Below are 115,343 nucleotides of genomic sequence, written 5' to 3' on the forward strand. Positions count from 1 at the left end.
GAAGGATGTGTCATGTTTCGGCGGGTTTCCCTTCTCCCAGATATGATTCATGCAGTAAAAGGTAAGATTTTTTTATTAGACAGGAAAGGGAGCAGATCAGTCAATGACTGCTACGCATTCGATTTCGACTTTTGCTCCCTTTGGCAGAGCTGCTACCTGAAAAGCTGCCCGTGCCGGATACGGCTCTGTAAAGAACTCTGCATAAACTTCGTTCATTGCCGTGAAATCAGCGATGTCAGACAGGAGTACTGTTGTCTTCACCGCTTTGCTCATATCTGTACCTGCGGATGCAAGGATGTTTTTGATGTTTGTCAGGCTCTGTCTGGTCTGTGCCTGAATATCCGTTCCGGCGAATTCTCCGGTGGACGGATCTACCGGAAGCTGACCGGATACGTAAATCGTATTGCCTGCCTGAATGGCCTGTGAATAAGGTCCGATTGCTGCCGGAGCCTTGTCTGTGTGTAATGCTTTGTTCATGGTGTCCTCCTCTTTAATTGCTCTTTCAGATCTTTCAGATCTTTTTCTGTATCGATATCTGTCAGCTCCAGGGCGTCCTCCGCCTCGGTCAGTCTGACGGCTGCTTTCTTATTCTGTATGATCTGCCTTCCTCCGGTGTCTCCGGTAAGACTGCGCAGATCCGGAAAATATTCTGCCGGAAAGATGACAGGATTTCCGGGCTGTCCCCTCCAGGAGAGACGGTAAATGTGCAGAGGGTCCGCCCTGAAATCTTGGATCAGATGCTGCAGGCTCTTTTGCGAGACCATGGGCTGATCTCCCGTAAGAAACATGCATCCGGCCCATTGTTCTGTCTGTAACTGATCCAGTCCCACACGAATCGAATCACTCTGAAGTCCGCCTTCGTACAGAATACACCGAACCCTGTAGTCACGGCATACTCCGACGATCTCCGGCGCGGCTGCCACGGCCGCTGCTTCAATCTGAGGATCTGATTTTTCCAGCTGGCGGATCAGGGAAAGCGGATATTCAATCAGCATCTTTCCCTGCAGTTCTGCCGTCAGCTTATTTCCATGGAATCTGGAGGAATGACCGGCTGCCAGCAAAAGGCAGCCGATCATGCAGGTATCTGGCTTTCGGATCATGGTTCCGTTCCTTTACAGGTGAATCCTCGTTCCTGTCTTGCCGGCAATTCCGTCTTTGGCCTTTTCCAGCAAGGTGATCAGAGCGGTTCTGCCCTGGCCGGATTTCGCGAATTCCAGACATGCCTGTACTTTCGGCAGCATGGAACCCGGTGCGAATTCACCATCTGCGATGTACTGTTCTGCCTGGTCCGGTGTCAGATCAGAGAGCCATTCTTCATCCGGTTTCCCGAAATGAATTGCAACTTTTTCCACTGCTGTAAGAATAATCAGACAGTCTGCATCCAGCTGTTCCGCCAGCTTCTCTGCAGCGAAATCCTTGTCGATTACAGCAGCTGCGCCCTTTAAGTGGTGGCCTTCCGTCGTAAATACCGGGATGCCGCCGCCGCCGCAGGCGATGACTACATGATTGGTTTCCACCAGTGCGCGGATCGTATCAATCTCGATGATGGACTGGGGCTTCGGAGATGCCACCACCCGGCGGTATCCTCTGCCGGCGTCTTCCATCACCTGATAGTCTCTTTCTTTAACCAGGGCATCCGCTTCCTCTTTCGTCATAAATGCCCCGATGGGCTTCGTCGGATTCTGGAATGCCGGATCCTCTGCATCTACCCGGACCTGTGTTAACATTGTAGCACATCCGGTGTCGATTCCGCGATCTAAAAGTTCTTCCCGCAGGGCATTCTGCAGATCGTATCCGATATATCCCTGGCTCATGGCCACGCAGACAGACAGCGGACACGGAATATATTTTTCCGGATTGGATCTGGTCAGCTCTGTCATAGCATTCTGAATCATGCCCACCTGGGGGCCGTTTCCATGCGCGATTACCACTTCATTGCCGTCTTCGATCAGATCTGCTATCGCCTTTGCGGTTTTTTTTACTGCGATCATCTGCTCCGGGAGGTTATTGCCTAAGGCATTTCCTCCCAGCGCGATTACAATTCGTTTTCCCATAGTTCTCTGCTACCCCCTGCCGCTGCTGCCGCGGATTACTCCATGAAATGACGCTCTGTTGCGCGTGCTTCCAGTGCCTTCAGTGTAGCCTGCGGATCTTTCTGTTTTGCCAGTAAGATCATTGCTGCGATAATATAAGGTTTGTAGCTTGCTTCTTTGTAAAGCGGATCACGGTAGCGATCGAATACAGAAGCCTCTACCTCGCCGTCCTGGCAGGATACGCCGTTGATATCTGCCGGCAGGCAGTGCAGATACAGTGCTTTGCCGTCTTTGGTGGCCTTCATCAGTTCCTCGGTGCAGCACCAGTCTTTATGCTGTGCATTCTGAGCCAGCAGCTCTTTCTCCAGTTTGTCGATACCGTCGAAATCGCCTTTTCCGTAAAGGTCCGTACGTTTTTCCATTGCTGCAAACGGTGCCCAGCTCTTCGGATATACGATATCCGCATCTTTGAATGCCTCTGCCATGCTGTTGGTCTTGGTAAATGTGCCGCCGGTAGCTGCTGCGTTCTTCTTTGCAACTTCTTCCACTTCCGGCATTACATCATAGCCTTCCGGATGAGCCAGTACAACATCCATGCCGAATCTGGTCATCAGGCCGATGACGCCCTGGGGTACGGAAAGCGGTTTTCCGTAAGAAGGAGAGTATGCCCAGGTCATGGCTACTTTCTTGCCCTTCAGGTTCTCTACACCGCCGAAGGTATTGATGATGTGCAGCATATCTGCCATACACTGTGTCGGATGATCGATGTCACACTGCAGGTTTACCAGAGTAGGTTTCTGCTCCAGCACACCGTCTTTGTTGCCGGCGGTTACTGCATCTACGACTTCATGCATGTATTTGTTGCCTTTGCCGATGTACATATCATCACGGATACCGATCACGTCAGCCATGAAGGAGATCATATTTGCTGTTTCGCGTACGGTTTCGCCGTGTGCGATCTGGCTCTTGCTTTCATCCAGATCCTGTACTTCCAGGCCCAGCAGGTTGCAGGCGGAAGCAAAGGAGAAACGGGTTCTGGTGGAATTGTCACGGAACAGGGAGATGCCCAGTCCGGATTCAAAGACTTTTGTGGAGATGTTGTTCTCTCTCATATAACGCAGCGCGTCCGCAACAGTGAAAACAGCCTCGATCTCATCGTCTGTTTTCTCCCAGGTCAGGAAGAAATCACCGTTGTACATATCTTTGAAGTTTAATTTGTTTAATTTGTCAATATAGCCCTGTAATGTCTTATCCATGTTTTTCTCCTTAAATGAATGCATTGGTATCAAAAGAAACGTCTGTGTCCGTCTTCCTGATTATTTGATGTCGTTGTTTGTTTTGCCTGCTACGAACTGAGATACATCATCGGTCTTGTTCTCTTCGTTGTAGAGGTTTGCTGCTGCTACATAAACTGCTGCGCATCTTACCAGATCATCTTTGTAAGTAATCTCGTTCGGTGCATGTGCCTGTGCTTCTGCGCCAGGTCCGAATCCTACGCAGGGGATTCCGTAACGGCCCTGAATTGCCACACCATTGGTGGAGAAGGTCCACTTGTCGATCAGCGGGCGGGTGCTGCGCAGCGCCTGTGTAGACTCCGGTCCCATTCTGTGATCGCCGTACAGTCCTTTATGCGCATCTACCAGTGCCTGCACATGGGCAGCGTTTTCCTTGTTGATCCAGGTCGGGAAGTAGCACTCGGTCTCGTATACTTCTCCGGTCCAGGACGGACGGCTGTACATATACATGGATACTTTCACGTCATCGCCGTATTTCTGTACGCTGGGCAGCGCGCGGATCTCATCCAGGCAGGAATCCCAGGTCTCGCCTGCGGTCATACGACGGTCGATGGAGATGGCACAGCTGTCAGCTACTGCGCAGCGGCTGGGGGATGTATAGAAAATCTGGGAAACGGTGCAGGTTCCTCTTCCTAAGAATCTTGCATCTTCATAGTGATCCGGGTTGAACTTCGGATCCAGCATCTTTACCAGACCTTTGATGTCTGTGCTTTCTTCACAGCCGTTGTTGTTCAGGGCTCTGACATCCGCAATGATGTCTGCCATCTTGTAGATTGCGTTGTCCCCGCGTTCCGGTGCGGAACCATGGCAGGACACACCTTTGACATCCACACGGATCTCCATACGTCCTCTGTGTCCGCGGTAGATGCCGCCGTCTGTAGGCTCGGTGGAAATGACAAATTCCGGTACGATTTTGTCTTTGTTGTAGATGTACTGCCAGCACATGCCGTCACAGTCTTCTTCCTGTACAGAACCGACTACCATGATTTTGTAGCCTTCCGGAATCAGGTTCAGGTCTTTCATGATCTTTGCGCCGTATACCGCGCTGGCCATACCGCCTTCCTGGTCGGAACCGCCGCGGCCGTAGATAATTTCATCTGTTTCATAGCCTTCGTAAGGATCTTTCTCCCAGTTCTCAATGTTGCCGATTCCTACGGTGTCGATATGAGAATCGATGGCGATGATCTTTTCTCCGCTGCCCATCCAGCCGATCACGTTTCCGAGGCCGTCTACTTCGACTTTGTCAAAGTTCAGCTTTTCCATCTCTGCTTTGATGCATTCCACTACTTCCTTCTCCCCGCAGCTCTCGCTGGGATGAGAAATCATTGCCCGGAGAAATGCGCTCATGTCTGCCCGGTAATCTTCTGCTGCTTTGTTGATTTTCGCAAAATCCAATGCCATTCTTTTACTCCCTTTTCCTTTTCTGCTTGCTTTTTGATAAAGTTCCATTCCTTCTCAGGTTTATACAGTCGGATATTCGCCCTCCCATACAATTTTTCTGTATTTCTCCGGATCCGTATCTCCTTCTGTGGAGAAGAGCAGCACATTGCTGAACCGGTCAAGTTCCAGTGCTTCCCGAAGTTCTTTGTAAGCTTCGTCCTGCATAATGGTGGATACTACACCCATGCCTACCGCGCCGGACTCACCGGATGTAACTGCCGGATCGCCTTTCAGCGGAGCTGCCAGCATACGCATGCCTTTGGCGGATACCCAGTCCGGGCAGGATACGAATGCGCTTACATGGTTCCTTAAGATGTCCCAGCCGATGGTATTCGGCTCACCGCAGGCGAGTCCTGCCATGATTGTCTGCATATCACCGCCGACAATTCTCGGGTCCCCGTCTCCGGCTGCCGCACCTTTGTAGAGGCATGCAGCTGCTTCCGCTTCCATGACCACGAATTTAGGAGGATTGTCCGGGAACAGGTTGGTAAAGAATCCAACCACTCCGCTGGCAAGGCTTCCAACCCCTGCCTGGACAAATACGTGTGTCGGCCGGTTCACTTCCAGCTGTCTGAGCTGTTCTGCCGCTTCCGCTGCCATGCTTCCATATCCCTGCATGATCCAGGACGGGATCTTTTCATAGCCGTCCCATGCAGTATCCTGAACGATTACCCCGTGGGGTGTCTGATCTGCCTCTTTCGCTGCCAGTCGCACGCAGTCATCATAATTCAGTTCTTCGATGGTAACCTGCGCGCCTTCTTTGGCAATGTTGTCAAATCTGGTCTTTGTGCTTCCCTTCGGCATATGAACCACTGCCTTCTGGCCCAGCTTATTTGCTGCCCAGGCAACGCCTCTGCCGTGGTTGCCGTCCGTTGCTGTGAAAAATGTTGCCTGTCCGAATTCCTCACGGAACTGACTGCTGGTCAGATAGTCGTAGGTCATTTCTGATACATCCCTGCCCATTTCCTCAGCGATGTATTTCGCCATGGCGAAGGATCCGCCCAGTACCTTAAAGGCGTTGAGGCCGAACCGATAGCTTTCGTCTTTCACGAAGAGTCCTGCCAGTCCCAGTCTGTCTGCCATACCGTCCAGCTTTGCCAGCGGTGTTACCGAATACTGCGGAAAACTTCTGTGGAATGCCCTTGCCTGTTTCACATGCTCCAGTGCCATAACGGAAAGATTCTTATCTTCACTCGCCGGCATCTTGTTTAATACCCACTTCATCTTCTCCATACGATCAACCTCTTTCAACATTTTTCTTTCGCAACTTCTTTTTTGTATTGATTGCTTACTTTTTGTTTGGCTAAGACCATAATAGCATATTCCGTCTTGATGTCAAGAGATTTTCTTACTTTTTTTTAGTATAAATAAAATAATTTTTGACAGCGGCTGAAACCATTGATTTTACTGGGACTTTCCGATCCCGCAGAAAACAGGAACCCTGGTCTTTTCCGCTGCTCTGCGGCAGAAAAAAAGTTTGGCGGACCGATCTTCTTTCATCGGTCCGCCAAAAGGGTGCTCCTTCTATTTTCTGCTGTAATACGTATCTTCCATCGGAAGTGAGGTGCGGAATTTTCCATCCAGCGCATAGTAGGCGCCCTGCGCCGCAGGGGCGGTGGGAATTGTGGCGATTTCGCCGATTCCCTTTGCGCCGTAGGCAACTTCCAGCAGATTTTCTTTTTCCACATAAATCGCATGGATATCCGGAATGTCCGGTGCCCGAAGCAGCCCCAGCGTTCCGTATCTGGCCTGGGGCACGCCGTCCTTCAGCGGGAAGTCCTCTGTCAGGGCATATCCCATGCCCATGAGCACACCGCCTTCGATCTGGCCCTGAATTGATATCGGATTCACCACTTTTCCCGAATCATGTGCCGCGTATACTTCCTTCACACGGCCCGCATCATCCAGGATCACTACATGGGTCGCATATCCGTATGCGATATGGCTCTTCGGATTCGGTTTATCTGCCCCCAGTTTGTCTGTGGGTTCAAAATATTCGTAGAAATATTCTCTGCCGTTTAACGCGCCCAGATCTCCGCCGCAGCCGCGCAGGTCTTCTGCCAGCCGGAAAGCGGCTTCCCGCACCGCCTCGCCGGTCAGCAGCGTCTGGCGGGAGCCGGAGGTGGTTCCGGAATCCGGCGCGTTCTCCGTACTGGCCACAGCATTGCGGATCCGGGACAGGGGAAGCCCGGTGGCTTCCGCCACGTCCTGGCAGAATACCGTCTGACAGCCCTGGCCGATATCCGACGCTGCCGAATAAATAACGCAGGTGCCATCCTCGATGACCAGTCTGCAGCGTCCCTTGTCCGGAAGTCCTACGCCGACACCGGCATTTTTCATGGCGCAGGCGATTCCCGCGTGTCCCCGGTTTTTCTCATAAACTTCCCGGACCGCTTCCAGCGTTTCCTTCAGTGCGGTGGAGCAGTCCGCAATCTGTCCGTTCGGCAGAACCTTTCCCGGTTCGATCGCGTTGCGGTAACGAATTTCCCAGGGGGAAATTCCCACTTTTTCTGCCAGCAGGTTAATCATGGCTTCCAGGGCAAATTCACTCTGACATACGCCAAAGCCCCGGAAAGCGCCTCCCGGCGGATTGTTGGTATAATACCCGTATCCGCGGATATCTGTGTTCTGGTAGCAGTAGGGCCCTACGGAATGGGTGCAGGCCCGCTCCAGTACCGGTCCGCAAAGAGAAGCATAGGCCCCGGTATCAAAGTAAATATCACAGTCCAGGCCGGTGAAGATTCCGTTTTCATCACAGCCCAGTGTAAAGGTGCCTTCCATGGCATGCCGCTTCGGATGGAAACGAATCGATTCCTGACGGCTCATCTTTGCCTTGACCGGACGCTTGTAGATCCAGGCCGCCAGCGCAGCCAGATGCTGTACGGACACGTCTTCCTTGCCGCCGAATCCGCCGCCGATTAACTGATTTTCCACAACGATCCGCTCCGGCTCCCAGCCGAACATGATGGCCACTTCTTTTCGTGTGTCATAAGCCCCCTGATCCGTGCTGAGGATCTTGATGCCGTCTTTATACGGAAACGCCACCGCGCACTCCGGTTCCAGGAAGGCATGTTCTGTAAACGGCGTGGAGAACGATTCTGTTACGGTATAGGCGGATGCTTTCAGCGCTTCTGCCGCATTTCCGCGCACCACATGCCGCTGCTGGCAGAGATTGCCGTTGGGATGCAGTTTCGGCGCGTTTGGCGCCATGGCTTCTTTGATGCTGCACACCGGTTTCATCACTTCATAATCGATGCGGATCAGGCTTTTGGCTTTTTCCAGGATTTCTTCGGTCTCCGCAACCACCAGACAGATGGCGTCTCCCACGGAACGGGTAATATCCCCCTCCGCAATCATGACATCCCAGTCCTGCTGGATATGTCCCACCTTGTTATTCGGCACATCAGCAGCTGTCAGCACACCCAGAACGCCTTTTACCGCAAGCGCTTTCGAAGCGTCTATCTTCTTTACTCTCGCACGGGGATAACGGCTGCGCACCGCCGACAGGTGCACCATCTCTTCCATATCGATGTCATCCGGATATTTTCCGTATCCCAGGACTTTCTTGCGCACATCCACACGGAATGCCCTGCTTCCGACACCGCCCGGGCCGTTTTCTCCTTTTTCCAGTTCTTCATCAATGGCGGCATCTCCCCGGAGAATCGCCGCTGCCAGCTGAATGCCTTCAATAATTTTCTTATATCCGGTACAGCGGCAGATATTGCCCCGCAGGGCATATTTGATCTCTTCTTCCGAAGGATCCGGCACCTGGTCAATCAGTGCCTTGCCGGCCATTACCATACCCGGGATACAGAATCCGCACTGTACGGACCCCTTGGATCCGAAGGCATAGACAAAAGCGTCCTTTTCCCGGTCGCTCAGCCCTTCCACCGTAAGGATCTGCCGCCCCACGGCACGGTCCGTCGTTAATACACAGGCTTTTACCGCTTTGCCGTCCACCACGATGGTGCAGGTTCCGCAGGCGCCCTCGCTGCATCCATCTTTGCAGGAGTAAAGATGCAGGTCATCTCTCAGATAACGGAGAAGGGATTTTCGCTCAGATGTGCTGCGTTCTACACCGTTCACGGTAAATGTATACATTTCTGCCATTGTTGTCCCTCCTTCTCAGACTGCCGTAATTATTCCATTGGCGTCGCGAATCACACCCCGGGGACATTTTACGGCACACATACCGCAGGCAATGCATTTGCCCGGATCAATCACAGCGCAGCAGTCAATGATGTGGATCGCGTCTGACGGACAGTTCTTTTCACAGATCCCGCAGCCGATACAGCTGGTATCGCACTCTTTCCGCGCGTCTTTGCCTGCTTCCTGATTGCTGCACAGGGGCTGAATAGTATTTTCCGCCGGTTCCAGCCGGATCAGGTTCTGCGGACATGCCTTTACGCAGAGTCCGCAGCCGACACACAGTTCCCGGGATACCAGCGCCGCGCCCCGGTTTTCCGGGAAAGAAATGGCCTGGAGCCTGCAGGCTGCTTCACACAGCCCGCACTGTTTGCATCCATACCTGCATGCTAGACTCCCGTTTTCCAGATGAGACGCTCCATAGCAGTGGACTACCGCCACCTGTTTCTTTCTCTTTTTCATAAAATCACCCGCTTTTAACGCTCAATCAGATAGGAATAATCCTTGATGACTGCGCGGATCACTGCAGCCGCATCTGCTGAAATCTGATCCAGCTGATCCTGCGTGCTGACTTCTTCTTTTCCGTCCAGGCGCACTTTCACCGATCCGTCCGGAAGAAGCAGGAAGCCTTCATTTTCACTGTTGGTGAAATCTTCCTCATTCCAGAACAGGGTAAATTTGTCTTTGTAGGGTCTGCCGTTGTACGGACAGAAGACCGCGCAGTTGCCGCACTCGTTGCACATGCCGTCCACATGGATGATCTGGGCCTGGCATTTGCCCGGAACATGGATCGCCACATTGGCCCGGTTCGGACATACGTCAGCGCATACTTCACATACGGTCGCGCATCCCAGACATCTGCCATCCGGCTCTGCCGTCAGATCTGTGCTCAGCATGCCCTTCTTAAACAGATAGTTGTCCTCTGCGCCTGCCGCGTTTTCATCCGTGTATTTCTCAAAGCTGATTCCCGCGATGGCCGCAGCTGCTTTTGCCGCATCCGCAATGGCCTCTACAACAGTGGCCGGGCCGCGTCTGGAATCACCTGCGGCATAGATGCCTTCCACACTGGTCATCATGTTTTCATTGACTTCCGGACGGCCCTTGGCATCCATTGCCACCTTCATGCCTTCATACAGTGCGGTGTCAATGCGTTCGCCCACTGCCGCAATCACTGTGTCGGCCGGAACTTCTGTTTCTCTGCCGGTATCCTGCGGAGCTCTTCTGCCGGATGCGTCCGGAGCGCCCAGTTCCATGACAGAACACTTCAGCACGCCGTCTTTTACGCCGATGGGCGCCAGCAGTTCCATGAATTCCACGCCGTCATCGATGGCCATCTGCAGTTCTTCCTCATCTGCCGGCATATATCTTCTGGTGCGTCGGTATACCAGACGAACCTTCTCCACACCGTTGATGCGTTTCGCTGCCCGGGCAACGTCCATGGCTGTATTTCCGCCGCCTAAAACGACTACGTTTTTGCCGAGAGACACGTTTTCCGGATTTTTCTTCGCCTGCTCCAGGAACTCAATGGCATCCAGAGCTTCGCCGTAGTTCAGATGCGCATTTCCGGGGTTCCATGCGCCAACGGATACGATGATGTCTGTATATCCCTGATCTTTTAATTCCTGCAGAGACTTCACTTCTGTGCCCAGACGGAATTCCGCGCCGTATGCCTTGCACAGCTCCACATCTTTGTCGATGGTTTCGTCTGAGATTCTGAATGCGGGAATCACATTGCGTACGATACCGCCCAGGTTCTGCTGCCGTTCAAATACTGTAACGGGAACTCCTGCTCTTGACAGGAAAGATGCTGCGGAAAGTCCTGCCGGACCGCCGCCGATGACTGCGACTTTTTTGCCGGTCTGCGGGCTGGCAGCTTTCAGCTTCGGAAGCACTTTGCTGTATGCCTGTTCCGCTGCAGCGAGTTTGGTCTCCCGGATGTGCAGCGTCTCCTCGTAGTAATTGCGCATACATTTGTCCCCGCAGTGATGCGGGCAGATGGTTCCTGTGATAAACGGAAGGGCATTGCGCTCCAGGATGATATCCAGAGCCTTCTCTGCCTTTCCTTCCACCATTGCCTGCAGATACGCCGGGATATCCTGGTGAATCGGACAGCCTTCCCGGCAGGGAGCTGTAAAGCAGTCAAACAGCGGCAGCTTCTTGTCCATATGGCGTTCCGGCAGCGGTTTCACCGGTTTTCTGTACAGATCGCTTTCCATCACATCGTCGTCGATGGTCTGTACCGCAGCAACGCTGACGCCTGCAAACCGTTCGTTTCCGCACTCCATTAACTCATCCGCGATCTGGCTCATGCGCTGATATCCGCCGGGTTTCAGGACATTGGTGGCCATGGTGATAGGCCAGATGCCGGCATCAAACAGAGATTTGATATTGTAAATGGTGGCACCGCCGGAATAGGAAATCCGCAGCTTGCCGTCAAACTCCTCTGTCAGCAGGCGGGCCAGGTGAATACTCAGCGGGAACAGGGAGCGGCCGGACATATACATTTCTTCACTGGGCAGCTCATTGGCTTTCACATCCACCGGGAAGGTATTGGTGATTTTAACGCCGAATTCCAGTCCTTTTTCCGCCGTCAGTTTCAGCAGACGCCGGAACATAGGGATGGCATCCTTCCACTGCAGGTCTTCCAGGAAATGATGGTCATCAAAGGCGATATAATCAAATCCGAGAGAATCCAGTCTCTTTCTGGCATATTCATAGCCCAGAAGGGTCGGGTTGCATTTGATGAATGTATGCAGATTTTTCTCTGTAATCAGATAGGTGGCGATCCGCTCGATCTCATCCGGCGGACATCCGTGAAGCGTGGATTCTGTAATGGAATCGGAAATCCGTGAACTGATGCCGCGGATATACGCCTCGTCCACATTGGTAAACTGATCTGCATGATCCAGTGCCCACTGGATGCAGGTCTGGAACACTTCCGTATCCCGTGCATCCATCATCTGGTCTATGTAAGTATTCACTTTTTCGGATTTGATTCCCTCCAGGTCGTATCCCACAGACATGTTGAACACAAATCCGTCCGGATCACCCAGATTCAGCTCTTTTGCGAGAATCTTGCAGACTACCCATGCTTTTACATACTCTTCAAAAGCCTGGGGTACATATAATTCGGTTGACCACTCACAGTTATAGCACTCATCCCCTGCAGTAATGCACGGTTTGCTTACACAGGCAGAGAGTTCCGCACCGTCCATAACCTGTACGGTCTTTAACTCGAAGAAACGGGAACCTGCCACGTAAGACGCGATAATGTTCTGCGCCAGCTGAGTATTCGGTCCTGCTGCAGGTCCGAAGGGAGACTCAATCTTTTCTTCATAGATCGGAAGCGCCTGTCCATTGGTATGGCGCACAATTTTCTCGATGCCGAAAATACTTCCTTTCTCCCTGTACTCTGTCAGTACCCAGTTCATAAGATGTCCGATAGACATTGGCCGCATAAGATCACTCATAGTTTTCCTCCTGTGATATCACACTCCCGCTGAACGGAGCTGATCTTTGTTTTTTGATTTTTTGTTTATCAAAAGTCAATTGCTACGCCCGATACCTAATGTCCAGCTATGTATCCCAAGCCGCTTGAAGGACTTTTTTCTGAATGATTCAGTTGTTTTTTGTTTAATATACTCTGTGATTCAGTTCGCCCCAGAGTTTCTTGCTCTGTTCCATGGTCCACGCATTGATCTTCTCTTCGTCAATTCCCACAAACTCACGGTCCTTGTAGAGCACTTTTCCATTAATCACTGTCGTTCTGCAGTTCTTGCCCATCATGCCGAACAGCATGTGGCCGTCGATATTTTCCTCGGAGAACGGTGTGAATGGCTTGTAGTCCATGACAATAACATCCGCAGCCGCGCCTTCTTTCAGGACGCCGAGGGTTCTTCCGAAATACTTCTCCGCGATGACGCGGTTGTTCTCGAACAGCATCTGCGTGTCTTCACAGAATCCCACGTTCGGCAGGCAGGCGTTATGTCTCTGAATGATCAGGAACACTTTCATGCTTTCCAGCATATCATGGGTATAGGCATCGGTACCCATTCCCACGGTAATGCCCTTTGCCATCATCTGAAGCACCGGTGAGCATCCCACTGCATTTCCCATGTTGGATTCCGGATTGTTGACAACCATGGTTCCTGTTTCTTTGATGATATCCATCTCGGAAGGGCTGATATGGATGCAGTGTCCCAGCATGGTCTTCTCTCCCAGAATGCCGTTGTAAAGCAGGCGGTTCACCGGACGGCAGCCGTAATTCTGCAGGCTGTCATAGACATCATTCATGCCTTCTGCCACATGGATGTGGAATCCGGTCATGCCGTCGTTTGCTTCCACCATTTTCTCGAAGGTTCTGTCTGAAATGGTAAACAGGGCATGTCCGCCGAACATTGCCTTCACCATCGGATCATCCGCGTCTTTGGCCCATTTGGCAAAATCCGCGTTCTCCTGAATGCTCTGGGCTGTTTTCTCTTCTCCGTCCCGCTCGGACACTTCATAGCACAGACAGGAACGGATGCCGATTTCCTTTACCACATCCTTGATGGCAAATAAGGAACCCGGAATCTCGCCGAAGCTTGCATGATGGTCAAAGATGGTGGTGACGCCGTCCCGGATGCAGTCCAGTACTGTCGCATAGGCGCTGGCTCTGGTTCCGTCCAGCGTCAGATGGCGGTCAATATTCCACCAGGTGCCGTCCAGCACTTCCAGGAAATTTGTGGGATTGTTGCCCGCAATCGCAAGTCCCCGGGCAAGTCCGGAATAGATATGCGTATGGGCATTGATCAGCCCCGGCATAATAATTCCGCCCTGCGCGTCTACAAATTCCGCTGCCGGATACTTTTTCTTCATGGCATCCAGGGCACCGACTTCCTGAATGGTATCCCCGTCAATCACGACAGCTCCGTCTTTCAGATACGGCTGTTCGGCATCTCTTGTAATTACCTGACCGTTACCAATTAATAACATTTTTTATTCCTCCTAAGTAGTTTTCTTGTTTTTCCGGATTGCTGTTGTTATAATGAATTCAGATTCTTACGATCATTCTCTTGAAAGGTGTTCAAAATGAAAAAATCATTAATCGAGTTCTATACCCGCCTCGCAAAAGGGATTGCAGCAGAATTCGGTCCCAACTGTGAAGTCGTAATCCACGATCTGCAGGGCGGCGACCATGAGCATTCCATTATTGCCATTGAAAATGGCCATGTCACCGGCCGGCAGGTGGGAGACGGCCCGTCTCACATTGTTCTGGAAGCCCTGCAGCACAGCACAGAGTGGCAGCACGACCGCCTGGCTTATCTGACGAAAACGAGAGACGGCAAGATTCTGAAATCCAGTACCATTTACATCCGCGATGACAATAACCGCATCATCGGGATCTTCGGAATCAACTATGACATCACCCTGATGCTTGCCATGAGTGAACAGTTAAAATCCTTCACCGGCACCAGCGAGACCAACGAAGAAGCTCCGGTCGCGCTGAATGTGGCTGATCTGCTGGATGAGCTGATCGACCAGAGCATCCGCCAGGTCGGAAAACCCGTTCCCCTGATGAAAAAAGAGGATAAAGTCCAGGTAATCCGACTGCTGAACGAAGCCGGCGCATTTCTGATTACAAAATCCGGCCCGAAAGTGTGCAAGCATCTCGGCATATCCAAATACACGCTTTACAGCTATCTGGACGAAGTCAAAGCCGACAGCTGACCGCCCGTCTTCCGAAACCGCTCCTGAGGATTTAATCCTCAGGAGTTTCTTCTTTTATGGTTTCCACTTTTTCTTCTTTTTCTTTCGGAATAATCAGATTGAGAATAATTGCCATCAGGGTGGCCACTACTACTGATGAAGTTCCGAATACTGTGTTCACCCAGGACGGGAAGCCCGGTCCGGTCAGGCATCCGCTTACCTGTGTAATACCTACGCCCAGTGCTACGGACATGCCTACCACCGTTGTCTTGCGCGGTGTCAGTCCCCCTTTGGTGAACAGCCGGATACCTGTCATGGCGATCTGCGCGAATACGGATAAGGTGGCGCCGCCGATTACCGCCTGGGGAATTGTTGTCAGCAGAGCGGACAGACTGGGAATCAGGCCCGCAGCCAGCAGAATCAGCGCTGCTACCAGGAATACGATACGGTTCACGACTTTATTTACGGTAACAATACCTACGTTCTGGCTGTAGCTTGCGGTAGGAAGGCCGCCGAAGAAGGCGCCGACGATACTCATCAGGCCCTGGGTCACGATACCGCCCTGCAGCTCTTTGTCTGTCGGGATCCGATCCATGCCGCCGACGGTTGTGGAGGTAAGATCACCGATGGTCTGTACAGAATTCACAATATACACAATTGCCAGTGATGCGCAGGCAGCCGGTACAAACTCTATTTTGAAATGCATGAACTGAGGAACCGAAACCACCGATGAGGTATTCAGCACACTGGAGAAATCCACCATTCCCAGGCACAGCGACACAATATAACCTACAATCATGCCCCAGAACAGAGAGCCCAGCTTCAGCACCCCTTTGGTAAAGTTGTTCAGAACCAGCACCACCGCGAAAGTAATCAGAGCCACCAGCCAGTTTCTGGTGCCGCCGAATCCTTCTGTTCCCGCTCCGCCGGCCATATAACGCACAGCTGTGGGATACAGGGAAAGACCTATGGTAAAGATAACCGTACCGGTCACCACATCCGGGAACAGCCTGCGGATCTGTTTGACAAAAATGCCAAACACAATCGCCACCAGACCTCCGACAATCTCCGCTCCCATGATGGTTCCGATATTAAACTGTCCGCCGATGGCTTCCAGCGTCGGCACATACGCGAAACTGGTACCCATGATTACCGGAAGTCCGGCGCCGATCCTGCCGAAAATCGGAAACAGCTGAAGCAATGTGGCGATCGCCGTCAGAATCAAAGCCGCCTGAATCATCATGGTCTTTTCTTCCGGGGCTAAATTACAGACGCCTGCAACGATGATAGACGGTGTGATAACACCTACCACTGCCGCCAGCACATGCTGCAGACTCAGCGGAATCAGTTTTCCGGCGCTGGGCGCTCCCCCTTTGAACTCATAGAGAATCGTCTCATCTCCCCGCGGTGCTGCAATCGTTTCTTTTTTCATAAACATTTTCGGAAAACAGGGGATCCGTTTATTTTTTAGCAAACCTGTTTTCCTTCCTCCTGTATGCTAAAACAATTTCTTTGCTAAAAAATTTTTGTTAGGTTTATTATAGGCGAATCGCCTTCGTTTTTCAAGCCTTTTTCATAAAAAGTGAGGGCGAAAAATGATGTTTATTGGTAATTTTGTCAGTTTGACCAATTTTTCACCTTACTTTTTGTTCATTTCAACATTTTTCTGACTGCTGCCAGATTCCCTTCTGTCTGACCGCAGTTCCTGCCGCCCCATTTTCCCCTGACCGGACGCAGTTTCTCCTGCTCCGCCGCGGTTCCTGCTACCGTTCTTCCAGTTCCAGCCACCCGAAAATCAGCTCCTGATATACCCGGAAACACCGTTCAATTTCTTCAATCCGGACATATTCATCCGGCTTATGTGCCTGGGCAAGACTGCCGGGGCCATAGGAAAGAGTATTCCTGTTATCCAGAATGCCTGCGATTACCGCGGTGTCCGTATAGCCCGGAAACGGCTGCATCGCCGGTTGCCGCCCGGTGGCCTTCTTTACTGCCGCTTTCAGCAGCTGCAGCATCCGTGCGTCTTCCCTGTGGGGAATCCACGGTCTGGCACCGGTTGGCCGGATACTGCAGGTCAGTTCCCTGCCGGTCTTTTCCGCCGCTTCTTCCGCTGCCTCCCGGAGAATACGCACCAGATCCTCCTGACCGGCGGGCGGCACCGCCCGGATGTCGATGGTAACGGTACACTCTGCCGGCACCTGATAGGGATGAATCCCGCCCCTGACTGTACCAAAGACTGCGGTTGTCCTGCCCAGGAACGCATCGGTTTCCAGTTTTTCAATTCGTTCCCGTATTCCGCAGATGGCATACGCCATACCGGCAATGGCGTCCGCTCCGTCCTGCGGGCGGCTGGCATGGGCTGCTTTGCCGTGAATCGTGTATTGGAACCAGTATCTGCCCTTGTGGGCCGTCTGAATCTCACCGTCTGTGGGTTCCGTATCCATCACCAGACTTTCCCGGCGCACCCAGCCCAGGCGAATCGCGGTTTCTGCCCCTTTCATATCGCCTTCTTCATCCATTGTGCCAATCAGCTTCAGGGTGCGTGCCGGTTTTTTCCCACTGTGCCGGATCTGCTGCGCCGCGGACAGAAACGCGGCCGTCGCGGCAGCCAGACCGGATTTCATATCGCAGGCTCCCCTGCCGTAGATACGCCCTGCTTCCTCCTCTGCGGCAAGGGGATCTTTCGTCCACCCGTCTGCTATGGGCACCGTATCCATATGACAGATCAGCACCAGTTCTTCCGGGCTTTCGCCTTCCAGCTCCGCCAGAAGCACCGGCCGCCCTTCTTCTGCCTCATGCAGCAGCAGTCTTCCGTTTTCCGGCAGCACCGGTTCGATCTGATGTTTCAGATATTCCGCCACCTGCTGCTCGCCGGCCCCCGGATTGGTACTCTCGATCTGAATCAGCTCTTTCGTCAGTTTCACTGCATCTTCTGTCTGCATTCCATTCTCCTTCTTTCTTCTTTGCAAACCAGTTCCAGCACGCTTCCCGCAATACAGCGGGCCTTGTCGGATATGGTAAAGCAGTTGCTCAGTTCCTCTTTTCTCGGGTCAATGTCCGCAATCTTGAATCCTCTGGTCACCGGATAGCCGTCCCGTATCATCCCGCGGACAATTCCTGTCAGGGAAGCCAGTACCGGCCGGTCCCCATGAGAAGTGCAAATCCGGGCAATCGATTCTCCCTGTTCCACCAGACTTCCGATTTTGCATCCGTCCCGAAGGATTCCCGCTTCCTCTGCGTGAATCACCCGTTCTTTTCCATAACCGCCGATGATTCCCGGGATTCCGGTATCCGGAATCGCGCTTCCTTCCCGTATGATCCGTCCCAGATTGTGTCCGCGTTTCGTTTCAATGACTGCGTGCACATCCACTCCGGCCGTAAATCCGGGCCCCAGGCCGATCACCAGGTCTGCCAGATCGATGCTGGTTCCGAGATTGCGTTTTGCCAGGATTGCGTCCACCACGGCCATATGGGGAACTTTGCGGATGCTTTCCCCCTCCGGATCCACCAGCAGGGGGATCATCCCCGCGGCTTCGGTATCGGCGATTTCTTCCAATGACGCAATCTTCCTGGCTGTCAGCCCCTCGACAGTCGCGGTTCCGTCATATACTGCCTCTGAAAAAGCCACCTGCCGCCGAATGGCAGCCGGCCGGCCGGTTTCCAGGACCAGCAGCGGAAACCCGGCGGAACACAGCCTGTGTATGGTCCCTGTGCTCAGATCTCCGGCTCCGCGGATAATAATTCTGTTTCCTGTTTCCATCATCTATCTGTCCTTTCCGTATATGCAAACCGGCGGAACAGAAAATCTGTTCCGCCGGTATCCGCTTATCCCCACATCTGAATCGTGTATACTCCCTGTATCTTCTGCTTCTGCAGCGCTGGTTTCCACTGCCGCGCCTCCTCCGGGGTCATACGCCAGCAGAGTCCGCACCCGGCCGCCACATCCCCCGGCAAAGGTATGATCCTGCCCGGTATGTTCTGCTGTCTGCAGAATTCCTCCATCGCAAGCGCGTCTTCGGTTGTTGCGAAGGTCATGATACAGTAATCTTTTTTCTGACGCACGCTGATTCACCGCCTTACGGCCGGATGACATCCGATGCCTGCATCATCTTTTCCACGATTTCATACATGTTTCCGATGGTGCCCACCTGCACCCGGTCCTTGATCTTGTAAAAGTCCGCGCAGGTGCCGCAGGTAATGATTTTCACACCGGCTGCCTCCATATTTTTCAGATCTTCCAGAGAGTCTGACCCTTCGCAGGTCAGATAGGCCCCGCCATTGTAACAGAGGATATATTCCGGCAGTTCTTCCTGCTGGCTCAGGGCAAAGAGGAAGGATTTCATCAGAATCTTTCCCAGTTCCTCCGAACCGCTTCCCATGGTGCCGGCTGAAATCGCCACCACGGTTCCTCCTGTTTTGCGGGTTACGTCACAGACTTCTTCTGCGGCCGGCGCTGTCTTCATGTCTGCCACCTGATCCTCTGTCAGCGTCATATGCACCCGGTAACGGGCAGCGCCCAGCTTGCTGGAATCCACGCCGTATCCTTTCTGCCGGGCCATTTTGGTCAGGTTCTGGACAGAAGTCTCATTATCCACAAAGATCTCCAGTTCTCCCGCTCCGTCCATCTCCCGGATGGCATTTTTTGTCTTGACAATGGGAACCGGGCACACATCACCCATGGAATCTACTTTGATCATTTCTTTTATTTCCTCCTGCATCTTTCTTGGTATATTTCAGTTTTTTCGGAATCAGCTGACCAGAATCTCCGGTTCTTCCCTTGCGGTCACTTCCCCCACTGCTGCCGCAGGGATTCCCTCCTGCCGCAGCGCGGCAGTCAGATCCCGGGCCTGCTCCGGCGGAAGGGCAAACAGCAGCCCGCCGGAAGTCTGGGGATCAAACAGAATCTCCTCCATGGCAAAGGGCGTATCGCGAAACTGCACATGCGCGCCCACGTAATTCCGGTTTTTCTGGCCGCCGCCGGTGATCAGGAACTGCTCCGCATAGGACAGCGCGCCCTCCAGCACCGGAATCTGATTCTGCCAGATCCTGCAGGAACAGCGGCCGTCCATCATTTCATGCAGATGTCCCAGGAATCCGAATCCGGTGACATCTGTGCAGCTGTGCACATCATACTGGCGGCTGATGACAGAGGCTGCCCGGTTTAACGTGCGCATCTGGTCTGTGGCCTGGTGAAAAGCCTCTTCCGACGCTTCTCCCACCCGGTGGGCCGCACAGACAATCCCTGCCCCCAGTTTTTTGGTAAATACCAGCAGATCCCCCGGCTGGCAGGCATTGTTTGAATAAATATGATCCGGATGTACGGTTCCCATCACCGACAGTCCGTAACGGATCCCCTGATCCATAATCGAGTGTCCTCCCGCCAGCGTGCCACCGGCTTCGATCACTTTTTCCGAACCGCCCCGCATGATCTCTCCCAGGATATTCAGATCCATCTCCTCCGGGAAACAGACGATATTTAAGGCGGTCTTCACTTCCCCGCCCATGGCAAAAATATCGCTTAAGGCATTGGCCGCCGCAATCTGTCCGAACAGGTGGGGATCCTCCACCATCGGCGGGAAAAAGTCCAGCGTCTGAATCACCGCCGTGTCCTCTGAAATCTGATACACGGCTCCGTCATCCCTGCTGTCGTATCCGATCAGCAGGTGACTGTCTTTCGGTCCCCGGGGCAGCTTCTCCAGCACATGGCTCAGAAGCCCTGCCCCCAGCTTGGCGGTGCAGCCGCCGCTTTCACAGAAAATGATCGGTTTTTGTTCCATCTGTTTTTCGCCCCCTCATGGCAATCTGTTCCGCTGTAATCGGAAGCTCATAAAACCGAACGCCGCAGGCCCTGGCCAGCGCATCCGCAATCGCCGGACCCGGCGTATTGATCACGACTTCTCCGATGGACTTGGCGCCGAAGGGTCCCGTGGGTTCATAGCTGCCGACGACAGCCACCTCTATGCTGCCGATATCCAGCCGGCTCGGAATCTTATACTGCATCAGCGAATTTTCTCTCGGCATTCCGCGTTCGTTGTAATTGATATCTTCGGTAAGGGCCATGCCGATTCCCTGAAGGATCCCTCCTTCTGCCTGCACGCGCACCAGGTTCTCATTCAGCGGCGTTCCGCAGTCTACGGCCGCGCAGTAACGCAGGACCCGGGCTTCCCCGGTAAGCAGGTCGGTTTCCACTTCCGCGGCTCCCACCATAAACGGCGGCGGGGACACGCTGGAACTGTGGGTTGCCGACGCCACCAGTTCGATATTGTTGTTGCACATGGAATGCGTGGCAATTTTCTCTAAAGTAATCGCGTCTTCTCCGCCATCCTTGCGGATGACTTCCCGTCCGTCAAAAATTACTTCGGAAGGATCGCAGTTCATCAGCTCCGCTCCCATCCGGCAGATCTGCTCCCGCATTTTCCAGGCGCATTTTTCCACAGCTTTTCCTGTCACATATGCCGTGCTGGACGCATAAGAGCCGGAGTCGTAGGGCGATACATCCGTATCCGCGCTGTATACTTCAATCTGTTCTACCGGGCATTTCAGGACCTCTGCCGCCACCTGGGCCATGGAAGTATCGCTGCCGGTACCCATATCTGCCGATCCAAGCACCAGAGAATAAAAACCGTCATCATTGATCTTCAGGGTGGCGCTTCCCACATCCACCGAAGAAATGCCGGATCCCTGCATCGCCATGGACATGCCGAGGGTACGCACTTTGCCGTTTCCCATATCACGGATCGGGAAATTTCTGTCCCAGTCAATCATCTCCCGGACTTTCTGCAGGCACCGGTCCAGTGTTCCGCTGCTTAGTTTTTCTCCGTAATAAGCCGGCATACAGTCGCCTACCTGCACCATATTCTGCTCCCGCAGGCGAATGGGATCCATGGACAGCTTTTCCGCCAGCTCATTGACTGCGGATTCCACGGCAAACAGTCCCTGGGTCGCCCCGTATCCGCGGTAGGCCCCTGCAGACATATGATTGGTATAGACCACGTCTGACACAAAGCGGAAGGCTTCCGCTTTTCCGTACAGGGGAATAGATTTGTGGCCGGACAGGCCCACGGTGGTAGGGCCGTGTTCTCCATAGGCGCCGCTGTTTGACAGGGTATACAGATCAATGCCCCGGATTCTGCCGTCTTTCATTGCGCCCAGACGGACATGCATCTCCATCTCATGCCGCGGGGAGGATGCCGTCTGTGCCTCTTTCCGGCTGAAAATGATTTTGCTTGGTTTTTTCGTCATCCAGGTGACAAAAGCAGGATAGACTTCTGACACTGCCGTCTGTTTCGCGCCGAAGCCTCCGCCGATCCGCGGTTTGCGTACCCGGATTTTGGATTTCGGGATATGCAGCGCATTGGCCACAATCCGTCTGACATGGAACACAATCTGCGTCGAGCTGACAATATCCAGTCTGCCATAGGTATCAATGGTGCAGAAGGTCTGAAACGTCTCCATCATGGTCTGCTGCACGGCTTTCGTGTGATATACATGGTCGATGACCACCTCACAGTCTGCCAGCACCTGTTCGATATCCCCTTCTCCGCAGGAATCGTGGGCCACCAGATTTCTTCTGTTGTCCGCGCCCACCGGACAGAGGCTTTCCCAGTTCTCCTCCGGATGCACCAGCACCGGGTTGTCCTTGGCGGTATGAAAATCAAGCACCGCATCCAGCACCTCGTACTCCACCCGGATCATGCGCAGGGCCTGATCGACGCAGCGGTCATCTCTGCCGGCCACAATAGCCACCGGATCTCCCGCATACCGCACATGCCGGTCAAGAATCAGCCGGTCATAGGGACTCGGCTCCGGATAAGTCTGTCCCGCCTGGGTAAAGCGCCGCCCGTTCTGGTCAATATCCTGCCAGGTATAAATCGCCTCGATGCCGATCACCTGCCGGGCCGCTTCCGCATCAATCTTTTTTACATAAGCATTCGCATGGGGGGAACGGAGCAGTTTGACGATCAGGCAGTCCTTCGGCGCGATGTCATCGGTGTATACCGGTTTTCCGGTCACCAGCTGCATCGCGTCTTTTTTCCGGACTGGTCTGGATACCACGGTCAGTTCCTGTTCCACCTGCCCCCTTACTTTTTCTCCGGCCTTTGCCCTTCGTTCTTCGGCATACGTTTCCTCTCCGGTGGATTCGATTCCCTGCAGAACGGTTCTCTCTGTATCTTTATCTTTCATTCCGCACTCCTCCGTCTGCCGTCTGGCGCCCGTGTTTCCAGTCAAGAAAGTTCCTTATGGCCCGCATCTGCCCTTCATAACCGCTGCAGCGGCACAGATTGCCCGCCAGATATTCCCGGATGGTCTCCTCATCAGGATCCGGATTTTCACGAAACAGCGCAATGGCATTCATGATCATTCCGGGATTGCAGAATCCGCACTGTTCCGCGCCCTGATCCGCCAAAAAGCTGCCGAATTCCGCTGCTTCTTCCTGAAGGCCTTCCAGAGTCGTCACTCTGCGGTCTGCCGCCCTGGCCGCCAGCACCGAGCAGGACAGTACCGGCTGATCATCCAGGAATACGGTGCACAGGCCGCAGTTCGAGGTATCGCAGCCCCGTTTCACACTGCGGCACCCCAGTTCCCGGACCAGATCAATCAGCAGGGTATCCGGCCGGGCTTCCGTCACAACCCGTTTGCCGTTGAGTATGAATTTCAGTTCCATGTTTCCGCTCCTTTCAGCTGCCGGATTGCTCTGCTGACCAGGACATTCACCAGATGGCTCCTGTATTCCGCGCTTCCCCGCAGGTTACTGCCGGTAGGGATCTTTTCCACGGCATACGCGGCAAATTTTTCCGCTGCCTCTTCCGCAAGCGGTTCTGACAGCATCCCTTCCGCATCCTCCAGCAGGACCGCATGCTGCGGTCTGGCGCCTACAGAAAACCGCCAGGCTCCCTCCGTACTCCGGAACGCGGCACAGGTAAGGACCGGAAAATCTGTGCGGGAACGGCGGACGGACTGGTAAACCATGCGGCCCTTCTCCTTTTTTACGATCAGGCGAATCAGGATGTCTCTGTCCTTGGGCAGATCAACATAATCCCTCAGGGCCACCCGTCCCCCTTTGTACAGTTCCACATAGGTATCCATTGCCAGAAACAGCGTCAGCACATCGGAAAACCCGTATCTTCCGTAAATACTGCCGCCCACGGTGGCAAGGTTTCTGAACTGCACGCCTACAATATCTTTGACCGCCTGACGGGCTGCGCCTCCGGTATAACGGTTCAGCCCTTCATGGATCTCCAGCTGCCGCAGCGTAACCATGCAGTCAATCTGAAATTCCTCCGCAGTCTCCCGAATCGTGTCCAGACGCAGTCCGGACAGGTCAATCGCGGTGTTGATGTTTCCCTGCTCCATCTTCGTCCAGAGCATTCCGCCGATCACCCGGCTGCTTTTCTTCTGATTCAGCTGCCAGGCTTCCTCCAGGCTGGAGGGTTTTTGGTAATTACGTATTCTGATCATTCTCCACGCTTTCATCCTACTAGCTTCGTTCACAGGTATCCTGCACTCAGCGCGGCCCCGATCGCTCCGGCGTATCTTCCGTCCGGACAGGCAGATATTTCTGTATGAAGCGCTTCTCCCAATGACCTTCTCAGATAGTCACAGGTACACAGCCCTCCGGTCAGACATACCATCCGGCCTTCCAGATCCGCTCTGCTGCATTGTGCCGCCACCTTGTTCACTATAGAATGTACCACACCATAGGCGATATTTGCACGTTTTTCTCCACGGCCAATCAGACTGATGACCTCCGATTCCGCAAAAACCGTACACAGGGAGCTGATCTCGGTGCCGGACCCTTCCGCGGCAATGGCACAGAGTTCTTCCGGACGGATGGCCATGGAGTTGGCCATTACTTCCAGAAAACGCCCGGTTCCGGCGGAACACTTGTCATTCATAATAAAATCCCGGACCATTCCCTCCTCCATGCAGATGACTTTCGTATCCTGGCCGCCGATATCGACAATCACCAGACGGTCTGTCTGAAACAGCCAGGACGCCCCCCGCCCGTGGCAGGTAATCTCTGTGATCTGCTTATCCGCGTAAGGCACGGAGATCCTTCCGTATCCGGTGGCTACGCAGGGGTTTTCTGACGGATCGTACCCTTTCCGCACCAGATCCTTCCGGATCGCTTCCGCAGTATCCGCACTGCTCCATCCCGTCGGCTGCAGCTGTCTGTAAATCAGATTTCCGGATGTGTCAAACACCACCGTCTTGGCACCGGAGGATCCAATATCGATTCCAATATAATACATTGCGCACATGCTCCGTTCCTCTAACAGAATCTGTCTCTTTTCGGGCGGATCTGGCAGGGCAGGGCAGCGATGGAGTGATACGCCGCCTGATGTCTGCTGATACATGCCCTGGCCCTCTCCACATCCTCCGGCTGCAGAAGCAGGGACATTCCGCAGCCGACTTCCTTCTGCAGCACCCGGGGCGCCGGCGAGATCCGCGCCGGAATCTTCTCCTCCCGAAGCAGATCATAAAGCGCCATCCCCTGGGTATAGGTTTCAAACAGAATATAATAATTAAGTTTCTCCTGCTGCTCCATGGACACTTATCCCAGCATCTCCACAAATGCCTCAATTCTGGTACGCAGCTGCTCCGTATCTGCGTCTGTGTAATCGGTCTCAATTCCAAGCACCGGGATTCCCGCCTGCTTCAGGGCCCGTTCCACAAAATATCCTTCTGTGTCATAGGTTTCGCAGAATTTCAGATTGACGTCAATGACACCGTCCACCTGATATTCCCGGGCCAGCCGCAGAATATCGTCAATTCTTCCCTGATTCGGCGTAAAGCACGCGCAGTTGATATGAAGATACCGCTCAGCCAGTGCGCGGTACTGCTCTTCCAGCGTTTTTCCGGATTCGTCGGTCAGATGTTCAATATAACGGGTGCCGGTGCAGGATTCCTCACAGACCACTGCCGCGCCGCTGGTTTCAATCAGATGGTGGATCTTCCAGTTCGGGATTGCCATAGGTGTTCCGGAGAGCAGAATCCGACGGGTTCCTTTCGGGAATACGGAAATGCCGTCTCTGTTGCGCTGTTCCAGTTCATCCGCCAGCCGATTCGCCATTTCCGCGCATCGTACCGGGTCATCAAAATACGCAATCTGCATGATCAGCAGCGCGTCCTTGCCGCTGATGGGAATATTTGCGGACTTTCTCGCTTCATAAATACGCAGCAGGGCTTTCCGTTTCTCATTGACGATGTGGATGGCTTCGCCTAACTTCTCCGGTGTCACTGCCTGTCCGGTCAGTTCCTGGGCTTTCTCCGCAAGAATGCGGATCTCATCGGTCCAGCGGTCATAATCCTGCGGCCGCTTCATCTGCGGCAGGTCCATCACGTGAAGCGGCACGTCCTCGGCCAGGATTTCATAGGCCTTCTTCTTGCCGTCACAGGTGGTTTCCCCGATATACATATCCGCGATCCGGAAAAAGGGACAGGTCCGTTCCAGTCTGGCTCCCACCGAGGCCTTGATCAGCGGGCAGGTGTTTTTCGGGAGCACTTTCTCTCCGCCCTGCACCCAGAACTGGGAGCCGCCGCACAGTCCGGTCACAATTCCTCCGGCTGCGATCAGCACTTCGTCCGGCACATAAGTGCAGAAAGTGCCAAACACCTTTTTCCCCTGTTTCTGCGCTTCGATTAACTCTCCCGGGCGGATCCCGTGAATATCCGCCACCACCATATCCCAGAAAGCCATGCCTTCCGGCCGGTTCTCCTGTGAAAGAAATACATCCCCAAAGGCCTGGGGCAGCACTTCGCACAGGGCGTCATGCTTCTCCAGATCCATTCCCAGGTCTTCCCACATCTGTCTGTAATCTGCCATTGTTCCTTCTCCTCTTTCTCTGCTCTGCCGCAGTATTTCATGCAATTAATGTATGGGTTCCATCGTCAGCTCCCGCAGCGCATCCACTGCCGCGTCCGCTTCCTCCGGTGTATTCATATAGGAAAAACTGAACCGCACCGCGCCCTGGGCAGCCGTCCCCAGCGCCTCATGCATCAGCGGCGCGCAGTGCCCGCCGGCCCGGGTGCAGATTCCGTAATCGGTGTTCAGTACATCGCTGACTTCCGCCGAACTCCAGTCCCGAAGATTCAGCGCCACGATGGCGCAGCGTTCCTCTGCCTGAAAATCCCCGTAGATCCGGATCCCCGGCAGTTCCTTCACGCCGTCGTAAAAACGGCGCATCAGCGCCTGTTCCTTCCGGTGTATGGCGGCAAGCCCCACGGTGTTCAGATAGTCAATCGCCGCATCCAGTCCGGCAATCCCGTGCCCGTTCAGCGTCCCTGCTTCCAGCGCCGCCGGCATTTCCTTCGGATGGCTGCGGTGATAGGTCTGTATGCCGCTTCCTCCCGTCTTCAGCGGACGGATGGTCAGTCCTTTCCGGACACAGATTCCTCCGGTCCCCTGGGGGCCCATCATCCCCTTATGCCCGGTAAAACACAGTACATCAATCTGCATCTTCTGCATGTCAATGGGAAATACGCCTGCCGTCTGCGACACATCCGCCACGAACAGAAGTCCGTGTTTGCGGGCGATCCGGCCCAGGCGTTCCAGATCCACCAGGTTGCCCGTCAGATTGGATCCGTGGGTGCTGACAATCATCCGGGTATTCGGGCGGACGGCAGCCGCAAAGCTGTCATAATCCAGGGTCCCGTCTGTCCTGCAGGGCAGAATCGTCAGCTCCACGCCCCGGTCCTCCAGTTCATACAACGGACGCAGCACGGAATTGTGTTCCAGCACGGAGGTAATCACATGATCCCCCGGATTCAGAATCCCCTTCAGCGCAATATTCAGCGCTTCGGTGGAATTGCAGGTAAACGCCACCTGCGACGGTCCCTCCGCGTGAAAGAAATCTGAAACCTTTTTTCTGGTATCAAACACGGTACGCGCCGCCCCGAGAGAAGCCCCGTGCACACCCCTGCCGGCGTTTCCGATGGTCTGCATCGCTGTCAGCACCGCGTCCAGCACCTGTTTCGGTTTTTTTAATGTAGTAGCCGCATTGTCCAGATAGATCATATGGGCCTCCGTATTCAAAATTTTATTTATCATAACAAACTTTTTGTCATGTAAATAATAGCATACTCCGGATCGTCTGAACAGATAAAAATCTAACAGTTTTTTACAGAAAATTTCGTGGAAATGACTGTTACGAAGCAAAAAAAGAACCGGCAGATCCCCCTCTGCCGTCAGCTGCCTGACAGCAGAAAGAACCCACCGGTTCCTGTCTGCGGAAAATCGAGTGCCGAATCCGGAAGACCCCTTCTGTCTTCTAAAGCTCGATATCCATCGTGATATGAAAATCATACTGCGGGAAAGTCCTGCGGATCTCATCCGACACCTGGTCAAACAGGCCTTCCCTGTCTTTTTCATCAAAACTGATTACCAGGTCCAGCGAGGCATACCCGCTCTCCTGGTTTAAATAAAACCCATGCATTCCCGTCACATGCGGATGGGTCAGGGCCAGCGCGGCCACCTGCTTCCGCAGCCGGCTCACCTGATTGTCCCCGGTATTCATGGAATAAATTCCGATACCGGTCAGAATCACCCGATGCTCCCGGTACACCTTTCTGGCAATTTTGCGCTGCAGCATATCCAGCCGGTCAGCCGTGCAGGTATCCGGCACTTCGATATGCACGGAGCCCAGCATCCGGTCCGGCCCGTAATCATGAAGATGCAGATCGTACACCCCAAGCACCCCGTCAAAGCTGCGGACCGTTGTCTTGATTTTGCCTGCCAGTTCCCCGGAGACTTTCTGGCCGAGAATCTCGCTTAACGCGCTGCGAAGCAGATGTACGCCTTCAATCAGAATAAAGATTCCGATGATTCCGCTGGCAAAGGCCTCCAGATGCAGGCCGGTCAGAATATTCACCACCGCCGCCGCGAGGGTCAGAACAGAGATCAGCGCATGGTGAATGGCCTCCGCGCCGGAGGCATGCAGTGCCTTGGACTGTACCGGTTCTGCCTTCTTTTTTGTGTACACACCGTAAAGGATCTTCACAAGAATGGACACAATTACTACCGTCAGGGTAACGCCGGAGTAATGGGTCGCGTGGGGAGACAGAAAAGCCTCTGCCGTCTCCCGCATGGCTTCCACACCTGCATACAGCACAATCAGCGCGATGGCCAGAGTCACCATATATTCCATACGCCCGTATCCGTAGGGGTGTTTTCTGTTCGGACGCTTTTCCGAAAAAACAGTGCCCGTAATAATTACCCCGGAAGCCAGCGCATCCGTAAAATTGCTTACCGCATCCGTCAGTACGGCTGCCGAACCGGAAATCAGTCCGAATACAATCTTGAACAGACCCAGCAGCACGTTTGCCAGTACGCCCCCTGCGCTGGTGCGCAGAATAATTCGATTCCTTTCTTTTCTATGCATGGTTTGCTATCCGTCCTGTGTCTTTCCGCTTAATCCAGTACCATTTTCACCGCGCCGTACATGCCCGCGTCATTGCCCAGTGTGGCCAGGGCAAATTCCGCATCCGCGGAAGCGTGGAAGGCATACTTGCGGTAGTGGCGCTGAATCGTTTCAATCAGAATATCCCCTGCCTTGGAAACACCGCCGCCGATGACAAAAATCTCCGGATCGAACACACAGGCAATCAGACTGCAGGCATTTCCCAGCTCCTCACCGATAAATTCCACGATTTCCAGAGACAGTTCATCTCCTTTTTTCGCGCAGTCAAACACCTCTTTCGCGGAAAGATAGGACACATTCCGCAGCATGGACGGGCGGTCGCTCTGCACCAGCATCTCCTGGGCCTTCCGCGCAATGCCGGTGGCGGACGCGTACTGCTCCAGATGGCCGTGCTTGCCGCATCCGCACACCAGCGTTTCCTCCCGGTTCACACGCATATGCCCGATCTCTCCGGCTGCTCCGAACCGTCCGGAAATAATCTTTCCGTCATGCACAATGCCGCCGCCGATTCCCGTACCAAGGGTCAGCATCACCAGATCTTTGTGATTCTTTCCGCCTCCCTGCCACATTTCACCCAGGGTTGCCGCATTTGCGTCGTTCGTGACCTTTACTTTGGCGATTCCGGTCAGCTCCGCGGTCTTTTCCGCCACATCCAGAACACCCCAGCCGAGATTGGCGCATTTGTTCACAATCCGTTCCTCCAGTACCGGCCCCGGCACATCAATGCCGATGCCTTCGATCTCGGTCTTTGAAATATTTTTTTCTTTCAGTTTTTCATCAATGGACCCTGCGATATCTCCCAGGATCAGCCGCCCGCCGTCCTCTGTACGGGTCGGAATCTCCCAGCTGTCCTCCATTCTGCCCTCGGTCAGAAACAGGCCGATTTTTACAGTTGTGCCGCCGATGTCCACGCCAAACGCATACTTTTTCATATTCGATTTCTCCCTTCTGCATCCATCCTGTGCCGGAACCCAATGGAAATACCGGAAAAGGCGGCCGGATCAACCGGCCGCCTGCCAAATGCATGTTATTGTATCTGCTGTTTACTCTGGTTTGTATTCATCAAAATCATACGCAATCACTCCGAAGGGGGTCTCCTGCTCACGAAGCGCAATGGATTTGGACATTGCTTTGATCTCATCCGCGCTTACGCTGCGTCCCAGCTCGCTGGAAAGAACCACACCTTCCGACAGGAAAGCCGTCTGCATCGCAATGTACGGGGAATCAATTCTGGTCTCATCGGTCAGCTCGCCGCGCAGGTAGGAGTACCACTGCAGCTGGTTGTCATTGTATTTTTCCATTTCCGGATTCAGGGCAAGCTCCTGCATACCGGTGATATCGCCGATCGCGCAGTCTAACTTGTTGTCAAACAGCACGCCGTCTGCATCTACGCCGAACCACTCCAGCTTCGGGTTCTGCAGCGCGCCGCCGCCGATGATGGAGCCGCCGTCCGGAACCGCCAGCGGACCGCCTGTGGTGTCCACGTCGGTGAATTTAAGTCCGCCCAGGGAACCGGCAATGAAGCTGCTGCCGATCTCATCCATGTGCATTGCCCAGTCTTCGTAGATATCCATGGAAATGCCGCCTTTGAAGCGTGCCATGCCGACGCCCAGGTCCTCGATCGGGGTGTGGCAGTTCACTGCGTCATCAATGCGCCGGTCTCTCCAGTAAGAGCAGCTCTGCACGCCGTATACGCTCTCCAGCTCCGGCATCCCCAGCACATAAAGCATCTGTGCCAGATGGTAAATGCCCAGGTCAAACAGGGGACCGTGCACACCAATCCGCGGATCGATAAAGTCATGGCTGAAGAAGGGCATATCATAGCCCGGACGGCCCTGACGTCTGTGCCCCACACTTCTCACATGGTAGATGTCTCCCAGTTTGCCTTCCGCGATCATCTTTTTCGCGATACGGGTCTGGGGATTGTAGATGGAGCTGATCTGTACCGCCAGCTTCTGGCCGTATTTCTCCTGTGCGTCATAGAGGATCTTTGCGTCTGCGTAGCTTGCGGCCATGGGCTTCTCTGAATAGCAGGGATAGCCTGCAGCCATTACAGCAGTGGCAACTGAAGTATGCAGGTTGTTGTGTACGCATACCTCTACCTCGTCGATGTCGTCCCGTTTCAGCATCTCACGGAAATCTGTATAAAGTCTGTCTTCGGCAAGGCCGTACTTCTGTCCGAAGGCCTCTACACGTTCTTTTACAATATCGCAAGCCGCTACGACTGTCAAGTTCTGGCCTCTTTTTTTCAGGTTATTGATTACGGTCATATGACGCTCGGAAATCATTCCGGTTCCGATAATGGCAATTCTTATTTCTTTCATACTGTTTCCTTTCTTGCTGTTCTGCACATCCCTCTGCGGGCACTGTATTTTTCTCTGTTACCAGCCCAGGATCTTCAGGTATTCCCGGCTTCTTCTCGCGCACTCCAGCGGATCTGTCTCGTAGTGTTCATCCTGTTCCACTACCGCCCACCGGGTGTTTGCCTCCAGTGCGGCATCCAGAATCGGTTCCCAGATCATCTGTCCGAAGCCTACCGGACGGAACCCGAAGTATCCGGTATCTTCCTCCGACTCCTCTTCTTCGATGCCGATCAGTTTATACATATTTTTTACTTCACCCTGTTTGATGTAATCCTTCAGGTGGATCACCGGCAGACGGTCCGTGTATTTCTTTACAAAATCTGTTACCGCGCCCGTAGCCACATCACACCAGCAGGTGTCCAGTTCGCTCATCAGATGGTCGTGGGGAATGGCTTCAAACATGGCATCATAGCCCCATCTGCCGTCCGGCAGTCTGACGAACTCAAAGTCGTGGTTGTGATACAGGAAGGTCATGCCCGCCTGATGGATCTTCTCGCCCACCTGATTCAGCAGCGGGAGAAATTTTTCAAACCCTTCCGGATTCACCGGACGGTACTCCTCTGCCATATACGGCATTACCAGGTATTTCACACCGATTTCCGAATAATCCGCAATGACCTGATCCAGATCTTCCATCATCTCCGCAAATGCCACATGGGCGGAGATCGGTGTCAGTCCCACCTCATCCAGGATCTGTTTTGCCTCGGCGGGTTTGAGACCGTACAGTCCGGCCAGTTCCACGCCGTCATATCCCATATCTTTGATCTGCTGCATCACGGTCCGGAAATTTTCCGGATGGTCTTCCAGAAGATCTCTCAGGCCGTATACCTGTATGGCAATCGGAAGTTTCTTGCTCATTTCTGTTTTCCTCTCTTTCCTGCGTCAGTCGCCAGTCTTATTCAAAATCAATGGATTTGCCGGTGCGTCCGGATTCTCTGACCGCATCCATCAGCCGAAGTACGCGGCGTACCTGCGGAATTGTCACAAAAGGCTCTTCTTCCCCGTGCCAGGAACGGATGTAGTGATCGAAGAAGTCCCTGTGGCCGGTATGCACTTCCGGCAGCGCCTCCGTTACAATCGTGCCTTCCGGCGCCGGTCCGAAGGATCTGGTGGGGCCTGCGGCCGTCATGGTCCGCTTGCCGCCCACGTTGGTCAGCAGATGGGTGGTACGTACGATCTTTCCTTCCGGGAAGAAGCCGTCCACATACGCGGTTCCTTTGTTTCCTGCCACAAACCAGTGCCGCTCAAACCACTTGTCCGCGGTCTTGTCCGCCAGATAATACGTACCCAGCTCTACGGTAGCGGTTACGCCGTTGTCAAACCGCAGCATGATCTGGAAGTAATCATCCACTTCTTTATTGATGACATTGCGGATGTCCGCAAATACGGATTTCAGTTTTGCTCCCGGGAACATCCAGCAGACCTGATCCAGCAGATGCACGCCCCAGTCATACAGCATGCCGCCGCCTTCGCTGACAAAGACATGCCAGTCATGCATATTGCCGTTAAAGCCGTACAGCAAATTCTTAATGGCATATACATCACCCAGTGTGCCGGAATCACAGACTTCCTTCGCGGTGCGGAAATCCGGGTCAAACCGTCTCTGCTGATGCACGGTGAATTTCACGCCGTTTTTCTTTACCGCCTCCTCCATCTCATCCAGCTCTTTTAAGCTCATTGCCACCGGCTTCTCGCAGATAATGTCTTTGTGGGCCTCTGCTGCCTGAATGACCAGATCGTGATGCTGATTGTTGTTTGCCGCAATCAGAACCACGTCTACTTCCGGATCCGCCAGCAGTTCCTCATTGCTGCTGTAACGCTTCAGACCCTCTTTCACATCCTCCAGCTGCTCCGGATCCCGGTCCGAGAATCCCACCAGCCGGATTCCCGGAAAGTCAGAAAGCATTTTCTCATGCTCATGTCCCATAAATCCGTGTCCGATAATTGCAATTCTGATATCCTGTGCCATGTTTTCCTCCTGTATCACGTTCTGTATTTTCCAGCGCTTCTTCTGTCTCTATGCAATGTCAGTATCCGGGGATCTGTCGCGTTTCCCCTGTTTCTTTCTGTGTATATCCTACCAATTCCGGCGCCTGCCCTTCTATTCCGGTTTTTACAATTACCTGTCATTCTTTGCACGCTCAGAATTCCGCTTTTTTTCAGGTGCAACATTTGATCCATTTTCGTTGCATCCTCCTGCCGTTCCGGGTCAATCCCTCTTCTCCGAACCGCAAAATGCCGTTCCGGAACATTCAGTTCTTCCGGAACGGCATACCGCGCAACACCTGTATTCAGTTTTTCTGCGGATTACACAATCAGCAGCCGTCTCTCATTCACATGATGGCCGAACTCCGGCAGGAATACCATGTTTTCCTTATCCGGATCCAGATGTGCCTGAATGATCGGAGGCATATAGGAGGAAGTAAAGCAGAATCCGTATTTTAAGTCATGATAGCCCTGGGCGAGTCCGCCTTCCTTCTTCACTTTCAGCACGGCCGGTTTGGTCACGGACCAGTGTACCTGATAATTGGTCTTCATCTCTTCGTTGGTATATTCTTCCCCGTCAATGACCCAGGTGATGGAATCTTTTTCAATTCTCTCCCCGTCCACAAACAGGGTGCCCGGACGAATCTGTGAAAGGAAAATTCCCCGATAATACGGCAGTCTTACCTTAAACTGAAAGCCTGTCACATTTCCTTCCACATCTTTTGTATTTCTGAAGCCTACCGACTGAATTACCTGTTTTTCCATACAATCGCCTCCTTAGTCTCCGAGCAGATTCTTCAGCATGATGTGCTGTTTTCTCAGTGTCTGCCCCACTTCATATCCGTCGTCATATTTATCCGCTCCCTCGTATTCGCTGAGCAGATAGCCCTCATATCCGTTCTCTGCCATCACACGGATGATTTCCGGATATGGAATGGTGGTTTCCCGGAAATCGTCGCTCATATTGATAAATTTCGCATGGCAGCAGTAAATGTACGGCAGCAGCGGAATGATATCTTCCGGCTGATTCGGGGTATAGTTCGGATCCTTCCACTCATCTTCCCGGAATTCCGTGCGGAATACGGAGAAGTCAATATTCAGGCCGAAATGCTTGGTTCCCGTCTCTTTGATGAAATCCACGAAATCAGTAACCAGTTTGCCTTTCAGGTTCGACGGCGTATGGATCTCCGGGCACATTTTGATGTCCAGTTCTTCCGCCAGCGGAAGCGCGCCCTTGATGATTTCTCTCCAGTTGGTCACCGGCTCCAGCAGATCATTGATGACCGGCATTTTGGTACGCATCACAGTGAATCCCAGACGATGCGCCAGACGGATATCCCGCTTCAGCATCTCAACCGATTCCTCGGTGGTCAGATCTCTGTCCCCCAGCACATGGGAGTCGATCCAGTTGCCGTATTCCACCGGCACGATTTCATACTTGTCACACAGGCGGAACCAGTTCTCCACCCACTCATCCGTCGGATACGGATAGTTCTCGATATGGGTGTTTGCCAGAATCTCGATTCCGTGGGCGCCCATATCATGCACATCTTCAAAACAGTCTTCCAGTGTCTTGGTCAAGCCGAATTCCGCCGAGTAGCTGTACAGCGCCACGCCGCGCTTCGGTCCTTTTCTGTCATAAGTATACATAGTGATTCTCCTTCTTGCTGATCTGCCGGCTTCTGCTCACAGGGCAGAAATCGGCGGATCCTTCCGGCACCTGTTACTGTGCCTGTGTTTCCTTATCTTCTGCGGCATGTCTTGCCTGCAGTCTTTCGCGGATGGCATCCGCCTCCTTGTCACTCATCTTCCATAACAGGCAGAGCAGGCAGGCAACAATGTATAAGATAGCCGGGATCAGATTTACGGTAATATTGATTCCGCGCTGTGCTGCAGGCGTCTGCGGCGCATTGGCCACATAACCAAACGCTGCCATGATCACTACGCCTGCGGCGCCGCCAATGGCGTTTCCTACTTTTGTTGCAAGGCCATAGGTTGCGTATGCGGTACCGTCGGTACGCACGCCGGTCTTCTCTTCCATATAATCCACAGAGTCCGCTACCATGGACAGAGTCATGGGCATACCCACATTAAAGAGACCGAAAATGACATCGCCGAAGATAACCATCGGCATATTGTCAAACGGCGCAAAGAACATGATCAGCAGACCTGCTACCTGAACAGCCATGGAACCCATAAGCACGTTTCTCTTACCGATCTTTTTCGCGATTGCCGGCACAAACAGAGAACCAAGGATACCCAGCAGCGTCGGCAGGGTCATGATAACGGAAATCATGGTAAAGGACCCCAGGTCATAAATAACCCAGTAAGCGCAGACTGCGATACGTCCCATGAACGCGGTCATCTGTACGACCATGATGGCGCTGATGATCATCAGGTATTTGTTGGTTACCAGATTTTTTATGGTTTCCTTTAAAGAGAACTTCCGGTTCATTGTGGAAGCCAGCGGTTTCACATTTTCCTTGGAGGTAAAGAATACAATCAGGAACAGCGGAATGGAAATGATGGCATAAACGATCACCGTCATCAGATAGCCTCTGGCATCCGCAACTTTTGCTCCTTTTGCGGAAAACGCAAGCAGCAGTACCGGTGAGAGCGCGTTTACTACAGCCATACCGGCATTCATGCCGATGTTTCTGGAAGTATTGATCTGATTTCTCTGGTTTGAGTCCTCAGACATAACTGCCGCCATTGCGCCGTACGGAATGTTGGTCAGCGTGTACAGCATACCTGCGATGATATAAATCACTGCCGACCAGATGACGCCTGCCGCGCTGGAGCCGCCAAAGGGGTTGGTAAAGGTCAGTACGGAAAAGATTGCCAGAAACGGGCTTCCGAAGGCGATATACGGGCGGAACCGTCCCCATCTGGATTTCGTACGCTCTGCAATCGCGCCCATCATCGGGTCATTGACCGCATCCCAGATTCTTGCCACAATCATAATCACAGATACCGCCAGCGGTGCCAGACCCACGATATCCGTATAGAAAATTGTCAGATAGGAGCCGACGAATGTCCATACAAACTGTGACGCCAGATCACCAAAGCCATAGCAGACAACAGCGGCTTTTGAAGCTCTTAGCTTATTATCCATTTCATTTTCCTCACTTTTTCTCTCTGCATGTTTTACATATGCCAAAACCGGTTTTTCTGCTGATACAGAACTGTATCAACCTTATGGCTACATAATAGCGAATCTGATATTTGTCTTCTTTTCCCGTTTTTACAATCCGTTGCGGCTGATTGCATAAAATTTTTATAAACGAAAGCTCCTGCAAGAAATGACATTCATCTCTTGCAGGAGCTTTCTCCTGACCGTCCTTCCCGAAAAGGATCCTATACCGGATTTTGTCGTTTGCCTTTCTCTGACGGGTGCCGGTGTCTGCGGTAAATGTGCATCAGCACAACTTCCTGGGGTTCCAGTTCCGCTGTGACTTCCAGGGTGCCGTTTCGTTCCGCCGTCTCTCTCTGCATTTCGATTTCCGGGATGCTGACCGCCTGCAGATACTTCACATCCTCCCGGTTCAGTTCGCTCTCAAAGCCGAACCTTCTCCAGGTATCCAGAATGCTGCCGCTTCTGGCATTCAGTCTCCGGTTTTTGATCGCATACTCCCCAGCAGCTTCCATGTGCTGAAGCATAAGGGTGATTTTCAGTGTTTTCTCATCTTCGAAACGAATCTTCTGCACCCGCTCCAGATCCACCTCCTCATTCTGCAGGGGACTCCCCTGCCGGAACCAGGAAAAATGGTGGAAGAGAATGTACAGGTCCCCGTTTTCCTTGCTTGTCACAATGTAATTGCTGCCCCGGGCCCGGTACTGGGATCCCATGCTGTTCAGGAACGACAGGGCAAAAAAGGCCGGCTTGCGGATAGTATCCTTTGTCAGCAGACCGACGCCCCCGTTTACTACCTTGCTGGTATCAAAGTAACTGCTGACCCAGTCCGTGCCGCTCATCACGCACATCATGTCGGTTTTTCCCCACAGTTCCACGGTTTTTGCCACCAGATAAGCCGAGCGGAAACAGGAATCGTTCAGGAAATTCCGGTTGGCGATGGTGTTGTTCCATTCGGTAATCAGGAGCTTCCGGTCACTGATCCCCGCCTCATCCATCAGCCTGCGCATCTGGAGAATCCGGTCTTCCTCAATATTCGTGTTTCTGGAAATATATCTTCCGGGCGGTCCTGCCGCTTCATTCCTCCGGAATTCATAGGGAAACAGAAGAAACGAGGCAAAATCCGGGATGCAGTCATTTGCCGCGCATCGGCGGTAAAACGCAAGATCATATTCCCGGTCATGATCGATCACCGAGGAAATTCCGCCTACCTGAGCGCCGGGAACCATGCGCCGCACCGTGTGATAGACGTACTCCCAGGCCTGATAGAAATCAAACCGGGGATCCTGATAGACACCGGACCGGGGTCCGTCATGGAACCCGTCTCTGGCCAGCTCAAACGTCCAGGAAGAAACCTCCTCCAGGCCGTACCGGTTTATGATATTGAAGAAAAAGGCATAGATAATGTCTTCCCAGATCTCCCTGGATACAAAGGGAATATATTCTTCATTGTAGTAAATCACATCCCCATCTGTCTTGATAGCCGTATCCGGACGTCTGCCCAGATCCAGAAACGGGCGGATATGATGCTGCACCAGGAAATCCAGCGCCTGGTTAATCAGGTCAAAATTATACTGTCCGAAGGTGCTGCCGTCCGACACCTGACTTTTGATGGAAAATACATTCCAGAGCCTCACACAGCTGATCTGCAGATGTTCCTGCAGATACAGCACATGGAACTGGATATTGGCCCGGGTCAGATTGTGCAGTGCCCCCACATTGATACAGCTGTTCCAGGTCTGAGGATAATCCGCCGGTTTCTCTTTCGACAGATCCAGCAGTACCCGCATCTCATGCTCCTGGGTTCCCTGCTGATACCCCTTTTTCTGCAGTTCCGTACGGATCCTGCTCTCTTCCAGCATACGCGCTTCTTTTTCTTTTTCCGCTGTGATCCGGTTCTGCTCCCGGTATTCCGAAGGGGTCATATGCATCACTTTCCGAAATGCGCGGTTATAAGCGGATGAATTGGAAAAGCCGCAGTTCATCGCGATCTGGGTCAGATTCTGATCCGAATAATTCAAAAGTCCCAGCGATGACTTTACCCGCAGCTGCATGACATAATCCGCAAAATAGACCCCTGTTTTTTTCCTGAAAATCCGGGACAGTGTGGAAGTGGATACATACATCTCCTCTGCCAGACCGGACAGACTGATTTCTTCATTGATATGATTCAAAATATACTGCATCATCTGACGCATCCGGACATCCGCTTCACTCTCGCCGATCTCCACCCGGCTCTGCTGTATCTGATAATTTTCAATCAGATGATCCATCAGGTTCAGCAGAAGGCTGTCCTGCCGTGCCCGGGTCTGATGCTTCTGGGAGGTATATTCTGCTGTCAGATCGATCAGAATTTCCCGGATATCCTGATAGGAATGCATCGTATCGCTGACAGAATCCACATACAGGATCAGATTCCGGTTTTCCATAATTTCCGCAAGCATGGCGCCGGAATAAGACGCCACTGCATACAGCGCGTTCCGTACATCCCGCAGTTCATAATTCATTCCCGGATTGATCAGAAGAATATCCTCGTGCCGCATGGGAATGCTTTCTCCGTGATACAGTACCGTCATTTCTCCTTCCAGAAGAAACAGTATCACCAGATCGGTCTGGATATGCTCTTCTCCGCTTCTGGCTCTCCGAACAGTAAACCCAAGATTCTTCATGTCTGCTGATCTCCTTTATGATAAAAATCTTAGCAGTTCTTCCGGAAATACGCAATAAACAAGTGCAGCTTCCGAGAATCCCTTCTGCCGGCCATCCGATCCTGGTACAGAAACACCGCCCGGGAACCCGGACGGCGCTTTACGGTGTTTTGACTCTGATGCTTCCTTCGACGCAGGCCTGGGCGATTACACGATCACCATATGTTCTCTGGTATAAGTACCTCCGTGAAAGGAACAGCTGTCACCATTTTCATCAAACTGGTCCAGAAACGGCGGCATATAGGAACAGCTTGCCGCAAACCGCACGGACACATCATGAAAGCCCTGGGCCAGTCCGCCTTCCTGATAGATTTTCAGTGCCGCCACATCCGTAATGCGCCAGAACGCGTCGGATGCCTCTGCCAGTTCCTCCACAGTGTATTCCCGGTGATTGATTTCCCAGTGCACCTGTTCCTTCGGATAGGTTACCCCATCCACAACTACCTTGCCCGGCCGCAGCTGGCTGAGCCAGATGCCCCGGTAATAATCGGAACGAACGCAGATCTGGAAGCCCACGATTCGTCCGTTTTCTTCCATATTGTGAAATCCTCTGTACTGAATTACATTTGCTTCTAACATGTTTTGCCCCTTCCCGACTAATATCCCAGCAGCCGTTTCAGCATCACGTGCTGTTTTCTGAGTTCCTGTGAAACATACCCCGGCACATCCTTGTTCGCGCCCTCATACTCGCTGAGCAGATAACCTTCCCAGCCATTGTCCTGCAGGACTTTGATAATTTCCGGATACGGGATGGTCAGCTCCCGGAAGGAGTCATCCATTTTATTGAATTTGGCATGAATACATTTTACATAGGGAAGAAGCGGTATGATCTCCTCCGGCTGCGAATGCTTGCAGTCCGGATTAAATACCACAACACCGGGCACATCAAAGCGGTTCTGAAAAACACTCAGGTCAATATTCAGTCCGAAATGTTCCGTTCCTGTCTCTTGGATGAAATCCACATAATCTGTCACAAACTGATCTGCAAGAACTGTCGTCAGATGGATCTCCGGACACATCACCACGTCATACTTCTCCGCTTTCGGAAGCACCGCCCGAATGATTTCTCTCCAGTTTTCCACCGGCGCCAGCTGGTCATCGATGACGCCCATCTTCGTCCGGAGGATACGGAAGCCCAGCGCGTGGGCAATCCGGAAATCATTCACCAGTTTTCTGCTGGCTTCTTCTACGCTCATCATCCGATTCTTATACAGGCGGTTATCAATCCAGTGGCCATATTCCACCGGCTCAATCTGATACTGCCGGCAGAGCGCGTTCCATTTGGCCAGATAGTCATCGCTCAGATCCGGATAGCTGTCGATATGGGAATTGGCCAGTATTTCCACACCGGTGGCACCCATGTCATACATATCCTTAAAACAGTCCTCCAGGTTCATGGTTCTTCCGTATTCTCCCGAATAACTGTAAATCGCGACGCCCCGTTTTATTTTTCTCTCTGCATCCATATGCCGCATACTCCTCTCTTTCTTTTCTCTGCCCTTATATCTTAGAGGTCTGCGGCAAAAAAATCTTTTCAAATGTTTCCGCTGCGGCATATGGTTCTTGTGTCTTTTCTTTTCCGGCGGAAAATCTGCAATATATGATATGCATTCATTGCGGCACACCGACTCCATGACCCGCACCGCTTGCATGCCACTGCCGCATTTATTCCATATCTTCCGGCGGCCGGTATAGGAAGCATCCCTCTTCATGGGAATGAATCACGCCGGCAGCCTGCAGATAGGAATACATGATCGTTGTGCCGACAAATTTCATGCCCCGCTGCTTCAGATCCGCGGAAACCGCATCGGAAAGGGGTGATGTGGTCCGGCCGATCTCCCGCAGCGTCTTTCCCTGGGTCCAATGCCAGAGATACCGGTCAAAACTGCCGTATTCCGCCTGTATCTTACGGAAAATCTTCGCGTTGTTCACCGCGGCGCGGATTTTCAGCCGGTTGCGGATGATGCCCGGATTGCCCCGCAGTTCCTCCAGTTTCTCTTCTCCATAGCTGCAGACCCGCTCCAGGTCAAAGCCGTCAAAAGCCTCCCGGAACGCCTCCCGTTTATTCAGCACGCATTCCCAGGAAAGCCCCGCCTGAAACATCTCCAGAATCAGCAGTTCAAACAGCCTGTGGTCGTCATGCAGCGGCACGCCCCATTCCTCATCATGGTAGCGGATATACCGTTCGTTGTCCGGTTTGCACCAGCGGCACCTGGGTTTTCCGTCCGGCCAGCGAAGCACGGACTTTACCTGTTCTGCTGTCTTCCGCTTCTCCTCTGCCTGCCCTGCCCCGCCGGATTTGCGGGAGGGAACCTTCGGCACAAACAAGCCGCGCTGCTTCAGATCAACGCCTTCGTTCTCCAACAGACGGATCTTTTTCTCAAATCCTCCGGCATAGCCGGTCAGGCTGCCGTTTTTTCCTACGACACGATGACAGGGCACCATCACCGACAGCGGGTTGTGTCCCACGGCGCCGCCCACGGCCTGAGCAGATACCCTTGGTCTGCCGGTCCGTGCCGCGATCTGCTTTGCGATGGCCCCATAGGTGGTTGTGGCTCCAAACGGAATCTTCAGCATTTCCTCAGAAACCATCCTGCGGAATTCCGATCCGGTCAGCGCCAGATCCGGAAAAATGCCTGGATCTTTTCCGGAAAAATACTGATCCAGCCATTCCGCCGCCTTCCGAAACACCGAAAGGTTCTCTTTTTCCGTTTTCCCCTGCTCCGGCATCAGGCTCCGGTCATAGACCTGTCCGTCAAACCACAGCCCGAACAAGCGCCTGCCATCCTCTGAAAACAGCGTTATCATTCCAAGGGGAGACGAGTAGTTCCAGTAATAACTCATCGCATGCCCATCCTTTCCGATCTGGATTTCCACATTGGTGCCCATCCTTTCCGATCTGGCTTCTCACATATGGATTTCCGCATTGGGATTCTCCTATTTGGAGTCCCTCATCTGAATTCTCACAGGAAATGATATTCCCTGATTTCCGCATTTCTGATCCCGAACTCTGCAAACTCCTGATTCGTCATATCCCGGAAATAGGATTCAACGATTCTGGAAATTCCGTTGTGCGCCACCAGCAGACGGACCTTTTCCGGCTCGCTCTTCAGATCATCCAGCAGATTATAAATGCGCTGGGCCACCCGCATCATAGATTCTCCGCCGCCAAAACTGTCCGTAAAGTTCTCTTTGGCTTTTCGAAACGCAGCTCCGTCCCGGGGTGTTCCTTCCCAGCGGCCGAAACTCTGCTCCAGCAGACGGGATTCCGCACGCACCGGCACACCGATGATCCCTGAAATTTCCCTTGCCGTATCATATGCCCGCTGCAGCGGTGAAGTCAGAATTTCGTCAATCGTGATCCGTCCCGCATCCATTTCCGCTTTCAGCCTGCGGCCGGTCTCCCGCGCCTGCTCATGTCCCAGCCCAGTCAGCGGGCTGTCCGTTGTGCCGCAGATCTTGTTTTCCACATTCCATACAGTCTGTCCATGCCGGACAAAATAAAATTTTCCCATGGTTTTCCTCTGTCTTTTCTACGCATCATTGCATCAGATCAAATATTGTCATCTGATGATCCCGCCAGCTCTCCTGCTCCGCCTCATGGATTCTGTCTCCCGGCAGAAATCCTCCGATCAGAAACGGAGCCTTCGGGTCATGTTTTTTCATGTTCTGCCGGACAAGCGCCGCGCTGTAATTCGCGTAGCAGTATCTGCACAGATGTCCGCAGGTATTGTAGGCTCCGATATCACAGGACAAATAGCAGGCACATTCTTTTCTGGCTCCGGGGCGTTTCGGTACCCGAAGATGTCCGTGAATCGCCGTCTCATAGGTCTGAACTGTCATACAGCCCCTGCAGTCCGCGCCGTACTGCGCCAGTTCATTTCCCTCCGCGCAGGGTCTGACAGTCATTCCATACTTTCCGGCGATCGCAATCATTGCCCGGCCAAGGGTGAGGCGATCCGCCTGCGGCACGCTGCGGACTTCCGGAAAATTCCGGATCACTTTGGAATAAAGATCCACAAAACTGATGACACAGGTCTTCGTATACCCTGCAAGTTCCGCAGCCATCTGTTCAAATTCCTGCAGATGCCGCTCCACCGTATAGGTTTCATTGATAAAAATCGGATCGTAACGCCAGCCGATACTGTCGATTCCTACAAGAGAAGAAAGCGTCCGGAAATCCTGCAGAACCTTGTCCCTGGCCGGAACCCCCGGTTCAATTTCCTTCCCGTAGGGAGTAATCGTTACAAACCAGTACTGCCCATATTCCTTCAGCGCATCCATATGGGGCAGCATGGGGGCAGGATTCTTCGTGCAGAAGCCAATCACATCCACCACATCCGGCGACAGCCGGTACCGCGTCACCTGGTTGGGATTGTAAGGGTTGCGCACCAGCACACAGCCTTCTTTCAGACGATTGACAAACCATTCACTGTAAAAAGCCGGAATGTCCGTCCGCTGACCGGTATTCATAATCACGACTGCCTGCCTTCCCTTTCCAGATATGCCAGAAGTCCCCGGCAGCCGGCAGCGATCTGGTCTGCGCACTGCAGAAACTGCCGGGTATACCAGGGATCCGCAATGGTTTCCTCCGGCTGATCGGTATACTCCATCAGTCCGTGGATCTTATGCGCCGGATCCTCTCCCAGCATCCGCCTCATATTGCGCAGATTCTCGCCATCCATGCCGATGAGCAGATCATACGCCTCATAATCCGACCGCCTGAGCTGTCTGGCGGTATGGCTGCCAACAGGAATTCCTTTTTCCATCAGCGCCTGCTTCATAGGCGGGTAGATCGGATTTCCGATCTCTTCCGTCGATGTCGCCGCGGAATCGATCCGAAAATGTTCCGTACGTCCGGACTGATTCACCATATTCTGTAAAATATACTGTGCGCTTACGCTGCGGCAGATGTTGCCGTGGCAGACAAATAGTATTCTTATCATAATCGTGAATTCCTTTGTTTTCCTTTAAGATATATAATTTACGCTACCGCGTTCGCGTTAATTCTCTCTATAACCTTCCTTATCGCCGTCCATACAGATATATCCGTAAAGATATCAACTACACTTCCCTGATCCGTAAACGGCGGTTCCTGAAGCACAGAAAGATCTTTCATCAATCCATTATGGATGATGTACTCCACAATCTGATTCACGAAGTAAATCTGTCGACTATCAAGATTCGCGTCACTTAAGAACTCTGAGAAAGCCTCTTTCGCGGCATTCATATCCATACCGACAATATTACGGACAAGCTCTCCTAACGGCTTCTGACCATACTCTTTCTCATAGTCTTCTTTTGATCCAACTTCCGACCAGAGAATCTGTTCCAATGATTCTACATCAAGATGTGTAAGTGGCTGGTTCGTCCTTAACTTTGCAATTGCAATGTTATCCTGATGCTGACGAATATAGTGCTCAGCTTTTGCTTTATAGTTTGCTAAATCATCACTTTCCAGCTCAGAATCATTCCATGAGGAATCCAAAATATCATCTGTAAAATCTGTATCATATCTGAGTTTATTATGTGGCATAAACTTCATCAGATTACGAAGATTCTCACGAATATGTTCAAAATCATCAATTCCGGCGTGGTCCACATAATCAGTATTAAGAATCCTCTCGATAAGTTCCTTCTGAGCCTGAATCTGTGGAATATTTGCAACAGAGGCTATTCCACTTACTTTTTTCATTAGATCAGTTTTCAAACGACCATATTTACGTCCAGCAAGCTGCGCCAATTCCATACCATAAATCAACGCATCAAAACGAACCGCTGTCGCCTCATCACTATCCGGCAAAATAAGCGGTGCAAGTTCCTCACGAACTAATAATGTATCTTCGTATGTCAGAGTTTGATAATTTGATTCTTTTGAATATAAATCCACATACTTAATATGCTGGCGTACCGCAAAGTTTTCGCGATTAAGCTCTTTTACTTTTCCGGTCATCATTTCAACCAGACGATTACGATAAGCTATCAATCGATCGATCTGATAATTGATATCCTGCAATTTATACGCAATCTGGAACTCTAAGTTGAATACCGCTCCCTGAAGTGCAATCATATTTGCAGTCGGTCGCCCTTCTCCCATTCGGAAGAATTCAAAATTTCCGCAGAAATCAAAGATATAAAACTTAGACTTATCGTCACCATCAATAAGTCCCGGGCAAAGTCTTGTTCCACGGCCAATCATCTGCCAGAATTTTGCTTTACTCATAACCTTCTTAAAGAAGACCAGATTCAGCACTTCCGGAACATCAATACCGGTATCCAGCATATCTACCGAAATCGCAATCTGCGGCAGTTTCTTTGCATCTGAAAACTCATCAATCGCACTCTGTGCATAGGTCATGTAATTATCAATAACCTTGGCAAATGCCTGACCATTTGATCCTTTTGCCAGATTCGGATACTCCTTATGAAATACTTCCAATATCTTCTCTGCGTGCGCGTGATTCTTAGCAAAAATAATCGTCTTACCGATTTTTTCACCATAATCCACCTTCAAACCATCACGCATTACAATATGCAATACCTGACGAATGGTATCTTCATTAAAAAGCCAGGTATTCAGCGCCGATGAATTAATTCTTTCCGGAATCTCTCCGTTCTCATCCTCAAAAGTATTTTCATACTCTTCTTTTTCTTCCTCTGAAAGTTCGGCATAACTGATTCCCTGCTCGATAAACTTAAGCTTGGTTTCAACAGACATGTAATCAACCAGATAACCATCCTTTACCGCCTGAGCCAATTCATATCCATAGGTCGGAACTCCGTTATCCAATTCAAAAACAGAATACGTATTCTTATCTATTTCATCCTTCGGTGTTGCAGTAAGTCCCACAAGCGGAGCATCGAAATAATTAAAGATGTTTTTATACTTGTTATAAATGGATCTATGCGCCTCATCGCAAATTACGAGGTCGAAATGACCACTGGTAAAAAGCTTTCCATTTTCATCTTTGACAGTATCAATGCATCCCATCATAGTCTGATAGGTTGAAAACACACAATGAGAATTGTAATTATCTTTTTCTTCACAAAGATTTGTGCATGACAAATCCGGAAGAAGATTCACAAAACTTCTTTTTGCCTGTGTAACCAATGAGTTTCGGTCTGCAAGGAAAAGGATATTCTTCACCCATCCTGCATCCAGAAGCACTTTGCAAAGAGCAATCACCGTTCTGGTCTTACCCGAACCTGTAGCCATGACAAGAAGCGCTTTGCGTCTGTTTTTCTTATCAAAACTTTCGCAAACCGCTTTTACTGCAGCCTCCTGATAATATCTTCCTGCAATTTCTTTATCTACATTAATGTGATTTAAGCTGGTCTTCATAGACTGAAGATTAAACAGCTTTTCCAAATCACGCTTTGAATAAATCTCTGCTACCCTTCTTTCCGGATATTGATTATCTATAATTCTTGTTTCAAATCCGTTTGTTAAAAATACTGCCGGTCTTCTGCCATATTCATTTTCCAGAATATCTGCATAAAGCTTTGCCTGCTGACGTCCTTTTGCGACATCCACGCAAGTTCTCTTTGCTTCTATCACCGCAAGCGGTTTCTGTGCATCATCATAAAGAACGTAGTCTGCAAATCCAACTTCAGACTTATTGGGCATACCCGAAAGTTCTACTTCGTTAACCCAGTCTTTGCCTTCCGTCCAGCCTGCATCAATAAGCATGGAATCGATATAAATCTTTCTGGTCTTATACTCAGACAGATCAAGCGGCTTCGGAACATAAGTCTGTTGTTTCTCTGCGCGGCGAGAAGACAGCGCTTCTTTTAAGGACTCATTTTCCTCGCGAAGCTTCTGTAAATCCAATTCTTTCCGGGCAGAGCTCTCAATTTCTTTTTTCAGCTCTGCTTTTATTGCTTCTGCCTGCGCACGAGACTCTTTGCTCTTTTGGATTCTCTCCTTCACAAGGTTCGGATTAAAACTTCTTTCCTCATACAAATCCGAGTAGCAATAAGCAATGTAATCCAAATAGATAAAAAGATTTTCCAGACAAAGAAGCGCTGCATCTCTACCAAGCTTCTTCCCGCTATGAGCCACATTATTACCGCACCGACGGATAAAATCCATACGTTTCCACAAATCCGGTCCGATAATCTGGCGATAATCTTCCGCATTCATAAGACTCTGAAGATTATCCCGATATGGCATCTCCAGCTCTTTATCTACGGAATACATCCACTTCAATGCAAACTCCATAGCTCGTCGGCTATTAATGATACTTGCCTCCGGATCCAGCAAAATAATACGCTCTGCGGAAATCGCCACATCTGCGAAATTCTTAAATTTTGGTTCTTCTTTTAAATAATCAAAATTTGTAATCATATATCCGCCCTTCAAAACGCTATATATCTCTTTTACGAGATGCTTCTAATTCCAACCAGCACTCCGCCATTTCATCCATGAGTTCTTCCATCGACATCTTTCTGGCTAAAGAGTTCCGTTTTTCTTTGTCTCTTTGCCAACGATAGTCTTTATCTTTCAAATATCGTCTCTCGTCTTCAAGAAAAGCTTCGATATATTCCGGATCAACCGTTAAGTACACCGCAACCATATACTTACATATTACATCATTTTCTTATGCAAATGGACATGTACACATGGATTTCTTTGGGTGTTTCGTGTCGATAAACACCTTATCCTTCGACTTTCCGCTTCCGGAAACCTCTCCATTATAACAATTCGGATCCGTTTCCTATATATCCAAAATCTTATTCTGTTTATAGTATTCAATCGCTCTACAAACAATCTTCCTGGGAGCTTTTCTACTAATCCCATATAATCTCTATTTATGCCGCAGTCAGCACTGCAACTTTTGATTTGTCGACCTGAGCGACAAAGGCAGCGTACTCTTCCTGATCCTTCATTGGCGGTACCAAAACAGGCAAAGCAGAAAGCTGTTTCATATTGATGCTCGCAATTCCTGTAGTCTGTTTAGCACATCCCAGAAAATACCTTTTTGACTTCTGCTGTTGAAGATATTGAGCCATAAAGACCGGAAGAAGTACATCTTGCTTCAGTCTTACCCGGAATATATGGTTTTGGTGTATACAGTCTTTAGGTGGTTCATAAATAATAGCACCTCTGCCAAGCTTGTCAGGATCTCCGCCTTCTGTCATCAACACATCACCGGGCATTAATCTATACTGATCTATTTCTCCACCTGTTGCCATTATGGTCTTAACTGTAGTCCAGTCAATATAGCCGTCTTTCACATTGGATACAGCCATATAGGGAACTTCATATAACTCGTCTGTCTTGACTTTACGGCCTTTTGTAATGCCTGATACTATATCGGCCAAAGAATCCAGCCGTTTCTCAGGTAAGCCTTTTGGATTAATTAGCATATCCCCAAACATCTCGACAAATCGGGCTTTGATGAGTTCATCAAGTTTTCCTAGTTCTTCCTCTCTCATCTTAATAATGGAATATAATTTATCGAGATGAGTGCTTATTTCAACTTGCTTAGAATACTCTGTTTCAGTAACTTCATATCTTGAAACATAATCATCAGTTTTTAAGTTATGAAGACCTGTTGTCTTATTTTCAAACGGTCTTGTACCGCCTCTTCGGTAATTTCCATAAAGCGAATAAAACACATATTTAGGAAACCATTTGGATTGATTCTTTACCCTTAACAAGCCAGTAAAATTATTAAATAAATATGTCTTATCTGGTCCATCAAAGTAAATAACTCTTCCTACCGGCTGTTTGTCACTGCCACCAGATTTTTCGATAATAATATCACCTGGTATAAGATACTTATCTTCTATGTTTTTCTTTGTAATTTTTCTTGTAACTACATCGCTATAGTCAACTACGCCTTCATTGGTAAAGTTTGTAGTTCTAAGAACTGGGATTCCTTCACCAGTCTCATCATCAGTCCCCCATTCACCAGACAAGGCTTTTCCTGTTATCTCTATAAGTTTTGCCATCTATCATCCCTACAAATCTCAATTTGTTTAAGACTTGCTTTCCTTTCTACAGATTCAATAATCTTTCCAACTCATCCATCTCTTTGCCAATTTCCATCTCCATTTCACGGATATCTGCCATGATCTCAGATGTTGGCGGATACTCTACCTTTACGTATTCTATTTCCTTGTATTTGTTAATGGAAAGATCGTAATCGTTATCTGCGATATCCTGCTTTGGAACCATGAAGGATTTATCCGTACGTTTTCTTTCTGCCTCCTTATCAAGATGCTTAAAGCGTTCGATGATATCCGGAATATCACTTTCGTTTACCGGTGTACGCTTATCATCTAAGCTGTATCCATCTGAAGTCATATCATAGAACCACACATTGTCAGTTCCGCCATGATTTGTTTTCGTAAAGATAAGAATCGCGGTAGACACTCCGGCATATGGTTTAAACACACCGGAAGGCATAGAGATTACTGCCTCCAATCTATTCTCTTCAACAATCTGTTTTCTGATATTTTTATGAGCCTTTGATGAACCGAAAAGCACACCATCCGGAACGATACACGCGCATCTTCCGCCAACCTTTAACATACGAAGGAAAAGTGCCAGGAATAATAATTCCGTCTTTTTTGTCTTACAAACCTTAAGTAAGTCAGCAGATACCGCATCTGCATCAAGGCTGCCCTTGAAAGGTGGATTTGCAAGGATAAGAGAATACTTATCCTGGTCAGCATTCTGGTCAGACAAGCTGTCTCGGTATTCAATAAACGGATTATCGATTCCGTGAGTCATCATGTTCATGGCGCCGATGCGAAGCATGGTTCTATCCATATCAAATCCATTGAACATAGAGTTCATGTAATGCTCTTTTTTATCCTTATCAAAGAAGATTTCTTCTTTCTTTGTTTCTTTTAAATACTCTGCAGCGGATACCAAGAATCCTGAAGTACCACAGGCAGGATCGCAGATCACATCATCAGCTTTCGGATCTACCATTTCTACCATCATACGGATGATATGTCTTGGAGTTCTAAACTGCCCATTTCTACCTGCAGATGCTATCTTATTTAACAGATACTCATATACATCACCACGCACATCCGATGACTGTGTGCCGTTCATGATTTCATAGATTTCATCCAAAGAATCTACGACCTTTGATAACAAAAGCGGTGTCGGAAGCTTAAAGATTGCATCATCCATATATTTGGAATATGCACTGTCCTTATCACTGTGGAGATTCTTAATAAATGGAAATACCCACTCCTGCATCACCGTATACATTCTTCCTGCCGGGAAATCATGGAACACGGACCATTTCAACTGTTTTCCATCGATAGAACGATCACCGATTTTGACTTCTTCTGCAAAAATGCTGGTATAAGGAAGTCCAAGCATTGCACTTTCTTTTTCACGCTTGTTATCTACATCATCCAAATCTCTGATAAACATAAGGTATGTAATCTGCTCGATTACTTCCAAAGGGTTTACCAATCCGCCTGCAGCAAACGTATCCCACAGTCCATCAATTTTGTTTTTCAATTCACCTGTAATCATTTACTAATCCTCCACGTTCCATGTGTATTTCGTATAACGGCCACCGCCGATTTTCTTAATTTCGTTTTTCTTTAAAAGATCTGCCAGAGTTCTTTGAACCGTAGTATTACTGATATCAGGATTCATCTCAACGAGTTCTGACTTTGTAATGGTTCCTATGTGATTCTTTATAATCTCACGAATCCGATCCGCCTTAGATAGATTCGGATTTGTTACCAGCTTTACTCTGGATTCAAATTCCTTATAAGCACTAACGATTACGCCAAGCATATAGTTCACAAAAGGCTTATAATCGTTTTCGTTCTCATGCCAGTCGATGGAACTGTCCTGAAGAGCTTCGTAATAGGTCTCCTTGGACTCTTCGATGATCTTTTCGATACTGACATACTTCCCAACAATAAATCCTGACTGATACAAAAGCAGAAGTGTTAATAATCTGCTCATTCTTCCGTTTCCATCATTAAATGGGTGGATACACAAAAAATCCAGAATAAACATACTCATAAGAATAAGCGGATCCGCTTCGCCCTTGGCATCTTTATATGCTTCACATAACCCATCAATCGCTCCCGGAGTCTCCCATGCCGGTAAAGGCTGAAAACGAATCTTTTCATTTCCCTGCTCATCTCGTTCTCGGATAATGTTATCGCTCGTCTTAAATATTCCGCCATCTGCGTTACCGATGAACTTATACAAATCACGATGGAGCTGAAGAAAATAATTCGCATTGATTGGAATATATTCATAACTCTCATGAATCGTGTTTAATACATCACGATATCCAGCAATCTCGGACTCATCACGGTTACGGGGAGTTGTCTTCTCCTGCACCAGATTCTTCAATCTGTCATCTGCTGTAAAAATACCCTCAATTCTATTTGAAGCTTCCGTACTTTGAATTTTAGCAAGTTCTACCAGCTCTTTTAATTCATCTTTATGTGTCTCAATAAACAGTCGCTGCTCTCCCTTGAATTCATTAATCAGTGTAAGCTTTTTAACAATTTCCGGAGTAAGCAATTTCTGCCACTTATCTTGGTATCCATACTCTTTCATCCAATTACCCCATTGCTGTTTTAATTTAGTCATTTTCGAAATGCACGACTTAATTGAACATGGCTTCATTCTACCCTGATTTTAATTTATCGTCAAACATTTTAATTTTGTCATTTTATGCTTCTATGACTAAATTGTTTTGACGCATGAGTCTATTAAAATAACAAACCCTCCGCAAGCCATGTCAAAGTACAGAATTTTTTCTCTGCTTTTGACATTCCCGGGAGGGTTTGTAGTGTCATAGTCAAGGGCTCTTATAAATAAGAGTTCCCAGTTTGAGAACTCATCCTATCCTATCGTATCGCAGCCGTTTCAAAAGTTATGTTTTATAAAGCATCCTCCGGACAGTTCCTGACACATTCCATACACAGGATACATTCCGTTCCGTTAGATCGTTTTCTCAAATTGTCGGTAACATCCACATTCATCGGACATATCTGCCTGCATATCCCGCAGGATATACATTTTCTCTGATCACACTTTACCCTGATCAATGAGAAGAAACTCATTGGTTTCAAAAACACGGTGATCGGGCAGATGTATTTGCAGAACGCACGGTTGTCCTTAAATGCATACGAGAGAATAATGCCGACTGCATAATACAGCACATTGCCAATTATAAAAGCCCGGAACATGATCCTTTCGATATTCCCGGCTCTTGCAAGAAACAGCGATCCCACAAAAATCAGGGATGCTGCAAATGTAATATACCGTATCCATCCGATCTTCTTCCTCGGATGCTTCGGAACTTTCCAGGGCAGAAAATCCAGCACCATGGCCGTCCAGCACGCGTAGCCGCACCAGCCTCTGCCGAAGATCAACGGACCAAAAATCTTTGCCACCGCATAATGAACAGTCGCCGCCTCAAAAACGCCATTGAAAAGATAGTACCAGAAGCCCTCTATCTGCATATTTTCATTACATATCAGTCCCAGGTAGACGAGCATATACAATCCGACCAGAAGCTGGACCACGCGTCTTGCGTACTTGTATTTCTTTATAAAGAGAACGATTCCGAGAAAGACAGCGATCCCGATATAGCTGAAATTGAACAGGTAAAACAAATTATCCTTCGTCAGCCATAGGGTAACTGCTGCTGTCTCAAATATGAGCAGCATTATGATTGGTAACGTGTATTTTCTCACTCTGTTTTCTCCAGGTTACTGCACATGTGTTATTGTTCTAATCACTGCATAACAGGCGGATCGCCTTCTGCTATTTGGTAAGCGGAGGATTCTCAAGAAGAGAATCCGGATGTTCCATTTTGACCTTATAAGCCATCAGCCTGAAAAGATACTCCGGCATGTGGCGGTTTCCAAGCTCCCAGTCAGTCATCGTCCGGTACGGAATTCCAAAATATTCGCAGAATTCCTTCCTGTTCATCCCAGTGCTTGTGCGAAGTTCTGTTAATTGCTTTCCGCTCTCCATAAGATCTCCCTCTCTTGATACCTATTCGAGACTATGATACACCAGCCCCTGTTTTTACGCAATGCGTATTTTATGAGAAAAAACGCTCCGTTCTTCTCTTTTTGTGCTAATATAAGAATTTGTGAAAATAACGAGGAGGAATCAACAGTGAGAAAAACCGCAGCCGCTTATCTGGGCCTTATTCTTGTGTTTGTTTTATGGGGAAGTCTTTACGTGGTGAGTTCCGTTGTCCTGCAGTATATGCCGACCTTCGCCGTCATGTTCTGCCGATTCGTGATTGCCTTCGCTGCTTTAAGCATTATCGTGAAAGCCGGAACCCGGAAATGGAACCCGGACGGAACGGACGAACAGGGACGCAAAACAAAAACAGACGGTCCAGGATGGAAGTACGTGATCCTTCTGGGTGTCCTCGGCTACGCGGTCGGCGTCGGCGTCCAGCTGATGGGCACCAAATACGCAGGTTCTTCGATGGCATCACTCATCAATTCACTGAACCCGGTCGCCATCTCACTTATGGCAGTGCCGATTCTTCACGAAAAACTCACCGGGAACAAAATCATCGGCATCCTTCTGGCAGTGTTTGGCGTCTATCTGATCCTCGGGACGGGCGGAACTGTCAATTTGCCTGGCATTCTGATGTCGCTTGCCTCCGTCCTTCTGTGGTCCCTCGTCTCCGTCATGACCCGTCAGGGTCTTGCAAAAAATAATCCGCTCGTCATCACAAGAAATGCCATAGGCGTAGCGGCAGTATGCGAATTCATCTTCGCAGTGGCCGAACACGTCCTGACTCATTCCACGATTCACCTCAATGGAGGTGTGATCGCAGGCCTTTTATATCTCGGAGTCTTCTGCACCGGCGTCTCCTATATTTTGTGGAACCAGGGACTGGCTGTGCTTCCGGCAAGCAGCTGCTCGGCGCTCTATCCCATACAGCCGCTAACCTCCACCGTTATGGGGGTGATTTTCTTTCACGAAACCGTTGGCCTTTCCTTCGCCGCCGGGGCTGTCTTCATCCTTGTCGGCGTCCTGCTGTGCCTGTTGGGCGCAAAGCGGATGAAACACCGGAAAACGGACGGTCAGCCCCTATATCATTGAATGCTAAGGTGCAGCATCTATTTTGTTATAAGAAGTTTTATTCATCAATCTGCAAATTTTCTCAGCATTGGAATAATTCTCTCGAACGCCTTCCTGCACTGATCAATTTCCTCTTTTGTATTATAAAAAGCCGGCGACAGACGAATCGCCTTTTCATATCCCAAACTTGCCAATGCCGGCTGTGCGCACAGATTACCGGAGCGAAGCGCTACACCCATTTTATCCGCCATGCTGGCCAGGTCAAAAGGATGCACCCCCTCTATATCCATGGATAAGGCACCCGACCGCCTCCCGGGATGTCCCATAACAGACAGCCCTTCGATTTTCAACAGCTCCTGTTCCGCATATACTAAAAGTTCCCTCTCCCAGGCACGCATCTTCAGCGGATCGTGTTCTATGATATAATCTATCGCTGCGCCCAGTCCAATGATCCCGGATATATTCGGTGTACCTGCCTCCAGACAATGGGGCAGAGATGCCCACGTTGTCAGCGGCTGAGTCACAAGATCGACCATGCCTCCACCGTAACGGACCTTCTGCAGGGTTTCCAGAGCCTCGCTTTTTCCATACAGCACACCTATTCCGGTTGGCGCAAGCATCTTGTGGCCGGAAAAACAGTAATAATCACAATCTGCCTCTGACACATCAATCCCTTCATGGAGTATTCCCTGTGCACCGTCGATCAGAACTTTTGCACCATATCGGTGCGCAAGCTTTACAATCTCCTGGATGGAATTCACTGTTCCTGTAAGATTTGTCACATGGGCCGCCGCAACCAAAGCGATCTCATGTTCTTTTAAAAGTTGCTCCATCCCATCCAGATCAAGCTCACCATCCTTTTGCGGACATACATAAAAATCCGCTCCAGATAATTTACAGGCCTGCTGCCATGGTACATAATTGGAATGATGCTCCAGTTCTGTGACCATAATTCCCTGCCCCGGATACAATGTTTCCCGATAAGAGGCCGATACAAGATGGATGCTGTCCGTGGTACCTGAGGTAAAAATCACACACTTCGAAGCCTCTCCATTCAAAAAGTCATTCACCTTCTTTCGCGCGTCTTCCACTGCCCCGGTTGAAAGTTCACTCAGATAGTGAATGCCTCTGTGAATATTGGCATGCTCTGTTTCATAATGCTGTTTCAGCCTTTCCAGGACCTTGGTCGGAACCTGACTTGTTGCCGCATTATCCAGATATACCAGCCTTTTTCCATGAACCGTCTCTGACAGAACCGGAAAGTCTGCTCTCCATCTGTTTGCCTGTTCCATACAGCTTATCTTCTCCTATCCAAACCTTTCTGGAAGTTACATGCACTCTGACAGCTTCCCATAAACATAATCCGTCAGCTCTGATACGGTCGCAACAGCAGTCAGCTTTTCCGGATCCGGATTCAGTCTCAAATCTTTCTGTACCGCGTACAAAAGCAAAACCTTCTTGGTCGATTCCGAAGTTGCGTGATCGCATGGTGTCGCCTGATCCAGCTCCCGGATCATCTTTGTATCCAGTTTCATAGTTCTCGCCAGAGACAAAGCCGCCAGTATACGGATATTATCTTCCTCAATATCCGGTGCCAAAAGATATTTTGACAAAACATAGGCACGCAAATGCGCTCCCACATACTCCTTTGTGGGATGATCCGCCGAAAGAATTGCCTCTGCCTCCTTCGCTGTCTGTTCTTTTGCTTTATTCAGAATTCGGATTACCAGCTCCCTGCGGCTTTTCGCATCCATTTATCTGCCTCCCTGCATATAACTGTATATCTCTGACCACCGAGTGCAATCCGTCAAAACGATCGGTAGATATTTCTTTTGCAATATTCGTCTCTTTAATAAAACGCGGTTCATAGGAAAGAATTTCCTCCGGTGTCCGCCCGTTCAAAAGAGATATGATCACGGCAAGAATTCCCCTGATGATCAACGCCTCGCTGTCACCCGTAATATAAACACGTCCCTTTTCGTAAGACAGCTTTATCCACATCGCGGACTGACAGCCCTTAACCCGCAGATCATCCGTCCGCTCCTCAGCCGGAATCCTTGGAAGTTCTCTTGAAAGTTCCAACAGATATTCATATTGAAGAAACCAGTCCTCTAATAGGTTCAGATCCTCAATATAAGTATCCTCAATCTCCCTGATAGACCCTGACTCTATGGCTGTATCAAGCATGACTACATTCCTCCAGTCTTTTACTTCCGGTCATCTTCGCCGGCTGCAAAACAACGATTTACTCAGCTGAAGCCTGGACTCCAACTGAGTAAATCTTGTTATGCCTCTTCGCTAACGCTTAGAGGAGAGGGTTGTATGACTAAATTAAACAGAAAACACCTCAAGTCCAAGTGCTTCCCCAAGCATTTCAAGCTCTTTTACATAGTCACCGTAAACGAACGGCAAATGATTGCCAAAATAAAGCTGCGCATTATAGAATTTCTCCTGATCCGCAACACGGTAAACAACATAACCATTACAGTTATCCAGATCATAATCACCACCGCCTACAATCTCACCTTTTCCGACAAAAAGCTTGGTACAATCGGGGGAAATGCGGCAAATTGTGATCTTCTGCCCTTTATCCCGCTTCCAGTCATAGCGGAATACTGCACCAAACCCCTGATCATACGCAAAATGGCGAACTGCATATGGAAGGTTTTCTCCGTCGATACTCTTAAGCTTCCTGTTTGGTGTGGAATGTGCTGAATGATACAAGTTGGTCAGATCCTCCACATCCGCAAGATCTTCGATATGGAAGCGGCGCATCGGACGGATCGTATTTTCCTCTTCCAGATATACAAGCGGATTTGTATTGCCCATAAATGGTGCATGATTGGAGATTGTGGAAAGAATGAGCATTGTAAGCACGCCATCCACATCATATTCACATGCAGATGGAATTCCCTGCTCATTTAATAAGGAATGGGTCAGGCAGAAAGTAAACTGCATCTCATTGATTCTTCTTGTGGAGCAAGTATCCGGACATGGAACTGTAAAACCGCAGCAATCATGAAAATCAAGAAGCTTTTTTACCTCAACATAAGCCTTACAGGAATTAACCATTGCCTCACGGGAAATACCGGCTTCATCAGCGCCGCCAAGAAGTTCATCCGCCAATTCTTCCGCTTCCTTGATATCTTCCTCGGTAATATTCGGTGTGTTCAGTCGTCCCGGTGTTGTATAATTACCACCCTCCGGTAGCGGCTGCATATAATCAAGCAGTTCATGCAGGTTGATAAACCGGAAATTAGTCCCGAATTTTTCAGTGGCTCTTTCCAGTGACAGGAAGGTATCATTTGCAGATTTGGATACATTGGAATCAAATCGAACTCCCAGAAGAACATTTGCCTCCTTCAACGCCTTACGGACTCTCCAAACTCTCATCTGTGCAGCAACACCTTTCCAAGTCAAGGGTGCTGCGCACTCGATACCCATATTGCGAATCACCGCCGTCACAGCTGTAAGGTCACAGCAGGTTGCCGGATCCTGCATAATCGGCTTTTTTGTTCTCTGGGCCAGCTCGATCAAGAGACCGCTTCGCGCGATGCCGCCGGACATCATGAATACATCAATCTCATCCTTGTCCGTGGTCATCTTTGTAAATGCTTCCTCCGGAATTCTCCAGTCATCACAGCATGGCAGAAATACCGGCTCCAGAAGATTCACCGCTTCCTTCGGAAGCTTCTCTTCGCAGAGCTTAAAAAAATCCTTCTGAAGCTCCTGCGCCAGAATAGCCTCATATTCCGGTGTCAGGGCTTCCCCTTTTGCGAAACGACAAGGTCCCTCATAATAGTACTGATGCTGTAAACCAAGAAAGATCGGTTTTACATTGAGTTTTACATCCAGTCCTCTTTTGATCATTGTACCATCCTCCTTTGAATTTTTGATTCTGTAATTATTGTGCTTTCAATATATAGAAATTCCTGGTTTTTCTCATCGGTAAACAAACCAAATCGAAAAAGCTTCCTTTCACAAATTCTTAATTTCTCCTATTACCTTTTATCAAAAATATAGTCTGGAGCTTCCGGTAATTTTGCACCTACCGGAATACTTGGTACATTCCTGATCGCATGCCAAAGTCTCTTTTTAGAAAATCCTACATCTGTATCTCCTTGATATGCCGTCTTTTCAATTTTTATATATTTTGTATTCTCATTTTTATCATATTTATGATTATTTTCCACTATTTTTTGTCATTTATTACATTTTTGCATAATCATTCTAAAATTCCGTATCTTCAAATGTTATAGTCTGTGTTTATAATCTTTATAAAAGAAGCTTGTTTTTTAGAAATTATGACGAATTATACCTATTTAATAATTTTCTCCCCGCAAAGGAAGAGACACGTCTGACCGAGACCTTTTCCTGCCCCACCACACGCTTTACGTGCTTGAGAAGGAAAGGGACTTCTCCGACTGCGTTCCATTTTTGTTGAACAGTTAGAACATTTGAAAGGAATTTAACATGCACAAACTTACTTTAAACATATTTCTTGATGAATTGAAGCTTCCTTATGAACCATCTGTCTGTTCAGATAAAAATCCAACTTTTGAAAGCATTAGTCTATTCAATCCGAATTTGCCCCCGATAGCCGAAAGTCTGACCATCGGTCTGCTCACACAGCTTGTCCGGGTTGCGCCGCTATACCCAAATCGTACTTTTCTATGTATTCGAGATCGATTTCCTGACGCAGAAGAAGGCATCACAGCTAACATGATCATTCTAAAGACCAATCTGCCCCTGGCAGCTGTCTTCAATAAGGCTTTGTCTATATTTTCTCTTTATCAGAACTGGAATCAGCAAATGGAAGTTTCCGCTGCCAAGGCAGAAGGACTGCAAGCACTTATGGATCTCTCCGAAAGTATCCTCAAAAATCATATCGATATTATGGATGAATCTTTTAAACTGCTAAGCTATACAAAAAACATCGAAATTGATGACCCCATCACCAATGCCCTGCTTCAGAATGGTTATCATCCAGAAGAAACCGTTGAAAAGTTCCGCTCTCTGCGGCGATTTGAACAATTTGAAACCGAAAAAGACATGATCATTTCCGATGATCACAAACTCTGTGATTATGTAACAATCAAAAAAATTTTTCACCGAAACGGACATCCTGTTTTGTATATTGTCATGCACTGTAATCACAGAGAAGCAAACAACGGACTCTATGATGCATTTCGTATGCTTTTTTCTTACGTTGAGTCCTATATGCCCAGAGACGGCGCTTCGTCAGCAGCTTTTGCGGCTTCCCATCGATACCTTCGTGAACTAATCAACGGAAATATTTCCAGTATTGATGAAGCGATTACCAGGGCGGCTTACGCTACGATTCCCTTTTATCAGGATTATCTGCTGTATCAGATTACCTTTGATGATAATTTCAATACACCACTGGCACGGCTTGCCGTCAGTCTCAATGAGCGTCTTCCCTTCTCCTACGTGCTGACGCACAACCGTAATATTCTGGTCATATCATCCTGTAGAGACAACAGGGATCATAGTGAAACCGTGCTATCACTTATTTCTCAGATTATAAGCAATTTTCCTCATTCAATTGGCATCAGCAACCGGTTTCATAATCTCTGGGAACTGAGCACAGCACTGGAACAATCCGGCTGCGCGCTGGAATATGGCGCACATATACGCAAAGCATATCTGAACAAGGGGCAGACTCTGCCAAAAGAGTTTACGTTTGAGGATTGCCTTTTAACCCTCTTAGTCGCCAAAAGTTATAACAGTTCACCGGAAATATTTAAAAACAGTTTTATGTTTCAATCTGTTCGCACGATCATTGACTATGACAAACAGCATCATACCAATCTTTTAGAGACACTTAAAACCTATTTGATGCTGCATCAAAAAGCAACTGATACAGGCAAGCGATTACATCTTCACCGAAATACGGTTTTGTATCATATAGAGCGAATCGAGCAGATGCTTCATGTCTCACTTACAGATCCGCAAGTTTGCATTAAACTTCAATTAGGTATCGAATTCTATCGTTCTCAAATGCTGGATTTGCATATGTAAGGAAAACACTATTTGGAGCATGTTGCAGATACTTTAAAGTTGTGTATGAATCGCACGATTCATACACCTGCCGCTATACCTGCAGCACCCAAAACAACAAATAAAGTCCGCCTGCTTTTGCCAGATCCATCCACCACTCATTTCCTTTTAATTTTCCCCATGAGGTTATATTTCCCCTCGGGCAGATTCCGCTGCAGCGGCCGCAGCGGATGCACTCCCCCATATTCTTTCCGTCTGCGCTGATATGCAGATCCACCGGGCATGTGTTTTTACATGCGCGGCACGAATCCGGGCACTGGTCCGCATGACGTGTCAGATGAAAAAACGGAAGGTACGGAAGAAGGGCGAAGATCGCTCCCATCGGGCAGAAAAAACGGCAGAAGAAGCGTTCCTGAAACGCCATCCCCACAAGCATGGCCAGCAAAAGGACAATCCCGATTGTATTCCCCGCCAGTTCGAAATGGCGCGCCCGGAGCAGCGCGAACACCGTCCAGGGGCTGTTTGCCGTGATCGCAGTCTCCCTCTGGAAAAAACAAAGTGCCAGCAGTCCGATCAATACCACAAACTTCATCTTTGAAAGGATCCCTGCTGCCCGTTCCGGAATTTCAGGCAGATGACGCCCTGTTTTTTTCTGCACCCATTGGGAAAACCGGTAGATCCAGTCGTTCACTGCGCCGAAGGCGCATGCCCAGCCGCAAAAAAAGCGGCCAAACAGAATCGTGTAAACCACAACGACCAGAAATTGTACCGTAAACCCGGTCCACTCCAGCGGAACACCTGCTCCCATTGCCGACAGCGCATGTTTCGCTGCGGAAAACGCCGCACTATACACGGACGGCGCCGCAAGGAAAAACATGATCTGCACCAGAATTCGAAACCATTCCTGCAGCATGCGCGCGGTCTTTGGCCTGATTTTCCTACGCGCAGTATTTGACGTGTTTTTCCTACGCGCAGCCTTTGACGTAATTTTCACACGCGCCGTCGTCCTCCCTGCCGCTGTCTGGCAGCCGTTTTTCGTAATTGTTCTGTTCTTTCTGTTTTCCTGCATCTACCGGGCTCCTTCCAGGGCATCATCCGCCGCGTCTAAAATTCCGTTCGAAGAATAAGTCGCGCCGGACACCGCGTCCAAATCTGTACTCTGCTCTTCCACAATCTGATCCAACAGCTTGGACGCCTGTGAAAGGTAGGCACTGTCTTCCCCTTTGGCGGAAATGATTTTCACTTCTTTGATCCGACCGCCTGTAATAACAGCTTTCACTGAAATTTTCCCGCCATATCCGGTTCCGGTTCCTTCATACGTCCCGTCCTTATAAGTTCCTTCCTTATTAGTTTCTTCCGTGCCTGCGGAAGATGCCTCTTTCTGAACTGCCTGCTTCCGGTAGGATTTCGCCAATTCCTCCACCTGTTCCTTCTGCTTTTCATACATTTCCGTACTCTGCTTTCGTTCCGCGGCGGCCTGCTGGTATACGAACAGCAAGCCTGCTATCAGGCAGACATTCACCACTCTGCTTATTGTTTGACTCATCACTTTCTTCCTGTCCATAAATTGCTAGTTCTGCTCTGTTTCTACCTCTGTCATCTGCCGATAGACTTCCTGATACAGCCGCATGATTGCCTTAGACGAGCAGGTCGCGCCGGATACCACGTCCACATCCGCACTGTTTGCCGCTGTCATCCGGGCAACAATACCAGCGGCCGCTTTTTCCGTATAAAAGATGTCATCTTCATATTCCCCCGCGATGTTGGAACTGTAGATCACTTTAATATTCGTAATATCAGCCAATACGCCGTTTTGAAATGTCACCACCCCTGAGATTTTATAATTGTAGAACATCCCGTCCTGTCCGCTGCGAACCGCGTCATCCGCATCCACAGATGCTGTCACGGAATAAGATGCGTTCTTCGGATCCGCGGGTTTCTGGGTTGTCTGTGAATCAGAATTCTCGTCTGATGCCGTATCTGTCACCGAAGATTCCGTCTGATTTGCTGCTGTCTGGCTCTGTTCGATTTCCTTGACCGGGGTTTTAACGGTTCCCCCACCGGCTTCCACCGCTTTTTTATATGCTGATAAATATGCCTCCTGTATCGCGTTTGAAGTATACGTCGCTCCGGAAACCACATCGACGGATCCATTCTGGTCCGCCAGAATCTGACTTTTCAGAGACTTCCACGCCTGATTGATGTAATCTTTATTCGCGCCGTTATCCGTTGTGGAAAGTGTAACTTTTATCAGCTTGCCGCCCTTAAATTTCGCAGTTACCGTCACCTGATACCGGAAGCGCCTTCCCTGCTCGCAGACGGCACTTGCTTGGTAAGTGCCGTCTGCCGGTTTGCCGTCCGGCAGTTTCGCCACTGTCTGCTTCTTCGATGCCGTTGGTTTCTTTGCGGCACTCTTCTCCTCTTTGTCCGAGCTGTCATCTAAACCGCCGGCTGCCTTTTTTAATGCTGCTTTGACTGCCTCCCGTATGCCATTAGAGGAATATGTTGCGCCTGACACCGTATCCACATTCGGGGTCTGCTTTTTCAAAATCCTGTTTACGACTGCTTTCGCCTTTGCGAAATAAGACGGCGTTTCACCAGCGTGCGATACCAGGTCAATGGAAGCAATCTTTCCGTTTTTAATGGTTACCTGCGCAGTGATTGTTCCGCCGTATCCCCTGGCACTGCCGGTGTAGGTTCCGTCTTTCCATTCAGTCACTTCAAAACTGCTGTTTTCCAAGGCGCTTCCTGCAGTTGTTTTCTTGGAAGAAACTGCTGCCTGTCGCTTTTTTCCCGCCCGCGTTTTATTTGCTGTTCCGCCGGAAGATGCTTCTTTTGCAGAAGCAGTTTCAGACGGCGCCGCCGGCCAGGCAATTTCATTGAGTTCCGGTTTTGTGATAAAAAAACCGACCGCTGCAGCTAACGCAACAAATGCCGCCGGAAAAAACGGTTTTCCATGGTTGAATATGTCTCGAAATCTTTTCATGCTTGTCCCTCTTCCATTCTCTGCTGCCGCACTTCCGATCCGGCGCGTACACCTGCTGCCTGCTAGGAACGGCTCTCCACCTGATAGTTCAGATCTGTTTCAAACGATTGCTTCAGTCCTTCGGTCACAGTGATACTCCCGTCTTCTGAAACAAGGATGGCATCAAACTGATCGGCATGGGTCTTCCAGTAGGCAAGCGCTTTCTTTTTCCCCATAACAAAAAGTGAGGTCGACAGCCCATCTGCCCGTGTCCCGTCTGAACTCACAATCGTAACGCTGATCAAGCCGCTTTCCGCCGGATACCCCGTGGTCGGATCCAGAATGTGATGATACTTCTTTCCGTTTTTCTCAAAATAGCGTTCGTAACCGCCGGAAGTAATCACGGCTTTATCCACCACATGAAGCGTTCCCAGATACTCCTGGTTTTTGAGCTGTCCGACCGTTGGATCCGGGTTCTCGATACCTACCCGCCAGTCGCTTCCATCCGTTTTTTTCTTATAAGTCTGGACATTTCCGCCGAGGGATACCACGCCGGAGGAACAGCCGTACTTCTGAAAAATCTTCATAATTTTGGCAGAGGTATACCCTTTTGCGATTCCTCCCAGGTCAATCTGTACACCTTTCCGAAGTTCTGCCTTGACTGTTCCGGAAGATACTTTGGACTTCTTTCCAATCCGGATCCCGCTGCTGTTCACGTTCTTTAAAAGCTTCTTAATCTCGGTTTCTGACGGCACGCGGAATTTCTTTGTAACAAATCCCCATGCGTCCACCAACGGATAGACTGTGATATCAAACGCGCCGTCTGTATCACGGTTCAGGGAAACCGCGGTCCGGATCACTTCTGCCGTTTCATTTGACACAAACGCCGTCCCCTGCTGATTCAGTATGGCAATTTCACTTTTCTGATTCGTAACATCCCAGAGCTGATCCAGTCTCTTGATTTCAGTTTCTGCCTCGCTGACCGCCTGCTCTGCCTGCGCACCGTAAGCAGTCACCGTCATATAGGTGTCCATGGCAAAAATCTGCCGCGTGGCCTGTGTCGTATCCTGCTTTTCTTTTCCTTCTGCAGCAGTCTTCTCTTCCGCGGAAGAACGCACCGAAGATATTTGATTCCTTTCTGCCGCACCGCATCCGTTTAAGGAAAGCATAACTGCCGCAAGCGCGATCACCCCTGTTCTTTTTATGTATCTTCTCTTTATCCACATATGTTTTTATCCATTCCGTATACAAGGGCAGGGGTACTGTGCCCTGCCCTTGTATATGTCATTGCTATAAATGATTCTTCCGTTGGCTTTTATCTGTATTATTTCTTAACCGTAATCGTTACTTTACGGCTTCCGCTTGCATAATTCGAGTTTCCTGCCGCTTTGATGGTAATCGTATATTTCTTCTTTTTTGTTCCTTTCTTAACTGTCACAACTCCCTTGGAAGAAACTTTCACATTTTTGCTGCTGGATTTGTATGTTACTTTTCCGGCAGCTTTCGACACGCCCAGGCTGAATTTTGCTGCCTTTTTCTTCAGTTTTTTCGCGCTGTAAGTCTTCTTTGTTACCTTTACTTTCATCGTCTGCTTTGCATTCCCGACCCTGACAATAACTGTTTTTGCTGCCGCCTGATAGGAAGAGGTTTCCGCCGATTGAATCGTAATCTTCGCTGTACCGGCGCCTTTAATTGTTACCACTCCGCTCGCGGAAACGGATGCAACTTTTGCATTGGATGTCTGATAGATCAGCTTTCCATTTCCGGTTCTCTTTGCACCGAGCGTAAACGCTTTCTGTTTATAAGTCTTATTATATACACTCTGTGCGGTTGTAATCTTTGCCGCTTTCTTCACTACCGGTGTTTGATCCGGCACTGTTGTCTGTCCGGAATTCGTACCCGCATTTTCCTTGCCTGAAACGGTAAAAGAATACTCCGCATTCACATAGTTTCCCTTCGCATCGGAAAAAACAGCGGTATATATTCCTTCCACAGAAGTCTCTCCGGTTTCTCTGTTTGTTGCCGCCGCGGCTCTTACCCCGTCCGCCGTGACCGTCAGCACACCGTCTTTGTATGTATATTGGGAAGCGTCAATTGCGTTGCTTCCGTGCCCATTGCTGTGTCCGACACTTGTCAGAGAAAATCCCTCCGGCAGCCCAGACGCATCCATATTTACTTTCAGACTTCCGTCACTCTGCACCTTTACTTCCGAATCACCGGTCACCTTGGCAGACAGCTGTTTTTTTACATACAGATTGCTTCCTGTCAAATCATAGTGATATACCCCGTCGGTTGTATAATACGTCAGGCCGGTAATTGTTTTGCCCGGCACATCTGCAAACTGGGACCAGTTCGTAGAACTGCCCATATGCACCATGGGCGAATCTTCTGCAATACGGAAGCTGAACTCGTACGTCGCCGTCCACAGATTTTCCATATAACCTAATGTGTAGACAGCCCCGTCATTTGTGGTAAACACAGCTCCAATCAGATTGCCAAAGTCAATTGTTTTTTTCGCCGGCGTCCCGGGCACGGCTGTCTTTCCATAACTCAGATAATTTGGGGAATCTGCGCTCTCTTTTATTTCTACCAGATAATCTCCCCATGCGCTCGGCGCTGTAATGGATGCCTTTGCGTCCGTAATATCTGTGATCTGATTTTCCTGAATTCCTTCAGAGCCGTTTTCTGTAATATGTACATACCAAGACGGCGCTGTCTGTTCCTCGCTTACAGTCATCGAAGCCGCAATTGCTTCACTCGCTGTGTAAGAGCTTTCCTGTCCAGCCTCCTTCTTTTTCGTCATTGAATCATAGACCGTCTGATCCACCGCGACATACGCATTCTTTACACCGGCATAAGCCGTCGTTCCCTTCTCTTTGTCAATTGCGCCGGATGCGTTTGCAATCCGCCCAAGGAATTTTGTTGTGGCAGATGTGATTGCGTCAAACCGGTCATTGCCATACAGCTGCTGATAGGTCAGATCTGCCGTGCCATAGACCACCGCACTTTTTACTGTCTCCGTGCCGGTGTTCTCGGATGGTATCTGCCCATTCTCTGCAAAAGCCGCCACAGAAGGCATACTGCCCATCACAGCGGCAGACATCATCACTGCGGCTATCTTGGGTAAAACTGCGTTTCGTTTTTTCATGTTCTCTCCTCCACATGCATTAGTTCTAGCTAACCGTCTGACAAAAATAAAAGGCTGCTGCGGCCCTTTTTCAGGCAGATTCTGTAAATACTGCCTCGAAATCAGTTGCTGCTACCTTTAGTTTTATCGTGCTAACTACAGTTTAATCCAGTGTGATCTGTTTGTCAATTCAAAAAACACAAACCGGTACCGTGATTCCCTGATCCGTGCAGTTCGGGAAAAAATATGAAAATAATCCGGTTTACGTGATTTTGGTGTCGCTTATTCCTACAGTTCTGTACACACGATAATGATTTTTTCACACATCGCATACCCCAGTGCGGAACTGTTCAAAGACAGCGAATAATTACTTGCCATTCCCCATTTTTGTTCCGTATAGAAATTATAATGTGTTCTGCGTCTTTTATCGATATTGCGGATCATTTTTTCTGCATCTGCTTCCGTCACATGATACAGCTTGCAGATACGCTGGACTTTTTCCGGCATCGCTCCATGTATGAATACATTAAGCACATCCGTTCTGTCTTTCAAAATATAATCCGCATTTCGTCCGATAATCACACAGCTTTCTTTTTCCGCGATTTCCAGAATCACTTTCCTCTGTGCTTCATATAACAGATCCTCCACGGATTTTCCCGTACGATCACGCCCCGCATAAGCATAGTCAAACACTCCCTTCTTGGGAGCCAATTCTGCCTTTTCCAGAATATACTCCGGTGACAGCCCGGACTGTTCCGCAATCTGACGGATAATATCCTTGTCAAAGTAAGCAATCCCAAGTTTCTTTGCCACCGCCTCGCCAATAAAATGGCCGCCGCTTCCGAATTCTCTGCTGATTGTAATGATTCTTCTTGACATATCCGATTCCTCCCTAATCCAGACGTTCCACTTTATTTTTTTTGATTCTCTTTAAAAAGACAAATCCAGTCAGACACGCGATAAGTTCCGTGATGGGAAATGCCCACCAGATCAGTGACACTCCTGCCTGTCCATTTCTGACAAAAATGGAAAAAATCCCTGCCAGCGGCAATATGATCACAAGCTGTCTGAGCAGAGATATCACAAGCGACTCCATTCCGCCGTCCAACGCCTGATAAATTCCCTGATATGCCACATTGATTCCCGCAAAAATAAAACTGATTGAGATAATTCTCATTGCTCCGATGAAATACGCTCTGGATTCTCCCGTATGAAACAAAACCGCAAACGCATGCGGAAAGATCTCTGTAATTGCCACACCAAGAACCATAAGCGCGATCGTATAGATCAGTCCATATTTCATTCCATCCTGGACCCTTTTCTTGCTGTGCATGCCATAAGCAAACGATATAATCGGCGTAATTGCGTCTCTAAGTCCAAACGCAAGGAACAGTACGAACTGCTGCACTTTATAGAACAGTCCGTATGCGGTCTGTGCAGAAGGGTTAAATTTCAAAATCAGATTCATCGCATAAACCATGAGAGACATCAGCGCCTGCGCAATGATTGCCGGAAGTCCGATCGCATAGATTTCCCTGATGATTTTCCCGTCCGGCCGCATATATGTTGCACCGTGTTCAAATTCTCGGTTCAGCTTCCGGTGAAAAACAAATAATAGCGCGGCTGATGTTATCTGCCCAATGACAGTTGCATAGGCGGCACCCGCTACTCCCATTTCAGGAACAGGACCGACCCCATAGATCATAATCGGATCAAGGATAATATTCACTACGGCTCCAACGACCTGTCCGATTGTAGAATAAAGCGAGCGGCCGGTTGCCTGCAGCAGCTTTTCAAACAGAGAAAAGAAAATAATCCCAAAAGAAATCACACAGCATATCCTAAGATATCCTGTTCCCATTGCAATCACTTCCGGGTCAACCGTCTGGGTTGAAATATATGCCTTCACTCCGAAAATTCCAAACAGCAGGCAGACCGCATAAATAATCACTCCCAAAAACAAACTGTTTCCTGCAACCCTTGCGGCCTTTTTATTGTTTCCCTGTCCCAGCGTTCTCGCAAGAAGCGCGTTTGTGCCCACACCTGTGCCGATTCCAACTGCTACCATAAGCATCTGGACGGGAAATACCAGCGTAAGAGCATTCAGTGCCGCCTCACTGCCTGCTCTCATATTGCCCACAAAGGCGCTGTCTACAATATTGTAGACTGCCTGCAATGCCATAGATAAAATCATCGGTATCCCCGTCTGAATCATAAGTTTATCTACCGGCATATCCCTCATCTTGCTGCTTTCTCCCATTTTAATTGAATCCTCCTCTTCCCGCCAAAAAAAGTGTGCACCTATCTCATAAGCTGGACTTACGCTGATCGGCTACACACTTTTTACATGACAATATTAAGAAAAACGAGCGGCAAAACTGGATTTACGCTAGCTTGCTACTCGTTTGTGGAATATTATATTTCTTCCTTTTCCAAAAGTCAAACCCAACGTAACCATTTATCCGTTGAAGCGAACACAGGAATCATGCGGCTACTCCTTTTGCGCCGTTTCATATTTTTTAAATCCTGCAATCTGAAGCATCAGACATACCAGGGCAAGTATCAAAAGAAAGATAAAGCTATGGGTAGAACCTGCTGCTGTTTTCATTTCATGGCTCAGTGAATTATCCTGCATCTGAGACGACGCTACCAGTGCTGCGCATACGCTGGTTCCCACAGCTCCCGCAAACTGCATAAGCGTATTAAAGCAGGTATTGCCATATGCTTTCTGCTCCACCGGAAGCCTTAAATTTCCAACCGTCATGGTATTGCCAAACGCGATTCCGCATCCGATTCCGAAAATAATATAAAATCCAATCACCATTCCGGTATTGAGTTTCATTCCGAATATGGCAAACAGCGCTATGCCTACTGTCATCAGGACTGTTCCGGTCAAAATCGGAAGTTTTGCGCCAATCTTATCCAGTGCGGCTCCGCTGAACGGTCCCATAACAGCGTTTAATCCTGCCCCGGGAAGAAGCATAAATCCTGAAATCATGGACTCGCATAAGAGCGCCACCTGCAAATAATTCGGCAAAAGAAAACTGGTTCCCAGCATGATTGCATTGATCAGAAAAAACGCCACCAGATGGCAGACAAAAGGAATATTCTTAAAGATTCTCATATCAATCAGAGGATTCCCGCATTTTGTACAATGGTTCGCAAATAAAATCAATGCCGCGATGCCAATGAGGAAAGCCGCGATCACCATGACAGGAGTTTTCTGAAATGCCCCGATATTGGCAAACCCATATACGAGTCCCAGGAACGTCAACATGATATAGATGATCCCGCGGATATCCACCGGTACTTTCTCCGGCTCATGTTTTTCCTCTATTGTCACAATTCCAAGGATCAGCGTAATGATCAGAATCGGAATTAAGATCACAAAGATATGTCTCCAGCCTAATGTCTGATTGACAATGCCTCCGTATGTGGGTCCCAGCGCAGGGGCCGCTGCAGACACAAGGGCTCCATATCCCATATATGTTCCTACTTTTTCGAATGGAATCTGCTCCAGAATAATGCAGAACGCAATCGGAACACCAACCCCGGTTCCAATTCCCTGAATCAGTCTGGCAAACAGTAATAATGCAAAATCAGGAGAAAAAATGGCGATTACTGTTCCCGTAATAAAACACATCGTTCCAAATATAAATAATTGCTTTAACTGAAACCGTCTTTGCAAAAACGCTGACAAAGGGGTGATCATGGCCACAACCAGCAGATTCGCTGTCGTAAGCCACTGAACCGTCTCTGTTGATACCTGAAATGTACTCATAATTGCAGGAAACGCTATATTTTCTGCTGTTTCTGTAAGCAAACCACAAAATGACACCAGACATGCCGCCACTACGGACAATGCCAGCTTTGCCGGTACCTTTACTTTATTATTCTTCATTTCCCCATCCTGTTTGTTTTACTGCACTTACAATCAGTTCCACGCATGTTTCAATTCCAAGTCTTCCGGAATTCAAGAGCAGATCGTAGTTATTTTTATTGCCCCATTCTTTACTGTAAAAATTCATCGCGAATCTTTTTCTTTCACGATCTGTTTGTTCAATCATCCGGTTTGCCTGTTTTTCATCTACCCCGTAATGGCTTACTGCATAGGCGATTCTGCTTTTTACGCTTGAAAACACGAAAACATTCATGGCTTCCTGCTGTTCCAACACAAAATTAGCTGCTCGGCCCACAATAACACAAGGTCCTTTCTCTACGTACCCCCGGATAATCTCATGTTCTGCTTTCTCAATCTGTTTCATATGATTATGCGCATCATCTACACTCATTGCCAGATTAAACAGGAAGCTGTTGGTAACCCTCTGCTCCGACGCTTCAATAATTTCTGTCGAAAGTCCTGTTTTTTTCATGGTATCTTTAATAATCTGCGTATCATATAGCGGGATTCCCAGTTCGTCGGCTATCATTTTCCCAATCGTTCTGCCGCCGCTTGCATATTGCCTGCTGATGGTAATTACTCTTTTCATCTCTGTCTCCTTTGCTTTGCTAAAAATACAAAAAAAAGAGATATGCACGTTTGTGTCATATCTCTTAAATATCGTTTCCTGCTGCGCAAAAAGTATTTTATCAATTTTTCTTTTGTATTTCAAAAGACATTTTGTACAATTTCTGCCTGGCATATATTGTAATTTTTACCAACGGTTGTTCATATAAACGTTACGACATCTTCCTTCTTTTTCCTGTCAGTATGCAGACGTGAAGGATGTGCTTCCGGAAGCGCATATCCAACCGGGAATACAGCGACCAGATCATATCCTTCCATTACAGGAAAATTCTTTTTCATCACATTCGGATCAAACCAGCCGACCCATGTAGTATGCAGTCCGAGATCTTCGGCCTCCATCATGATATGTGTGCCTACAATTGATGCATCAACAGCAGCAAAGCTGCGGCCATCGAATTCCCGCACCCAGCCTTCCTCTGTCTTTGCGCCAACCACAAAGAAAAGTCCTGCGCCAAAAGTACAGCTTGTCGCCTGCCTGATTTTTTCAATATCTTCCTTTTTCGTGATCACCCATATTTTCTCCGGCTGCATGTTGTGCGCAGTAGGCGCTGCCAGGGCAGCCTCCAGTATCTTCTGCACTTTTTCCTCTTCCACTGGCTTGTCTGAAAGCTTTCTGCATGAATATCTCTCTTTTGCAAGTTCCAGAAATTCTGTCATATCAATTCCTCCCATTCGAATTTTTACCAGTAAAACCTCTTCATACTTTCAGGCATTTCCGCTGCTGAGCTCCTCTGACCCGCATAGCTGCCTTTTCCCACCGCCGTAACCGTTGCTTTTCCAATGCCCCGATTTCCGGAAATCGATGCTTTATAATCCTGTCCTCTCTGGAGAATTATATACTGAATGATCTGTGTCGCCGTCCCGTCTCCATGATCTGTTTCCACAACCTGTTCACATGCGATAAGAAAATTCGGATAAACAGCTTTTCCCTTGTAAGTATAACTTTGGTTTAAACGGGTAAAAAATGCCTGAGAAAGATCTGCCTTTCCGGCATCCGCATACGCAGGAAACGAAATACATCCAGAAAACACAGCCGCTGCAAGCAAGGCGCTTACTAATTTTCCCTTACGATTCGTTTTTCGACATCTGATTATTTTCATACTATTCTGCTTAGCTCCATTCCTCAAATCAATTCAGCAGCTTCCGGATTCGTTCCACCGGATAACAGTCTGCTATCTGCGTCTTTTCAAACAAGCCGGCCGGAAGCTCTTTTTCGCCGATCAGTTCCAGATATTCCGGTATGGCTCTTTCGTCAATCATAATCTTCCCGTGTCCGGCCCAATGACGATTGCTCTCATATTTTTTACACCCGGAAATCCAGTACGCCTCTCCGGATTCGATATCTTCGTAATTGGAATTATATCCTGTCTGCCGCTGAAACGCATGATTATTAAAATAAATCGTCTTCCCTGTCCTGGATGTCTTCACATATCCGATCCACGCAGGGCCGTCATCTGAGTAACCCGTTTTCAATTCTATATACATTAATTTTTTAATCATTTGCAAACTCCGTATATTTCGCTGCATTCCTTTTTGCTGTATGTCTGTCCCCTATCGAATCGTCTCCAGGACGGACATCATGGCTCTTTTTTCAAACACCGCCTCTTCCAGATGGAATACCGCAAAACGATTTCCGCTGCCTTCCGCATAGATTTTTTTCATGACCGGGTATCCGGGCTGTTCCAGCGCAATTTTGGATAATCGATCTCCCTGTTCAAATACTGCCTTTCCATAATAGCGGAAGAACTGTCTGCCATTTCCCAGAAGCCCGCATAGCTCCACCCACGGATTTTCCAGCATTTGCCGGTAAACTTCTTTCATGGCTCCGACTCCAAAGTAATTGACGTCATCGATCAGCATATGAAAACTGACCGGTCTTGATTTCGGCTTTCCATTTTCCACTGTATTCAGGAAAAAGGCATCCGACTGTTCCACACATTCTTTCAGCCATTCATTTATTTTCTCTGCATTTGTCATGTTTCTTTTCTCCTGTCTGACCGCCGGTTTCATTCCAGCGGCTGCTTCATCACCCAGGCAAACGCCTTTGCCGTTCTCTGATCCGCGTCTTTGAAATGGTTGCCCGGATTCCATTCCAGTATACAGTTGATCCCCTGTTCTTTCAGCAGAATCTCTGCCCCGCGTATTCTGTCCCCCACCGTTGCCATCACTGGATTTCGTGTTTTTTCTTCTTTGTCTCCCAGGCTTAAGTACACCGTTCCGCTCTTAATCTTCCGCTCTTTCATGAACTCCTCGAATCCGGGAAACCAGAGAGAAGGCGACGCCGCTGCGGCACCGCGAAACAGATCTGTCTGACAGACTGCCCATAACGCAAAAAGCCCGGCCAGTGAATACCCGCCGATGTAATACGTTTTCCTTCTGTCTCTGCAGCCATCACAATACTTCAGGATTTCCTGCAGCGTTTGGGCTGCGCCGTCCCCGAACTCTTCCTTTCCAAATACAGCCGGTGCTTTCCACGGGGAAAGATCCCGGTTCCAGTCATCTGCTTTACAGGCAATCAACCGGAAATCTTCCGCTGTATTTTCCCGTATCGCGGCGATTTCCTGCTCCATCAGGCTCAGGTCGTGTGCGTCCACCGGCTGAATTAAAATAATATCCGCATCTGCATCTCCGTATTCCAAAAACTCCATGATAAAATATTCCTCCCAGACTTATACCACGATCTGTCTTTCACTCCACCACCGACTTATAATATTCCCCAAATTCCGCAAGTGCCTCAATGATCGGCTGCATTTTCTTTCCAAGGTCTGTCAATCCATACTCCACCTTTGGCGGCATCTGGTGATAATCCTGTCGATACACGAGGCTGTCATCCATCATCTGTCTCAGGCTGTCTGTAAGGACCTTCTGAGAAATTCCCTCAAGGCTTCTCTGTAATTCATTAAATCTCCATGGACGTATCCTGAGATTTCGCAGGATCAGTAATTTCCATTTTCCGCCAATCAAATCTACCGCTGTCGCTACCGGACATTCCGGCAATTCTTCTTTTGTTTTCATGATGTTCACCTCTCAGCCAAGAATAACACATTCATTTTTGACTGTACAGTTATAAAAAGGTGCGTACTGGTATTTGAATGCGCATCACCGTATGATGTGATCATAAACACAATAACTCAGAAATCATGGAGGGAAACAATCATGAAAACTTACAGCAAAACAAAAATCGGAAACGAAGGAAGAGTTGAACTTCACGACCAGCTTGGTTTAACAGGCGCTGAAATCAGCATTAATCAGATGCCTGCAGGCTCAAATGTACCTTTTGTTCATGCTCACAAAAACAACGAGGAAATCTACGGGATTCTTTCCGGTAAAGGAAAAGCTGTCATCGACGGCGACGAGATCTCTCTCGAAGCAGGAGACTGGCTGAGAATCTCTCCTGCAGCAAAACGTCAGTTTTTCGCTGGTGATGACTCTTCGATCACTTATATCTGTATTCAGGTAAAAGAAAATTCTCTCGAAGGCTATACGATGGATGACGCAGTCGCTTATTAATGCAGGAACTGCAGGTTGATTGTCTGACAGGCTTTCTTTCAATAATAAAAATATCCCTGCGCAGGGCTTCGGCCTCACATCCGATCCCCGCACAGGGTATGTATGATTTCGCAGGTCTCAAAGTACCATATGCAGCGTCCCCGCTGTCATCAGCGAGCTTATACGGAAGCCCTGTACCGATACGTAGGGTTCGGCCTCCCTGGAATCAGGCAGCGCAGCGTCACACCGATCGTATCCTTTTCTGAAAATACCGCTGCATACGCATCTTCTGTCACACGCTTCAGACACATGGGGTCTGTTTCTGCTCTCGCGTTGACTGTCAGACAGATCCCGTCCTCCGCTTCTGCCTCTTTTCCATCCGTCCGCAGCAGCACATATCCGGCTGATTTTCCTTCTTCATACTCGGTTCAATCACCTTGGTAAACAGCATGCCAGCCAGAATCCCTCCGACAATCGGCGCCAGAATATAGACCCAGAAAAAGCCGCCGGATGTGTCCGGAAGTGCCTGGGATTTCCAGCCGCCCATCAGCGCCACCAGCCGCGGCATAAAGTCTCTGGCCGGATTCAGCCCCGCCTGGGTCAGCGGCGCGATAATGCACTGAATGACTGTAACGGTCAGGCCGATAAACAGAGGCTGCAGGCTGCTGTCCGGCTTGCCGACATTGCAGTTTTCCGTCAGGCAGAAAATCACAAACACCAGAATAAAAGTTCCCACCAGCTCCGCCGCTGCTGCCAGTCCCATGCCGACCTGCGCGCTGCTGCCCGGCTGCCGGTAATACTCCCCGAATATCTTTGCCGTAGCCACAGACGCGAATGTGCCCCGCACAATTCCATGGGTCTGCTCATAAACCCGGATAGACGGCGCAAACAGGCCATAGACCAGCAGACTTCCGGCAAAAGCTCCGCTCAGCTGTCCGGCCAGATAGACCGGCAGCTTTTGCGGAGCCATCCGCCCGGACAGAACCATTGCCACAGATACCGCCGGGTTAAAATGGGCACAGCAGATATTTCTTGTGGCATAGATGGCCAGGGCGATGCTCACGCCCCATACCACTGCAATCTGCAGCTGCCCCATCAACGAGCCGAAAAGCACCGTTACCGCCACGGAACCGCAGCCAAACAGAAGCATCATAAATGTTCCGATAAATTCTCCCAAAAATGCGTTTTTCATAATTTTCTTCCACCCCGCCTATTCCAGGCCGCGCACATACTCCTGATACCAGGAGGCAGCCTCTCTGACTCTTTTCCGCATGGGCATGCCTGCGCCGGAAAGCACCGTCAGCCTGCCGATTTTCTCTTCCGGCACCGAAAGCCTGCAGGGCTCCACTGTGGGTACATTGCCGGTGCAGTTTACCAGCATCAGTCCTTCCTGCGTGCGGACGAATCCTTTTACCCGGAAGGTGACTTCCAGAAACATCCGCAGGAACTTTTCCAGTACGGTACACGGAATCTGGTCGGCCAGCGTTACTGTCATCTGTTTCACGGTAAGATCTGCTGTCAGCGGCATATCCTGCTGTGCCGAAGCCTCTGCCTGACGCAGCAGGGTCAGAATGTCCGCATGAATTTCTCCGTAACTGGTCTCCAGTATCCGGATGTCCGGCCGCTGGCCGCGGATCAGAGTTCTGGTTTCTTCCAGCTGCTCTTCCGTTGCCAGATCCGTCTTGTTAATCACTGCCAGATCGCTGGCTGCCAGCTGTTTGACACTGGTTACGGATTTCCGGTAGATCTTCGGAAACCGCACCGCGTCCACCAGACACACCGCCCCCTGATAGTCAATCTCCGGATAGCGGTCCTCGTTCTGAAACAATTTGCGGACACCCGTCGGATCCGACAGACCCGAAGCCTCCACCAGAATCACTTCCGTGTCTTTTTTCACGAAATTCTGCAGGGTTTTCTCAAACTGATCCATCCGGCAGGAACAGAATACGGATCCCCCCGCGATTTCCTCCAGTCCGATGCCAAGCTGTGCCAGAAGTGTGCCGTCCACGCCTTCTCTGCCAAATTCATTGATAATCATCTGCATTTTCTGTCCCTGAAACAGCCGCAGGAAGTTTTTTAAAAATGTGCTTTTTCCCGAACCGAGAAATCCGGTAATCAGATAAAGTCTGCTCATGCTGTGTTCTATGCCATCTGATCGATTGCGGCCTGAATCGCTTTTTCCAGTTCTTCTCTGGACGGAATGAGGGAACGGTATTTCAACTCTCCGTTGATGTACATGGAAGGCAGATTGGGAACGCCCATCTTGACACACCTTGCCACATTTTCTTTGTAAATAAACTTGTATTCCACCACATCAATCTGATCGCCGAAGGTTTCTTTTGCCTGGTTTGCCGCGTTCATCATATAGCCGCATGCCGCGCACTGGGCGGAATCCAGGGTAAATACCTCCACCAGCGGTTTCTTCAGATTTTCATAATCCGGAAGCACGACGCCGGAAGTATCCACTTCTTCTGATTTGTAATTCTTCACCATTTCCCGGGTGCTGTCCAGATCATGCACCGCCTGGGAAATGCCGATGGTATTTTCTACCGGCACATCGTAAGGCATGTCGCAGCCCGGCGCCAGGATAAAGTTCTTCTTCTCCGGAATGCTGTCCAACAGGTCTACCGCGAACTTCATGTTGTCCTGCTGATTGCCCAGAAGCATCACCGAGGTCAGGGGAATGTTGCCGCCGATCACGATATTATATTTATCTGTAATCTCTTTTGCTTTCAGAATGTCTACATTTTCATCAATGGAAATGGAATCCGGGCCTGTCTGGCACATGTTTTCAATATTTCTGGTGGCATCTCCGCATACGAAGAAAGAAGAATACACCCCTTTGTCACGGATCATGGCAAAAATCTCCCGATAGGGATCTGCGCAGTAAGTATTGAAATCATCACTGGAAATCTGTGAAATCAGCGGATCTACCATGGCAATCACATCCATGCCCGCCTCGATGTAATACTCTGCCATCTTCATGCAGGTTCTCGCGCAGAAGGCAAGCAGGCTTTTCACTTCATCCTCAAAGTCAAACATGTCTGTAAACAGCTGATTGCCCCGCAGATGGGATGCCAGGGTAAAGGGGCCGCAGATCAGCCCGTATAAAGCGGTAGTGTCACCCACTGCTTCCTTCATCCGTCTCATCACATCCAGGACATAGGGAATACGGCCGGATTCCTTTGTCGGAATCTTGCAGTTGCAGGGCGTCTCCGGCGCCTCATCTTCGTCTTCTGTTTCCAGGGGATGAGAAGCTACAGACGGCGGGCAGTCGTCTGCCCAGCGCAGTTCGCAGCCCAGGCATTCTGCCTCGATCTGAAGATCAAAAATCACCGGCTGGCCATCCGGACGGTACAAACGATTCACTTCCATCAGAGACTCAAATGCCGCATCCGCGTCTGTCAGCATCTTTGTGGCCGTATAGCCCTTCAGCTTGCCCGCATGTACTCCGGCAAACGGTACCCAGGGCGCCCGTTCTGTGGTTTCGTGATTTAATGTACGGATCAGTAACTCTTTCATACTCCGATTTCCTCCTGCTTTCACGCACTGTTCTGTCTTTTTTCTGACAAATCTTTTTGTTGGCAACATTATAAAAGTTCGAAATGATGTCGATTTGTAATTATTTTTTCATTCTTGTGTTATTTTACTGACCTGTCATGCCGATTTTTTATTATTCGATACACATCCGGCATCCAGCGGATCTGCGTTTTGAATTCTCCTGTATTATCCGCTTTTTTCCTTATTTCGCATCTGCTGTCCGCCGGATGTTCCGCAGCTTTTTACTCGAAAACTCTTTTTATTTTTTCTATATTCTCGGATCTTTTTCATGGCTTTATGTTTTTATATCCGTACAATTCGTTTTTTAGAAATTTCTTGCGGGTTTTGGTATTTTTCCCGGCCCAAAGTCAGTCAACCCGCGTTTTTCTTTTTTACTCTCGTTTTTATCTATTTCTTTCAGAATAAGGCAGAAATCCTGCACAGGGAATTCGCCTCGTAAGGGGGACGATAGGTCAAACCTGTGTATTTCATCTTAAAGCTCCTCGTATTTCAATTTTCCTGAAAGGATTTTTCATTCCTTTGCTTATTTCTGCTCCAGAATCGCCAGGAACAGTTCCACTGCAGGCATGAGATTCCGGTCATTGAAGTCATATTCCTTCGTATGAAGGGATGCGTAATTTTCCCCGTTTCCAAGGTAAAACATAGCTCCCGGACACCGCTTCGTATAGTATCCGAAATCCTCGGAGGCCCGCCAGAGTTCTTTCATGTCAATCACTTCGCTTCCGAGGGAGGCTGCTGCCGCCCGGACTTTTTCCAGACAGGCCGTATCATTCCTTGTCTCCGGAAACGGATCCGAAATCTCATAACCTGCACGCAGCTGACCGGCAGCGCAGACGGCTTCGGTTTTTTCCCGCAGACGCTGTTCCAGCTCGTCCAGCTCTGTTTCATATTCTGCCCGGAGCGTTACGGATAATTCTCCGGAGCCCGCAGAAACACCGAAATCTTTTGTGCCGACCGCTATATTTACCACGGTTCCGAGCACCATCCCTTTATGGGGCTGCTGCAGCAGTGTTTGCAGATACAGCACTATCTCGGCAATCCCAAATGCCGGGTTGCGCCCCTGCTCCGGACTGGCCGCATGGCTGGTTTTCCCCTCCAGGCGAATCGTCAGTCCCCTGGACGCCGGCTGGGTCAGTCCGTTCCGGACCACAACCGCTCCTTCCGAATAGCCGCTTAAATTGTGAAAGGCATACACTTCCCCAATCTTCTTTTCTGTAAGCAGCTGCGCGCATTCCTTTCCTCCGGCTCCGATCTCCTCCCCGTGCTGAAAGATCAGATAGACATCCCGGAAAAGCCGCCGCCCGGTCAGTTCCAGCGCCAGGCCGCACAACGCGGCACTGTGTCCGTCATGGCCGCAGGCATGGCTGATTCCGGCGCAGGCGGACGCATACGAAGCATCTGACGCTTCCGCAATGGGCAAGGCATCAAAGTCTGCGCGGAACGCAATCGGCGCAGCAGATCTGCTGCCTTCCGTGGCATATTTTACCCCATAAAACCAGTGGTCGCAGTCGGTAAGAATCAAGTCTGTATGCTCTCTCAGAAACTCCATCAGATGCTTTTTCGTCCAGCTCTCCTGTAGGGAGAGCTCCGGATGCCGATGGAGTTCATGGCGCAGATGGATCATGGTTTCTTCTGTTTGCCTGTTTCTGTCATTCATTTCTGTTTTCCCTGTCTCTTACTTTGTATTTTTCCCTTCCCATTCTCTGGATCATTCCCTGTATAAAAACCAGCGCCCCATCAGCAGTGTGCTTTTTCCTTTTCCGTTTCGTCCGATCAGCCCCAGTTTCCATGCAGACTATCATAGCATCTCTAACGGTGAAACGCATGGATTTCCTGCATTTTTTTCACATACAGGAAAAATCCGGCCCTCCGGCCGGATCACTCTTTCCTGTTATTTCAATACAGCTTTCTTTCCACTTTATCTGTTAAAGTGAAATGCCTGTTTTCCCGGATACACCGCCGCATTCTTCAGATCTTCCTCGATACGGAGCAGCTGATTGTATTTTGCTGTACGCTCGCTTCTGGAAGGCGCTCCGGTTTTGATCTCACCGGTGTTAAGCGCTACCGCCAGATCCGCGATCGCGGTGTCTTCTGTTTCCCCGGAACGATGGGATACAATCGCGCGCATTCCCGCATTCTGTGCCATCTTGATGGCATCCAGTGTTTCGCTGACCGAACCGATCTGGTTCAGTTTGATCAGAATTGCGTTTCCTGCTCCCAGCTCGATGCCCTTTTTCAGACGTTCTGTGTTGGTTACAAACAGATCATCCCCTACGAGCTGCACCTTGTCCCCCAGCTCCCTGGTCATCTTCTGCCAGCCTTCCCAGTCTTCTTCATCCAGTCCGTCTTCGATGGAATAGATCGGATATTTTTCCACCAGGCTCTTCCAGTGTCCGATCAGTTCCTCCGAGGTAAATTCTTTTCCGGACTTCGGCTGATGATAAAAGCCTCCGCCTTTTTCACTCTTCCACTCGGAAGCCGCCGCATCCATTGCCAGGACAAAATCTTTTCCCGGTTCAAACCCTGCATTGCGGATTGCCTGGAGAATATGCGCAATGGTGTCCTCATCACTCTGGAAGTTCGGCGCAAAACCGCCTTCATCACCTACTGCAGTAGTCTCTCCTTCCTCTTTCAGAAGCTTCTGCAGCGCATGGAACACTTCTGCGCACCAGCGCAGGCCTTCCCTGAAATCGGCTGCTCCCACAGGCATGATCATAAACTCCTGGGTATCCACGGAATTCGTGGCGTGGGCGCCGCCGTTTAAAATATTCATCATCGGAACCGGAAGCGTCACCCCATTGGCGCCGCCGAGCAGGCGGTACAGCGGAAGATCCAGAGATTTTGCCGCTGCCTGCACTGCAGCGATGGATACTGCCAGAATCGCGTTGGCGCCCAGATTGGATTTGTCCTTCGTGCCGTCCAGTTCGATCATTATCCGGTCCACTTCATAGATATCCGATGCATCTGTCCCCACCAGCGCAGGCCCGATCTTCTCATTGATATTCGCGACTGCCTTGCGGACTCCTTTTCCGCCATAGCGGTTCGGATCACCGTCCCGCAGTTCCAGCGCTTCAAATGCTCCCGTCGATGCGCCGGAAGGTGACGCGCCGCGTCCGATGGTTCCGTCTGCCAGGGTCACTTCGGCCTCAACGGTCGGGTTGCCCCTGGAATCCAGTATTTCTCTTCCGTATACCTTTTCAATCTGTAAATAGTCTCTCATAGGATTCCCTCTTTTTCCTTCCGGTGTTCCTGTCGGTTACTCCGGTTTTTCTTCCGGTATTCCCGCCTGTTATTCCAGTGTCAGCAGCAGTGCCATTTTGAACTGTTCTGTTGCCTTTACAAAATGGAGGCCGCCTTTCGCGAAATGGAAGTTTTCCCCGGCCTTGATCACATGCTCCTTTCCATCATAACCAATAATACCTTCCCCGTCCAGCGCAAAAATCAGTGCCTCTCCCGGCGCCGCATGCTCTGCCAGGCCTGTGCCTTTGTCAAAGGCCATAATGACAAATTTCATCTTGTCATTATGTACGACATCCATGTTTATGATCTTTCCTTCCTGGTAAGGAACCAGATCTGCCAGTTTAAATACTTCTCCTGCGTGAATCGCTCCGTTCATAATATCCTCCTTCTGAATCGAAATCTCTGTGTATACCGCGTGGTCCGATGTCCGGATTCCCACCGGTGTGTCCGTTAACGTCAGGATCCCGTCTCCGGCACCCAGGACCCTTTGATAGCCTTCCTTCCCATATACTTCGATGCTTCCGTCAGCCACCAGTATCAGCTTGTGATAGGGATAAATTTCCGCGCTGATGTCCGTATGCTCTGCCAGGGAAAAATAACTGATGGCATTTTCGCCGTTATATATTTCCTTTGAAACCGTGCATCCGCTGACCGGCATATTGTCATTCGCTATGGAAAAGACCTCTCCGACTTTTTCTTTCATTCTGCACCGCCTTTCTCAGCGACTTTTTCTGTGTATTGCTTCTGTCAGCATTTAGGATACACAAAATTCCCAGCAGATTCCGTATCTGAGGATACAGTTTAAATTATTTTTTTGTAGTTCTGTGGACTCATCTGTTCCGGAATCTCCTCCCCTGGTCCAAAAACGCCCGGACTCTGTGGTCTGCCGCCGCATACCACAGAGTCCGGGCGTTTTCCCGGGAGGGGATCCCCTCCCGGCGTTCTGTGATTTTATTTTCTTATATTCTCTCATGCACACATCTGGAGATAACATCCTGCTGCTGCTCTCTGGTCAGGTCAATGAACTTAACCGCATACCCGCTGACACGAATCGTAAAGTTCGCGTACTCCGGTTTTTCCGGATGTTCCATGGCATCTTTCAATTTTTCCACACCGAAGATGTTGACGTTGAGATGATGGGCGCCCTGATCGAAATATCCGTCCAGAATCCGCACCAGATTCTCTGCCCGGGAAGCATCCTCATGGCCGAGGGCATCCGGATGAATCGTCTGTGTATTGGAAATTCCATCCAGCGCATACTCGTAGGGCAGTTTTGCCACTGAGTTCAGGGAAGCCAGAAGGCCGTTTTCCTCTGCTCCGTAGGCCGGATTTGCGCCCGGCGCAAAGGGAACATAGGCTTTTCTTCCATCCGGAAGCGCGCCGGTTGCCTTACCGTACACAACGTTGGATGTAATGGTAAGAATCGAAGTGGTCGGCTCGGAATCCCGATAGGTGTGGTGTCTTTTGATCTTCTTTAAGAAGGTCTTCAGCAGCCATACCGCTATGTCATCCGCTCTTTCGTCATCGTTTCCGTAACGGGGGAAATCTCCCTCAATTTCATAATCTGTCACAAGGCCGGATTCGTCACGGACTGTTTTCACCTTCGCGTATTTTATTGCGCTTAACGAATCTACCACATGGGAAAATCCCGCAATTCCTGTCGCGAATGTCCTGCGGACATCGGTGTCAATCAGCGCCATCTCCGCTGCCTCGTAGTAATATTTATCATGCATATACTGGATCAGGTTCAGGATATTGACGTAAAGTCCTGCCAGCCAGTCCATCATCTGATCGAACTTGTGGATCACCTCATCATAATCGAGATACTCGGAAGTGATGGGGGCATACTCCGGTCCCACCTGCATATGGTTTCCCTGTTTATCCAGAAACTTCTCGTCCTTTCCGCCGTTGATTGCGTACAGGAGGCATTTGGCAAGGTTTGCCCGGGCGCCGAAAAACTGCATTTCCTTCCCCGTCTGTGTCGCGCTGACGCAGCAGCAGATGCTGTAATCGTCGCCCCATACCGGTTTCATCACGTCATCGTTTTCATACTGGATGGAGGATGTCCGTACGGAGATCGCTGCCGCGTACTTCTTGAAGTTTTTCGGCAGTGCGGAGCTGTAGAGAACGGTCAGGTTCGGCTCCGGTGAAGGTCCCATGTTTTCCAGGGTGTGAAGGAAACGGAAGTCATTTTTGGTAACCATCGGCCGGCCGTCCATGCCGACGCCCGCCACTTCCAGGGTTGCCCAGACCGGATCGCCGGAAAACAGCTCATTGTAGCTGGGAATCCGGGCAAATTTCACCATGCGGAACTTCATGGTCATCTGATCAATCAGTTCCTGCGCCTCTTTTTCTGTCAGGGTCCCTTCCTGCAGATCCCGCTCGATGTAAATATCCAGAAAAGTGGAAATCCGTCCGACGGACATCGCCGCGCCGTTCTGTGTCTTTACCGCCGCAAGGTAGCCGAAGTATACCCACTGCACCGCTTCTTTCGCATTCTTCGCCGGCGCGGAAATGTCATATCCGTAAGCGGCTGCCATTTCCTTCATGCCTTTCAGCGCACGGATCTGTTCGCTGATCTCTTCTCTCTGCCGGATAATGTCATCAGTCATTGTGCCATCTCCGCAGTTCGCGAAGTCTTCCTGCTTTTTCGCAATCAGAAAGTCAATGCCGTACAGAGCGACTCTTCGGTAGTCACCGACGATTCGTCCCCGTCCGTAGGTATCCGGAAGCCCGGTTATGATGTGCGAATGTCTCGCGGCACGCATCTCCGGAGTATACGCGTCAAATACTGCCTGGTTATGGGTTTTATGGTACTCTGTAAAAATTTTGTGGAACTTGTCGTTGACATGGTACCCGTAATTCTCAGCGGCTTCTTCCGCCATCTTGATTCCGCCATAGGGCATAAAGGCCCGTTTTAACGGCTTGTCCGTCTGAAGACCCACGATTTTCTCCAGATCTTTCATCGATGCGTCGATGTAGCCGGCTCCATAGGCAGTCAGGCCGGAAACCACTTCTGTTTCACAGTCCAGTACACCACCCTTTGCCCGTTCCTCTTTCTGCAGTTCCTGTACTTTGCCCCACAGAAGATCGGTTGCCTCTGTCGCGCCTTCCAGGAAGCTTTCATCGCCGTCATAGGGTGTGTAGTTCTTCTGGATGAACTCCCGTACATCGATATCATCGGTCCATTTATTTCCTTTAAATCCTCGCCATTCTGTTCTCATATCCTGCTCTCCTTTCTGCGCTGCGGCCGCTGTTGCGCGTTTCGCATTTTTCTGTCTGCCCTGCAGCTTCTGCAATGCGTTCTCTATTTTACGCAACGCTTACTCTTGCCGGCGCAAACTCACCCGCGCCGAGAATTTCTTCTGCCTGTTTCACCTGCTGCCCCGTCGGACTCTGCACGCCCTCCAGCGCATAGGGAATTCCAAGCTTTTTCCATTTATAGGCTCCCATGGAATGATAGGGAAGCACTTCCACTTTCTGAATATTGGAAAGCGTATCCAGGAACGCCCGTTCCTTCTGTAAATCTTCCGGATCATCGGTCCAGCCCGGCACAAGCACCTGACGGACCCAGATGGGTTTTTTTATCTTATCCAGATAGCGAAACATTTCCAGTATGTTTTCATTCGGCACACCGGTCAGTTTCATATGTTTCATCGGATCGATCTGCTTGATATCCACCAGAAGCAGATCCGTATACCGCATCAGCTCCTCAAACTTTGCAAACCACTCGCCCTCCGGCCGGAAAGGCTGGCCTGCCGTATCGATTACCGTGTGGATGCCCCGCTCCTTTGCCTTTTTCATCAGCTCAAGCAGAAAATCAATCTGCAGCAGCGGTTCTCCGCCGGAAACTGTAATGCCGCCTTCGCTGCCCCAGTATGGCTTGTACCGCAGTGCCTGTTCGATCAGCTCATCCGCGGTGCGCAGGTCATCCGACTGTCCGTCCCAGGTATCCGCGTTATGGCAGAACTTGCATCGCATCGCGCATCCCTTCAGGAAAATCACAAAGCGAATGCCCGGGCCGTCGACCGAACCAAATGTCTCAATTGAATGAATTCTTCCCTTGATCATGGCGCCCTCCTGTTTCCAGCAAAATAAAATAAAACCGTCTGCCACAATTTCTGTGACCGACGGTTTGTTCTGCTTCCATCTGTCATCTCCTTGTGACAAGCTGATAGTAGCAGACTCTTGCGCCAAGTTCTTTGATTGTAATCAAGTAACTGGATTCTTTCTCATTTTTCAAAAAATGTTTTGGGCTGCAGACTTCCAAAAAGGGCCGAGTCCGGCTAATTCAATTCCGTCATATGCCGCAGTTTCTCATGATTCATTACTTTCAGGCGCCCTCGCCCGGTCCGCTGAATCACGCCATCCTTTTCCAGCTGCGCAATATTCCGGCTCACTGTCTCCACCCGCAGATTCACCGAAGAAGCAATGTCGTCCAGTTTCAGATGGATCTCAGGCCCCAGACATCTCCGTTCCCGCCGAAGCAGAAAAGTGGCCACCCTCTGCTTCGGTTCCCGAATCGACAGAAGCATCACTTTCTCCTCCGCATCCATGATATCCTGTGCCAGAATCTCAATCAGGCTCAGAGAAATCTGCGGATGACGGGTAAGCACATTCATAATCGTCTCACGGGGGATCTCGCAGACTGCCACTTCGCTCATGCAGATCACGTCATAATTGTACCGGTGTTCTTTCAGGAAAATCCCGTGCCAGACACTCTGACCGTCATGCAGGACATCCAGGATATGTTCCTCCCCCATGGCGTCTGTTCTGGAAATTTTGACTTTTCCGCTTCGAATAATAATCACCGAGTTGATTTCATCCTCCTCCGCGGCGATATAACTTCCCGCCTGAAACGTGGAATGCACGGACTTACCCGCCAGTTCTTTCTGAAGCTCCAGCGGGAGTTCCCGAAACATGCGCACTTCAGAAATACAGATCTTCCCTTCTGCAAGAAATCTGCAGTTTTCTCTTCCGCATCCGATCTTCTGAATATGCTCTTTCTTTTCCTCAGTTTTCATCCTGTTTTCCCTTCTTTACCCGTTCCTCCAGGCTTTCCCGGAGCATCTGATCATCCACTGAAATATTTTCCGCAGCAAGCCGTTTGTTTCATGGCCATCTGCGCCACAAAAACGATTATCGGATAAAATGCGTCGGCTGCCACTCTTCCTGTTCCGGCAGGCCGTAAGCTTCTTTTCCCAGCGCAATACTCTTCATCAGGAATGTCATATTTCTGGCAAGCACCCGCATCGTCTGAAGACCTTCCAGGTCTTCCGCTGCTTCTCCCCGTTCTCTTCCATGGATGCTGTTCCAGTACTGGCTGGATGCCACCGGCATTCCGCAGATCGTAAAATATTTGTTCAGTTCGTCAAACGTCGCAGACAATCCGCCGCGTCTTGCGGCAACCACACTTGCCCCCACCTTCATGGTCTTGTCAAACCGGGTGCTGTAAAAAAGTCTGTCCAGACAGGCAATCAGCGTAGCATTTGCTGACGCATAATACACCGGGGATGCCACCACAAGGCCGTCGGCTTCTTCAAATTTCGGCGCGAGTTCATTCACAATATCATCAAATATACATTTGCCCTTGTCGGCGCATGTCCCACAGGCGATACATCCGCGGATATCCTTGTTTCCGATCCGGACAGCTTCTGTTTCTACGCCTTCCGCCTCAAAAATCTTTATCATTTCATTCAGCGCAATGGTTGTGTTTCCGTCTTTTCTCGGACTTCCGTTGAGAATCAGTACTTTCATGTTGTTTTCGCAGCTCCTCTCTTCAAGTGAATCTGATCCACTATTTTATTCTAGTTTCCCACAAATTATCATATTTTATCCGGACTGTCCACTGCAGCGTCACCCTATTGCTGCTTCCAGGCAACCTTCTTCCTCTTCCCTATATTGACATCTCTCCCCTAACCTCTATAATAACTGGTAGAAACAGGGGAGTCCCCAGGGACTGAGAGTGGAATAGAATTCCTGACCCATAACCTGATTTGGATCATGCCAACGTAGGGAAATAGTTTTTCGCATTCACTAAGCGCAGTCCATACAGGACCGCGCTTTTTTCTGCAGCGATCTGCGGAACCTGCATTTCACGGCGCATCGGCTGGTGCATATGTATGGTTATCCCTGCATCTGAAACAGAAGGAGAATTCTGAAATGATCAAAGACTGTCTGGAGAATGTAAAGAAAAAAGCACCGCTCATACACAACATTACCAACTATGTCACCGTCAATGATGTGGCAAATGTACTGCTTGCTGTCGGCGGAAGTCCCATCATGTCCGACGAACCGGAGGATGTGGAAGATATCACTGCCATCTGTGACGGATTAAACATCAATATCGGAACCCTTCAGAAACGTTCCATTGAGGCAATGTATCGCGCAGGCAGAAAGGCAAACGCTCTCGGCCACACACTTCTCCTCGACCCGGTAGGCGCAGGTGCTTCCAGACTGCGAACCAATACCGCGGTATCTCTGATGGAGGAACTCAAATTTGATGTCATCCGCGGGAATGTATCCGAGCTTAAGGCTCTGGCACTGGGCAGCACTACAACCAAGGGCGTGGACGCGGACGCCGCAGATGCCGTTACCGAAGAAAACCTTGAGCGCATGGCTGCATTTGCCAAAGACTACGCCAAAACCTGCGGATGTATTATTGCGATCACAGGCGCGATTGATCTGGTCGCTGACGCTTCTTCCTGCTATGTCATCCGGAACGGACGCAGGGAAATGAGCACCGTTACCGGCACCGGCTGCCAGCTTTCCGGTCTGATGACCGCATTCCTTGCCGCCAATCCGGACAGCAAGCTGGAAGCCGCGGCAGCCGCCACGATCCTGATGGGTCTGGCCGGCGAAATCGCTGTAAAAAACCTGACGGGAGCCGAAGGCAATGCATCTCTTCGCATACGCATCATTGACGCCGTCTGCAATATGACCGGAGAAACACTGGAACAAGGAGCAAACTATGAAATTCGATAAAAAATCCCTTCTCTTATACGCTGTTACCGACAGACACTGGCTGCAGGGCAGGACCTTATACGAAGCTGTCGAGCAGGCCTTAAAAGGCGGCGTATCTTTTCTGCAGGTACGCGAAAAAGATGATATGCGGCTTTCCCATGACGAATACTTAAAAGAAGCGCTGCAGCTGCGGGACTTGTGCCGTCGGTATCAGGTTCCCTTTGTAATTGATGATGATGTGGACCTCGCCCTTGAGACAGACGCCGACGGTGTCCATGTGGGGCAGAACGATATGGAGGCGGGAAATGTCCGGGAAAAACTTGGCCCCGACAAGATTTTAGGCGTATCCGCCCACACGGTAAAAGAAGCATTGCTGGCCCAGGAACGGGGCGCGGATTACCTGGGTGTAGGCGCGGTATTTCCCACCGATTCCAAAGATGACGCGGAACAGGTGGACCACGCTGTCTTATCGGAAATCTGCCGGGCTGTGGATATTCCCGTCATCGCAATCGGCGGTATCACCAGAGATAACATCCTGTCCCTTTCCGGAACCGGAATTGCCGGAATCGCTGTCATTTCAGCAATCTTTGCAAAAAAGGATATCCAGGCAGCCGCCCGGGATCTTCGCAGTCAGACGCTGAAGGCAGTCAATCGTGAAGTGAACCTGTGAGAGCAGCATGAACTGGCACAGAAAGTGATTCCGTTGGAGGCGCCTGCTGGACTGCGCCTCCCCTATCGTTCCTGTCGGATAGACACTGTCCTGTTTTATACAGATTTTCTTAACCAACCACAGATCACACTGAGGAATTATTATCTCCTTTGTATATTGAATAGCCTAATGGCATTAAATCTATTGATACACGGGTTCCTTCATTAATTTTTTTCAATTTTCCATAGTAATATGTGAAGTATACTGTTGGATTATCATATGAATGGTCTCATTATCCCGTTTCTGTTATCAATCAAAAATCCTCGTAATATCCTGATATCGGTTAATCACACGATAGATCTCAACGTACTCACTGCCTACCTTGTATATAATAACATAATCTTCCCATATCGCATATTTGTAATCTGTCCGAAAACCGATTCGTTTGGAAAGGTCTGATCCTATTCCCGGAAACATCTGGAGATTCTCAAATTTACCATAAATTTCCTTTATGGTTTCTGCAGCATATCCCTCACTGTCTTCAGCTATGTAATCTCGAATATTCTTCAGATCCTTTGCAACAACCGGATTAATCCGCAATTTTAACATCTTATTTCACCATAAGTGCTTTCAGTTCATCCAAATCCAGCCATCCTTCGCCGTCTTTCACTGCTTCCTCGGCTTCCTGCAGCTTCATCAGAAGCTTTTTCTCCGCACGATCACGCTCATAATCTTCAATATCCAGGACTACAAAACGTCCTCTGCCATTCTTGGTCAGATATACCGGTTCTCCTTTATGACAGTGTTTCAGGACTTCATTATAATTCCTCAGATCAGATACTGGTAAAATATTTGCCATTTTCGTTCAGCTCCTTCCGTAATTTTTCATTGCTTCTGTTACTTTTATTATATGAAAAAATACGTAAAATTCAACGTAATTTTTACAGCATCTAAAGATGCTATTCTCTCTTTCAATGAATTCACCCTAAGCTATGCAATATCTGCTCATTTACCTTCTACCATTCTTTCCCTTCTTCTCACCTGTCCCATCCCTCGCCGAAAGGGCAGGAAAGATATCCTTTCTCCTACCAGTGTAAGGGTACCACACACAATAGGATGTCCAAAACAAGGGATACACGAAAAACGTTATGTCCCGAGCCTGGGGAAGCTAAAAACCACCGTATTCCACACTTATGGGTATCGTTTTAAGTTTCCGAAATCCGGTATAATATAAATAACCCATCCATTGGTCAGCATCCGCGCCTCAGCGCGTAAGCACATCTCCCGTAATATTTTGGTGCAGACGATGTTTTAAAAACGAAATTCCGCAATACTTTGCGAGATGAATGAGCCCCGAAAAGAAGCGAAACGGACTAAGATCCGGAGGAGGAAAATGTCATGGAGAAGAATGGATTGAAACACACTGCCGCGCAGGGTCTGACCATCGTTCTAGCCCTGGTCCTCATGCTGGCACTGATGCCGGTAATGGGCGAAAAAGCTATGGCGGTCGACGGCATCGATGACACTGCCACGTCCTTTACGATGAATGACTATACCTACACGATTCTCGACACGGACAATCCCAGCGTCCGGCTGGACGCATATTTGGGCAGTGCCAGCGAACTGACCGTCCCTCAGACAGTTACACACGATGGGATCACGTATAAGGTCCGCACCATTCAAACCCGCGCGTTTACGACCGACAGTCTGAAATCCGTCCGGATTCCCCGCAACGTCAAGAACATCGGCAAATGGGCCTTCGGCTACTATTGGTACGATGGACTCGATGAAGAAGATCTCACGCTTGTTCCCATGATCGGAAAAAAGACCGGCTTCAGGATCTATGGAAAAAAAAGGAAGTGCCGCTCAAAAATACGCGAAAGCCAACGGCTTCAAATTTGTGAAGTATTGAGACAGCATCCCTATGATTGCTTCTGCAGCGACAGTCACTCGGCGCGATGCGCCGGGTGGCTGTTGTTTTCTGATAACAATTCTTCCACTGCTGCCACATCTTCTCTGTAATCCAGATCCATAAAACATCCCGGTTCTTCGATCCGTACATAACGAATCCAGTCCCGATGCCTGTCATAGAATCCTTTGAGCCCCATGGTTCCGTCATATTTCAGAATTTCAGTTACGGCATAGGCCGTAAATACCGGCGGATGACAGTTTTTCTTTCCGTTTCCCGGGATCAGAATCTCTATTCTATCCGGAAGTTCTTCTTCCAGCATCACCTGATAAACCCTCGGGTCTATTGCCGGCAGGTCTCCCGTGGACAACGCCACCTTACTGCATCCCATCAGCTGCTGTAAACCAACTTTCACGGAATCAAACATTTCCCCGTTGGAATAGTTCGCATGAAACGCCGTCATTACTTTTCCGACCCACTGTTTCCGAATATAGGTTTCCAGTTCTGTATGATTATGGCCGGTCACGACCACCACCTTCTGTACTCCACCATCCAGCATATGCTGGACAGACCAGAAGATCATCGGCTTCCCTGCAATTTCCATCAAAGGTTTAAATATCCGCATCCGACTGGACATACCGGCTGCCAGGATCACTCCTCCCATCATGCTTTGACACTCACGCCCGGCTGATCATATAATCCGACTTCAATCACACCGCCGCAGACCACGCCCTTGTCACAGACAAAATTATTTCTCAGATTCTCCATCGTTTACACCTGTGATCTCGTATTGTGATAAACACAGAACGGGATCAGTTTTCCTTCCTTATACACATGAACGGAACAATGCATTACTCTTCCCAGGTCGATATTACTCAGATCCTGAAACATCATTCCACTGATACAGAAACTTGCGTCACTCATCTCTTTCTTCTGGGCCATCAGGGACCCCGACGCATATTCTCCCCCTTTAACTCTTGACCAGCGATTCTTCACATGAAACTGATTTTTCACCAGATTAGATATGCCGTTTTCCGACCCACTGCTTCCGCAGCAGCATCCACCTTCCGCATCCTGAAGTGTCTCCAAATGGTCTCCTTTTCGTTTGAATTCCACATGGAATCCACATAACGGTGCATCGCAGGCTGACGGCAGAATCTGTTCTCTCCGGATCAGTCCGTCGGTCTGTTTTTCCATTGCGTTCATCATCTCCGGTAAGGTGCAGTGTTCTCCTTCAAAATACCGTCCCATATAGGTTATCGGCTGAAAATGAATTCCCCTCACGGCAGGCGCATGATCCAGCGCAAACCGGATGATACTTCCGATCTGTCCGTCGTTAATTCCCGGAATGACTGTCGGTACCAAAACCACCCCCAGTTCTGCCCGATCACAATTTTCAATAGCTTTCTTCTTAATCTCCAGAAAACGCCCGCCGCGGATCTTTTCGAATGCCTCTTCCGTCGTTCCATCAAACTGAAGAAAGACACAGGATGCACCGGCCTCTTCCAGATCTTTTGCGAAAGAGGCATCTTCCGCCAAGCGCACACCGTTGGTATTGATCTGTATATAGAGAAATCCCTTCTTTTTCGCATAGGATACAATGTCGAAAAAATCCGGATGGATGGTCGGTTCTCCGCCGCTGATATGGATAAAGCGAAGACCTTTATCATACATATCGTCCAGACATCGGTACACCTTATCCGTCGGCATATGTTCTCCTCTGCCGCTGTCAGCAAAACAGATCGGACATCTCAGATTACACTGTGTGGTGATATCCAGAATCGCACAGCAGGTCTGATTCTTATGATTCTCACAGACCCCGCATTCTTCCGGACACCACGGACTGTCTTCCGTCTCCGGTCGCCAGTTGTTGCACCATTCCGTGAATCCTTCCCCTTCCCATACTCTCGTCTGGAAAGCCCCGTGTTCCGGACAGATTTTCTTCAGATGCACCTTCCCATCTGTCTCCACATAAGCCCCTTCGATCCGTTTCTTACAAATCGGACAAAGGGATGCTGTTGCATATAATATTCTCATAGTCTCCTGATTCCCTTTTTCCCGCTGCCCGGCTTTCCGTCCCAGGGAAATTCTCGCAGCCTTATTTCAACCGTTACTCCTTCAAATTCCTGACGTGCCCGAAATCGTTTCAGAATCTGTTCCACATCAGGCTTGTCTTCGGGATAGTGAATTGCCGTCAGTTGAAGTTCCGCTTCCCCATAAGCCACTTCAAAATTCACGATACAGGAATCCGCAAATATCAATTCCTCTACCTGACTTAAAAATACCGCCTGATCACGGAAGACCATTCTGTTCTTTCTTCTCCCCAGAATATGTGCGATTCCCGGAAGTTCACTGCCGCAGCGGCAGCGTTCTCTCCTCATCTTACCGATATCACCGGTCCGATATCGGATCAATGGCATCCCTTCATGCGCAAATGTAGTGATTGCGATCTCCCCGTAACCGTTTTCATCCGGATCGATCACTTCATACAGGATATCACAGGCTCTTAAGTGATATCCGTCCTTCCCCAGGCATTCCACCGCACCGAACATGCAGACTTCTGTCATTCCGTAATGACGGAAAGTATGACAGCTCCAGCTTTCCTGCAGCTGTCTGCACATCGCTTCCGGCAGATCATCAGAGCTCAAAAGAACGCTCTTTAAGGAAAACTCCATATGATGCAATGTCATATAACGTTCCAGCATCCGAATCTGTCCCGGCATACCGACAATCACATCCGGCTGTTCCTTTATCACAGCATCTGCCGCATCTGCCAGATCAATCACCTGACCATAGAGCAGCACTTTGGTTCCCAACGGTTCTAAACCTTTCGCCACATTATCTCCGATACTGCCGTCAAATCCACCGGACATCATAACCATTACCTTATCCCCAGGCTCACACATTACTGCAAATCCGGCAGGAGCAAAAGCCATGGCTGATCTGAGGTCGTTTTCAGTAAAACGAATCCTCTTCTGTTTACCACTTGTACCGGTAGTCGGTACGGTAACCACTCTGCGAATCTCTGTAGACTCCGCACACTGAAACATCCATTCAGAATCGATCAGATCTTGCTCTGAACAGGTCGGCAGCCTTCGAAAATCTCCCATCGTTCTGATCTCATCCGGCTCCACCTCTGCCAGGCTCTTCCGATAATATCTGCTATTTTCTTTTACATACTTCAGACACGTTCTGATCCGCTGCAGCTGATACATCTCCAGACGTTCTGCCGTCAGTTTGTCCAAGGGAATCCCCAGACGGCCGGCCACCCAGCTGTCAACAGGAGAACGGAAACAGCTCTCTTCTCTCATTTTCCTAACCTAACATATCATCCAGAATTTCCAGTGCGGTGTTTACGCAGTTGGGACATTTTTTTGCAATCACACCGGATGCAAAGGCCCTCTCACTTTCTCCCGGAACACCTAAGTTATAACCGATAATCTCCTGACAAATCAAAGAACCGTTAGCCTCCGTAAAACGTTGTTTAAACTCACCAATCTTTGCGATCATATTCTCATTGCCTTCGGTATCTCCCGGCTCAAAATGGCCGTATTCCGCACCCAAAAGCATCAGTGCTCCGCAAACAGCGCCGCACATATTTCCCGAAAACGCACCGCCGCCGAAAGGTGCTGCCATCCGCATCATGATCTCTTCATCTAACCCCAGATCATCCGCCCATTCACGCACCACTATCTGGGAACAGTGAATGCTCTGTGAAAATAATTCCAGAATTTCTTTCGGATCCAACTGTTTGCTCATTCTGATGCTTCCTTTCTGTATTCAAACAGCAATATAACCTGTTATAATAATTGTATTATGAACGGAGGAATGAATGATGAAACCTGTCTTACATCCCGGTGGCCTTGAGCTGACCAAAGAAAACTGTAAAAACCTTCCTCTGGATAACTCCTCCAAAGTTCTAGATATCGGCTGCGGTCTCGGAACCACATTGGAATATCTCGTTTCTGCCTTTCACTGTCAGGCTTATGGTATCGATCTTTCTGAAGCATGTATTTCTTCCGACTCTGTGGAGTATCCGGATATCCGCTTCTCCGTCGGCAATGCCTGTGATCTTCCTTATGAAGACGAAATGTTTGACGCTGTTTTCATGGAATGTGTTCTGACTCTGACTGACGATCCCGCAAAAGCTTTATCCGAAGATTTTCGTGTCTTAAAACCGGGCGGAACTCTGGTCCTTTCTTCTCTGACTCATACCGGAGATAAAGAACTTCTTCTTCCCGGGACTTTCCAGGTGGAAGTCTGTGAAGATCTGCTTCATACAGCCGGTTTTTCTGCTGTTACAGTGAGCAATCACAGTTCCCATCTGATCCAGTTCGTTGCAGACATGATCTTTCGCTATGGAAGCATAGATGCATATCTCAGAAAATCTACATGTACGCTTGGCGGAACCGTTCTTAACTGTAACCTTTCTCCGAAAAACACACGCTATCATTCTTTCCTTGCTGTCAAATAATCTATTTCTCTTCCAACTGTGTCTCTACTTCAATCATTTTACCGTTGGCAAGTTCTTTTTCAATCAACACCCGCCCACATTTCGGGCAGCGCTTCAATGTCTCACTGAAATTCAGAGACAGGTAGTCAAAGACTACTTTCTGATCCGTCAGGGTCTCTCCGCAGCTGCGACACTTCCAGATATGTGATTTACTCATTATCACCCGTCCTCTCTGATATGCATACGATGACAGTAAACTTCCTGAAGAACGTATAGGTCCGCTTCTTTTCTGTATTTCACCCAGATAGTCAGATAGGGGGTTACCATGCGGCAGATCACTTCTCCCAGCTCATTTTCAAAGCCTGCCTGTTCATCCTCATTGACTTTGATCGTCTTCTTAACCTCTCTTTCAGAAATCAGATTTTGTTCCATATCTCTCTGAACCTCTGCCGGAATTTCCAGTTTTAATTCATCCCAGGTTTCTCTCACCGGTGCAAAGCTTTCTTTCCAGTAGCGTTCCAGTAATATCTGTTTCACTGCAATATTATTCTGTCGCTTTTCTTCCAGTGTATTTACTTTTGTATTGTCGAGGCCGAAATAAAAATCCAATATATGACGAGTGTTCTTGCCATGGGTCTCAAAGACTTCCTTACAGTTCACACAGTAAACCAGGTACGGATTTTCCGATTCTTGACAGCGGATTTCTGCTATTTCATCGTAGAAATCCGGATTGGCCAGCTGAATATGACCGCCAAAACCACAGCATCGCCCTTCATTGTCATAATCATCCATTTTGACACCTTCCGATTCTGCCAACGTACGAACCGCTGCTTTTAACTCGTTTCTTCCGTAAGCTGCACACGGATCGAATACGGAATACATCTGTTCTTCTTCGACACGGCCACCGCGGTATCTCTCTGGCAGCAGTTCATATAAGGAAATTACAGGAATTTCCGGTAAAAATCTGGCAAATGTTCTCAGACAGCTCGCACATGCATAGATCAATACCGGCTGTCCCAGCCCCTCCCACTGAATACGGATCTGACGGATATGCCGTTCAAAAATATCCGTTTCTCCCGCCCAAAGAGCAGGGATTCCGCAGCATCCAAGCATAATACCTGTTTTCTTTCCGTCTTTCAGAAGTGCTTCATAGGATCTGATAACATAATCCGGATTCACTCCACCCAGACGACAACCCGGGAAAAACATACAGTCACAGGTTCCGGTGTCCATAAATCCTTTTACCAGACTTGCTTCTTCTGTATTCTGACGCATCTCTTCCAGCCAGTAACCATGGAAAGCCGGCGGAAACAATCCTTTGCTGACCCGGTCTGCTCTGGACAATTCAAAGAGTTCACCAATCTTCACATCTTCCGGACATACTTCTGCGCAGTGTCCACACTGATTGCAGCTCCAGGTCTGTCGTGTGATGCAGGCAGAGCTTACCGAATTTCGTGTCATTCCATCCTGTGCCACATCAATGGCAATACGCGGCGGTTTCTTCTTGAATTTTTCTAACATACGGCAGTCTTTGATACATTCGTCACAGTCACACTGCATACATCTTCCGGCTTCCGCCTTTGCTTCCTCTTCAGTGTAAACATCTCCCGAAGGCTCCACGCGAACCGTTGGCTCAACTCCCACATGCGGCACATTTTTGCTACAGTCAGGTTTCTCATATCCGACTAAAGCATATTCCGGATTGCCGCTCTGCAGATAGGATTCCATTGCTTTTGACACCAACTTGGTATGTGCAATTCCTTCGATCATACTTAATCCAAGAAGTTCTCCTCCAAGGAATACTTTTTCTTCTTTCGTAGTACCGAGCGTTCTGTCACAGGTTTCCAATAGTCCAAACGAATCCCCGTTTTTTCCAGTGGCAATAAATATAAGATCATATTCCGCTGCAAAGCTCAGATCATTAACTTTTTCTCCAAATCGAAAGTCCACATCTGCTTCCTCAAACTGCTTCATGAACTCCATCTCAAACATATGAAACTTCTCATGACCGCTCAGCGATCCGCCCCAGTTATCCGTTTTCTCAAACACAGTTACCTTGTAACGTTTGCGGCTCAGATACAACGCACATGCAAGTCCTGCCGGACCGGCTCCGATGACGGCACATCCGGTATCTAACGGTGGAAGCTGATAGCTCTTTCTTGTCTTCTTATCTTTCGCACTCAGACAGGTTTTTTCCAGAAGTTTTACAGACACACTCTCTTCACCGAGAACGGTCTTACGCTGGCAGGCCTTTTCACAGGGTGCAGGGCAGATCTCATTGATCACTCCCGGAAACGGAAGTGCCTTGTACAACTCCTGCTTTGCTGCTGGAAAGCGTCCCTTCTCTGCTTTCTTTAAAAACCCCTTAATATCCAGTTGAAACGGACAGGACACCATACACGTGGCCGGTTCCCCGTTCATGCAGTCTTTCACATAGTCAAATACTACTTCTCGTTCCATAAATTTATATTCTCCTTACCCTGACAGCGAAGCCGGCTGCTCAATAACTGTATACACATAATGATTACCGTTTGGGCAGCCGCCTTCAATGATTGGGGCAGTTCTATAAGCCTAAATTGGATTTTCTCTGATGTACTCTAATTCGTCTTCAAATTCAGAGCCGAAATAGTATTTTGGAGGAGTCAGATCTTCACCATTCTGTAATTTTTCCCATGCTGCTTTTACTTTTGCAGGTGTTGCCGGCAGGTCATAGATTCTAACACCGCAAGCATTGTTGATCGCATTGATAATCGGCATATGAGTACAAGCCTGGAATACTTCGGAACATCCGCTGGAACCGTGTGGTCCCTGAGGTCGTGGATTGTCTTCGTAATACTCGATACGGATATCATCCGGAATAACCTTACAGGTCGGGACACCACAGTATGCAATATTATTTGCTCGATCAGAAGCATCATAATCTTCACTTAATGCGAAACCGATACCATGAGAGATACCGCCATATGCCTGTCCGTCGACAGATAGTTTGTTGCCGATCTTACCACAGTCTACAGCACCTGCGTATTTCAGTACAGTAGTTTTACCTGTGTTAACATCTACTTCTACCAGACTGCAGAATGCGCCATAGGTATAAGCTGCAAAGCGGTTTCCTTCACCGGTATTCGGATCCTGAGCAGGATCATATCCTTTCCCTGCCTCATCGACATGACCGCGATATCTGGTTGGAATACTCTCTGCAATCATCTCTTCATAAGTACGATAGGTTCCATCTTCTTTGCGCATTGCATTCAGCAGCTTTTCTGCTGCATCAATCAGTGCACGTCCGTTCATGAAATGAGAACGACTGGCTGCTGACAGACCTGAATCCGGAGCAAGTTTGGTATCATTAACTACCTGGCGAACCTTATCCGGTGTGATATGCAATGGCTCTAAGCATTTTAATACATGAGTCAGAGTACCGATATCTGCACCCTGCCCAAGATCCTGCCAGGTGTTGTATACGTTGATATATCCGTTTGCACATAATTCGAGATCATCTTCGCAGTGATCGATGAATCCTTTGCCTACGTTAAATCCTCCCATAGATACTCCGACACCTACATGACGGCCTTCTTTTTTCGCTGCGTCTGCAATAGCTTTGAACTCATCGTAATGAGGTTTGATCAGATTCAGCAGCTGCGGAAATGTGTAGGATAAGTATGGTCTGCTGTTGATGGTCAGATCGCCCGGATGAGCTGCGTTCTTCATACGGAACTCCCAAGGATCGATACCTGCCTGCTCTGCTGCCATATCAGTCAGTGCTTCGGATGTGGTATAAATCTGCGGTCCTCCAAATCCTCGATATGCACAGGTGAATGCATGGTTGGATGTTCCTGCTCGCCCCAGTGCCTTAACATTAGGAATATTGTATCCTTGGAACGGTACAGAGATCAGGTTGCCGAATGCGATGGAAGATGTTCCCGCATAAGCACCGTGATCCATAGCTACATCAAACTCTACTCCCTGGATCATACCGTCTTCATCACATGCCAGACGACCATTACAGTATGTTGCGGAACGTTTACCTGTCATATGCATATGCTCTTCGTAAGTAAGAGTCATGGAAACCGGCATATTCAGTGCCATAACCGCTACACCTGCCAGAGCGAAGATACTGGAGATGGTAGAATAACCGAAACATCCGCCTGCCGGGTTGTCGATCATACGAATCATCTCAGGATCCAGACCGATTGCCGGTGCCAGCTCGTCACGGCATCCGTACAGATCATGTGTCTTACTCATAATGGTCAGCATTCCGTCTTCATCCCAGTAACCCTGGAATACATCCGGCTCGATAGTCATGTGAGGCTGATGCTGAGTGTGCCAGCTCCCCTCTACTACAATTGGTGCATCTTCAAAGATTTCCTCGGTATCTTCACCTTTATACAACGGAGCGTATAAATACTGATTCGGAACATTCTTATGAAGCTGTAATGCATCCGGCTGGAAAGATTCCAGAATGGACATATACGATGGGAGAATCTCCCACTCTACTCTTACTTTCTTAGCTGCTTCTCTCGCGATCTCCTGGGAAACCGCTGCCACGATGGCTACTACGTCACCTCGACGGTTAACCACCTCGTCGCAGATCAAAGGAAATTTAGGTGAACCCTGACCTTTCTGACGAGGTACTACCGCAGGGAAAGAAATATCATTCGATCCCTTAACGTCAGCTGCCGTTAATACTTTGATTACGCCAGGGACAGCCAGTGCTTCCGTTGTGTCTATACTTAATATTTTCGCATGTGGAATTCCTGCCATTACAGGTGCCAGAAATGCTACGGTACCAGGCATCTTCATTGCAATATCATCACCAAAATCAGTCAAGCCGCATACTTTGGCGATTGCTGATGGACGCGGCATATTACTTCCGTAGTATTCCTCTCCTTCCTCCAGTTTCCATGTGATATCGTCCATTGTTTTCTCACCGCGCATAACTGCAGCGGCATCCATAACCGCATCCACTAATTGTACATAACCGGTACAGCGACATACATTATGGTTTTTCTCAAACCAATCTCTGACCTCTTCTCTTGTGGGAGAGGGATTTTCGCTAAGTAATGCATAAGATGAAACGATGAATCCAGGGGTACAGAATCCGCACTGTGCTCCTCCGTGAGTAATCCATGCCAGCTGAAGCGGATGGAGATTATCCGGTGTACCGATACCTTCTATAGTAAGGATTTCAGAAAATTCCGGCACCTTGGTCATTTTTATATTACAGGATCGGACCAGTTTACCGTTCATGATAACGGAACAAGCACCGCAAATACCTTTATCGCAGCCAATCTTTGTACCTGTTAGTCCGAAACGTCTCAGCACCTGAGCCAGACTGTCTTTGGATCCGTCATATACTACATGTCGAAATACCCCATTAATTACAAGTGATTTTCTGGAAACATTGCCCATATTTCCTATCCTCCTGATAACTTTCTATTCCTATTCCATACATAGTACTGCTTTTAATACAGTCCCCTTCTTGGTATCTTCAAATGCCTGATTAATCTCATCAAATGAGTAATATCTGATCAGGCGGTCAAAGGGAAACATCCCTTTCCGGTAATAATCCAATAACTGAGGAATGAAAATCTTCGGAATGGAGCAGCCTTCTACTAATCCAACCAGCGTTTTTCCAACACCCATCAGATCTTCTTCTACATTAATTGTAAGCTCCTGTGTTGCGCCTAATACCACACAGATGCCAAGAGAACGTGTACATTGCAGACTCTGCCGTACACAAGGTCCGATTCCGGTACAGTCGATGGCGTAATTGGATCCGAGTCCACCGGTCAGTTCTTTGACTGCATCCGGAACACTTTCCACTTCTCTTGAGTTAATGGTATGTGTTGCGCCTAATTCCATAGCTAAGTCCAGTCTGGAAGGAACTACGTCACAGGCAATGATTGTTGTACATCCGGCAATCTTCGCTGCCATAACTGCACTTAAGCCTACAGGACCGCATCCCGTGATAATGATAGAGCTGTCTGCTGAAGGTTTCAGATAATTTAATACTGCACCTGCGCCTGTCTGGATACCGCATCCCATAGGAGAGACCATCTTAAGATCGATATCATCGGCTACAGGAACCAGATTATTTACATGTACAACTGCATGTGTTGCAAATGCACCCTGTCCGAAGAAAGAGGAAACAAATGTATCATCCTTGATCAGACGTTTTGTGTTATCAAACTGAACACCTGAGAAGTTCAGTCTTCTGTTTTCTTTACATCCGTAGGGTCTTCCTGTGCTGCAGGCTTCGCAGGTTCCGCAGGAACCGTAGGAGAATGCGACGCGATCGCCTGCTTTATAACTGGTAACACCTTCACCGACTTCAATGATCGTGCCACACCCTTCATGTCCGAATACTGCAGGAAGCGGAACAGGAATTAACTGATTTCTCGCCACATCATCTGTATGGCATACACCGCAGGCTGCTACTTTTACAAGAACTTCTCCAGGCTGTGGCCCCAGTAATTCCATGTCACAGATTTTAAATTCATCGCCTTTATTTTCAATTACTGCTGCTTTAATCTTCATGTCTGCCTCCCGGTAATTACACTGCCTGAGCTTTTACAAAGCCCAGGCAGTATCAGTCTTACTCATTCATATTTATTCGTCGATCTCTCCGCGCTCTATTTTTTTCCTATAAGCCAAAATGGAAAGAATCATTAAAACTGCCATAACTGCGATCAGATATACCGCTACAAATACTGGTACTGAACCCATACTATTCCTCCTCGTCACCACTATCCAGATGTCCGCCTGTTAATTTGAAAATCAAATGAACCAAACCGTTTAACCCTGCTGAAATAGCCAGTGCACCTATGATCAATATTGCCACCCAACTCATAATTCCGCCTCCTTATAACTGCTTGCCGTTTTTTACCTGTTTCAGAAGGCCGTCTTCACCCGGAACGATAAAGTTAAGCACAATACCGAGGCCTACTGTTACAAAGCAAACCGGCCAGAATGGAAGTGTGAATAATCCGGCCCAGTCAGGACAGGCAAATGTCCACCAGAAGTTAACAGCTGTAGAAATAATCAGGTTAATCCATGCTACTTTTACATTAATTTTCCAAACCATACCGATCAGGTAGTTTACGAAGATTGGCATACTTAATGCGAAGCACCAGAAAAAGAGAACCATAAGGGAATCTACTTTCATAGCCGGAATTACAGCTGCCAGTGTTACAATGACAATGATGATACGTGACATAGCAGTGTATCCTTTATCACCAGGCTTCTTGTTTACTAAAGGTCCTATAACGTCATCAGATACTACATGGGAGATTGCCAGAATCATACCGGAACCTGTGGATAACAAAGCACACATCAGGGCTACCATTAGAACACCAATCAGAGCCTGCGGCATGATTTTCAGTGCCAGACCTGGTACGGAAAGGATTGCAGGCTGCTTAGCTATTGCTGCGATTGAGGAACCGCAGATACCAAGGATAACCCATGGTAAAGCTGCTGCTGTATTGAACATACCACCGATGAAGGCACCTTTACGGATCGCTTTGTTGTTTTTTGCTGCCAGCATTGGCTGATACATTGCGTGTTCGGAAGCAACAGAAAGTACATGAAGAATAACTACCGGCAGCGCTACGTTCATAATGATTTCCGGTGTAATATGGAACAGATTGGTGTGACCAACCATCCCCTGTGCCGCATATTTTGCTGCAACTCCTGCGAAACCTCCGTTGATGTTTTTGCCAACGAATACTACTGCTACGTAAGAACCTACTATCAGCATGATCGCGTTGATGATGTTCATCATAGATGCCTGTAACATACCACCTAATAAAATGTATACCAGCATCAGAACTGCTGCGATCAGGATACACCATGGCGCATAAGGAACACGACCGCCTGCCAGTGCGTAGATTGCTGTGGATGTGCCAAGTAACTCAGACATTGTAATACCGAGCCATGCAGCCGGTGCTACAGATGAATTGAAGATTTTGATCTTAGGTCCGAAGACTTTACCAAGCGCCTGGGGGAAAGTAGCAACTTTCAGTTTTCTGAACATAGGACCAAACCATAACAGAAATACCGGCACGAATACACCGCCGGCAAGAATGCCCCACCATGCCACTGCCACGCCCATGGTTGCCTGCTGTTCATACAGTGATGTTGTATGACCGCCGCCAAGGGGCGCTAATACAAAGGAGCACATTACTGCAAACCAGCCAAGCTGACCGGAAGCTGTGAAGAATTCTTTTTCTTCAGCTGTTGTTCTGTTAGCGGCTTCTTTCGCTTTCTGTTTTCTGGATCGAATACCGAACAGAATACTGAAAAATCCGAAATATACTACCGCAATTAAAATAGGTATCATAAACTCTTGCCCTCCTTTAAACTAGTTTAATCCAGGAACTATCTCCCTTTCTTCACTTTCACCTCCTGACAGGATTCGTTCCTGTTATTATTGTTTTTCGTTGTATTAATTTATAAACATTTTATCATTTGGTTGACAATCAGTACATTGAATTATATTGCGCCCCCTATCAAGCATATTGTTGGTCTTCCTATCTTTTACAGTTGTTTTTTTTCCGTTTTGCACAAAAAAATAAGCCATTTGCAGTTGAATCACGACTGCAAATGACTTTTTCAGAAGATCATTCTAATACTGATTAAAGTACCCTTTTATATTTCAATATTCAACGCTCTTAAGAATCCATCCAGAACCGGTGTCATATTCTTCTTATTCCATGCAACCCCAATCTCATGATAAGCACACGGATTATCAATCTTACGACATACCAACCCGTCATATAGTTTCAAATGACAGATGTTCTGTTTTGGAATAATTACACTCCCCTTCATAAAACTTGCCAGGAGCAGAGAAGTCAGATGGCTGTTGCAATAATCATATACTTTCGGAATGATCTTATTCGACAGAAACAGATGCTGAATCATATCATACATTCCCGGATTATACTGTCGATTCATCATAATGATCGTCTCATTCTTCAGCATCGGAACTGTGATTTTCTTTTCATTTGCCAATGGATTGCTCCTGTGCGTTACAAGATAAAACGGATCTTTATACAAACTTCTCCATTCCACTTCCGGATCCGCACTGAACATCTCCTGTCTTGCCAGTGCGACATCAATCTTACACTCCGACAGCATATTCACCAGTTTGATAGAATCAAACTGCAGGCAATGAAGATCCACATTCACATTTTCTTCAAAATATACTCTCATTTGATCACTGATATTATACATAAATTCCGGGAATACTACTCCCATGGTCAGCATATCCTTCGGTGCATTTACTTCCGATCCACAATTATGAATCGCATTATTCATAATTGTATTGATACGAATTGCATCATTCAAAAAATTTTTCCCTGACTCCGTTAGTGATAACTTGTTATTCTTTCTCGTAAACAATTTCGTATTCAATTCCCGTTCCAACATAGATATGCTGTGACTTACATTGGACGGAACCATATTCAGGTGCTTGGATGCTTTCGTAAAATTCAAATACTGTGCTGACGTTATAAAAATTTCCAATTGTCTGCTATCCATCGCTAACCCCTTTAATAATCAAATCTTTTCTGCTTTTCTCTCCCGATTGTATATACATTTTATTGTGTATACCTGCTATACACTCAATCATTTATAAAGTTTGCAGATATGTAATATTGCACAAAAAACGGCGAGGATAAAAAGCCGAACTACCTAAGGGTTTCGAAAAGATCTAAATCAGCATGTATACATAGGATAGAATTAATGTCGCTTTGAAAGCCTATTGAAGTGATATAATTACGTTGTAACGATGGAGGGTGGTTACATGTAACACATATGTCATGGATCAGATCTGCCGAGTTGCAAAAAATCAGAAACTATAATATGTATCTGTCAGCAGACCATTTACGGATTGTTCCTTTATCAAAAGAAGTTATGATCAAGTCTCTGTCATCAAAGCCCACTGCCAGCAAGAAGCAGGTGTCGCTTACTACTTTGACCAATTCGCCCTTCCTCAAAACACTCTGGTTTACCGTATAAAAAATCTCCCAAATGGGAGATTTCAATCTAGATGATTATCAGACACGGCTGCACATCCTGGTGTTATATGAATCTAATTTACTAAAACTTCCCATAACAAAAATGGGCTTCACATCTTGAAAACTCAATTGTCCAGGCAATCAGACAGATGTACGCTGTCCGTATGCAAAACAGCTGACTGATACAGCCATTCAGGAAACATTCCCGGCAATCATATCCTCAAGTTCCTGCATCATACTTTCAACATAATCCGCCGGCAGCAGCGCAATGCCGACTTCGTCACTTCCTACGATCAATCGGTCTCCGCTCTTTAATCCCAGATGATCGCGCGCAGCCTTTGGAATTACAATCTGACCACGGTCGCCCAATACAGCAACACCCCAGATATTCTTACCCTTCGGGGCAGGGGGGAGTATGCCAACGCCATCTACATTCTCTGATTTTGTGAGACTGTCAAGCGTTATCCCATAGACATGCGCCAGCAGCGCCGCCTTCTCAATATCCGGGACCGTCATCCCATTTTCCCATTTTGCGTAAGCCTGCCGGGAAATACCGATCTTCTCCGCAATCTGCTCCTGTGAATAGCCCTTCAGTTTTCTGAGCATCACCAGATTATCTTTCAGCATAATGCCACCTCTTATAAATCAATCATTTCAAAATCAACACACGCTTTTCTGTATGAAACACCGGTCAGAAGGATATAAAGTATGACTCCGCCAAGAAGCAGAAAAATCTGCAGCACGATATGCTCAAAACCGAAGGCATTCAGCGCTTCCATTCCCGGAACGTGATGCAGCGCCTCCGCTGCTCCAATGGACAGAAAAGCCACAGCGATATAAATGACAAACGGCTTTCCAAGCTGGTAGGCGGTTCTGAAAAATCCGCCGAGAAAGATCGCGTTAAACAATCCGAAAACAAATAATGCAGCCCCAAGGAAAAACGGATTCGCATTCATCAAAGCATTCTCCCTGTATACAGCTGCATCCTTCAGGAGTGTCATGCGCAGTGCCGTCAGGAGTGCCATCAGCACAAATCCGCCAAACTCGATCAAAATTACAAACTGATATTTTCCCTTCACAACATCACGTTTCGATACCGGCAGCAGCGCTGAATAAACGATATCGTTCGCTTCTCTGGCGTTCTGAAAACTCCGATATATCCCCAGAGTAAGAAAGAACACGCCGCAGAGAATCGGATAGCCCGGCAGCATTGTCATAACCCCGAACCCAATAAACAGATAGGTCAGAACGAGCGCACTGAGGCGCATTTCCTTTTTCAGCAGTGCATTCATGGCAGCGCCTCCCTCTCCATTCTCAAAAAGACCTCTTCCAGAGATTCCTCCGGTTTTCCGCATTTCCTGAGAAACGCTTCCTTCGGAAGGTTTTCCTGAATTTCTCCATGCCTGATGTAAATAATGTTGTCCGCGCACCGTTCCAGATCGGATGTGATATGTGTCGAAAACAGAATCGTGACACCGTGTTCTTTCAATGTCTTAAACAACGTTATAATCTCATCCCTTGAGAAAGGATCCAGTCCGCTGGTGGGTTCATCAAGGATCAGCACCTCCGCACCGTGGGAAAGCGCCAGCAGCAGATTAAATTTCACCTTCATTCCATCTGACAGCTCCATCGGCTTCTTGTTTTCATCAATCGCGAAGAGCGCCCTGTATTTCCGATATGCTTCTTCTTCCCAGTTCTGGTAGAACATTTTCGTAACACTGACAATTTCCCGGATCGTCTTTCTCGGATACCAGCTGACCGCGCCGGTCGAATAACCGATCCGCTGCTTAATCTCTGCCTCATGCCCCGCGAGCGGTATCCCAAAATACGAAATTTCCCCGCTGTCCGTATGGATCAGATTCAGCATAGACTTGATTGTAGTCGTTTTTCCGGCACCGTTGCGCCCGATAAAGCCTGTGATCTTACCGGCTTCCAGCAGAAAGGATACATTCTTCAGCCGGAATGCCGGATAGGCTTTGCAAACATTCCGCAGCTCTGCAATATTCATAGTCACCTCCCGATAAATGAACCCGAAAATGAATTTCTATGAATAATGTAAGGTTCAGTTGCCTTCTGATCAACCAACTGCAGATAACAGGAGCTGTATGAATTGGTTGCATAGATGCGGCTTGGGACCGAGCAAAAAAAGAACGGACAGAACCTCACAGATTCTGCCTAACCGTTCCTTACATCTCTTTTGCTATTGCCCCGGCAGGACAGACCGGTACGCAGTTTCCGCAGTGCAGGCACCGGTTCTGATCGATGGCCGCCACAACTGTGGAGTGGATGTCCTCCACCAGTATTTTTAAGTAATCCTGCGTATTCAACATTTTTCTGCTCCTCATTGAGAAAAGGCTTCTGTCCATCGTACTGTGCCTGCGTGTTATTTTCCCTGCGTCTGCAGCCCGTCCCATCAAAGCCGTGGTTTACTGTCTCTGTGATCCCATTGGTAAATGAGAAACGCTTCCACAGATGTCTAGCCAAGCAATATCTTCCTGTAAATATCCCGATCACTGTCTTTAAACACATTGAAAATAACGCGGCGTACTGTGGTATCCGGATGTGCATCGAGCCAGCTTCTTACCGTACTCACAGCGATTTCCGCCGCCTTATCCTGCGGAAAATGGAAAACACCGGTTGAAATACAGCAGAATGCAACGGATTCCAGTTGATGATCGGATGCTGTCGAAATAACTGACCGATAGCAGGAGGCCAGCAGTTCCTTATCCTTCCCGGTGACCCTTCCGGACACAATCGGTCCCACGGTATGAATGACGAAGCGCGCCGGAAGATTGTATCCCGGCGTAATCTTCGCTCTGCCGGTCGGCTCTTCATGGCCCTGCGTTCTCATGATCTGACAGCACTTTTCCCGCAGCTCTGCGCCTGCCATTGTATGAATCATATTGTCAATGCAGCCATGCAGCGGTGAGAAACATCCGAGCATCTGTGAATTAGCAGCATTCACGATTGCATCCGCCCTCAGCGTCGTGATATCGCCCTGCCAGAGAGAAAGCCGCTGATCCAGTTCAGCAGGCGGCAGAGCCGCTGCCTCTGTGACCCCCTTTTCCCCGGTAATGCTTTTCAGGACTTCTGACTGTACCGCATAGAAATCATCCGGCAACGTGTGTCCGGTATCTCCGGACGGCATACGGACATTGCAGAGTGCACGGTACAGATCAAATGCCTGTTTAGGATCATCAGGCAGAGCGTATTCCGCGTACTCCGGCATTTCCTCTTCCAGACATTGAATCAGAAAATGAAGTTTTTCCATCTGCTCATTGTCATTCATATACTTTCCTCCTCGCCGTATCACTTTGGTTGCAATATAAAGTATTACAATATATTTGTCAAGCTGGTTCTTTACTGTATAAAGCCGTCGTCTGATAAGAGGTTTTTGGCACACAAAGCATATGCGAAAAACTGCCTGCTTTCCTCAATATTCCAGCTAACAGATCCGGCCGGACTTCCTTTTTCTGAACGAATTCACGATTTTTAAAAATAAACATAATTGTAAAAAGCACTGACTGACTTACTTCCTGTAAATCAGCCAGTGCTCCTTCTGTATCAAATCATCCAGATGTCAGAGATTGTTGCCAAAGGGTTTCCACGGTTTGTTTAGATTACAACTTAGTACGGTAATTTTCCAGCATATGAAAGAATCCTGCCAGATATACTGTTTCTCCATCCACTCTGTAGATGAACACATAATCATGCTTTTCCAATGTCAGCTTCCGGTATCCTTTTGACTGCAGATAAGGATCTTTGCAGAAAGCAAAAGACTCTGCTGTTTCCTCAAGCAGGTCATATGCGTGTTCGATGTCATCTAAAACCGCACTCGCTGCGGAAGGATTTCTCAAAGTATTTACAATATAGCTGATGCATTTATCGATCTGGTGCTCTGTATGTTCCGGGATAGCGAGCTTATAAGCCATAATTCTTCCTCACATCAGACAATGCTTCTCTGGCCGATCTGGTTTTTCCGCCCCGAATCTCATTTTCGGAAATCTCCAGCTCACGGTAGAGCTGCTCCTTCTGATGCATCTCCTCGAAGACCTCCATGCTCATCAGCACCATATCGCCATATCCATTCTTCGTTACGAAAATAGGATCAGAACTCTTATGGCACATTTCGGAGACTTTTGCTGTATCCTTTAAATCTTTGATAGGAATGATCTGTGGCATATAATCACCTCCCGTTTTTCATTAATCATGTCTTATTTATACCATAATTATGGGTTTTTCGCAACACTATCTGCAACACCGATCAACTTCAAATCGATACAAAGCAAACGGCAGCTGCCGCAAAATCCACTGCCATATCAGTCCCGCTTCTTTTCTGACTTTTTCATTTCCTCTTCATCTCGATTTCATGCGTTGTCTTGTCAGACACCAATTTCTTCCATCGAGGTTTTGTTGTAATGATACCTGCTATCCTATTAGAACTATCTGTACTTTGTATTTTTGCGATTTCACAGCATCATGTCAATGCAGCCATGCAGCGGCGAAAAGCATCCGAGCATCTGCGAATGAGCAGCATTCACGATTTTTAAAAATAAACATAATTGTAAAGAGCACTGTCTGACTTACTTCCTGTAAATCAGACAGTGCTCTTTCTGTATCAAATCATCCAGATGTCAGAGATTGTTGCCAAAGGGTTTCCCCTAATAGTATATTCATGTCATCAGTCTTTAAGTGGCATGTTCTCCAGCTGCCTGCTCTGATCACGTCCAACATAAATCACATCTGTTACCTGAACCTTTTTGGCATCCGTGTCAAGCCAAAAGTAGATATAGAGATTGATTGCTGCAGTTTCATTCATCGGGAACGAATTAATCTGGCTAATGATCACCTGATAGATAAACAGAAATCCAATGCCGTATAGAAACACAGAAGACCTGAAATACATATCGCTTCGAGCCACTTCGCCAGTCTCTTCGAGACCGGCGAAGACACGGCTGTCGCCGCATAAAAACGGCAGAAGCATCTCTTCCGCGAGCAAGCTCGCTTCCATCTATGCTCCCGCCGTTTTTACATGGCTCGTAGCTTACGCGATTATTCAAATTCAATCGTCCCCGGCGGCTTCGAGGTCAGATCATAAAATACCCGATTGACTCCCTTTACCTCATTAATGATCCGGTTCATGACTTTATCCAGCACGTCATACGGAATTCTGGAAATCTCCGCCGTCATAAAATCCACCGTACGGACTGCACGCAATGCCACCGCGTAGTCATAGGTACGCTCATCCCCCATGACACCCACGGAACGCATATTGGTCAGCGCGGCAAAATACTGATCCGGCTTCCAGGGCGCCTCCTGGCCGGAATGCATGCGGGCATAATTTTCTGCCGCGTGATCCACCACTTCCCGGTAAATCGCGTCCGCTTCCTGCACAATACGCACCTTTTCCGCCGTCACGTCTCCGATGATGCGGATGCCCAGTCCGGGTCCCGGGAACGGCTGACGATAAACCAGATATTCCGGAAGGCCAAGCTCCAGACCGGCTCTGCGGACTTCATCCTTAAACAGGTCTCGTAAAGGCTCGATGATTTCCTTGAAATCGACATAATCCGGCAGACCGCCGACATTATGATGGGATTTGATCACAGCGGATTCTCCGCCCAGACCGCTCTCCACCACATCCGGATAGATGGTGCCCTGTACCAGATAGTCGACAGCGCCGATTTTTTTCGCTTCTTCTTCAAATACGCGGATAAATTCTTCGCCGATAATCTTTCGTTTTTTCTCCGGTTCTGTTACGCCTGCAAGTTTTTCATAAAACCGGTTCTGGGCATTGACACGGATGAAATTCAGGTCATAGGGTCCATTGGGGCCGAATACGGATTCCACCTGATCCCCTTCATCCTTACGCAGCAGGCCGTGGTCCACAAATACGCAGGTCAGCTGACTGCCCACTGCCTTTGCCATCAGTACCGCTGCCACAGAGGAATCCACGCCGCCGGATAATGCCAGAAGCACCTTTCCGCTGTCGACTTTTTCCCGGATCTGCTGAATGGTGGTTTCCACAAAGGACCCGATCTGCCAGTCGCCTGCGCAGCCGCAGATTCTGGAAACAAAGTTTCCAAGCATTCTGCTTCCTTCCGGTGTGTGAAGCACTTCCGGATGGAACTGAATTCCGTAAAGTTTTCTCTCTGTATCCTGTACAGCTGCTGCCGGACAGTTTTTGGTAGCGGCAATCACTTCAAAACCGGGCGCTGTCTTTGAAATATAGTCAAAATGGCTCATCCAGCAGGTCGTCTCTTCCGGCACGCCGGCAAACAGCTGCGCGGACGTATCCACCCGCAGGTCGGTCCTGCCGTATTCCTGCGCTTCCGCACGCTTCACTTCGCCGCCTAAAATATGCTGCATCAGCTGCGCGCCGTAGCACAGTCCCAATACCGGGATCCCCAGTTCAAACAGTTCTCTGGAACAGCTTGCGGCTCCCGGCGCGTAACAGCTGTCCGGGCCTCCGGTAAGGATGATTCCCTTTGGATTCATTTGTTTTATTTTTTCGATGTCGGTCCGATAGGAATAAATCTCGCAATAGACATGATTCTCACGGACACGGCGCGCAACCAGCTGATTATACTGGCCGCCAAAGTCAATGACTATGACTAATTCTCTTGCCACCTGTGTTCCTCCCGCTTCTGCAGAACTCAATCTGCGGATATATTTTGATTTTTGTAAATACAGTGTACCGTATCCCGGATTTTTGTCAACTGTCTCTTCCTGTCCGCCAGAAAAGACTCCCGGCCCCGCAGACACGACTGCCGGACCGGCATATCCTTCGGCTCTAAATCCGGGCTGCCCCGCTCTCCCTGGCCGCCTGAGCCACTGCTTCTGCAACCGCCTTTCCTACACGCGGGTCAAAAGCCTTCGGTATGATATAGGTTTCACTGCGTTCCTCATCGGTAATCAGACCGGCAATCGCGCGGGCAGCTGCCAGTTTCATCTCTTCATTGATCTCTCTGGCCCGCACATCCAGGGCACCGCGGAAGATTCCCGGAAATACCAGCACGTTGTTGATCTGATTCTCAAAATCCGAACGGCCGGTGCCGATCACCCGCACGCCGGCTTCTTTTGCCACATCCGGCATAATTTCCGGCACCGGATTGGCCATGGAGAATACGATGGCGTCCGAATTCATGGAAGCGGCCATTTCTGCAGTTACCGCGCCCGGCGCGGATACGCCGATGAACACATCGGCGCCTTTCATGGCGTCTGCCAGTGTTCCCTGCCGGTTTTCCGGATTGGTCAGGCGGGCGATCTCTTCTTTGGCAGGATTCAGATGATCCCGGCCCTCATAGATGATGCCGGATCGGTCACACATGCAGATATTGCGGAAACCGTCGCGAAGCAGCAGTTTGCAGATGGCAATACCCGCGGAACCGGCGCCGTTCATAACGATCTTTACTTCTTTGCCTTTGCCGGTTACTTTCAGCGCGTTGATCAGTGCCGCCAGAACCACAACCGCCGTGCCGTGCTGATCATCGTGGAATACCGGTATGTCACAGATTTTCTTTAATTTTTCTTCGATTTCAAAGCACCGGGGCGCCGCGATATCCTCCAGGTTGATGCCGCCGAAGCTGCCGGAAATCAGGTAAATGGTGCGGACGATTTCGTCCACATCCTTGGAACGAATGCACAGCGGAATTGCGTCCACATCGGCAAATGCTTTAAAAAGTACTGCCTTTCCTTCCATAACCGGCATCCCTGCCTCCGGCCCGATATCTCCAAGTCCGAGAATAGCCGTGCCGTCTGTCACTACCAGACAGGTATTCCATCGTCTGGTCAGTTCGAAGGATTTATTATAGTCTTTCTGAATTTCCAGACAGGGCTGGGCCACGCCCGGCGTATAAGCCAGGCTCAGGTCTTTGGCATTTTCCACCTTTACCCGGGGAAGAATCTCGAATTTTCCTTTTTTTTCAGCATGAAGCTGTAAGCTCTCTTCTGCGATTGTCATTGCGTTCTGCTGTCCTTTCTGCTTGTTTCACCGCGTTTCTGACTGCTTCGCGATGGTTTTCCAGTTTCACAGTGTTCTGACTTATTTTACGATATTCTGCGGAGTTCCCGCCAGATACCGGGCAATATTCTCAAAAACAATGTGCGCCCGTTTCACCATGGCTTCCTTTGAGGCAAACGCGACATGGGGCGTCACAATGGTATGCTTGGCGGTCAGCAGCGGATGATCTTCGGGAATCGGCGGTTCCATCTCAAAGACATCGATGCAGGCGCCTGCGATTCTGTCCTGATTCAGCGCGTCCGCCAGTGCCTGGCTGTCCAGAACCGGTCCTCTGGCCAGGTTGATCAGGATGGCATTTTTCTTCATGCGGGCAATCTGCTCCGCGCTGATCATTCCTTTGGTTTCCGCATTATTCGGCATGTGCAGGGAAATAATATCCGACGTGCGCATGACTTCTTCCAGACTCATATAGGTAATATACGGAATATCTTTCACCGTACGGCTGTAGGCCACCACTTCACAGCCAAAGGCGTCCGCGATTTTCGCCACGCGGGTACCGATGGCGCCGGTTCCGATAATACCGAACCGTTTTCCCTCCAGTTCATGGCCGATCAGGCCGTCCTTGGTTCCGCCGTGCCGGACTGCCTCATCACAGGCTGCAATGTTGCGCATCAGCGAGATCAGCATGCCGAAGACCAGATCCGATACACAGGCTGTGGAATATCCTGCGCAGTTATTGACCATGATTCCCCGGTCCCTGCAGGCATCCATCGCCACATGATCCACTCCGGTAAATGCGATGTCCAGCAGCTTACAGTTCTGAAAGCCGCGGATTGCCTCATCGGTCAGCGGAATATTGGTGTCTACCACTGCTTCCGCGTCTGCCGCCCGGGCAATCTGCTCCTGAGGATCCGCGGTGACGGTATCATAGTAAATGACTTCTGCGTCTGCTCCCAGATGTTCCTCCGCAATGGCATACACCTGTTCTTTCGGAATACCCAGCGGTTCGATAATTGCTGTTTTCATCATACCCTCTCCTTACTCTTTGCTGTAAAAATGTAACTATATATCTGTCTGTCTAAAAACGCCGGATCCGGCTGCTGTCCAGATGATAAATATCTTCTCTGCGGTTTTTCAGAGAAGGAATCTGTCCACGCACCCGCGCCACCCGGTCGGGATCAATCTCTGCCACGGCAAATCCTACCCCTTCCCCCACTTCCGCCAGGATGTTTCCCCAGGGATCAATGATCATAGAATGCCCGTAGGATGTCATATCCGGTTTTTTCCCCCACTGATCCGCTGCGATCACATAGACGCCGTTCTCAATCGCTCTTGCCCGCAGCAGGACTTCCCAGTGGTCCTTGCCTGTGTTTTTGGTAAAATTGGCCGGTACCAGAATGATTTTGGCGCCTTTGAGCGCAAGCAGCCGGTACAGTTCCGGAAAACGCAGGTCATAGCAGATGGAAAACCCCAGACAGCCGAGATCTCTGGTATCTGCCAGCACCACCTCGTCTCCCACCGTTCTGGTGTCGGACTCTTTCCAGGCAAGTCCGTCACTTAACGTCACATCAAAAGGATGCAGCTTGCTGTACCGGGCCGCGATCCTTCCCCTGGGATCAACCAGCAGCGAAGTGTTTTTCGGTTTGCCGCTGTCACTGCGTTCCGCCAGGCTGCCGGCCAGGATCCAGATCTGTCTTTTGACGGCTTCCTGACAGAAAAACCGCGAAGTCTCTCCCGGTATGCTTTCCGCATGGGCCCGGCTGTTTTCACCGATATAGTTCACATTTTCCGGAAACACAGCCAGCTGAACCCCCTGTGCGCACACCGCGTCCAGCAGCAGACCGGCCTGTTCCAGATTCTCACTGACGCTGTCCTGCGTATCCATCTGGCAGACAGCCGCCTTGAATTTCTCCATAGTAGCCTCTCCTATCTGCCGGCCGGCATCTGCCCGTCCGGCTTTCCGATCATATGCTGTTAGTATAGCATGATTTCCATTGTATCTACAAGAATACAGATCCTTCCTTTTTCCCGTCCGGCATGGCCTTTCCTCTTCTCCCGCCTGCTCCCTGTCCGTTTCGGAATACATCCGGAAAAAAACATTGCCCCGCTTTACTTCACTACAGTGCCATGATAAAATTGTATACGATTGATCTGAGGAAAAGAAAAGGAGGCATATTTCTCATGGC

General features: G+C 49.1%; 109 protein-coding genes, 1 pseudogene and 1 riboswitch (1 of these 111 cut by a window edge). Of the genes and pseudogenes, 9 read left to right on the plus strand and 101 right to left on the minus strand.

The window, feature by feature from the left end; all coding sequences use genetic code 11:
• Positions 1 to 96: 96 nt before the first annotated feature.
• The 10 genes from CXIVA_RS02010 to ssnA form a co-directional block, all read right to left on the minus strand.
• The gene (locus CXIVA_RS02010; RefSeq protein WP_013976342.1) at positions 97 to 477 is read right to left on the minus strand and encodes a RidA family protein; all 381 of its coding nucleotides are present in this window, start codon (positions 475 to 477) and stop codon (positions 97 to 99) included.
• Positions 474 to 1,100 (minus strand): nucleotidyltransferase family protein, encoded by a 627-nt coding sequence (locus CXIVA_RS13260; protein ID WP_013976343.1) that lies wholly within the window; start codon positions 1,098 to 1,100, stop codon positions 474 to 476. Before CXIVA_RS13260 ends, CXIVA_RS02010 begins: the two co-directional genes overlap by 4 nt.
• Before the next feature lie 12 nt (positions 1,101 to 1,112).
• Positions 1,113 to 2,054 carry a carbamate kinase gene (gene arcC, locus CXIVA_RS02020; protein WP_013976344.1) on the minus strand — a complete coding sequence of 314 codons (942 nt, stop codon included), beginning with the start codon at positions 2,052 to 2,054 and terminating at the stop codon, positions 1,113 to 1,115.
• Between the two features lie 35 nt (positions 2,055 to 2,089).
• Positions 2,090 to 3,289, minus strand: coding sequence for a knotted carbamoyltransferase YgeW (gene ygeW / locus CXIVA_RS02025; protein WP_013976345.1), 1,200 nt, complete (start codon positions 3,287 to 3,289; stop codon positions 2,090 to 2,092).
• Between the two features lie 60 nt (positions 3,290 to 3,349).
• Positions 3,350 to 4,723, minus strand: a complete 1,374-nt coding sequence (locus CXIVA_RS02030) for a YgeY family selenium metabolism-linked hydrolase (protein WP_041728202.1) — start codon at positions 4,721 to 4,723, stop codon at positions 3,350 to 3,352.
• 66 nt (positions 4,724 to 4,789) lie between these two features.
• Positions 4,790 to 6,001, minus strand: coding sequence for a diaminopropionate ammonia-lyase (dpaL, locus tag CXIVA_RS02035; protein ID WP_013976347.1), 1,212 nt, complete (start codon positions 5,999 to 6,001; stop codon positions 4,790 to 4,792).
• Positions 6,002 to 6,292: 291 nt separating this feature from the next.
• A complete protein-coding gene (gene xdh, locus CXIVA_RS02040) occupies positions 6,293 to 8,878 on the minus strand; it encodes a selenium-dependent xanthine dehydrogenase (RefSeq protein WP_013976348.1) in 2,586 nt (861 codons plus the stop codon).
• Positions 8,879 to 8,893: 15 nt separating this feature from the next.
• On the minus strand, positions 8,894 to 9,376 hold the full coding sequence (locus tag CXIVA_RS02045) for a 4Fe-4S binding protein (RefSeq protein WP_013976349.1): 483 nt from the start codon (positions 9,374 to 9,376) through the stop codon (positions 8,894 to 8,896).
• Between the two features lie 14 nt (positions 9,377 to 9,390).
• On the minus strand, positions 9,391 to 12,384 hold the full coding sequence (gene ygfK / locus CXIVA_RS02050) for a putative selenate reductase subunit YgfK (protein WP_013976350.1): 2,994 nt from the start codon (positions 12,382 to 12,384) through the stop codon (positions 9,391 to 9,393).
• 163 nt (positions 12,385 to 12,547) lie between these two features.
• Entirely contained in the window at positions 12,548 to 13,888 is a 1,341-nt protein-coding gene (gene ssnA, locus CXIVA_RS02055; protein WP_013976351.1) for a putative aminohydrolase SsnA, read from the minus strand.
• Between the two features lie 96 nt (positions 13,889 to 13,984).
• On the opposite strand from ssnA, the gene CXIVA_RS02060 reads away from it, so the two are divergent.
• On the plus strand, positions 13,985 to 14,623 hold the full coding sequence (locus CXIVA_RS02060) for a helix-turn-helix transcriptional regulator (protein WP_013976352.1): 639 nt from the start codon (positions 13,985 to 13,987) through the stop codon (positions 14,621 to 14,623).
• 31 nt (positions 14,624 to 14,654) lie between these two features.
• On the opposite strand, the gene CXIVA_RS02065 is transcribed toward CXIVA_RS02060, so the two are convergent.
• The 36 genes and pseudogenes from CXIVA_RS02065 to CXIVA_RS02235 form a co-directional block, all read right to left on the minus strand.
• On the minus strand, positions 14,655 to 16,034 hold the full coding sequence (locus CXIVA_RS02065; protein WP_041728205.1) for a solute carrier family 23 protein: 1,380 nt from the start codon (positions 16,032 to 16,034) through the stop codon (positions 14,655 to 14,657).
• 331 nt (positions 16,035 to 16,365) lie between these two features.
• Complete coding sequence (locus CXIVA_RS02070) at positions 16,366 to 17,544, minus strand: M20 family metallopeptidase (RefSeq protein WP_013976354.1); 1,179 nt, start codon at positions 17,542 to 17,544, stop codon at positions 16,366 to 16,368.
• Complete coding sequence (yqeB, locus tag CXIVA_RS02075) at positions 17,523 to 18,365, minus strand: selenium-dependent molybdenum cofactor biosynthesis protein YqeB (RefSeq protein ID WP_013976355.1); 843 nt, start codon at positions 18,363 to 18,365, stop codon at positions 17,523 to 17,525. The genes CXIVA_RS02070 and yqeB overlap by 22 nt, the downstream gene beginning before the upstream one ends.
• Before the next feature lie 62 nt (positions 18,366 to 18,427).
• Positions 18,428 to 18,664: a DUF3343 domain-containing protein gene (locus CXIVA_RS02080; RefSeq protein ID WP_013976356.1), complete on the minus strand. Its 237-nt coding sequence runs from the start codon at positions 18,662 to 18,664 to the stop codon at positions 18,428 to 18,430.
• 14 nt (positions 18,665 to 18,678) lie between these two features.
• Complete coding sequence (yedF, locus tag CXIVA_RS02085; protein WP_013976357.1) at positions 18,679 to 19,299, minus strand: sulfurtransferase-like selenium metabolism protein YedF; 621 nt, start codon at positions 19,297 to 19,299, stop codon at positions 18,679 to 18,681.
• A 51-nt stretch (positions 19,300 to 19,350) separates the two neighbouring features.
• Positions 19,351 to 20,379 carry a selenide, water dikinase SelD gene (gene selD / locus CXIVA_RS02090; protein WP_013976358.1) on the minus strand — a complete coding sequence of 343 codons (1,029 nt, stop codon included), beginning with the start codon at positions 20,377 to 20,379 and terminating at the stop codon, positions 19,351 to 19,353.
• Positions 20,351 to 22,663: a molybdopterin cofactor-binding domain-containing protein gene (locus CXIVA_RS02095; protein WP_041728210.1), complete on the minus strand. Its 2,313-nt coding sequence runs from the start codon at positions 22,661 to 22,663 to the stop codon at positions 20,351 to 20,353. The genes selD and CXIVA_RS02095 overlap by 29 nt, the downstream gene beginning before the upstream one ends.
• A gap of 112 nt (positions 22,664 to 22,775) precedes the next feature.
• A complete protein-coding gene (locus CXIVA_RS02100; RefSeq protein WP_013976360.1) occupies positions 22,776 to 23,267 on the minus strand; it encodes a (2Fe-2S)-binding protein in 492 nt (163 codons plus the stop codon).
• Positions 23,258 to 24,061 (minus strand): FAD binding domain-containing protein, encoded by an 804-nt coding sequence (locus CXIVA_RS02105; RefSeq protein WP_013976361.1) that lies wholly within the window; start codon positions 24,059 to 24,061, stop codon positions 23,258 to 23,260. The genes CXIVA_RS02100 and CXIVA_RS02105 overlap by 10 nt, the downstream gene beginning before the upstream one ends.
• 29 nt (positions 24,062 to 24,090) lie before the next feature.
• Positions 24,091 to 24,855, minus strand: coding sequence for an acyl-CoA dehydratase activase (locus CXIVA_RS02110; protein ID WP_013976362.1), 765 nt, complete (start codon positions 24,853 to 24,855; stop codon positions 24,091 to 24,093).
• 20 nt (positions 24,856 to 24,875) lie between these two features.
• Positions 24,876 to 25,151, minus strand: a complete 276-nt coding sequence (locus CXIVA_RS02115) for a DUF3343 domain-containing protein (protein ID WP_041728212.1) — start codon at positions 25,149 to 25,151, stop codon at positions 24,876 to 24,878.
• A gap of 6 nt (positions 25,152 to 25,157) precedes the next feature.
• Entirely contained in the window at positions 25,158 to 26,429 is a 1,272-nt protein-coding gene (locus tag CXIVA_RS02120; protein WP_013976364.1) for a double-cubane-cluster-containing anaerobic reductase, read from the minus strand.
• A gap of 45 nt (positions 26,430 to 26,474) precedes the next feature.
• Entirely contained in the window at positions 26,475 to 27,653 is a 1,179-nt protein-coding gene (locus CXIVA_RS02125; protein WP_242822904.1) for an aminotransferase class V-fold PLP-dependent enzyme, read from the minus strand.
• A 220-nt stretch (positions 27,654 to 27,873) separates the two neighbouring features.
• Positions 27,874 to 28,983, minus strand: coding sequence for a cation diffusion facilitator family transporter (locus CXIVA_RS02130; protein WP_013976366.1), 1,110 nt, complete (start codon positions 28,981 to 28,983; stop codon positions 27,874 to 27,876).
• Between the two features lie 29 nt (positions 28,984 to 29,012).
• Positions 29,013 to 29,954, minus strand: coding sequence for an ROK family glucokinase (locus CXIVA_RS02135; protein WP_013976367.1), 942 nt, complete (start codon positions 29,952 to 29,954; stop codon positions 29,013 to 29,015).
• A 111-nt stretch (positions 29,955 to 30,065) separates the two neighbouring features.
• The gene (locus tag CXIVA_RS02140; RefSeq protein WP_013976368.1) at positions 30,066 to 31,346 is read right to left on the minus strand and encodes a Gfo/Idh/MocA family oxidoreductase; all 1,281 of its coding nucleotides are present in this window, start codon (positions 31,344 to 31,346) and stop codon (positions 30,066 to 30,068) included.
• Between the two features lie 57 nt (positions 31,347 to 31,403).
• A complete protein-coding gene (locus CXIVA_RS02145; RefSeq protein WP_013976369.1) occupies positions 31,404 to 32,243 on the minus strand; it encodes a sugar phosphate isomerase/epimerase in 840 nt (279 codons plus the stop codon).
• A 37-nt stretch (positions 32,244 to 32,280) separates the two neighbouring features.
• Positions 32,281 to 33,354, minus strand: a complete 1,074-nt coding sequence (locus CXIVA_RS02150; protein WP_013976370.1) for a Gfo/Idh/MocA family oxidoreductase — start codon at positions 33,352 to 33,354, stop codon at positions 32,281 to 32,283.
• A gap of 338 nt (positions 33,355 to 33,692) precedes the next feature.
• Positions 33,693 to 34,136, minus strand: a complete 444-nt coding sequence (locus CXIVA_RS02155) for a DUF6379 domain-containing protein (protein ID WP_013976372.1) — start codon at positions 34,134 to 34,136, stop codon at positions 33,693 to 33,695.
• A 12-nt stretch (positions 34,137 to 34,148) separates the two neighbouring features.
• Positions 34,149 to 35,021 carry a TIM barrel protein gene (locus CXIVA_RS02160; RefSeq protein ID WP_013976373.1) on the minus strand — a complete coding sequence of 291 codons (873 nt, stop codon included), beginning with the start codon at positions 35,019 to 35,021 and terminating at the stop codon, positions 34,149 to 34,151.
• Positions 35,022 to 35,094: 73 nt separating this feature from the next.
• Positions 35,095 to 36,486, minus strand: a complete 1,392-nt coding sequence (locus CXIVA_RS02165) for a glycoside-pentoside-hexuronide (GPH):cation symporter (protein WP_041728215.1) — start codon at positions 36,484 to 36,486, stop codon at positions 35,095 to 35,097.
• Between the two features lie 242 nt (positions 36,487 to 36,728).
• Positions 36,729 to 39,173 (minus strand): helix-turn-helix domain-containing protein, encoded by a 2,445-nt coding sequence (locus tag CXIVA_RS02170; RefSeq protein WP_013976375.1) that lies wholly within the window; start codon positions 39,171 to 39,173, stop codon positions 36,729 to 36,731.
• 186 nt (positions 39,174 to 39,359) lie between these two features.
• The gene (locus CXIVA_RS02175) at positions 39,360 to 39,791 is read right to left on the minus strand and encodes a DUF6379 domain-containing protein (protein WP_013976376.1); all 432 of its coding nucleotides are present in this window, start codon (positions 39,789 to 39,791) and stop codon (positions 39,360 to 39,362) included.
• Between the two features lie 17 nt (positions 39,792 to 39,808).
• Positions 39,809 to 40,678 carry a TIM barrel protein gene (locus CXIVA_RS02180; protein WP_242822905.1) on the minus strand — a complete coding sequence of 290 codons (870 nt, stop codon included), beginning with the start codon at positions 40,676 to 40,678 and terminating at the stop codon, positions 39,809 to 39,811.
• A 199-nt stretch (positions 40,679 to 40,877) separates the two neighbouring features.
• On the minus strand, positions 40,878 to 41,453 hold the full coding sequence (locus tag CXIVA_RS02185; RefSeq protein WP_041728218.1) for a DNA-3-methyladenine glycosylase I: 576 nt from the start codon (positions 41,451 to 41,453) through the stop codon (positions 40,878 to 40,880).
• 117 nt (positions 41,454 to 41,570) lie between these two features.
• Positions 41,571 to 42,101: pseudogene (locus CXIVA_RS14215) on the minus strand (methylated-DNA--[protein]-cysteine S-methyltransferase); the annotation flags it as partial.
• Positions 42,102 to 42,175: 74 nt separating this feature from the next.
• On the minus strand, positions 42,176 to 42,727 hold the full coding sequence (locus tag CXIVA_RS02190; protein ID WP_013976379.1) for a histidine phosphatase family protein: 552 nt from the start codon (positions 42,725 to 42,727) through the stop codon (positions 42,176 to 42,178).
• Positions 42,728 to 42,752: 25 nt separating this feature from the next.
• The gene (locus CXIVA_RS02195; RefSeq protein ID WP_013976380.1) at positions 42,753 to 43,685 is read right to left on the minus strand and encodes a DUF1848 domain-containing protein; all 933 of its coding nucleotides are present in this window, start codon (positions 43,683 to 43,685) and stop codon (positions 42,753 to 42,755) included.
• Positions 43,686 to 43,687: 2 nt separating this feature from the next.
• Complete coding sequence (locus tag CXIVA_RS02200; RefSeq protein ID WP_013976381.1) at positions 43,688 to 44,158, minus strand: low molecular weight protein-tyrosine-phosphatase; 471 nt, start codon at positions 44,156 to 44,158, stop codon at positions 43,688 to 43,690.
• Positions 44,159 to 44,196: 38 nt separating this feature from the next.
• Positions 44,197 to 47,559, minus strand: coding sequence for a DEAD/DEAH box helicase family protein (locus CXIVA_RS02205; protein ID WP_041728221.1), 3,363 nt, complete (start codon positions 47,557 to 47,559; stop codon positions 44,197 to 44,199).
• 19 nt (positions 47,560 to 47,578) lie between these two features.
• The gene (locus CXIVA_RS14075; RefSeq protein WP_158309830.1) at positions 47,579 to 47,719 is read right to left on the minus strand and encodes a hypothetical protein; all 141 of its coding nucleotides are present in this window, start codon (positions 47,717 to 47,719) and stop codon (positions 47,579 to 47,581) included.
• Between the two features lie 304 nt (positions 47,720 to 48,023).
• Positions 48,024 to 49,169, minus strand: a complete 1,146-nt coding sequence (locus CXIVA_RS13265) for a restriction endonuclease subunit S (RefSeq protein WP_013976384.1) — start codon at positions 49,167 to 49,169, stop codon at positions 48,024 to 48,026.
• Between the two features lie 46 nt (positions 49,170 to 49,215).
• Positions 49,216 to 50,718, minus strand: a complete 1,503-nt coding sequence (locus CXIVA_RS02220; RefSeq protein ID WP_013976385.1) for a class I SAM-dependent DNA methyltransferase — start codon at positions 50,716 to 50,718, stop codon at positions 49,216 to 49,218.
• A gap of 3 nt (positions 50,719 to 50,721) precedes the next feature.
• Complete coding sequence (locus CXIVA_RS02225; RefSeq protein ID WP_347475634.1) at positions 50,722 to 51,804, minus strand: Fic family protein; 1,083 nt, start codon at positions 51,802 to 51,804, stop codon at positions 50,722 to 50,724.
• Positions 51,805 to 52,097: 293 nt separating this feature from the next.
• Positions 52,098 to 52,916, minus strand: coding sequence for a 4Fe-4S dicluster domain-containing protein (locus tag CXIVA_RS02230; protein WP_013976387.1), 819 nt, complete (start codon positions 52,914 to 52,916; stop codon positions 52,098 to 52,100).
• A 70-nt stretch (positions 52,917 to 52,986) separates the two neighbouring features.
• Positions 52,987 to 53,199, minus strand: coding sequence for a helix-turn-helix transcriptional regulator (locus CXIVA_RS02235; protein WP_013976388.1), 213 nt, complete (start codon positions 53,197 to 53,199; stop codon positions 52,987 to 52,989).
• A 147-nt stretch (positions 53,200 to 53,346) separates the two neighbouring features.
• Here CXIVA_RS02235 and CXIVA_RS02240 point away from each other — a divergent pair, with 147 nt between their 5' ends.
• The gene (locus CXIVA_RS02240; RefSeq protein ID WP_013976389.1) at positions 53,347 to 54,294 is read left to right on the plus strand and encodes a DMT family transporter; all 948 of its coding nucleotides are present in this window, start codon (positions 53,347 to 53,349) and stop codon (positions 54,292 to 54,294) included.
• A gap of 44 nt (positions 54,295 to 54,338) precedes the next feature.
• Here the strand turns inward: CXIVA_RS02240 and CXIVA_RS02245 are convergent, their stop codons facing one another.
• From CXIVA_RS02245 to CXIVA_RS13995, 5 genes are all read right to left on the minus strand, one after another.
• Positions 54,339 to 55,565 carry a cysteine desulfurase gene (locus CXIVA_RS02245; protein WP_013976390.1) on the minus strand — a complete coding sequence of 409 codons (1,227 nt, stop codon included), beginning with the start codon at positions 55,563 to 55,565 and terminating at the stop codon, positions 54,339 to 54,341.
• Between the two features lie 36 nt (positions 55,566 to 55,601).
• The gene (locus CXIVA_RS02250) at positions 55,602 to 56,027 is read right to left on the minus strand and encodes a hypothetical protein (RefSeq protein WP_013976391.1); all 426 of its coding nucleotides are present in this window, start codon (positions 56,025 to 56,027) and stop codon (positions 55,602 to 55,604) included.
• Positions 55,981 to 56,460, minus strand: a complete 480-nt coding sequence (locus tag CXIVA_RS02255; protein WP_013976392.1) for a SufE family protein — start codon at positions 56,458 to 56,460, stop codon at positions 55,981 to 55,983. Before CXIVA_RS02255 ends, CXIVA_RS02250 begins: the two co-directional genes overlap by 47 nt.
• A 144-nt stretch (positions 56,461 to 56,604) precedes the next feature.
• Positions 56,605 to 58,143 (minus strand): fucose isomerase, encoded by a 1,539-nt coding sequence (locus tag CXIVA_RS02260; protein WP_013976393.1) that lies wholly within the window; start codon positions 58,141 to 58,143, stop codon positions 56,605 to 56,607.
• A 131-nt stretch (positions 58,144 to 58,274) separates the two neighbouring features.
• The gene (locus tag CXIVA_RS13995; protein ID WP_013976394.1) at positions 58,275 to 58,466 is read right to left on the minus strand and encodes a hypothetical protein; all 192 of its coding nucleotides are present in this window, start codon (positions 58,464 to 58,466) and stop codon (positions 58,275 to 58,277) included.
• A gap of 280 nt (positions 58,467 to 58,746) precedes the next feature.
• On the opposite strand from CXIVA_RS13995, the gene CXIVA_RS02265 reads away from it, so the two are divergent.
• Positions 58,747 to 60,315: a helix-turn-helix domain-containing protein gene (locus tag CXIVA_RS02265; RefSeq protein WP_041727553.1), complete on the plus strand. Its 1,569-nt coding sequence runs from the start codon at positions 58,747 to 58,749 to the stop codon at positions 60,313 to 60,315.
• A gap of 73 nt (positions 60,316 to 60,388) precedes the next feature.
• On the opposite strand, the gene CXIVA_RS02270 is transcribed toward CXIVA_RS02265, so the two are convergent.
• The 15 genes from CXIVA_RS02270 to CXIVA_RS02340 form a co-directional block, all read right to left on the minus strand.
• Complete coding sequence (locus tag CXIVA_RS02270) at positions 60,389 to 61,363, minus strand: 4Fe-4S binding protein (protein WP_013976396.1); 975 nt, start codon at positions 61,361 to 61,363, stop codon at positions 60,389 to 60,391.
• On the minus strand, positions 61,364 to 61,840 hold the full coding sequence (locus CXIVA_RS02275) for an FMN-binding protein (RefSeq protein ID WP_013976397.1): 477 nt from the start codon (positions 61,838 to 61,840) through the stop codon (positions 61,364 to 61,366).
• A gap of 24 nt (positions 61,841 to 61,864) precedes the next feature.
• Positions 61,865 to 63,280, minus strand: a complete 1,416-nt coding sequence (locus tag CXIVA_RS02280; protein WP_013976398.1) for an FMN-binding protein — start codon at positions 63,278 to 63,280, stop codon at positions 61,865 to 61,867.
• Positions 63,281 to 63,342: 62 nt separating this feature from the next.
• Positions 63,343 to 64,485 (minus strand): FAD:protein FMN transferase, encoded by a 1,143-nt coding sequence (locus tag CXIVA_RS02285; RefSeq protein WP_041727554.1) that lies wholly within the window; start codon positions 64,483 to 64,485, stop codon positions 63,343 to 63,345.
• 98 nt (positions 64,486 to 64,583) lie between these two features.
• Positions 64,584 to 66,407, minus strand: coding sequence for a hypothetical protein (locus CXIVA_RS02290; RefSeq protein ID WP_013976400.1), 1,824 nt, complete (start codon positions 66,405 to 66,407; stop codon positions 64,584 to 64,586).
• A 267-nt stretch (positions 66,408 to 66,674) separates the two neighbouring features.
• A complete protein-coding gene (locus CXIVA_RS02295) occupies positions 66,675 to 67,265 on the minus strand; it encodes a cytidylate kinase-like family protein (protein WP_013976401.1) in 591 nt (196 codons plus the stop codon).
• A 13-nt stretch (positions 67,266 to 67,278) separates the two neighbouring features.
• A complete protein-coding gene (locus tag CXIVA_RS02300; RefSeq protein ID WP_013976402.1) occupies positions 67,279 to 68,646 on the minus strand; it encodes an MATE family efflux transporter in 1,368 nt (455 codons plus the stop codon).
• Positions 68,647 to 68,877: 231 nt separating this feature from the next.
• Positions 68,878 to 70,287: an MFS transporter gene (locus tag CXIVA_RS02305; protein WP_013976403.1), complete on the minus strand. Its 1,410-nt coding sequence runs from the start codon at positions 70,285 to 70,287 to the stop codon at positions 68,878 to 68,880.
• Positions 70,277 to 70,999 (minus strand): cytidylate kinase-like family protein, encoded by a 723-nt coding sequence (locus tag CXIVA_RS02310; protein WP_158309831.1) that lies wholly within the window; start codon positions 70,997 to 70,999, stop codon positions 70,277 to 70,279. The genes CXIVA_RS02305 and CXIVA_RS02310 overlap by 11 nt, the downstream gene beginning before the upstream one ends.
• 56 nt (positions 71,000 to 71,055) lie before the next feature.
• A complete protein-coding gene (locus tag CXIVA_RS02315) occupies positions 71,056 to 71,571 on the minus strand; it encodes a nitroreductase family protein (RefSeq protein ID WP_013976405.1) in 516 nt (171 codons plus the stop codon).
• A 23-nt stretch (positions 71,572 to 71,594) separates the two neighbouring features.
• Complete coding sequence (locus tag CXIVA_RS02320; protein ID WP_013976406.1) at positions 71,595 to 72,014, minus strand: hypothetical protein; 420 nt, start codon at positions 72,012 to 72,014, stop codon at positions 71,595 to 71,597.
• Positions 72,015 to 72,042: 28 nt separating this feature from the next.
• On the minus strand, positions 72,043 to 72,414 hold the full coding sequence (locus CXIVA_RS02325; RefSeq protein ID WP_013976407.1) for a hypothetical protein: 372 nt from the start codon (positions 72,412 to 72,414) through the stop codon (positions 72,043 to 72,045).
• Between the two features lie 51 nt (positions 72,415 to 72,465).
• Positions 72,466 to 72,891: a pyridoxamine 5'-phosphate oxidase family protein gene (locus tag CXIVA_RS02330; RefSeq protein ID WP_013976408.1), complete on the minus strand. Its 426-nt coding sequence runs from the start codon at positions 72,889 to 72,891 to the stop codon at positions 72,466 to 72,468.
• 29 nt (positions 72,892 to 72,920) lie between these two features.
• Positions 72,921 to 73,562, minus strand: coding sequence for an esterase (locus CXIVA_RS02335; RefSeq protein ID WP_013976409.1), 642 nt, complete (start codon positions 73,560 to 73,562; stop codon positions 72,921 to 72,923).
• A 40-nt stretch (positions 73,563 to 73,602) separates the two neighbouring features.
• Entirely contained in the window at positions 73,603 to 73,929 is a 327-nt protein-coding gene (locus CXIVA_RS02340; RefSeq protein ID WP_013976410.1) for a helix-turn-helix domain-containing protein, read from the minus strand.
• 141 nt (positions 73,930 to 74,070) lie between these two features.
• Between CXIVA_RS02340 and CXIVA_RS02345 the strand changes: the two genes are divergently transcribed.
• Positions 74,071 to 74,424, plus strand: coding sequence for a cupin domain-containing protein (locus tag CXIVA_RS02345; RefSeq protein WP_013976411.1), 354 nt, complete (start codon positions 74,071 to 74,073; stop codon positions 74,422 to 74,424).
• A 319-nt stretch (positions 74,425 to 74,743) separates the two neighbouring features.
• Here CXIVA_RS02345 and CXIVA_RS02355 read toward each other — a convergent pair whose 3' ends face one another.
• The 10 genes from CXIVA_RS02355 to CXIVA_RS02400 all read right to left on the minus strand — a co-directional run bounded on the left by CXIVA_RS02355 (position 74,744) and on the right by CXIVA_RS02400 (position 86,961).
• Positions 74,744 to 75,595, minus strand: a complete 852-nt coding sequence (locus CXIVA_RS02355; RefSeq protein ID WP_013976413.1) for an MIP/aquaporin family protein — start codon at positions 75,593 to 75,595, stop codon at positions 74,744 to 74,746.
• 18 nt (positions 75,596 to 75,613) lie between these two features.
• Positions 75,614 to 76,537, minus strand: a complete 924-nt coding sequence (locus CXIVA_RS02360; protein WP_013976414.1) for a GTP-binding protein — start codon at positions 76,535 to 76,537, stop codon at positions 75,614 to 75,616.
• 8 nt (positions 76,538 to 76,545) lie between these two features.
• Positions 76,546 to 77,925: a uroporphyrinogen decarboxylase family protein gene (locus CXIVA_RS02365; protein WP_013976415.1), complete on the minus strand. Its 1,380-nt coding sequence runs from the start codon at positions 77,923 to 77,925 to the stop codon at positions 76,546 to 76,548.
• Positions 77,926 to 78,487: 562 nt separating this feature from the next.
• Positions 78,488 to 79,621: an amidohydrolase gene (locus CXIVA_RS02370; protein WP_013976416.1), complete on the minus strand. Its 1,134-nt coding sequence runs from the start codon at positions 79,619 to 79,621 to the stop codon at positions 78,488 to 78,490.
• Between the two features lie 261 nt (positions 79,622 to 79,882).
• Positions 79,883 to 81,184, minus strand: a complete 1,302-nt coding sequence (eno, locus tag CXIVA_RS02375; RefSeq protein ID WP_013976418.1) for a phosphopyruvate hydratase — start codon at positions 81,182 to 81,184, stop codon at positions 79,883 to 79,885.
• Positions 81,185 to 81,253: 69 nt separating this feature from the next.
• A complete protein-coding gene (locus CXIVA_RS02380) occupies positions 81,254 to 81,907 on the minus strand; it encodes a cupin domain-containing protein (RefSeq protein WP_013976419.1) in 654 nt (217 codons plus the stop codon).
• A 256-nt stretch (positions 81,908 to 82,163) separates the two neighbouring features.
• Entirely contained in the window at positions 82,164 to 84,428 is a 2,265-nt protein-coding gene (pflB, locus tag CXIVA_RS02385; protein WP_013976420.1) for a formate C-acetyltransferase, read from the minus strand.
• Positions 84,429 to 84,516: 88 nt separating this feature from the next.
• Entirely contained in the window at positions 84,517 to 85,275 is a 759-nt protein-coding gene (pflA, locus tag CXIVA_RS02390; protein ID WP_013976421.1) for a pyruvate formate-lyase-activating protein, read from the minus strand.
• A gap of 215 nt (positions 85,276 to 85,490) precedes the next feature.
• On the minus strand, positions 85,491 to 86,228 hold the full coding sequence (locus CXIVA_RS02395; protein ID WP_013976422.1) for a Crp/Fnr family transcriptional regulator: 738 nt from the start codon (positions 86,226 to 86,228) through the stop codon (positions 85,491 to 85,493).
• Positions 86,229 to 86,343: 115 nt separating this feature from the next.
• The gene (locus CXIVA_RS02400; RefSeq protein WP_013976423.1) at positions 86,344 to 86,961 is read right to left on the minus strand and encodes a flavodoxin family protein; all 618 of its coding nucleotides are present in this window, start codon (positions 86,959 to 86,961) and stop codon (positions 86,344 to 86,346) included.
• A gap of 175 nt (positions 86,962 to 87,136) precedes the next feature.
• Positions 87,137 to 87,240, plus strand: a riboswitch (TPP riboswitch).
• A gap of 126 nt (positions 87,241 to 87,366) precedes the next feature.
• Here CXIVA_RS02400 and thiM point away from each other — a divergent pair.
• Together thiM and thiE are read left to right on the plus strand one after the other, a co-directional pair.
• Complete coding sequence (gene thiM / locus CXIVA_RS02405) at positions 87,367 to 88,188, plus strand: hydroxyethylthiazole kinase (protein ID WP_013976424.1); 822 nt, start codon at positions 87,367 to 87,369, stop codon at positions 88,186 to 88,188.
• Positions 88,175 to 88,837 (plus strand): thiamine phosphate synthase, encoded by a 663-nt coding sequence (gene thiE, locus CXIVA_RS02410; RefSeq protein WP_013976425.1) that lies wholly within the window; start codon positions 88,175 to 88,177, stop codon positions 88,835 to 88,837. Before thiM ends, thiE begins: the two co-directional genes overlap by 14 nt.
• A 288-nt stretch (positions 88,838 to 89,125) precedes the next feature.
• On the opposite strand, the gene CXIVA_RS02415 is transcribed toward thiE, so the two are convergent.
• Positions 89,126 to 89,425, minus strand: coding sequence for a type II toxin-antitoxin system RelE/ParE family toxin (locus CXIVA_RS02415; protein ID WP_013976426.1), 300 nt, complete (start codon positions 89,423 to 89,425; stop codon positions 89,126 to 89,128).
• 1 nt (position 89,426) lies between these two features.
• The gene (locus tag CXIVA_RS02420) at positions 89,427 to 89,675 is read right to left on the minus strand and encodes a type II toxin-antitoxin system prevent-host-death family antitoxin (protein ID WP_013976427.1); all 249 of its coding nucleotides are present in this window, start codon (positions 89,673 to 89,675) and stop codon (positions 89,427 to 89,429) included.
• A 539-nt stretch (positions 89,676 to 90,214) separates the two neighbouring features.
• Between CXIVA_RS02420 and CXIVA_RS13725 the strand changes: the two genes are divergently transcribed.
• Positions 90,215 to 90,838 (plus strand): hypothetical protein, encoded by a 624-nt coding sequence (locus CXIVA_RS13725; RefSeq protein ID WP_013976428.1) that lies wholly within the window; start codon positions 90,215 to 90,217, stop codon positions 90,836 to 90,838.
• On the opposite strand, the gene CXIVA_RS02425 is transcribed toward CXIVA_RS13725, so the two are convergent.
• The 4 genes from CXIVA_RS02425 to CXIVA_RS02440 all read right to left on the minus strand — a co-directional run bounded on the left by CXIVA_RS02425 (position 90,763) and on the right by CXIVA_RS02440 (position 94,484).
• Entirely contained in the window at positions 90,763 to 91,392 is a 630-nt protein-coding gene (locus tag CXIVA_RS02425; RefSeq protein WP_041727559.1) for a nucleotidyltransferase family protein, read from the minus strand. The two genes, CXIVA_RS13725 and CXIVA_RS02425, sit on opposite strands and share 76 nt — an antisense overlap.
• 104 nt (positions 91,393 to 91,496) lie before the next feature.
• Positions 91,497 to 92,762, minus strand: coding sequence for a radical SAM protein (locus CXIVA_RS02430; RefSeq protein WP_013976430.1), 1,266 nt, complete (start codon positions 92,760 to 92,762; stop codon positions 91,497 to 91,499).
• Entirely contained in the window at positions 92,759 to 94,036 is a 1,278-nt protein-coding gene (locus CXIVA_RS02435) for a DVU_1553 family AMP-dependent CoA ligase (protein ID WP_013976431.1), read from the minus strand. Before CXIVA_RS02435 ends, CXIVA_RS02430 begins: the two co-directional genes overlap by 4 nt.
• A gap of 4 nt (positions 94,037 to 94,040) precedes the next feature.
• Entirely contained in the window at positions 94,041 to 94,484 is a 444-nt protein-coding gene (locus CXIVA_RS02440) for a C-GCAxxG-C-C family protein (protein ID WP_013976432.1), read from the minus strand.
• 73 nt (positions 94,485 to 94,557) lie between these two features.
• Between CXIVA_RS02440 and trsM the strand changes: the two genes are divergently transcribed.
• A complete protein-coding gene (trsM, locus tag CXIVA_RS02445; protein WP_013976433.1) occupies positions 94,558 to 95,199 on the plus strand; it encodes a DVU_1556 family methyltransferase in 642 nt (213 codons plus the stop codon).
• Between the two features lies 1 nt (position 95,200).
• Here trsM and CXIVA_RS02450 read toward each other — a convergent pair whose 3' ends face one another.
• The 19 genes from CXIVA_RS02450 to CXIVA_RS02530 all read right to left on the minus strand — a co-directional run bounded on the left by CXIVA_RS02450 (position 95,201) and on the right by CXIVA_RS02530 (position 115,072).
• Positions 95,201 to 95,395, minus strand: a complete 195-nt coding sequence (locus tag CXIVA_RS02450) for a DVU_1557 family redox protein (protein WP_013976434.1) — start codon at positions 95,393 to 95,395, stop codon at positions 95,201 to 95,203.
• Between the two features lie 2 nt (positions 95,396 to 95,397).
• On the minus strand, positions 95,398 to 97,638 hold the full coding sequence (locus tag CXIVA_RS02455; protein WP_013976435.1) for a pyridine nucleotide-disulfide oxidoreductase/dicluster-binding protein: 2,241 nt from the start codon (positions 97,636 to 97,638) through the stop codon (positions 95,398 to 95,400).
• A gap of 111 nt (positions 97,639 to 97,749) precedes the next feature.
• On the minus strand, positions 97,750 to 100,587 hold the full coding sequence (locus CXIVA_RS02460) for a molybdopterin cofactor-binding domain-containing protein (RefSeq protein WP_013976436.1): 2,838 nt from the start codon (positions 100,585 to 100,587) through the stop codon (positions 97,750 to 97,752).
• Positions 100,588 to 100,617: 30 nt separating this feature from the next.
• A complete protein-coding gene (locus tag CXIVA_RS02465; RefSeq protein WP_013976437.1) occupies positions 100,618 to 101,715 on the minus strand; it encodes an NAD(P)-dependent alcohol dehydrogenase in 1,098 nt (365 codons plus the stop codon).
• A 190-nt stretch (positions 101,716 to 101,905) separates the two neighbouring features.
• Positions 101,906 to 102,028, minus strand: coding sequence for a hypothetical protein (locus CXIVA_RS14445; RefSeq protein WP_013976438.1), 123 nt, complete (start codon positions 102,026 to 102,028; stop codon positions 101,906 to 101,908).
• A gap of 12 nt (positions 102,029 to 102,040) precedes the next feature.
• Positions 102,041 to 103,516: a Na+/proline, Na+/panthothenate symporter gene (locus CXIVA_RS02470; RefSeq protein ID WP_013976439.1), complete on the minus strand. Its 1,476-nt coding sequence runs from the start codon at positions 103,514 to 103,516 to the stop codon at positions 102,041 to 102,043.
• 308 nt (positions 103,517 to 103,824) lie between these two features.
• A complete protein-coding gene (locus CXIVA_RS02475; RefSeq protein WP_041727561.1) occupies positions 103,825 to 104,523 on the minus strand; it encodes a LysR family substrate-binding domain-containing protein in 699 nt (232 codons plus the stop codon).
• Positions 104,524 to 105,386: 863 nt separating this feature from the next.
• Positions 105,387 to 105,821 (minus strand): helix-turn-helix domain-containing protein, encoded by a 435-nt coding sequence (locus CXIVA_RS02480; protein WP_013976441.1) that lies wholly within the window; start codon positions 105,819 to 105,821, stop codon positions 105,387 to 105,389.
• Positions 105,822 to 105,832: 11 nt separating this feature from the next.
• Positions 105,833 to 106,486, minus strand: coding sequence for an ABC-2 transporter permease (locus tag CXIVA_RS02485; RefSeq protein ID WP_013976442.1), 654 nt, complete (start codon positions 106,484 to 106,486; stop codon positions 105,833 to 105,835).
• The gene (locus CXIVA_RS02490; RefSeq protein WP_013976443.1) at positions 106,483 to 107,202 is read right to left on the minus strand and encodes an ABC transporter ATP-binding protein; all 720 of its coding nucleotides are present in this window, start codon (positions 107,200 to 107,202) and stop codon (positions 106,483 to 106,485) included. The genes CXIVA_RS02485 and CXIVA_RS02490 overlap by 4 nt, the downstream gene beginning before the upstream one ends.
• Before the next feature lie 178 nt (positions 107,203 to 107,380).
• Positions 107,381 to 107,524: a 4Fe-4S binding protein gene (locus tag CXIVA_RS14080; RefSeq protein ID WP_013976444.1), complete on the minus strand. Its 144-nt coding sequence runs from the start codon at positions 107,522 to 107,524 to the stop codon at positions 107,381 to 107,383.
• Between the two features lie 146 nt (positions 107,525 to 107,670).
• Entirely contained in the window at positions 107,671 to 108,483 is an 813-nt protein-coding gene (locus tag CXIVA_RS02495) for a protein-ADP-ribose hydrolase (RefSeq protein ID WP_013976445.1), read from the minus strand.
• A gap of 331 nt (positions 108,484 to 108,814) precedes the next feature.
• Positions 108,815 to 109,126: a type II toxin-antitoxin system RelE/ParE family toxin gene (locus CXIVA_RS02500; protein WP_013976447.1), complete on the minus strand. Its 312-nt coding sequence runs from the start codon at positions 109,124 to 109,126 to the stop codon at positions 108,815 to 108,817.
• Positions 109,116 to 109,376, minus strand: coding sequence for a type II toxin-antitoxin system Phd/YefM family antitoxin (locus CXIVA_RS02505; protein ID WP_013976448.1), 261 nt, complete (start codon positions 109,374 to 109,376; stop codon positions 109,116 to 109,118). Before CXIVA_RS02505 ends, CXIVA_RS02500 begins: the two co-directional genes overlap by 11 nt.
• A gap of 499 nt (positions 109,377 to 109,875) precedes the next feature.
• Positions 109,876 to 110,205: a hypothetical protein gene (locus tag CXIVA_RS02510; RefSeq protein WP_013976449.1), complete on the minus strand. Its 330-nt coding sequence runs from the start codon at positions 110,203 to 110,205 to the stop codon at positions 109,876 to 109,878.
• A gap of 41 nt (positions 110,206 to 110,246) precedes the next feature.
• Positions 110,247 to 111,824, minus strand: a complete 1,578-nt coding sequence (guaA, locus tag CXIVA_RS02515) for a glutamine-hydrolyzing GMP synthase (RefSeq protein ID WP_013976450.1) — start codon at positions 111,822 to 111,824, stop codon at positions 110,247 to 110,249.
• A gap of 163 nt (positions 111,825 to 111,987) precedes the next feature.
• Positions 111,988 to 113,157, minus strand: coding sequence for a malic enzyme-like NAD(P)-binding protein (locus CXIVA_RS02520; RefSeq protein ID WP_013976451.1), 1,170 nt, complete (start codon positions 113,155 to 113,157; stop codon positions 111,988 to 111,990).
• Positions 113,158 to 113,238: 81 nt separating this feature from the next.
• Positions 113,239 to 114,183 (minus strand): NAD(P)-dependent oxidoreductase, encoded by a 945-nt coding sequence (locus tag CXIVA_RS02525; protein ID WP_041727563.1) that lies wholly within the window; start codon positions 114,181 to 114,183, stop codon positions 113,239 to 113,241.
• 52 nt (positions 114,184 to 114,235) lie between these two features.
• Positions 114,236 to 115,072, minus strand: a complete 837-nt coding sequence (locus tag CXIVA_RS02530) for a carbon-nitrogen hydrolase family protein (RefSeq protein ID WP_013976453.1) — start codon at positions 115,070 to 115,072, stop codon at positions 114,236 to 114,238.
• A 266-nt stretch (positions 115,073 to 115,338) separates the two neighbouring features.
• Here CXIVA_RS02530 and CXIVA_RS02535 point away from each other — a divergent pair, with 266 nt between their 5' ends.
• Positions 115,339 to 115,343: the 5' portion of an Ldh family oxidoreductase gene (locus CXIVA_RS02535; protein ID WP_013976454.1), read on the plus strand. Its footprint extends 1,126 nt past the window's final position; 5 of the gene's 1,131 nt are visible here — the first part of the coding sequence; the start codon lies at positions 115,339 to 115,341; its stop codon lies beyond the right edge, outside the window.

It is taken from the genome of Clostridium sp. SY8519 (genome assembly GCF_000270305.1).
In the GTDB taxonomy this organism is placed as follows: Bacteria; Bacillota; Clostridia; order Lachnospirales; family Lachnospiraceae; genus SY8519.

Excerpts from the sequence above, each read along its gene's own strand:
- CXIVA_RS02010 (WP_013976342.1), bottom strand. The coding sequence starts at position 477 with ATGAACAAAGCATTACACACAGACAAGGCTCCGGCAGCAATCGGACCT.
- CXIVA_RS13260 (WP_013976343.1), bottom strand. The coding sequence starts at position 1,100 with ATGATCCGAAAGCCAGATACCTGCATGATCGGCTGCCTTTTGCTGGCA.
- arcC (WP_013976344.1), bottom strand. The coding sequence starts at position 2,054 with ATGGGAAAACGAATTGTAATCGCGCTGGGAGGAAATGCCTTAGGCAAT.
- ygeW (WP_013976345.1), bottom strand. The coding sequence starts at position 3,289 with ATGGATAAGACATTACAGGGCTATATTGACAAATTAAACAAATTAAAC.
- dpaL (WP_013976347.1), bottom strand. The coding sequence starts at position 6,001 with ATGGAGAAGATGAAGTGGGTATTAAACAAGATGCCGGCGAGTGAAGAT.
- xdh (WP_013976348.1), bottom strand. The coding sequence starts at position 8,878 with ATGGCAGAAATGTATACATTTACCGTGAACGGTGTAGAACGCAGCACA.
- CXIVA_RS02045 (WP_013976349.1), bottom strand. The coding sequence starts at position 9,376 with ATGAAAAAGAGAAAGAAACAGGTGGCGGTAGTCCACTGCTATGGAGCG.
- ygfK (WP_013976350.1), bottom strand. The coding sequence starts at position 12,384 with ATGAGTGATCTTATGCGGCCAATGTCTATCGGACATCTTATGAACTGG.
- ssnA (WP_013976351.1), bottom strand. The coding sequence starts at position 13,888 with ATGTTATTAATTGGTAACGGTCAGGTAATTACAAGAGATGCCGAACAG.
- CXIVA_RS02060 (WP_013976352.1), top strand. The coding sequence starts at position 13,985 with ATGAAAAAATCATTAATCGAGTTCTATACCCGCCTCGCAAAAGGGATT.
- CXIVA_RS02065 (WP_041728205.1), bottom strand. The coding sequence starts at position 16,034 with ATGAAAAAAGAAACGATTGCAGCACCGCGGGGAGATGAGACGATTCTC.
- CXIVA_RS02070 (WP_013976354.1), bottom strand. The coding sequence starts at position 17,544 with ATGCAGACAGAAGATGCAGTGAAACTGACGAAAGAGCTGATTCAGATC.
- yqeB (WP_013976355.1), bottom strand. The coding sequence starts at position 18,365 with ATGATGGAAACAGGAAACAGAATTATTATCCGCGGAGCCGGAGATCTG.
- yedF (WP_013976357.1), bottom strand. The coding sequence starts at position 19,299 with ATGATCAAAGTAGATTCCATGGGTGATGTGTGCCCGGTTCCCATTGTC.
- selD (WP_013976358.1), bottom strand. The coding sequence starts at position 20,379 with ATGGAACAAAAACCGATCATTTTCTGTGAAAGCGGCGGCTGCACCGCC.
- CXIVA_RS02100 (WP_013976360.1), bottom strand. The coding sequence starts at position 23,267 with ATGGAACTGAAATTCATACTCAACGGCAAACGGGTTGTGACGGAAGCC.
- CXIVA_RS02105 (WP_013976361.1), bottom strand. The coding sequence starts at position 24,061 with ATGATCAGAATACGTAATTACCAAAAACCCTCCAGCCTGGAGGAAGCC.
- CXIVA_RS02110 (WP_013976362.1), bottom strand. The coding sequence starts at position 24,855 with ATGTATTATATTGGAATCGATATTGGATCCTCCGGTGCCAAGACGGTG.
- CXIVA_RS02115 (WP_041728212.1), bottom strand. The coding sequence starts at position 25,151 with ATGGAGCAGCAGGAGAAACTTAATTATTATATTCTGTTTGAAACCTAT.
- CXIVA_RS02120 (WP_013976364.1), bottom strand. The coding sequence starts at position 26,429 with ATGGCAGATTACAGACAGATGTGGGAAGACCTGGGAATGGATCTGGAG.
- CXIVA_RS02125 (WP_242822904.1), bottom strand. The coding sequence starts at position 27,653 with ATGATAAATAAAATTTTGAATACGGAGGCCCATATGATCTATCTGGAC.
- CXIVA_RS02130 (WP_013976366.1), bottom strand. The coding sequence starts at position 28,983 with ATGCATAGAAAAGAAAGGAATCGAATTATTCTGCGCACCAGCGCAGGG.
- CXIVA_RS02135 (WP_013976367.1), bottom strand. The coding sequence starts at position 29,954 with ATGAAAAAGTATGCGTTTGGCGTGGACATCGGCGGCACAACTGTAAAA.
- CXIVA_RS02140 (WP_013976368.1), bottom strand. The coding sequence starts at position 31,346 with ATGAAAGAAATAAGAATTGCCATTATCGGAACCGGAATGATTTCCGAG.
- CXIVA_RS02145 (WP_013976369.1), bottom strand. The coding sequence starts at position 32,243 with ATGAGCAAGAAACTTCCGATTGCCATACAGGTATACGGCCTGAGAGAT.
- CXIVA_RS02150 (WP_013976370.1), bottom strand. The coding sequence starts at position 33,354 with ATGGCACAGGATATCAGAATTGCAATTATCGGACACGGATTTATGGGA.
- CXIVA_RS02155 (WP_013976372.1), bottom strand. The coding sequence starts at position 34,136 with ATGGAAAAACAGGTAATTCAGTCGGTAGGCTTCAGAAATACAAAAGAT.
- CXIVA_RS02160 (WP_013976373.1), bottom strand. The coding sequence starts at position 35,021 with ATGTATACTTATGACAGAAAAGGACCGAAGCGCGGCGTGGCGCTGTAC.
- CXIVA_RS02165 (WP_041728215.1), bottom strand. The coding sequence starts at position 36,486 with ATGGATAATAAGCTAAGAGCTTCAAAAGCCGCTGTTGTCTGCTATGGC.
- CXIVA_RS02170 (WP_013976375.1), bottom strand. The coding sequence starts at position 39,173 with ATGAAGAATCTTGGGTTTACTGTTCGGAGAGCCAGAAGCGGAGAAGAG.
- CXIVA_RS02175 (WP_013976376.1), bottom strand. The coding sequence starts at position 39,791 with ATGTTAGAAGCAAATGTAATTCAGTACAGAGGATTTCACAATATGGAA.
- CXIVA_RS02180 (WP_242822905.1), bottom strand. The coding sequence starts at position 40,678 with ATGGATGCAGAGAGAAAAATAAAACGGGGCGTCGCGATTTACAGTTAT.
- CXIVA_RS02190 (WP_013976379.1), bottom strand. The coding sequence starts at position 42,727 with ATGGGAAAATTTTATTTTGTCCGGCATGGACAGACTGTATGGAATGTG.
- CXIVA_RS02195 (WP_013976380.1), bottom strand. The coding sequence starts at position 43,685 with ATGAATACCGGTCAGCGGACGGACATTCCGGCTTTTTACAGTGAATGG.
- CXIVA_RS02200 (WP_013976381.1), bottom strand. The coding sequence starts at position 44,158 with ATGATAAGAATACTATTTGTCTGCCACGGCAACATCTGCCGCAGCGTA.
- CXIVA_RS02205 (WP_041728221.1), bottom strand. The coding sequence starts at position 47,559 with ATGATTACAAATTTTGATTATTTAAAAGAAGAACCAAAATTTAAGAAT.
- CXIVA_RS13265 (WP_013976384.1), bottom strand. The coding sequence starts at position 49,169 with ATGGCAAAACTTATAGAGATAACAGGAAAAGCCTTGTCTGGTGAATGG.
- CXIVA_RS02220 (WP_013976385.1), bottom strand. The coding sequence starts at position 50,718 with ATGATTACAGGTGAATTGAAAAACAAAATTGATGGACTGTGGGATACG.
- CXIVA_RS02225 (WP_347475634.1), bottom strand. The coding sequence starts at position 51,804 with ATGACTAAATTAAAACAGCAATGGGGTAATTGGATGAAAGAGTATGGA.
- CXIVA_RS02235 (WP_013976388.1), bottom strand. The coding sequence starts at position 53,199 with ATGGAGAGCGGAAAGCAATTAACAGAACTTCGCACAAGCACTGGGATG.
- CXIVA_RS02245 (WP_013976390.1), bottom strand. The coding sequence starts at position 55,565 with ATGGAACAGGCAAACAGATGGAGAGCAGACTTTCCGGTTCTGTCAGAG.
- CXIVA_RS02250 (WP_013976391.1), bottom strand. The coding sequence starts at position 56,027 with ATGGATGCGAAAAGCCGCAGGGAGCTGGTAATCCGAATTCTGAATAAA.
- CXIVA_RS02255 (WP_013976392.1), bottom strand. The coding sequence starts at position 56,460 with ATGCTTGATACAGCCATAGAGTCAGGGTCTATCAGGGAGATTGAGGAT.
- CXIVA_RS02260 (WP_013976393.1), bottom strand. The coding sequence starts at position 58,143 with ATGATCAAAAGAGGACTGGATGTAAAACTCAATGTAAAACCGATCTTT.
- CXIVA_RS02265 (WP_041727553.1), top strand. The coding sequence starts at position 58,747 with ATGCACAAACTTACTTTAAACATATTTCTTGATGAATTGAAGCTTCCT.
- CXIVA_RS02270 (WP_013976396.1), bottom strand. The coding sequence starts at position 61,363 with ATGCAGGAAAACAGAAAGAACAGAACAATTACGAAAAACGGCTGCCAG.
- CXIVA_RS02275 (WP_013976397.1), bottom strand. The coding sequence starts at position 61,840 with ATGAGTCAAACAATAAGCAGAGTGGTGAATGTCTGCCTGATAGCAGGC.
- CXIVA_RS02280 (WP_013976398.1), bottom strand. The coding sequence starts at position 63,280 with ATGAAAAGATTTCGAGACATATTCAACCATGGAAAACCGTTTTTTCCG.
- CXIVA_RS02285 (WP_041727554.1), bottom strand. The coding sequence starts at position 64,485 with ATGTGGATAAAGAGAAGATACATAAAAAGAACAGGGGTGATCGCGCTT.
- CXIVA_RS02290 (WP_013976400.1), bottom strand. The coding sequence starts at position 66,407 with ATGAAAAAACGAAACGCAGTTTTACCCAAGATAGCCGCAGTGATGATG.
- CXIVA_RS02295 (WP_013976401.1), bottom strand. The coding sequence starts at position 67,265 with ATGTCAAGAAGAATCATTACAATCAGCAGAGAATTCGGAAGCGGCGGC.
- CXIVA_RS02300 (WP_013976402.1), bottom strand. The coding sequence starts at position 68,646 with ATGGGAGAAAGCAGCAAGATGAGGGATATGCCGGTAGATAAACTTATG.
- CXIVA_RS02305 (WP_013976403.1), bottom strand. The coding sequence starts at position 70,287 with ATGAAGAATAATAAAGTAAAGGTACCGGCAAAGCTGGCATTGTCCGTA.
- CXIVA_RS02315 (WP_013976405.1), bottom strand. The coding sequence starts at position 71,571 with ATGACAGAATTTCTGGAACTTGCAAAAGAGAGATATTCATGCAGAAAG.
- CXIVA_RS02320 (WP_013976406.1), bottom strand. The coding sequence starts at position 72,014 with ATGAAAATAATCAGATGTCGAAAAACGAATCGTAAGGGAAAATTAGTA.
- CXIVA_RS02325 (WP_013976407.1), bottom strand. The coding sequence starts at position 72,414 with ATGATTAAAAAATTAATGTATATAGAATTGAAAACGGGTTACTCAGAT.
- CXIVA_RS02330 (WP_013976408.1), bottom strand. The coding sequence starts at position 72,891 with ATGACAAATGCAGAGAAAATAAATGAATGGCTGAAAGAATGTGTGGAA.
- CXIVA_RS02335 (WP_013976409.1), bottom strand. The coding sequence starts at position 73,562 with ATGGAGTTTTTGGAATACGGAGATGCAGATGCGGATATTATTTTAATT.
- CXIVA_RS02340 (WP_013976410.1), bottom strand. The coding sequence starts at position 73,929 with ATGAAAACAAAAGAAGAATTGCCGGAATGTCCGGTAGCGACAGCGGTA.
- CXIVA_RS02345 (WP_013976411.1), top strand. The coding sequence starts at position 74,071 with ATGAAAACTTACAGCAAAACAAAAATCGGAAACGAAGGAAGAGTTGAA.
- CXIVA_RS02355 (WP_013976413.1), bottom strand. The coding sequence starts at position 75,595 with ATGAAAAACGCATTTTTGGGAGAATTTATCGGAACATTTATGATGCTT.
- CXIVA_RS02360 (WP_013976414.1), bottom strand. The coding sequence starts at position 76,537 with ATGAGCAGACTTTATCTGATTACCGGATTTCTCGGTTCGGGAAAAAGC.
- CXIVA_RS02365 (WP_013976415.1), bottom strand. The coding sequence starts at position 77,925 with ATGAAAGAGTTACTGATCCGTACATTAAATCACGAAACCACAGAACGG.
- CXIVA_RS02370 (WP_013976416.1), bottom strand. The coding sequence starts at position 79,621 with ATGAATGACAGAAACAGGCAAACAGAAGAAACCATGATCCATCTGCGC.
- eno (WP_013976418.1), bottom strand. The coding sequence starts at position 81,184 with ATGAGAGACTATTTACAGATTGAAAAGGTATACGGAAGAGAAATACTG.
- CXIVA_RS02380 (WP_013976419.1), bottom strand. The coding sequence starts at position 81,907 with ATGAAAGAAAAAGTCGGAGAGGTCTTTTCCATAGCGAATGACAATATG.
- pflB (WP_013976420.1), bottom strand. The coding sequence starts at position 84,428 with ATGAGAACAGAATGGCGAGGATTTAAAGGAAATAAATGGACCGATGAT.
- pflA (WP_013976421.1), bottom strand. The coding sequence starts at position 85,275 with ATGATCAAGGGAAGAATTCATTCAATTGAGACATTTGGTTCGGTCGAC.
- CXIVA_RS02395 (WP_013976422.1), bottom strand. The coding sequence starts at position 86,228 with ATGAAAACTGAGGAAAAGAAAGAGCATATTCAGAAGATCGGATGCGGA.
- CXIVA_RS02400 (WP_013976423.1), bottom strand. The coding sequence starts at position 86,961 with ATGAAAGTACTGATTCTCAACGGAAGTCCGAGAAAAGACGGAAACACA.
- thiM (WP_013976424.1), top strand. The coding sequence starts at position 87,367 with ATGATCAAAGACTGTCTGGAGAATGTAAAGAAAAAAGCACCGCTCATA.
- thiE (WP_013976425.1), top strand. The coding sequence starts at position 88,175 with ATGAAATTCGATAAAAAATCCCTTCTCTTATACGCTGTTACCGACAGA.
- CXIVA_RS02415 (WP_013976426.1), bottom strand. The coding sequence starts at position 89,425 with ATGTTAAAATTGCGGATTAATCCGGTTGTTGCAAAGGATCTGAAGAAT.
- CXIVA_RS02420 (WP_013976427.1), bottom strand. The coding sequence starts at position 89,675 with ATGGCAAATATTTTACCAGTATCTGATCTGAGGAATTATAATGAAGTC.
- CXIVA_RS13725 (WP_013976428.1), top strand. The coding sequence starts at position 90,215 with ATGGAGAAGAATGGATTGAAACACACTGCCGCGCAGGGTCTGACCATC.
- CXIVA_RS02425 (WP_041727559.1), bottom strand. The coding sequence starts at position 91,392 with ATGATGGGAGGAGTGATCCTGGCAGCCGGTATGTCCAGTCGGATGCGG.
- CXIVA_RS02430 (WP_013976430.1), bottom strand. The coding sequence starts at position 92,762 with ATGAGAATATTATATGCAACAGCATCCCTTTGTCCGATTTGTAAGAAA.
- CXIVA_RS02435 (WP_013976431.1), bottom strand. The coding sequence starts at position 94,036 with ATGAGAGAAGAGAGCTGTTTCCGTTCTCCTGTTGACAGCTGGGTGGCC.
- CXIVA_RS02440 (WP_013976432.1), bottom strand. The coding sequence starts at position 94,484 with ATGAGCAAACAGTTGGATCCGAAAGAAATTCTGGAATTATTTTCACAG.
- trsM (WP_013976433.1), top strand. The coding sequence starts at position 94,558 with ATGATGAAACCTGTCTTACATCCCGGTGGCCTTGAGCTGACCAAAGAA.
- CXIVA_RS02450 (WP_013976434.1), bottom strand. The coding sequence starts at position 95,395 with ATGAGTAAATCACATATCTGGAAGTGTCGCAGCTGCGGAGAGACCCTG.
- CXIVA_RS02455 (WP_013976435.1), bottom strand. The coding sequence starts at position 97,638 with ATGGAACGAGAAGTAGTATTTGACTATGTGAAAGACTGCATGAACGGG.
- CXIVA_RS02460 (WP_013976436.1), bottom strand. The coding sequence starts at position 100,587 with ATGGGCAATGTTTCCAGAAAATCACTTGTAATTAATGGGGTATTTCGA.
- CXIVA_RS02465 (WP_013976437.1), bottom strand. The coding sequence starts at position 101,715 with ATGAAGATTAAAGCAGCAGTAATTGAAAATAAAGGCGATGAATTTAAA.
- CXIVA_RS14445 (WP_013976438.1), bottom strand. The coding sequence starts at position 102,028 with ATGAGTTGGGTGGCAATATTGATCATAGGTGCACTGGCTATTTCAGCA.
- CXIVA_RS02470 (WP_013976439.1), bottom strand. The coding sequence starts at position 103,516 with ATGATACCTATTTTAATTGCGGTAGTATATTTCGGATTTTTCAGTATT.
- CXIVA_RS02480 (WP_013976441.1), bottom strand. The coding sequence starts at position 105,821 with ATGCTGAAAGATAATCTGGTGATGCTCAGAAAACTGAAGGGCTATTCA.
- CXIVA_RS02485 (WP_013976442.1), bottom strand. The coding sequence starts at position 106,486 with ATGAATGCACTGCTGAAAAAGGAAATGCGCCTCAGTGCGCTCGTTCTG.
- CXIVA_RS02490 (WP_013976443.1), bottom strand. The coding sequence starts at position 107,202 with ATGAATATTGCAGAGCTGCGGAATGTTTGCAAAGCCTATCCGGCATTC.
- CXIVA_RS14080 (WP_013976444.1), bottom strand. The coding sequence starts at position 107,524 with ATGTTGAATACGCAGGATTACTTAAAAATACTGGTGGAGGACATCCAC.
- CXIVA_RS02495 (WP_013976445.1), bottom strand. The coding sequence starts at position 108,483 with ATGAATGACAATGAGCAGATGGAAAAACTTCATTTTCTGATTCAATGT.
- CXIVA_RS02500 (WP_013976447.1), bottom strand. The coding sequence starts at position 109,126 with ATGGCTTATAAGCTCGCTATCCCGGAACATACAGAGCACCAGATCGAT.
- CXIVA_RS02505 (WP_013976448.1), bottom strand. The coding sequence starts at position 109,376 with ATGCCACAGATCATTCCTATCAAAGATTTAAAGGATACAGCAAAAGTC.
- CXIVA_RS02510 (WP_013976449.1), bottom strand. The coding sequence starts at position 110,205 with ATGGAAGCGAGCTTGCTCGCGGAAGAGATGCTTCTGCCGTTTTTATGC.
- CXIVA_RS02520 (WP_013976451.1), bottom strand. The coding sequence starts at position 113,157 with ATGACAATCGCAGAAGAGAGCTTACAGCTTCATGCTGAAAAAAAAGGA.
- CXIVA_RS02525 (WP_041727563.1), bottom strand. The coding sequence starts at position 114,183 with ATGAAAACAGCAATTATCGAACCGCTGGGTATTCCGAAAGAACAGGTG.
- CXIVA_RS02530 (WP_013976453.1), bottom strand. The coding sequence starts at position 115,072 with ATGGAGAAATTCAAGGCGGCTGTCTGCCAGATGGATACGCAGGACAGC.